This is a genomic window from Demequina globuliformis (assembly GCF_000975155.1).
GTDB lineage: Bacteria > Actinomycetota > Actinomycetes > Actinomycetales > Demequinaceae > Demequina > Demequina globuliformis.
Map to the genome: position 1 here is coordinate 1,061,984 of NZ_BBRG01000001.1, position 115,343 is coordinate 1,177,326.

At 64.8% G+C, this 115,343-nt stretch carries 107 protein-coding genes, 2 tRNA genes and 1 pseudogene (2 of these 110 running past the window's edge); 46 read left to right on the top strand and 64 right to left on the bottom strand.

Annotation, left to right across the window (positions count from 1 at the left end; all coding sequences use genetic code 11):
* Positions 1-889, top strand: partial view of a glucuronate isomerase gene (gene uxaC / locus AOP75_RS04880; protein WP_062077181.1) — the 3' portion only. Its footprint begins 512 nt before the window's first position; only the last 889 of its 1,401 coding nucleotides appear in the window; its start codon lies off the left edge, out of view; the stop codon is at positions 887-889.
* Positions 886-2,292, top strand: coding sequence for a mannitol dehydrogenase family protein (locus AOP75_RS04885; RefSeq protein ID WP_062077182.1), 1,407 nt, complete (start codon positions 886-888; stop codon positions 2,290-2,292). Before uxaC ends, AOP75_RS04885 begins: the two co-directional genes overlap by 4 nt.
* A gap of 18 nt (positions 2,293-2,310) precedes the next feature.
* On the opposite strand, the gene AOP75_RS04890 is transcribed toward AOP75_RS04885, so the two are convergent.
* The 10 genes from AOP75_RS04890 to AOP75_RS04935 all read right to left on the bottom strand — a co-directional run bounded on the left by AOP75_RS04890 (position 2,311) and on the right by AOP75_RS04935 (position 17,119).
* Positions 2,311-3,303 (bottom strand): alpha/beta hydrolase fold domain-containing protein, encoded by a 993-nt coding sequence (locus tag AOP75_RS04890; RefSeq protein ID WP_062077183.1) that lies wholly within the window; start codon positions 3,301-3,303, stop codon positions 2,311-2,313.
* Between the two features lie 93 nt (positions 3,304-3,396).
* Positions 3,397-4,041: a TetR/AcrR family transcriptional regulator gene (locus tag AOP75_RS04895; RefSeq protein WP_152649947.1), complete on the bottom strand. Its 645-nt coding sequence runs from the start codon at positions 4,039-4,041 to the stop codon at positions 3,397-3,399.
* A 123-nt stretch (positions 4,042-4,164) separates the two neighbouring features.
* Positions 4,165-5,967, bottom strand: coding sequence for a beta-glucuronidase (gene uidA / locus AOP75_RS04900; protein WP_062077185.1), 1,803 nt, complete (start codon positions 5,965-5,967; stop codon positions 4,165-4,167).
* Positions 5,968-5,996: 29 nt separating this feature from the next.
* Positions 5,997-9,008: a glycoside hydrolase family 2 TIM barrel-domain containing protein gene (locus AOP75_RS04905; protein ID WP_062077186.1), complete on the bottom strand. Its 3,012-nt coding sequence runs from the start codon at positions 9,006-9,008 to the stop codon at positions 5,997-5,999.
* Between the two features lies 1 nt (position 9,009).
* On the bottom strand, positions 9,010-10,275 hold the full coding sequence (locus AOP75_RS04910) for a glycoside hydrolase family 1 protein (RefSeq protein WP_062077187.1): 1,266 nt from the start codon (positions 10,273-10,275) through the stop codon (positions 9,010-9,012).
* A 298-nt stretch (positions 10,276-10,573) separates the two neighbouring features.
* Positions 10,574-11,872 carry an MFS transporter gene (locus tag AOP75_RS04915; protein ID WP_152649948.1) on the bottom strand — a complete coding sequence of 433 codons (1,299 nt, stop codon included), beginning with the start codon at positions 11,870-11,872 and terminating at the stop codon, positions 10,574-10,576.
* A gap of 2 nt (positions 11,873-11,874) precedes the next feature.
* Complete coding sequence (locus tag AOP75_RS04920) at positions 11,875-12,735, bottom strand: ATP-binding cassette domain-containing protein (RefSeq protein ID WP_062077189.1); 861 nt, start codon at positions 12,733-12,735, stop codon at positions 11,875-11,877.
* Positions 12,732-14,531: a dipeptide/oligopeptide/nickel ABC transporter permease/ATP-binding protein gene (locus tag AOP75_RS04925; protein ID WP_083966708.1), complete on the bottom strand. Its 1,800-nt coding sequence runs from the start codon at positions 14,529-14,531 to the stop codon at positions 12,732-12,734. Before AOP75_RS04925 ends, AOP75_RS04920 begins: the two co-directional genes overlap by 4 nt.
* On the bottom strand, positions 14,528-15,472 hold the full coding sequence (locus tag AOP75_RS04930; RefSeq protein ID WP_062077190.1) for an ABC transporter permease: 945 nt from the start codon (positions 15,470-15,472) through the stop codon (positions 14,528-14,530). Before AOP75_RS04930 ends, AOP75_RS04925 begins: the two co-directional genes overlap by 4 nt.
* Before the next feature lie 75 nt (positions 15,473-15,547).
* Positions 15,548-17,119 carry an ABC transporter substrate-binding protein gene (locus AOP75_RS04935; RefSeq protein WP_062077191.1) on the bottom strand — a complete coding sequence of 524 codons (1,572 nt, stop codon included), beginning with the start codon at positions 17,117-17,119 and terminating at the stop codon, positions 15,548-15,550.
* Between the two features lie 655 nt (positions 17,120-17,774).
* On the opposite strand from AOP75_RS04935, the gene AOP75_RS04940 reads away from it, so the two are divergent.
* From AOP75_RS04940 to AOP75_RS04955, 4 genes are all read left to right on the top strand, one after another.
* Positions 17,775-18,458 (top strand): hypothetical protein, encoded by a 684-nt coding sequence (locus AOP75_RS04940; RefSeq protein WP_152649949.1) that lies wholly within the window; start codon positions 17,775-17,777, stop codon positions 18,456-18,458.
* Between the two features lies 1 nt (position 18,459).
* Positions 18,460-18,951: a hypothetical protein gene (locus AOP75_RS04945; protein ID WP_062077193.1), complete on the top strand. Its 492-nt coding sequence runs from the start codon at positions 18,460-18,462 to the stop codon at positions 18,949-18,951.
* 206 nt (positions 18,952-19,157) lie between these two features.
* The gene (locus AOP75_RS04950; protein ID WP_152649950.1) at positions 19,158-19,745 is read left to right on the top strand and encodes a hypothetical protein; all 588 of its coding nucleotides are present in this window, start codon (positions 19,158-19,160) and stop codon (positions 19,743-19,745) included.
* Between the two features lie 132 nt (positions 19,746-19,877).
* A complete protein-coding gene (locus AOP75_RS04955) occupies positions 19,878-20,354 on the top strand; it encodes an RES domain-containing protein (RefSeq protein ID WP_062077195.1) in 477 nt (158 codons plus the stop codon).
* Positions 20,355-20,528: 174 nt separating this feature from the next.
* Here the strand turns inward: AOP75_RS04955 and AOP75_RS04960 are convergent, their stop codons facing one another.
* The 13 genes from AOP75_RS04960 to AOP75_RS05010 form a co-directional block, all read right to left on the bottom strand.
* Positions 20,529-21,323 carry a metallophosphoesterase family protein gene (locus tag AOP75_RS04960; RefSeq protein WP_062077196.1) on the bottom strand — a complete coding sequence of 265 codons (795 nt, stop codon included), beginning with the start codon at positions 21,321-21,323 and terminating at the stop codon, positions 20,529-20,531.
* Complete coding sequence (locus AOP75_RS04965) at positions 21,317-21,868, bottom strand: hypothetical protein (protein ID WP_062077197.1); 552 nt, start codon at positions 21,866-21,868, stop codon at positions 21,317-21,319. The genes AOP75_RS04960 and AOP75_RS04965 overlap by 7 nt, the downstream gene beginning before the upstream one ends.
* Positions 21,865-22,308, bottom strand: coding sequence for a hypothetical protein (locus AOP75_RS04970; protein ID WP_062077198.1), 444 nt, complete (start codon positions 22,306-22,308; stop codon positions 21,865-21,867). The genes AOP75_RS04965 and AOP75_RS04970 overlap by 4 nt, the downstream gene beginning before the upstream one ends.
* Positions 22,302-22,766 carry a hypothetical protein gene (locus AOP75_RS04975; protein WP_161794535.1) on the bottom strand — a complete coding sequence of 155 codons (465 nt, stop codon included), beginning with the start codon at positions 22,764-22,766 and terminating at the stop codon, positions 22,302-22,304. Before AOP75_RS04975 ends, AOP75_RS04970 begins: the two co-directional genes overlap by 7 nt.
* Positions 22,759-23,220 carry a hypothetical protein gene (locus tag AOP75_RS04980; RefSeq protein WP_062077200.1) on the bottom strand — a complete coding sequence of 154 codons (462 nt, stop codon included), beginning with the start codon at positions 23,218-23,220 and terminating at the stop codon, positions 22,759-22,761. The genes AOP75_RS04975 and AOP75_RS04980 overlap by 8 nt, the downstream gene beginning before the upstream one ends.
* The gene (locus AOP75_RS04985; RefSeq protein WP_062077201.1) at positions 23,220-23,660 is read right to left on the bottom strand and encodes a hypothetical protein; all 441 of its coding nucleotides are present in this window, start codon (positions 23,658-23,660) and stop codon (positions 23,220-23,222) included. The genes AOP75_RS04980 and AOP75_RS04985 overlap by 1 nt, the downstream gene beginning before the upstream one ends.
* On the bottom strand, positions 23,657-24,058 hold the full coding sequence (locus AOP75_RS04990) for a hypothetical protein (protein WP_062077202.1): 402 nt from the start codon (positions 24,056-24,058) through the stop codon (positions 23,657-23,659). Before AOP75_RS04990 ends, AOP75_RS04985 begins: the two co-directional genes overlap by 4 nt.
* Positions 24,055-24,492: a hypothetical protein gene (locus AOP75_RS04995; RefSeq protein WP_062077203.1), complete on the bottom strand. Its 438-nt coding sequence runs from the start codon at positions 24,490-24,492 to the stop codon at positions 24,055-24,057. Before AOP75_RS04995 ends, AOP75_RS04990 begins: the two co-directional genes overlap by 4 nt.
* Positions 24,493-25,545: 1,053 nt before the next feature.
* Entirely contained in the window at positions 25,546-25,683 is a 138-nt protein-coding gene (locus AOP75_RS12605; protein WP_161794536.1) for a hypothetical protein, read from the bottom strand.
* Positions 25,684-25,787: 104 nt separating this feature from the next.
* Positions 25,788-26,009: a hypothetical protein gene (locus AOP75_RS05000; RefSeq protein WP_062077204.1), complete on the bottom strand. Its 222-nt coding sequence runs from the start codon at positions 26,007-26,009 to the stop codon at positions 25,788-25,790.
* Between the two features lie 4 nt (positions 26,010-26,013).
* Positions 26,014-26,409 carry a ubiquitination-like system serine protease family protein gene (locus tag AOP75_RS13000; RefSeq protein ID WP_083966711.1) on the bottom strand — a complete coding sequence of 132 codons (396 nt, stop codon included), beginning with the start codon at positions 26,407-26,409 and terminating at the stop codon, positions 26,014-26,016.
* Positions 26,406-27,578 (bottom strand): DUF6791 domain-containing protein, encoded by a 1,173-nt coding sequence (locus AOP75_RS05005; protein ID WP_083966712.1) that lies wholly within the window; start codon positions 27,576-27,578, stop codon positions 26,406-26,408. The genes AOP75_RS13000 and AOP75_RS05005 overlap by 4 nt, the downstream gene beginning before the upstream one ends.
* Positions 27,553-27,843 (bottom strand): multiubiquitin domain-containing protein, encoded by a 291-nt coding sequence (locus tag AOP75_RS05010; RefSeq protein WP_062077206.1) that lies wholly within the window; start codon positions 27,841-27,843, stop codon positions 27,553-27,555. Before AOP75_RS05010 ends, AOP75_RS05005 begins: the two co-directional genes overlap by 26 nt.
* A gap of 133 nt (positions 27,844-27,976) precedes the next feature.
* Here AOP75_RS05010 and AOP75_RS12610 point away from each other — a divergent pair, with 133 nt between their 5' ends.
* Positions 27,977-28,312, top strand: a complete 336-nt coding sequence (locus AOP75_RS12610) for a type II toxin-antitoxin system RelE/ParE family toxin (protein WP_062077207.1) — start codon at positions 27,977-27,979, stop codon at positions 28,310-28,312.
* Positions 28,313-28,331: 19 nt separating this feature from the next.
* A complete protein-coding gene (locus AOP75_RS05020) occupies positions 28,332-29,450 on the top strand; it encodes a HigA family addiction module antitoxin (protein WP_062077208.1) in 1,119 nt (372 codons plus the stop codon).
* Positions 29,451-29,501: 51 nt separating this feature from the next.
* On the opposite strand, the gene AOP75_RS05025 is transcribed toward AOP75_RS05020, so the two are convergent.
* From AOP75_RS05025 to AOP75_RS05040, 4 genes are all read right to left on the bottom strand, one after another.
* Positions 29,502-30,242, bottom strand: a complete 741-nt coding sequence (locus AOP75_RS05025; protein WP_152649952.1) for a hypothetical protein — start codon at positions 30,240-30,242, stop codon at positions 29,502-29,504.
* A 398-nt stretch (positions 30,243-30,640) separates the two neighbouring features.
* A complete protein-coding gene (locus tag AOP75_RS05030) occupies positions 30,641-32,110 on the bottom strand; it encodes an ApeA N-terminal domain 1-containing protein (RefSeq protein WP_152649953.1) in 1,470 nt (489 codons plus the stop codon).
* A 383-nt stretch (positions 32,111-32,493) separates the two neighbouring features.
* A complete protein-coding gene (locus tag AOP75_RS05035) occupies positions 32,494-33,096 on the bottom strand; it encodes a class I SAM-dependent methyltransferase (RefSeq protein WP_062077211.1) in 603 nt (200 codons plus the stop codon).
* Between the two features lie 131 nt (positions 33,097-33,227).
* Positions 33,228-34,565 (bottom strand): hypothetical protein, encoded by a 1,338-nt coding sequence (locus tag AOP75_RS05040; protein WP_062077212.1) that lies wholly within the window; start codon positions 34,563-34,565, stop codon positions 33,228-33,230.
* A gap of 240 nt (positions 34,566-34,805) precedes the next feature.
* Between AOP75_RS05040 and AOP75_RS05045 the strand changes: the two genes are divergently transcribed.
* On the top strand, positions 34,806-35,762 hold the full coding sequence (locus AOP75_RS05045; RefSeq protein WP_062077213.1) for a cytochrome c biogenesis CcdA family protein: 957 nt from the start codon (positions 34,806-34,808) through the stop codon (positions 35,760-35,762).
* 112 nt (positions 35,763-35,874) lie between these two features.
* Here AOP75_RS05045 and AOP75_RS05050 read toward each other — a convergent pair whose 3' ends face one another.
* The 7 genes from AOP75_RS05050 to rpsF all read right to left on the bottom strand — a co-directional run bounded on the left by AOP75_RS05050 (position 35,875) and on the right by rpsF (position 40,769).
* On the bottom strand, positions 35,875-36,531 hold the full coding sequence (locus tag AOP75_RS05050; RefSeq protein WP_062077214.1) for a redoxin family protein: 657 nt from the start codon (positions 36,529-36,531) through the stop codon (positions 35,875-35,877).
* A 141-nt stretch (positions 36,532-36,672) separates the two neighbouring features.
* Complete coding sequence (gene dnaB / locus AOP75_RS05055) at positions 36,673-38,040, bottom strand: replicative DNA helicase (RefSeq protein WP_062077215.1); 1,368 nt, start codon at positions 38,038-38,040, stop codon at positions 36,673-36,675.
* Between the two features lie 356 nt (positions 38,041-38,396).
* Positions 38,397-39,110, bottom strand: coding sequence for a GNAT family N-acetyltransferase (locus tag AOP75_RS05060; RefSeq protein ID WP_062077216.1), 714 nt, complete (start codon positions 39,108-39,110; stop codon positions 38,397-38,399).
* Positions 39,111-39,224: 114 nt separating this feature from the next.
* Positions 39,225-39,671 (bottom strand): 50S ribosomal protein L9, encoded by a 447-nt coding sequence (gene rplI, locus AOP75_RS05065; RefSeq protein ID WP_062077217.1) that lies wholly within the window; start codon positions 39,669-39,671, stop codon positions 39,225-39,227.
* A gap of 14 nt (positions 39,672-39,685) precedes the next feature.
* Positions 39,686-39,922 carry a 30S ribosomal protein S18 gene (rpsR, locus tag AOP75_RS05070; protein WP_061961261.1) on the bottom strand — a complete coding sequence of 79 codons (237 nt, stop codon included), beginning with the start codon at positions 39,920-39,922 and terminating at the stop codon, positions 39,686-39,688.
* A gap of 30 nt (positions 39,923-39,952) precedes the next feature.
* Positions 39,953-40,426 carry a single-stranded DNA-binding protein gene (locus AOP75_RS05075; RefSeq protein WP_062077218.1) on the bottom strand — a complete coding sequence of 158 codons (474 nt, stop codon included), beginning with the start codon at positions 40,424-40,426 and terminating at the stop codon, positions 39,953-39,955.
* 52 nt (positions 40,427-40,478) lie between these two features.
* Positions 40,479-40,769: a 30S ribosomal protein S6 gene (gene rpsF / locus AOP75_RS05080; protein WP_062077219.1), complete on the bottom strand. Its 291-nt coding sequence runs from the start codon at positions 40,767-40,769 to the stop codon at positions 40,479-40,481.
* A 190-nt stretch (positions 40,770-40,959) separates the two neighbouring features.
* Between rpsF and AOP75_RS05085 the strand changes: the two genes are divergently transcribed.
* Entirely contained in the window at positions 40,960-42,258 is a 1,299-nt protein-coding gene (locus AOP75_RS05085) for a carboxylate--amine ligase (RefSeq protein ID WP_236683071.1), read from the top strand.
* 49 nt (positions 42,259-42,307) lie between these two features.
* The gene (locus tag AOP75_RS05090; RefSeq protein WP_062077221.1) at positions 42,308-43,342 is read left to right on the top strand and encodes a lipid II:glycine glycyltransferase FemX; all 1,035 of its coding nucleotides are present in this window, start codon (positions 42,308-42,310) and stop codon (positions 43,340-43,342) included.
* A 3-nt stretch (positions 43,343-43,345) separates the two neighbouring features.
* Here AOP75_RS05090 and AOP75_RS05095 read toward each other — a convergent pair whose 3' ends face one another.
* Complete coding sequence (locus tag AOP75_RS05095; protein WP_062077222.1) at positions 43,346-45,724, bottom strand: transglycosylase domain-containing protein; 2,379 nt, start codon at positions 45,722-45,724, stop codon at positions 43,346-43,348.
* Positions 45,725-45,906: 182 nt separating this feature from the next.
* Between AOP75_RS05095 and AOP75_RS05100 the strand changes: the two genes are divergently transcribed.
* Together AOP75_RS05100 and AOP75_RS05105 are read left to right on the top strand one after the other, a co-directional pair.
* Positions 45,907-46,560, top strand: coding sequence for a PadR family transcriptional regulator (locus AOP75_RS05100; RefSeq protein WP_083966715.1), 654 nt, complete (start codon positions 45,907-45,909; stop codon positions 46,558-46,560).
* Positions 46,561-46,569: 9 nt separating this feature from the next.
* Entirely contained in the window at positions 46,570-47,661 is a 1,092-nt protein-coding gene (locus AOP75_RS05105) for an inositol-3-phosphate synthase (RefSeq protein ID WP_062077223.1), read from the top strand.
* 199 nt (positions 47,662-47,860) lie between these two features.
* Here the strand turns inward: AOP75_RS05105 and AOP75_RS05110 are convergent, their stop codons facing one another.
* A complete protein-coding gene (locus AOP75_RS05110; protein WP_062077224.1) occupies positions 47,861-48,532 on the bottom strand; it encodes an SDR family oxidoreductase in 672 nt (223 codons plus the stop codon).
* A gap of 91 nt (positions 48,533-48,623) precedes the next feature.
* Positions 48,624-49,073: a DUF805 domain-containing protein gene (locus AOP75_RS05115; protein ID WP_062077225.1), complete on the bottom strand. Its 450-nt coding sequence runs from the start codon at positions 49,071-49,073 to the stop codon at positions 48,624-48,626.
* A 41-nt stretch (positions 49,074-49,114) separates the two neighbouring features.
* On the opposite strand from AOP75_RS05115, the gene AOP75_RS05120 reads away from it, so the two are divergent.
* On the top strand, positions 49,115-50,425 hold the full coding sequence (locus tag AOP75_RS05120; RefSeq protein WP_152649954.1) for an MFS transporter: 1,311 nt from the start codon (positions 49,115-49,117) through the stop codon (positions 50,423-50,425).
* A 5-nt stretch (positions 50,426-50,430) separates the two neighbouring features.
* Here the strand turns inward: AOP75_RS05120 and AOP75_RS05125 are convergent, their stop codons facing one another.
* Together AOP75_RS05125 and AOP75_RS05130 are read right to left on the bottom strand one after the other, a co-directional pair.
* Positions 50,431-50,910, bottom strand: a complete 480-nt coding sequence (locus AOP75_RS05125; protein ID WP_062077227.1) for a DUF805 domain-containing protein — start codon at positions 50,908-50,910, stop codon at positions 50,431-50,433.
* A 59-nt stretch (positions 50,911-50,969) separates the two neighbouring features.
* Positions 50,970-52,421 carry a CCA tRNA nucleotidyltransferase gene (locus AOP75_RS05130; protein ID WP_236683072.1) on the bottom strand — a complete coding sequence of 484 codons (1,452 nt, stop codon included), beginning with the start codon at positions 52,419-52,421 and terminating at the stop codon, positions 50,970-50,972.
* A gap of 88 nt (positions 52,422-52,509) precedes the next feature.
* Between AOP75_RS05130 and AOP75_RS05135 the strand changes: the two genes are divergently transcribed.
* From AOP75_RS05135 to AOP75_RS05165, 8 genes and pseudogenes are all read left to right on the top strand, one after another.
* The gene (locus AOP75_RS05135; RefSeq protein ID WP_062077229.1) at positions 52,510-53,055 is read left to right on the top strand and encodes an NUDIX hydrolase; all 546 of its coding nucleotides are present in this window, start codon (positions 52,510-52,512) and stop codon (positions 53,053-53,055) included.
* Positions 53,052-55,124: a DUF6049 family protein gene (locus tag AOP75_RS05140; protein WP_062077230.1), complete on the top strand. Its 2,073-nt coding sequence runs from the start codon at positions 53,052-53,054 to the stop codon at positions 55,122-55,124. The genes AOP75_RS05135 and AOP75_RS05140 overlap by 4 nt, the downstream gene beginning before the upstream one ends.
* Positions 55,121-56,809 (top strand): murein biosynthesis integral membrane protein MurJ, encoded by a 1,689-nt coding sequence (gene murJ, locus AOP75_RS05145; protein WP_062077231.1) that lies wholly within the window; start codon positions 55,121-55,123, stop codon positions 56,807-56,809. Before AOP75_RS05140 ends, murJ begins: the two co-directional genes overlap by 4 nt.
* Before the next feature lie 61 nt (positions 56,810-56,870).
* Positions 56,871-58,229 carry a protein kinase family protein gene (locus AOP75_RS05150; protein ID WP_152649955.1) on the top strand — a complete coding sequence of 453 codons (1,359 nt, stop codon included), beginning with the start codon at positions 56,871-56,873 and terminating at the stop codon, positions 58,227-58,229.
* A 99-nt stretch (positions 58,230-58,328) separates the two neighbouring features.
* Positions 58,329-59,306 (top strand): annotated as a pseudogene (trxB, locus tag AOP75_RS05155) (thioredoxin-disulfide reductase); the annotation flags it as partial.
* Positions 59,307-59,318: 12 nt separating this feature from the next.
* Positions 59,319-59,645: a thioredoxin gene (gene trxA, locus AOP75_RS12785; protein ID WP_201774150.1), complete on the top strand. Its 327-nt coding sequence runs from the start codon at positions 59,319-59,321 to the stop codon at positions 59,643-59,645.
* Between the two features lie 88 nt (positions 59,646-59,733).
* The gene (locus AOP75_RS05160; RefSeq protein ID WP_152649956.1) at positions 59,734-61,035 is read left to right on the top strand and encodes an aminotransferase-like domain-containing protein; all 1,302 of its coding nucleotides are present in this window, start codon (positions 59,734-59,736) and stop codon (positions 61,033-61,035) included.
* Positions 61,036-61,050: 15 nt separating this feature from the next.
* Entirely contained in the window at positions 61,051-61,983 is a 933-nt protein-coding gene (locus AOP75_RS05165; protein ID WP_236683073.1) for a D-alanine--D-alanine ligase family protein, read from the top strand.
* 133 nt (positions 61,984-62,116) lie between these two features.
* Here AOP75_RS05165 and AOP75_RS05170 read toward each other — a convergent pair whose 3' ends face one another.
* The 8 genes from AOP75_RS05170 to rpmH all read right to left on the bottom strand — a co-directional run bounded on the left by AOP75_RS05170 (position 62,117) and on the right by rpmH (position 68,655).
* Entirely contained in the window at positions 62,117-63,088 is a 972-nt protein-coding gene (locus AOP75_RS05170) for a ParB/RepB/Spo0J family partition protein (RefSeq protein ID WP_062077235.1), read from the bottom strand.
* Positions 63,085-64,089: a ParA family protein gene (locus AOP75_RS05175; RefSeq protein WP_083966717.1), complete on the bottom strand. Its 1,005-nt coding sequence runs from the start codon at positions 64,087-64,089 to the stop codon at positions 63,085-63,087. The genes AOP75_RS05170 and AOP75_RS05175 overlap by 4 nt, the downstream gene beginning before the upstream one ends.
* 1,476 nt (positions 64,090-65,565) lie before the next feature.
* Positions 65,566-66,231, bottom strand: a complete 666-nt coding sequence (rsmG, locus tag AOP75_RS05180; RefSeq protein WP_062078427.1) for a 16S rRNA (guanine(527)-N(7))-methyltransferase RsmG — start codon at positions 66,229-66,231, stop codon at positions 65,566-65,568.
* A gap of 74 nt (positions 66,232-66,305) precedes the next feature.
* Positions 66,306-66,794 carry a Jag family protein gene (locus AOP75_RS05185; protein WP_062077236.1) on the bottom strand — a complete coding sequence of 163 codons (489 nt, stop codon included), beginning with the start codon at positions 66,792-66,794 and terminating at the stop codon, positions 66,306-66,308.
* On the bottom strand, positions 66,787-67,836 hold the full coding sequence (gene yidC, locus AOP75_RS05190; RefSeq protein WP_083966719.1) for a membrane protein insertase YidC: 1,050 nt from the start codon (positions 67,834-67,836) through the stop codon (positions 66,787-66,789). Before yidC ends, AOP75_RS05185 begins: the two co-directional genes overlap by 8 nt.
* 15 nt (positions 67,837-67,851) lie before the next feature.
* Positions 67,852-68,172 (bottom strand): membrane protein insertion efficiency factor YidD, encoded by a 321-nt coding sequence (yidD, locus tag AOP75_RS05195; RefSeq protein WP_062077237.1) that lies wholly within the window; start codon positions 68,170-68,172, stop codon positions 67,852-67,854.
* Entirely contained in the window at positions 68,169-68,579 is a 411-nt protein-coding gene (rnpA, locus tag AOP75_RS05200; protein ID WP_439645184.1) for a ribonuclease P protein component, read from the bottom strand. Before rnpA ends, yidD begins: the two co-directional genes overlap by 4 nt.
* Positions 68,518-68,655: a 50S ribosomal protein L34 gene (rpmH, locus tag AOP75_RS05205; RefSeq protein ID WP_061961283.1), complete on the bottom strand. Its 138-nt coding sequence runs from the start codon at positions 68,653-68,655 to the stop codon at positions 68,518-68,520. Before rpmH ends, rnpA begins: the two co-directional genes overlap by 62 nt.
* 238 nt (positions 68,656-68,893) lie before the next feature.
* Here rpmH and dnaA point away from each other — a divergent pair, with 238 nt between their 5' ends.
* The 8 genes from dnaA to AOP75_RS05245 all read left to right on the top strand — a co-directional run bounded on the left by dnaA (position 68,894) and on the right by AOP75_RS05245 (position 79,996).
* Entirely contained in the window at positions 68,894-70,300 is a 1,407-nt protein-coding gene (gene dnaA, locus AOP75_RS05210) for a chromosomal replication initiator protein DnaA (RefSeq protein WP_062077239.1), read from the top strand.
* 394 nt (positions 70,301-70,694) lie between these two features.
* Positions 70,695-71,822 carry a DNA polymerase III subunit beta gene (gene dnaN, locus AOP75_RS05215; protein WP_062077240.1) on the top strand — a complete coding sequence of 376 codons (1,128 nt, stop codon included), beginning with the start codon at positions 70,695-70,697 and terminating at the stop codon, positions 71,820-71,822.
* Positions 71,823-71,825: 3 nt separating this feature from the next.
* Complete coding sequence (recF, locus tag AOP75_RS05220) at positions 71,826-72,956, top strand: DNA replication/repair protein RecF (protein WP_062077241.1); 1,131 nt, start codon at positions 71,826-71,828, stop codon at positions 72,954-72,956.
* Complete coding sequence (locus AOP75_RS05225; RefSeq protein ID WP_062077242.1) at positions 72,949-73,548, top strand: DciA family protein; 600 nt, start codon at positions 72,949-72,951, stop codon at positions 73,546-73,548. Before recF ends, AOP75_RS05225 begins: the two co-directional genes overlap by 8 nt.
* Positions 73,545-74,357, top strand: a complete 813-nt coding sequence (locus AOP75_RS05230) for a phosphotransferase (protein ID WP_062077243.1) — start codon at positions 73,545-73,547, stop codon at positions 74,355-74,357. Before AOP75_RS05225 ends, AOP75_RS05230 begins: the two co-directional genes overlap by 4 nt.
* Before the next feature lie 123 nt (positions 74,358-74,480).
* On the top strand, positions 74,481-76,493 hold the full coding sequence (gene gyrB, locus AOP75_RS05235) for a DNA topoisomerase (ATP-hydrolyzing) subunit B (RefSeq protein WP_062077244.1): 2,013 nt from the start codon (positions 74,481-74,483) through the stop codon (positions 76,491-76,493).
* Positions 76,494-76,539: 46 nt separating this feature from the next.
* Positions 76,540-79,158 (top strand): DNA gyrase subunit A, encoded by a 2,619-nt coding sequence (gene gyrA, locus AOP75_RS05240; RefSeq protein ID WP_083966838.1) that lies wholly within the window; start codon positions 76,540-76,542, stop codon positions 79,156-79,158.
* Between the two features lie 118 nt (positions 79,159-79,276).
* The gene (locus tag AOP75_RS05245; protein ID WP_062077246.1) at positions 79,277-79,996 is read left to right on the top strand and encodes a tyrosine-protein phosphatase; all 720 of its coding nucleotides are present in this window, start codon (positions 79,277-79,279) and stop codon (positions 79,994-79,996) included.
* Between the two features lie 31 nt (positions 79,997-80,027).
* Here AOP75_RS05245 and AOP75_RS05250 read toward each other — a convergent pair whose 3' ends face one another.
* Positions 80,028-81,437, bottom strand: a complete 1,410-nt coding sequence (locus AOP75_RS05250) for an MFS transporter (RefSeq protein WP_062077247.1) — start codon at positions 81,435-81,437, stop codon at positions 80,028-80,030.
* Positions 81,438-81,544: 107 nt separating this feature from the next.
* Between AOP75_RS05250 and AOP75_RS05255 the strand changes: the two genes are divergently transcribed.
* The 4 genes from AOP75_RS05255 to AOP75_RS05270 are packed head-to-tail and all read left to right on the top strand — an operon-like array spanning position 81,545 to position 85,326.
* Positions 81,545-82,516, top strand: a complete 972-nt coding sequence (locus AOP75_RS05255) for an alpha/beta hydrolase (protein WP_062077248.1) — start codon at positions 81,545-81,547, stop codon at positions 82,514-82,516.
* Entirely contained in the window at positions 82,513-83,277 is a 765-nt protein-coding gene (locus AOP75_RS05260) for a glycerophosphodiester phosphodiesterase family protein (RefSeq protein WP_062077249.1), read from the top strand. Before AOP75_RS05255 ends, AOP75_RS05260 begins: the two co-directional genes overlap by 4 nt.
* 53 nt (positions 83,278-83,330) lie before the next feature.
* Positions 83,331-83,789 carry a Fur family transcriptional regulator gene (locus AOP75_RS05265; RefSeq protein WP_062077250.1) on the top strand — a complete coding sequence of 153 codons (459 nt, stop codon included), beginning with the start codon at positions 83,331-83,333 and terminating at the stop codon, positions 83,787-83,789.
* Between the two features lie 19 nt (positions 83,790-83,808).
* Positions 83,809-85,326 (top strand): catalase, encoded by a 1,518-nt coding sequence (locus AOP75_RS05270; protein WP_062077251.1) that lies wholly within the window; start codon positions 83,809-83,811, stop codon positions 85,324-85,326.
* 114 nt (positions 85,327-85,440) lie between these two features.
* Here the strand turns inward: AOP75_RS05270 and AOP75_RS05275 are convergent, their stop codons facing one another.
* Positions 85,441-85,851: a hypothetical protein gene (locus AOP75_RS05275; protein ID WP_152649957.1), complete on the bottom strand. Its 411-nt coding sequence runs from the start codon at positions 85,849-85,851 to the stop codon at positions 85,441-85,443.
* A 70-nt stretch (positions 85,852-85,921) separates the two neighbouring features.
* Entirely contained in the window at positions 85,922-88,273 is a 2,352-nt protein-coding gene (locus AOP75_RS05280; RefSeq protein ID WP_083966721.1) for a phosphatidylglycerol lysyltransferase domain-containing protein, read from the bottom strand.
* A 121-nt stretch (positions 88,274-88,394) separates the two neighbouring features.
* Here AOP75_RS05280 and AOP75_RS12860 point away from each other — a divergent pair, with 121 nt between their 5' ends.
* The 3 genes from AOP75_RS12860 (at position 88,395) to AOP75_RS05295 (ending at position 89,689) form a co-directional block, all read left to right on the top strand.
* Positions 88,395-89,312: a DUF3566 domain-containing protein gene (locus AOP75_RS12860; RefSeq protein WP_083966722.1), complete on the top strand. Its 918-nt coding sequence runs from the start codon at positions 88,395-88,397 to the stop codon at positions 89,310-89,312.
* 89 nt (positions 89,313-89,401) lie between these two features.
* Positions 89,402-89,475, top strand: a tRNA-Ile gene (locus tag AOP75_RS05290).
* Between the two features lie 141 nt (positions 89,476-89,616).
* A tRNA-Ala gene (locus tag AOP75_RS05295) sits at positions 89,617-89,689 on the top strand.
* A 65-nt stretch (positions 89,690-89,754) separates the two neighbouring features.
* Here AOP75_RS05295 and AOP75_RS05300 read toward each other — a convergent pair.
* Entirely contained in the window at positions 89,755-90,492 is a 738-nt protein-coding gene (locus tag AOP75_RS05300) for a hypothetical protein (RefSeq protein WP_062077254.1), read from the bottom strand.
* 107 nt (positions 90,493-90,599) lie between these two features.
* On the opposite strand from AOP75_RS05300, the gene AOP75_RS05305 reads away from it, so the two are divergent.
* Complete coding sequence (locus AOP75_RS05305) at positions 90,600-91,193, top strand: thymidine kinase (RefSeq protein ID WP_062077255.1); 594 nt, start codon at positions 90,600-90,602, stop codon at positions 91,191-91,193.
* A 127-nt stretch (positions 91,194-91,320) separates the two neighbouring features.
* On the top strand, positions 91,321-94,941 hold the full coding sequence (locus AOP75_RS05310; protein ID WP_062077256.1) for a metallophosphoesterase: 3,621 nt from the start codon (positions 91,321-91,323) through the stop codon (positions 94,939-94,941).
* On the opposite strand, the gene glpK is transcribed toward AOP75_RS05310, so the two are convergent.
* Positions 94,938-96,452: a glycerol kinase GlpK gene (gene glpK, locus AOP75_RS05315; RefSeq protein ID WP_062077257.1), complete on the bottom strand. Its 1,515-nt coding sequence runs from the start codon at positions 96,450-96,452 to the stop codon at positions 94,938-94,940. The genes AOP75_RS05310 and glpK overlap by 4 nt on opposite strands.
* Before the next feature lie 82 nt (positions 96,453-96,534).
* Entirely contained in the window at positions 96,535-97,503 is a 969-nt protein-coding gene (locus AOP75_RS05320) for a sugar-binding transcriptional regulator (protein WP_236683075.1), read from the bottom strand.
* A gap of 90 nt (positions 97,504-97,593) precedes the next feature.
* On the opposite strand from AOP75_RS05320, the gene AOP75_RS05325 reads away from it, so the two are divergent.
* On the top strand, positions 97,594-99,318 hold the full coding sequence (locus AOP75_RS05325) for a glycerol-3-phosphate dehydrogenase/oxidase (RefSeq protein WP_062077259.1): 1,725 nt from the start codon (positions 97,594-97,596) through the stop codon (positions 99,316-99,318).
* Positions 99,319-99,439: 121 nt separating this feature from the next.
* A complete protein-coding gene (locus tag AOP75_RS05330) occupies positions 99,440-101,296 on the top strand; it encodes an alpha/beta hydrolase family protein (protein WP_174435796.1) in 1,857 nt (618 codons plus the stop codon).
* 122 nt (positions 101,297-101,418) lie between these two features.
* Here the strand turns inward: AOP75_RS05330 and AOP75_RS05335 are convergent, their stop codons facing one another.
* On the bottom strand, positions 101,419-102,342 hold the full coding sequence (locus AOP75_RS05335; protein ID WP_062077260.1) for an MICOS complex subunit MIC60: 924 nt from the start codon (positions 102,340-102,342) through the stop codon (positions 101,419-101,421).
* A 90-nt stretch (positions 102,343-102,432) separates the two neighbouring features.
* On the opposite strand from AOP75_RS05335, the gene AOP75_RS05340 reads away from it, so the two are divergent.
* Positions 102,433-102,972 (top strand): peptidylprolyl isomerase, encoded by a 540-nt coding sequence (locus AOP75_RS05340; RefSeq protein WP_062077261.1) that lies wholly within the window; start codon positions 102,433-102,435, stop codon positions 102,970-102,972.
* Positions 102,973-103,173: 201 nt separating this feature from the next.
* On the top strand, positions 103,174-103,785 hold the full coding sequence (locus AOP75_RS05345) for a rhomboid family intramembrane serine protease (RefSeq protein ID WP_161794537.1): 612 nt from the start codon (positions 103,174-103,176) through the stop codon (positions 103,783-103,785).
* A 572-nt stretch (positions 103,786-104,357) separates the two neighbouring features.
* Here AOP75_RS05345 and AOP75_RS05350 read toward each other — a convergent pair.
* Positions 104,358-104,603, bottom strand: a complete 246-nt coding sequence (locus tag AOP75_RS05350; protein ID WP_062077263.1) for a cell division protein CrgA — start codon at positions 104,601-104,603, stop codon at positions 104,358-104,360.
* 107 nt (positions 104,604-104,710) lie between these two features.
* Here AOP75_RS05350 and AOP75_RS05355 point away from each other — a divergent pair, with 107 nt between their 5' ends.
* The 3 genes from AOP75_RS05355 to AOP75_RS05360 are packed head-to-tail and all read left to right on the top strand — an operon-like array spanning position 104,711 to position 106,286.
* Positions 104,711-105,496: a class E sortase gene (locus AOP75_RS05355; RefSeq protein WP_062077264.1), complete on the top strand. Its 786-nt coding sequence runs from the start codon at positions 104,711-104,713 to the stop codon at positions 105,494-105,496.
* Complete coding sequence (locus AOP75_RS12705) at positions 105,493-105,660, top strand: hypothetical protein (RefSeq protein WP_162488571.1); 168 nt, start codon at positions 105,493-105,495, stop codon at positions 105,658-105,660. Before AOP75_RS05355 ends, AOP75_RS12705 begins: the two co-directional genes overlap by 4 nt.
* Complete coding sequence (locus AOP75_RS05360) at positions 105,657-106,286, top strand: aminodeoxychorismate/anthranilate synthase component II (RefSeq protein WP_062077265.1); 630 nt, start codon at positions 105,657-105,659, stop codon at positions 106,284-106,286. The genes AOP75_RS12705 and AOP75_RS05360 overlap by 4 nt, the downstream gene beginning before the upstream one ends.
* Before the next feature lie 34 nt (positions 106,287-106,320).
* Here AOP75_RS05360 and AOP75_RS05365 read toward each other — a convergent pair whose 3' ends face one another.
* The 9 genes from AOP75_RS05365 to AOP75_RS05405 form a co-directional block, all read right to left on the bottom strand.
* Positions 106,321-107,196 (bottom strand): prenyltransferase, encoded by an 876-nt coding sequence (locus tag AOP75_RS05365; protein ID WP_152650021.1) that lies wholly within the window; start codon positions 107,194-107,196, stop codon positions 106,321-106,323.
* Positions 107,196-107,567 (bottom strand): lycopene cyclase domain-containing protein, encoded by a 372-nt coding sequence (locus AOP75_RS05370; RefSeq protein ID WP_062077267.1) that lies wholly within the window; start codon positions 107,565-107,567, stop codon positions 107,196-107,198. Before AOP75_RS05370 ends, AOP75_RS05365 begins: the two co-directional genes overlap by 1 nt.
* Positions 107,564-107,881, bottom strand: coding sequence for a lycopene cyclase domain-containing protein (locus tag AOP75_RS05375; RefSeq protein WP_062077268.1), 318 nt, complete (start codon positions 107,879-107,881; stop codon positions 107,564-107,566). The genes AOP75_RS05370 and AOP75_RS05375 overlap by 4 nt, the downstream gene beginning before the upstream one ends.
* Complete coding sequence (gene crtI, locus AOP75_RS05380) at positions 107,878-109,518, bottom strand: phytoene desaturase family protein (protein WP_236683076.1); 1,641 nt, start codon at positions 109,516-109,518, stop codon at positions 107,878-107,880. The genes AOP75_RS05375 and crtI overlap by 4 nt, the downstream gene beginning before the upstream one ends.
* On the bottom strand, positions 109,515-110,480 hold the full coding sequence (locus AOP75_RS05385; protein ID WP_062077269.1) for a phytoene/squalene synthase family protein: 966 nt from the start codon (positions 110,478-110,480) through the stop codon (positions 109,515-109,517). Before AOP75_RS05385 ends, crtI begins: the two co-directional genes overlap by 4 nt.
* Positions 110,477-111,559 (bottom strand): polyprenyl synthetase family protein, encoded by a 1,083-nt coding sequence (locus AOP75_RS05390; RefSeq protein WP_062077270.1) that lies wholly within the window; start codon positions 111,557-111,559, stop codon positions 110,477-110,479. Before AOP75_RS05390 ends, AOP75_RS05385 begins: the two co-directional genes overlap by 4 nt.
* Positions 111,560-111,683: 124 nt before the next feature.
* Entirely contained in the window at positions 111,684-113,906 is a 2,223-nt protein-coding gene (gene pknB / locus AOP75_RS05395) for a Stk1 family PASTA domain-containing Ser/Thr kinase (protein ID WP_062077271.1), read from the bottom strand.
* An 89-nt stretch (positions 113,907-113,995) separates the two neighbouring features.
* Positions 113,996-114,985 (bottom strand): serine/threonine-protein kinase, encoded by a 990-nt coding sequence (locus tag AOP75_RS05400; RefSeq protein ID WP_062077272.1) that lies wholly within the window; start codon positions 114,983-114,985, stop codon positions 113,996-113,998.
* Positions 114,982-115,343 carry the end of a peptidoglycan D,D-transpeptidase FtsI family protein gene (locus AOP75_RS05405; RefSeq protein ID WP_062077273.1) on the bottom strand. The gene runs 1,108 nt beyond the window's last position, so 362 of the gene's 1,470 nt are visible here — the last part of the coding sequence; the start codon falls outside the window, past its right edge; its stop codon occupies positions 114,982-114,984. Before AOP75_RS05405 ends, AOP75_RS05400 begins: the two co-directional genes overlap by 4 nt.

The following is a 115,343-nucleotide window of genomic DNA, read 5'->3' on the forward strand; positions in this document are numbered from 1 at the left end:
GGACGCACACTCTGCACTCGCGAGCGATGCTTCGTTTGCAGGCCGAGTGATCCCGACGTTCAGGCCCGACGCCTATCTGGACCCCGAGGCCCAGGGTTTTAGCGAGCGCGTGGAACAGCTCTTGGCGACGGCAGGCGAAGGGAAGGCCACGTTCCGAACGTACCTCGATGCGCTCCGCGCACGCCGTGCGTATTTCATCGAGCGCGGAGCGGTCTCTGCCGATCACGGCGTCTACGAGCCATACACCTGCGAACTCGACGCACATACGGCGGAAGAGCTCTTCCAGGGCGCCCTTGCTGGCAACCTCGATGCCGACAGCGCCCGTGAGTTCCGCGGACACATGCTGTGGCAAATGGCTGCGATGAGCGTCGAGGACGGCCTCGTCATGACGATCCACCCCGGGGTTCGTCGCAACCACCACACCTCCACATACGAGACCTTTGGGCCCGACACAGGGCACGACATCCCGGTACGCGTCGAGTTCACCGAGAACCTACGTCCACTGTTGCAGTCTTTCGGCGCTGCGGAAGGATTCCACCTCGTCCTCTTCACCATCGACGAATCGACCTACTCACGCGAACTAGCGCCTCTCGCTGGGTTCTATCCCTCAGTATTTGTTGGAGCGCCGTGGTGGTTCATCGACGCTCCCGATGCCATGGCTCGGTTCCGTTCGGCGGTGACGGAGTCGGCTGGCTTTTACCGCACCTCCGGCTTCATCGATGACACCCGCGCCTATCTCTCGATCCCGGCCCGACACGACGTTGCACGCCGCGCCGATGCAGGCTACCTCGGGCGCCTTGTTGCTGAGGGGCGCGTAAGCATCGCTACTGCAGAGCGCATCATGACTGACACCGTCGATGCTATCCCTCGTGAGGTCTTCAAACTGTGAGCGCTTCGAACAAGACGCTAAGGCCACTCACGCAAGCCGCTAGGCGACGGCCCGCGGCCCCTGTCCGCATCATCCACATCGGCTTGGGTGCGTTTCATCGCTCGCATCAGGCCTGGTACACGGCGCACGCCTCCGACGCCAGCGAGTGGGGCATTGCGGCGTTCACCGGGCGTGCAGGCGGCAGCGGAGATGCCATGTTGAAGGTCCTCCGCGACCAGGACTGCCTTTACACGCTGACAACCCGTGGTCCGTCCGAGGACGAGGTCGAGGTGATCGACTCGATCGTCGCCGCCCACTCGATCACCGACGGGGACGCGTTCATGGCCTACCTCGAGCGCCCATCCACCGCAATCGTGACCACGACGGTTACTGAGGCGGGATACCGACTCGACGCCGATGGGGAACCGGATTGGAGCGATCCTGTGGTCTCGGCGGACGTCGCAAGCCTGGCTAGCGGGGGCGCCGGAAGCACTCCCCTCGCACTCATTACTGTGGGACTTGAGGCGCGACGACGCGCGGGCGCAGGGCCGATCGCCATCTTGCCGTGCGACAACATGCCAAACAACGGGAGCACGGTGCGTCGCGCCGTGCTTTCGTATGCGTCCCGAGTCTCCGAGCAGCTCGTCGAGTGGGTCGAGACCCAAGTAGCGTTCGTGTCGACGTCCGTCGATCGGATCACGCCGCGGTTCTCCGATGGCGACGTCGACGGCCCGCGTCGGGCCGGGATTGTCGATGAAATCCCGGTCGTGACCGAGCCCTTCGCCAGTTGGATCCTGTGTGGCGACTTCCCAGCAGGGCGCCCTCACTGGGAGAGCGCTGGGGCACAGTTCACTGAGGACATCACCCCATTCGACACGAGAAAGCTGTGGTTGCTCAATGGCGCCCACACCGCTCTCGCGGCCCTCGGCCTCGCTCGCGGCGCAGAGACCGTTGCCTCTGCAACCCGCGATGCGACCTGCCGGAGCTTGGTCGAGGGATTCTGGTCCGAGGCTGTCCGCCACCTCCCCGGCTTCGTCGATAGCGATAGGTACTGCCGCGACCTGTGGGAGCGGTTCGACAACCCGCGGATTGCACATCGCTTGAAGCAAATTGCCGAGGATTCCTCGACGAAGCTCACGATTCGGGTAGCGCCCGTGGCGCTCGCCGAGCTTGCGGCTCATCGTTCGGCGGATGGTAGTGCAGCGGTGCTAGCGAGTTGGATCAACGTCGTGCTGCACCATGGCAGATATCGCGACGCTCAAGCCGACGACATCGACAACGCACTCGGGAAGACGGACCCCGTCGCGGCGCTTATCGCGTTGGTGAGCGAGACCCTCGCACGGTCCGGAGGCTTTGTTGAACAAGTGCGCGCGCACGTGCGCGACGACCCGTCTCGCACCGTCGCGGGGAGCAACGGCGCCTAGTCCTTCAGAGCTCGTGCGTTACGAAGCGGGATGCCCAGCCTCAGCCCACGCCTGTTCGAGAAAAGTCCTGACCTGGCGCACCTGCTCGCGGTCCTCGGGGGCACGGCCCATGAACAGACCGTGAGGCGCCCCCTCCCAGACGTGCAGTTCTGCACGCACTCCAGCGGCGAGTAGTTTGCGATGAAGCCGCACAGTGTCGGAGAGCAGAAAATCACGAGTTCCTGCCGTGAGGATCGTCGGAGGAAATTCTGCGGTGAACTCCCCGAAAAGCGGGGAGATGTACGGATCCTCGAGACTGTGTTCCCCCGCATACCGCCGGGACATGTTCGCGATGCCCCCAGGAATCACCGTGAATCCGTTGGTCACATGCGTGTCGCCGGCGGACGTGAGGTCTACCGGCGGCGAGAGCAGCATCGCCGCGGCCGGCATCGGCAGACCTTCATCGCGAATGCGTAGGAGCATGGCTGCAGTGAGGTTGGCACCACCCGACTGGCCGCCGATCGCGATCGCGGAGGCATCCGTCGTGCTGAGCAGGTGCCGATAGACGGTCATGCAGTCGTCGAGACCTGCGGGATATGGGTGATCTGGGAGCTGGCGGTAGTCCATTCCCCACGTGCGCACCCCATAGTTGCCCGCAAGCAGGCTCGTCGAGACCCGCGCCGACTCGCCTCCGCCGAACGTGAACCCTCCTCCGTGGATCGCAAAGAGCACACGCTCATCCTCGCTGTCGTGATCGAGAGGCTCCGCGACGTAATAGCGGGCGCCGTCCGCAACGGACGCGCGGGCGAGTGTCGTCGGCGCACCGTCAATCACGGCACCCGTCGTAGCAAGTGCAAGGCCCGTGATCGTGCCCTCGTCGGTCGCACGTGCAACGGCAGCGTGTTCGTACCACCCAGCATCGTCGTCCGGTTCAGGGTCCGCGACCATCGGTCGCTGTGCGGCGGCGGCAAGGACCGCCTGTGCTTCTGCACTAATGGTGGCCGGAACCGGAAACACTGGCTCGTTCGACATGGCGGCTGCTCCTCCGTTGGATCGGTGATCTGCGATCACGCTTACCGCGAGTACGTCTCGTGATTCGATCGTACTATGTAACGTACTCGACGGCTAGGTCTCCCGAGCAGAATCGACTCCGCGACCCGACAGATCGAGCCCTGCCAGCAGCAGTTCGCCAACTTCGGCCAAAACCTCGATCCGTGTCCCCTCCATACCGCTTCCGATGTCGCCCACCTGCACACCTGCGATGACATTCGCAAGGATCTGCGCGACCAAGGTGGGGTTCACAGCCCGCATTGCGCCGGCCTCGACAGCCTCGCGCACGAGCTGCTCGACGTACGCCGCAGCGTCTCTCTGCCCTTGTGCATGGACCATCGCGACGGGCTCGTAACTCACGAGATCGACAAAGAAGGAAATCGAGGCACCATCGACCGCCTCGCCCACTGCCACGAGGTAACGGGAAAGACGACGGGCTCGGTCCGGTTCCGACTCGATGGCACTAGCGATACCCGCATTGATCCGCGCATAGAAATGTCCCACCACAGAGACGACAATCTGCTCGCGACTGTTGGCGACGAGGTAGAGCGTCGACTTAGAGCAACGCAGGCGCCGACACATCTCCTCGACCGTCAGAGTGGCGAACCCATCCTCAACGAAGAGCCTAAGGAGGCGATCCATGACGTCGAGACGTCTGCGGTCTGCGTCGTGGTGAAAACCCCGTGCACGCGCGCGCGCCAACCCATGTTCAGTGCTCATGGAGAGATCTTGCCACTGGGCTACACGCGGCCACACGATGCCAATCGAACGCGCCGGAAGCCGAGATCACACCATATCGATTGATCGGTCACGATTTCTCGTACCCCTAGACGGGTCCGGCAACTAATCGCTGGAGTCCGCATGTGAGGGCTTAGTTCCGCGCAGCGCAGACCACCGTTGCCGGAGGTCGTGCGCAACGGCCTTGGGCCGCCGGTCGCGGGTGAAGACGCCCTTCTTGTTGCCGTCGACGCGGTGAATGCCATTCGAAGTCTGGAAGTCCGCAAAGTTCCAGATCTGCTCGCCGACGAACTGCGGGATGCTGTCGAAGACCCGGTGGTTCATCTCGAGATACGCACGCTGGTATTCCTCGGACCAAGGCGCTTCCCAGACCGAATTGACGCCAGCCAACGTGTCAGCGCCGTACTCGGTCATCATCATCGGCTTGTCATACTTCTCCGCCCACTTACCCATCTCCCCAGCCAGGTAGACCTCGGCGAGCTGTAGATCACCCACTGCGACATACCAGCCGTAGTAACGGTTGAGGCAGAGAACATCGAAGAGCTGCGCAATGCGGTCGTTGTCTGGCTGCGCGAACATCACTGCGGCATAGCAGACCGGTCGCGTCGGGTCGAGGCTCCGCGTCAGCTCGACGAGAGGCTCGAAGTACTCGAGCGCACCCTCCTCGTTCGAAGCTGGCTCGTTTGCGATGCACCACATCACGACCGACGGGTGGTTCTTGTCGCGACCGATCAGCTCCCGAATATGCTGCGCGTGCACGGCCTGTGTGACGTCGTTGCAGGTCTCGGGAGAAAACGTCGGTCGATTGGGCTCTCCGGTAAGACCCGAGGCGACCCCAAGGTTGAGCCCCACTGCCGCCGTCTCGTCAATCACCACAATGCCGTGCCTATCGGCGAAGTCCATGACTTCCTCGGCGTACGGGTAGTGCGAGGTGCGGAAGGAGTTCGCGCCGATCCAGTCGAGCAGTTGGAAGTCGTGAACAAGGTACGCGTCGTCGTGCCCCTTGCCGCGGATCGCAGTGTCCTCGTGCTTACCGAAGCCGGTGAAGTAGAACGGCTCTCCATTGATCAGGAACTCGCTCCCTCGCACCTCTACGGTGCGCACACCGAAGGTCTGGGGATAGGTATCGACAACAGAGTCGTCCACCACTGCCTCCACCTGCAGGGTGTAGAGATACGCCGCTCCGGGCTGCCAAAGGTTGACGTCGCGGATGACGACGACGCCCTCCGCGCCTGTGGCGGCACCGACTTCGGTGCCTGTGGCATCGACCGCGCGAACGCGGACCTCAGCGTCACCGCTCGTGTGCACGCGATACCCCACTCGGCCCGCGCCGTCGATCACATCCGTCGTGACGGTGACGTCCGTGACGCTGACCTGCGGGATGCTGACGAGCCAGACGGAACGCGCAAGTCCCGCGTAGTTGTAGAAATCATGAAGGTACGTCTGCTTGCGCCTGCCAAGCATGTCGACCGACACGGTGCCAGGCGGAATGGTCTCGTTGGTGAGCTCGTTGTTGACGCCGATCGTCAATCGGAACGTGCCGCCCGCTTCGACCTTGTCCGTGACGTCGACTGCGAATGGCAGGTAGCCGCCCACGTGGCCGCCGACGAAGTCGTCGTCCACGTACACGGCACCTTCGTGGGTCGCGGCGTCGATACGGATGAGGATGCGCTCGCCGTCCCAGCCACGGGGGACCTGAACGTCCCGCTGGTACCACACCCATCCCACGTGGTCCCGAATGGCAGGGTCGATAAACTGGTCGTTGTAGCTTGCGGGCACAGCTGCTTCGAGCCCCGAGTTCAGCGCGCCTGTCCAGGGGCGCTCGACTCCTTCGCGTGCGATGTCGAAGTCCCAGAGTCCATCGAGCTTGATGGCTTCACGGGTTGCGGTGGCTACTGGCTTGAGCATGCTGCTCCTTTTCGTTGAGAGAGCGCCGTTCAGTGTGTGTCCAACTGAAGACGCCAGGTCCAGGTGTAGCTGTCCTTGTCCAGGCGGGTCGCCTGATCGGCGTCGGGACCGAGGCGAGCGGATCCCACGCCTCGCTGAGCGATGTCGAGGTGAACGATCGCGGTGTCGCGAGTCGGCACCTCCCACCAGTGATTGTGCGCCTCAAGGTCAGCGATGGTTCGTCGGGCGACGTTGAGGTGCAGGGGATGCGCGTGCTGCGTCCGGACCGTGCCTGCGGGGCCAGAGATGCGCGTCGTGAGCGTGCCGCCACGGCTGCCGGACTCCTGCGGGACGATGTACGGCGTTGCGAAATCGTCAAGGGGAACCTGCCAGGCTCCGAGGAGAGCCGACGCTTCGCGGTCCGGGTAGTTCTCCCAAGGTCCGAGCCCGACGAACTCGACCTCCCCAAAGCCCTCAATGAGCTCAAACTCGATGCCGACCCGGACGCCGTCGGTCTGTCCCTCGGGGAGGGTGACGAGCTCCGTGAGGACGTAGTCTCCGTCTCCGACCTGCACGATGCGTCGCTCGTGCAGCACGACCTCATTCCAGGCAGTGAGGTACGTCTTGCTGACGCGTACCGCATCGGCCTGCGTCTGAACGTCCGTCTCGGACAAGGTCAACTCGTGGAACCCGGTACGCACGAAGCGTCGGTCCATCGAGAATGAGCGCTCGTTCTCGGTGAGCGCCCTCCACAGGCAGAGCTCGGGCGCACTGCGGAGCAAAGGATGGGCAAGCGCGCCGTCGACGAGCGTGGGCACCTTCACCCCCGCTGTAGGCAATTCCTGGGGCGACACGTCGAGCACCACCTGCTGCGCTGCGAGCGCCGTCCCTGCCGGCGCCCAAAGCGAGTCCTCCTTGGTGACGAGTCGCACGGACAGTGCGAGCGCCTCAGCCCCGCCCAAGGCGTCGCGCACAGCGGCAGGCAGCTCGAAGAGTCCCGTCTCACCTGGGTCGACTGGGGGTAGGTCTACAGCGACGGTCGCAGTTGAGCCTGACATCGTCTCGACTGAGACCTCCGCAGCATAGGCGGACAACGGCAAGAAGGTTCCACGGTTGCGCACCCTCACCGTGCCAGCGAGGATCTCAGGCGCGCTCGACTCGAGCCGAAGCGGGCTGAAGATACCAGCCGCTTCGAACAGCGCGGGCTTGGGCGTGAGGTCGGGAAGGACGATGCCGTTGTTGAGCACGGGCCCGTCGTTCGGCATGTCGCCGAAGTCGCCTCCGTACCGGTAGCGACCGTCGCCTTCAGGGTCGAGCGAGTGGTCACGCCACTCCCAGATGAATCCCCCCTGAAGTCCCGGTTCCGACTCGAAGAGGTCCCAATAGCGGCTGAGACCGCCGGTCGAGTTCCCCTGGGAGTACGCGTACTCGCACAGGATCATCGGTCGATCCGCACGAGGATCGGCCGCCCACATCTCAAGGGAAGGAAACGACGGATACATGGGGCAGACGATGTCGGTCGAGCCGTGATTCGCATGCCAGTCCATGGCGATTCCGCCCTCATACTGCACGGGTCGTGTTGCATCGACGGCGCGCGACCATGCGGCCATGGTGTCGTGCGCGACTCCATGTCCGGTCTCGTTGCCGAGGGACCACGTGATGACGGAAGGGTGGTTCCGGTCACGAATAAGCATCCGCGAGAACCGGTCCATCATTCGCGTCAGGTAGCGCGGGTCGTCTGCGATCTGACTGGCAAATGCGTGGCCCTCGATATCGGCCTCGTTGACGACATACATGCCGATCTCGTCGCACAGGTCGAGGAATACGGGGTCATTTGGGTAGTGCGATGTCCTCACGGCATTGATGTGGTGGCGCTTCATCAAGGTGAGTTCTGCGAGCATGCTTTCACGGGTGCATACGCGCCCCGTCCGGGGATCGAAGTCGTGCCGATTGACCCCCTGGATCCACGGTCGCCGACCGTTGACGAGAAGGTCGCGTCCCACGACCTCGACGCGCCGGAATCCCACGCGGTAGGTGGCCTCGTCGACAATGTCTCCCGATGGCGCGCGAAGTCGGACCTCGACATGCTCGAGGTGGGGCGTCTCAGCGGTCCACGGCTCGACCTCGACGTGAGCGCGATACCAGGCAGCTTCGCCGGCCTTGGCGTCATGCTGCGCTGTCTGCCCGAAGGCGCGAATCATTGGCATCGCGGATTCGGGCACCTCGCCGCCGGCGGAATAGATGCTGAGGATGTCCATCATGTCCGGCGGGAACCGGGGCTCGGGACGCACAGAGCGGTCATCGACGCCACGAGGCAAGGTCTGGGCCTCTTGGCGCACTGCGACCGGTACGACGACGCTCTCACCAAGCGCCTCGATCTCGACATTCCAACCGCTCTCGCGCAGATGTGCCAGTCCGTGTGTGCGTGCTGTGACAGCGAGGCTGCCACGCTCGGTCGTGTGATCCCAGTCTGCCGTGATGGTGACGTCGGCCAGCCGTACCTCGGGGACGTCGATCAGTGAAACAGAGCGGCTGATTCCGCCGTGCCACCAATGGTCCTGGTCCTCGATGTAGCTCTCAGCGTTGAACTTGACGACGACGAGCACGAGTTCGTTCGTGTCGTTGACAAGCGCGTCCGTGATGTCGAACTCGGCGGCTAGGTGCGAGTCGGTACTTGAGCCGACGAGATTTCCATTCACCAGTACGTGAAGTGCGCTCTCCGCGGCTCCGACGTGAAGGATAAGCCGGCGGCCATCGCGGCGCTCTGCGTGAAAGCTCCGACGGTAGAGCCCGGTCGGGTTGCGATCTGGCAGGTGGGGGGGCACCTCGTCGAACGGCATGGGGACATTCGTGTAGTGCGGCGGATCGGCCGGTTCGCGCATTGTCCAAAGACCCGGCACTTCCGTCGTTCCCCACTCGCCCCACTCTTGTGCCGGGTGGCCGAGCAACTGGAAGTCCCAGGTGCCGTCGAGACTCACGGCGCCCTCACGCCTTATGGAGTGCATCGGCTCGCGCTTCACAGATACGAAGGGATCGACCGGGAACGAGTGAGTGGGCCCCATGTCAGGCAACCTTGCCCGTGCGAGCCACCTCACCAAGCCATTGCAGGCTCGGCTTGGGCGAACGAACAAAAGTCTCGCGGTCCACGGCGACGAGCCCAAAGGTTGGCTCCCAGTGACCCCACTCGAAGTTGTCGAGAAGCGACCAGTGCAGGTAGCCACGCACGTCGACGCCGTCTTGCATGGTCTCCGCCAGACCCTTCAGGGCCTCACCCGTGTACGCGATGCGGCGGCGGTCATCGGTGACGGCGATGCCATTCTCGGTGACCAGAACCGGCGTCCCGTCCGTGACGGCTGCCGTGTGACGGACCGCGATAGCGAGCGCATCAGGGCGGTACGCGGTGTTGACGAGAGTATTGTCCGGGTGCGGAGGATGAGGCTCAACTCCATCGGGACCTACCCATTGGCTCGAGTAGGACTGGACGCCAACAAAGTCGTCGGCCCGTGACGCCTCTAGGTACATGTCTTCGCGGACGTACTGCACCCGGTCGAGCACTTCGTCACAACCCGGCCGAGCCACCAATGCGCCGTTCGCCACGGTCCAGCCGACTTTTGCCGAAGTAAGACGGCGCACCGTGCCGCGCGCAATCTCGTGCGCAGCGATGAGCCGACGACCGATGGCAGGATCCGGGTCCGGCAATACTGAAGGACGGGACGGGGCACTCTCACTCTCGCCGTTCGAGGAGTGCTCGACCGTGGGGCTCTGCCAGTCGGAGGCCTCAGCAGAGGCCATGAGCTGAGCCATCGACGCCATCATTGCAAGCATGTTGGGCTCGTTAATCGTCGCCACCCAATTCACGTCGCCGAGGATGGAACACACGCGTTCGACGTAAGCTCCGAAAAGCTGGGGAGCGTCGTCCGCGAGCCAGCCGCCGTTCTCGGCGAACCATCGCGGCGTCGTGAAGTGCTGGAGTGTGACGACAGGCTCAAGTCCGAGTTCCTTTGCGGTGTCGATCATGCGCCTGTAGTGCGCGAGCTCCGCGTTCGAGAAGTGGCCCCGGGCCGGCTCAATGCGTGCCCACTCGATTCCGAAGCGATAGCTGTTGAAGCCTGCGTCGGCAAGCAGTTGCATGTCCTCGGAGTACCGGTGGTAGCTGTCGCATGCGTCTCCACTGCGCTCCATTCCGGGATGGCGTCCTTCGTTCGCCCAGAAGTCGCTGTTGACGTTGTTTCCCTCGATCTGGTGCGGAGCAGTCGAGGCCCCCCAAAGGAATTGAGGAGGAAAGGCGACTGGCATCGTGACTCCCTGTCGGTGCGCCAGGGCGCACATCGCTTCGGCTAGACGGTGGCTACCCGTGAGCGCCCGGGAACGAAGTCCGTCATTGGACGCGATTGCCGCAGCACACCGCAGGTCGTGGACTCCACCCTCGTCCCTGGTCGACTATGCGACCTCACCGTGTGGGTGGAAAACCACAATGATTCAACCACCTCGGCCGGCCGTTTGTCAATCGGTTGCCAAACGTTGCTTGAGTGGCATTGCAAGGGCCCGTGCGACCCGTCCGATGGAAACGAAGCCCCTGGAAGGAGTTCACGGCCTGAGCGCCGTCCGGGTCATGTCCCGGTCAGCCTCAATGCCCGACCTTCACCATCATGATTGCCCCGCTGACTGCCGCGAGAACGGCGGCTGCGACGAAGAGCGTGCCGTATCCGGCGTCACCTCCCTGCACGCTGAGTAGGCCTGCGGCGACAAGCGGCGCGCCGACCTGTGGGAGCTTTTGTGAGAACGCGGCGACGCCGAGATACCGACCCGCCTCGGCACCGCCGTTTGGCAGAACATCCAGCAGCAGCGCCTGCATAGCCGCTCCAGCAGCAGCGAGTCCCAGTTGGTTGATCAGGGACCCGAGAACGATTGCCTCCAACGAATGCGCACCAGCAAGGATGAATGATCCAGCCGAGAAGAATGCAATGGCGACGCCAATCAAGGGCTTGCGTCCCCACTTGTCGGCGAGAAAACCACCAAGCGGCGCACCTACGGCAGCGGCAATGACTCCGACTCCGCTCGTCACGGCGACGACAGTCGCAATACTTGCTAGGTCGATTCCCAACCGCTGCGCATAGAAGAGCGTTGTGTAGGCCGTGGTGAGCGAGATCGCCGAGAAGAACACGAAGCGGCCAAGCCACAGCCACGCGAAATCCGGGTACCTCCGCGGCGAAAACACGAAGCTCGCGAGAAGCCGTCGCCAGGTGAGTGCTGCCGTTCCCGACACCACCGGATCAGACACGCACACCAACACCGCAACGCCCAGGGCCCCGCCGAACGCCGGCAGCACCACCATCAGTACGATCTCGCCACCCGCGGTGCTCGCCAGCATCACTCCTGCGACTGCGGCGATTTGCATTGAAGCGGCGGACACACCGGAGATGCGACCGCGCTGCTGGGGTGCGGCGCGGTCGGCAACGAGATTCATGACAGACGCGCCAGCCGTCCCCCACCCGATGCTCGAGAGTATCCACCCGATAGTCAGGATCGCCAGGTTCGGCGCAAATGCCATCAGCGGGATCGACGCGACGCCGAGGACGCCGCCCAGCGCGGCGAACGGGCGGCGACGCCCCCACCTGAGTCGGGACGAGTCCGACAGCGACCCTGCAAGCGGTGCCGCGAGCACCGAAAACGCGGCACCAACTCCGACCACGACACCAACAAGGTGCGTTTGGCTCGGAGCGATTGCCTCGACGAGAAGCGGCAGGGTGAACACCAGCGGGGTAATCAACGCCATGCCGGTCCCGAAGGTGGCGAGCACCACAAGGATCACCTCGCCGCGCGAGAGCCCGGTGAGACGAGGTGAACTTCCGTGCTCGTTGTCGATATCGTCGGATGAGCTCGGCTCGACCAATCCGCTCGGATCTCCTGAATCGACGGTACTCACTGCTAGGCCGCGCCGGCCTGTACGTCCTGGTTGTGCTGAGTCTGGCGCAGACGAGCACGATCCGCACGCCGCTTCTCTTGGAGCAAAGGGTCAGCGATCGGAGCTGCAAGCAGCAGTCGTTGCGTGTAGGGGTTTTCCGGATGAGTGGTCACTTCGCGCACGGGACCCTGCTCAACGATCTCGCCTTTGTAGACCACCCCTACGCGATGCGAGATGTGCCTGACGACGGCGAGGTCGTGGGAAACGAAGATGTACGCGACGCCCATTTCTCGTTGGATATCGAGCAGGAGCTCCATCACCTTCGCCTGAGTGGAGAGATCGAGCGCCGACACCGGCTCGTCACAGACAATCAGGCGTGGTTCCGGCGCGAGCGCACGCGCGATCGCGACGCGTTGGCGTTGTCCGCCGGAGAACTCGCGCGGCAAACGCGCCGCTGCATTCTTCGGCAGTCCGACCCTGTCGAGGAGCTCCAAGACACGCTTGGTCGCCGCCTGCTTGTCCCAACCCTGAACGATCAGTGGCTCGGCGAGTGTCTCACCGATCGTCAGTGACGGGTTGAGCGAACTGTACGGGTCCTGAAAGACGACCTGAATATCCTTCGCGAGTGCGCGGCGTGCTGCCCCGCCCAGGTGGCTGATATCGCGCCCGTCGAAATTCACCGTGCCGCCCGTGACCAGCGCCAGTCCAAGGATCGCGCGTCCGATGGTCGTCTTCCCTGAGCCAGATTCGCCCACGATTCCCAGCGTTTCGCCCGGAGCCACCGAGAAGTTGACCCCATGGACGATCTCGATCGGCTTCCTGCGGAAGCCGCGCACGGGGTACGAAACCTTAAGGTCGCGACCTTCGAGAAGTGGAGTAGTCATCGCGAGGCTCCCTCGGTCGGCTTGCCCACGGAGACGGGCGGATCGGTTCGGACGGTGTCCTCGTCGAGGATCGCGTTGAGCAGCATGGTGGTGTACTCGTGCTGTGGATTCGCGAAAACGTCGATGGCCTCGCCAGTTTCAACCACTTCGCCCTCCTTCATGACGCAGATCCGGCTGCAAATGTCGGCGACGACGCCGAAGTTGTGTGTCACGAGGATGATCCCCATACCCATCTCCTGTTGGAGGTCCCGCAGGAGATCGAGAATGTCCGCTTGCACAGTCACGTCTAGAGCCGTGGTCGGTTCGTCGGCGATGAGAATCTTGGGCTCGGTTGCAACAGCCCCCGCGATCAACACACGCTGTGCCATTCCGCCCGAGATCTCATGCGGGTATGAATCAAAGGTGCGACGGGGATCGGGGATGCCGACTCTCTCGAGCAACTCAAGCGCCCTCGACTTCGCTTCCCGCTTGGAGAGCCCCGTTGCGACCCGGATACCCTCCACGAGCTGGCTGCCCACGGTGTAAACAGGATCGAGGTTGGACATTGGCTCCTGGGGTACGTACGCAATCGCATCGCCGCGGAGCTTCCGCAGAGTCGACTCGGGCGCACCGAGAATCTCCGTGCCGTCAATCCGCACCGAGCCACGGGTGACGATCGCTTCGTTGGGAAGCACGCCGAGCACACCGAACGCGGTTTGCGTCTTGCCCGAGCCTGACTCACCGACGAGGCCGACGGTTTCACCAGGCTTGAGGTCGAGCGAAACCCCTCGGACGACTTCGTTCAATGCTCCCGACGGTGACGGATACGCGATGCCCAGGTCGCGGATCGAGAGCAGTGCGGGAGTGTCCTCCGACTCGGCATCTGCCTCAAAGCCATCTACAAGTTTCGCGACCGCGATCTTCTGCGCCTTTGGCTGAGCCCCCTGCAAGGTGTCCCGGAGTGCGTTACCGAAGAGCACGATGCACGCGTTCATGACACCGAGCGTGAGCGCAGGCCACAGATACTGCGTCGGCGCGAGTCCGATGTTGCGGAAGCCCTCAGAGATCATCGCTCCGAACGAGGGGATGCTCAGTGAGCCGACTCCGAGGAAGGCGAGTCCCGCTTGCGTCGAGATCGCCGTTCCACACAGGAATGCGGTCGCGATGACGATCGGTCCACGCACGACTGACAACACGTGTCGACGCAGAATCCTCGAACTCGTCACGCCCGACACCTTGGCGGCATCGACGTAGAGCTCGCGACTCACGCCGACCGTCATATTTCTCACGATGCGGTAGATACCAGGCGACAACAGCACGCCGAAGACCAGCATCGTTGCGCGGTAATCTCCGCCCGTCAGTGGCATCAGGAGGATCAGCAGCAGGATGCCTGGGAACGTCATGATCAAGGTGAACGTCCACTCAGTCACGCCCCGGAGGCGCTCGAAGTAGCCGCCAACGAGACCGAAAGCCGTGCCAATCGTGAGTGCAACGCTCGCGCCGATCAGTGCGGAAACCACCGCGGTGTTGATCGAATGTAGGAGCCTCGCGAGGATATCCCTGCCTGCTTGGTCAGCCCCTAACGGGTAGCCCTCGGTTCCCGGAGGCGCGTTGACAACGTAGAGATTGGCCTCGTTCGGATCGTGCTGGGCGATCACGTTCGCCAGCAGACCCGCGATGATCATCAGGATCAGGATGGAGCCGGTAATGACCGCCTGCGGGTCGCGCACGAGGCGTGCGAGTGCGCCCTTACGAACTTCCTCGCCATCAGTCTCCGACGGCTGCACGACCGTGCTGTCGCTAGGGGTGGAGGTCATGAGTAGATCCTCGCCTTCGGGTTGAGCCAGCCATTGGCAAGATCGGTCAGCAGATTGACACTCACAGTCATGCCCACTCCGAACACTGTGAGTCCCATAAGAACAGGGAAGTCGCCTTGGAGTGCGCTGTTAAAGCTGAACGTTCCAAAACCGGGCAAGGCGAACACCTGCTCGATGATCAGGGCGCCACCAAACATGTTGATGAATGTCAGACCGAAGACTGTGAGTGCGGGACCCGCAGCGTTGCGAAGTGCGTGCTTGTAGACGATGGTTCGGGCCGAGACTCCGCGCGTACGAAGAGTACGAACGTAGTCCTTGCGGAGTTCATCGATCATCGTCCCTCGGACCTGATTGGCAATGTTGGCTGCGCCACCGATAAAGAGCGCGATGACCGGAATGGTGATCGACTTCAGCCACCCGGATGGGTCGTCGCCGAACCTGACATACCCCGTTGCGGGCAACCAGCCCAGGTTGATCGCGAGCACGACGGTAAGAAGAATTGCGATCAGCAGATTCGGGACGAGATAGCCGAAGAGCATGATGCCTTGCGCTGCCTTGTCCGCTCCACCGCCGCGCGATGCGGCGAACGTGCCGAGGAAGACCGCGATGATCGTGGCGATGATGAGCGCGGGTACGACGATGGATAGCGTGACGAACAGGCGCGGCGGGATCGCGTCAGCCACTGGCTCCTGCGTGTAGAACGAGCGACCGAGATCACCCTGGAACACACCTGTGAGCCAGTCGACGTACTGGACGACGACCGGGCGATCAAGCCCATAGTCGGCACGGACCGCCGCAATGGTCTCAGGGGTGGCACTGGCACCCAGACGGACGGCGATGACGCTGTCGAAGGAGAAGCTCAGGAGCCAGTACGTGATGAACGCAACGAGAATGAACAGCACAAACCCGGAGGCGAGTCGGCGCGCGGAGTAGATCAGCATTATCAGAAGCCTCGGCTAGTGGTGATTCCAGGGCTGGGAGCACCTGTAGGCGCTCCCAGCCCTGATTTCGAAAGGCTACTCAGCCACGCCGTAAAGGGTGACGGAGGGGAAACTGTTGGTCGTCGTCCCCGAGTAGGTGTACCCCTCGTGCACGCCGATCAACCGGCTTGAGTTCACGATCGGTGCGTCCCAAGCGTTCTCCACAACCCACGTGTTGACCTCCTTGGCCAGCGGGATCTGCGCCTCGGGATCGACCGTCGTGGACAGCTCGTCGAGGAGTGCCGTCAGCTCGTCATCGGTGGTGTGGAACGGGTTTTGGAAGGCGTCCTCGGTGTACTGGTTGCCAAACAATCGTGCAGGACCGGCGTAACCGTCGGGCCAGATCGCCATGGGGTACTGGGCGGAGATAATTGCCTGGCCGGTGTTCTGAGCGGGAATTGAGTCCCATGTGACGGTGATTCCAATGTCGGAGAGCGCCTGGCCAACGACGGGATCGAGGGTCTGCGAGTAAATGATGCTCGGCATAGTGACCGCGAAGCCATCAGCGTAGCCGGCTTCCGCCATCAGCTCCTTGGCCTTTTCAAGGTCGTACGGGTAGGTGTCGTTGAGCTCCTCCACGTAGACATTGGTGTCGGGGAAGGCGATCTGCGCGACTGCCTCGCCCCGGCCCTGCGAAACGCCTTCGACGATGGCTTCACGGTTAATTGCGTAGTTGATCGCCTGGCGCACGCGAACGTCTGCGAGGGCCGGCACGATGGTGCCCTCACGGTCGAGAATCTTGAGGTTCTGAAGCCCCGCACCGGGGATCTCGGTAGCGGTGATGCCGGTCGATTCGTCAATGGTTCCGGAGATGATGTCGCCTACATTGATCTCGCCAGACTTCAGTGCGTTCTCGAGTGCCGTCGAGTCAGCAATCACCTTGACCGTGACAGTCTCGAACGGGTACGCGTCGGCGTTCCAGTAGTCCTCACGCTTGTTGAGGACATACTGAGAGCCCGCTACCGTCGCGTCTGCGTCGAGAGTGTAGGCGCCCGAACCGACGGGGTTCGTGGGTGCATCCTCGTTGGCGATGGTGTCATCGTTTGCGATGGCGCCGATTGCTTTGCTCAGGCTATCGAGGAACGAAGCGTCCGGCTGCGAGAAGTTGATGACGATCGTCGAGTCGTCGGGCGCCTCGACGGATGACACGGCGCTGACTTCGCCCGAGAGGGGGCCAGCTGTCGTCGTAAGGAGGTCGAGCGTGGCCTTGTAGTCAGCAGCGACGACTGGGTCACCATTCGAGAATGTCATGCCGTCACGCAGGTGGAGTGTAAGAGTGAGTCCGTCTTCCGAGTACTCCCATGACTCTGCCGCGGCAGGGACGGGCAGCCCATCGTCGCCGGGAACGATGAGGCGGTCATAGATCGCCGACCATACGAGCGCGTCGGTGCCGTTGGCGAGATTTGTGGTGTCGAACCCTTGGGGCTGGCGCGACACGGCGATGGCCAGAGTGGTCGGCGCGTCCGACGGTGCCGCGGACTCGGTGGTGCCGTTGGTGTCTTCGTCGTCGGACGTACCCGAGCAAGCGCTCGTCATAAGCAGGGCTGTCGCGGCGGCTGCAAGAACACCGGCGCGCACGCGCCGGGTCGGCGATGAGTTGATCCGCATTCGTAACTCCTTTGTCTGATCGATGCAGGATCAAGCCACACAGTCTCTGTCGCTCGGATGTGCCCAACCCTCCTTGTATCGCGGAAGGCTACGCGCATCAAGCACGTGGCCTGACTTGGTGAGAGTATCTGACGGGACGCCTGTTTGCCAACCGCTTGCCAAAGGAAGCCCGCACCTATTTTTGTTACAGTTTGGTCACGAGGTACCCACGGTGCCGCAACCGGTTGATTCCGATGGTGCCACCTGGGCGCCAAGGTCCCGCGCTCTCCAAAAGGAGCCGCCAACGGGCCTCGCGTAACGCGCGCGCAATGCTCTCTTGGCGGCGTCCGCACTCGCGCCGAGCTGCCGCGCCCGCAACGACAGGTTTCTCGTGCCCGGAATCAACAGCGTCGCGACGCGAGTCCCCGACCTGGCACCCGCAGCGACGGAAGCGTCGACTTGGCGCCAAATGAGCGGTTGAAGCGCCGTGCCCGGAAGCCCGGCCGCCCACCCTGCCAGCGCCGACCTCAACAAGTGAGCCTACCACACATAACCCCTGGTAAATAGGCGATGGGGCCTTGCTCCCTGCGCAAACCGCGCCTATCGTGCTGACGAGTAAGAGACGCTGCGCGTCGCCCATTGCCGATGAAAACATCGACATGACGAAGGAGCTATCGTGCCATCGACACCTCGTAGTGATCCTTTGCCGCGAGACCGCGCCGTCGCGGCTATCGCGGATGCCTGGGACATCTCCGGGCTCTCCGCTCAACGCATTGTCAGCGCCGCCCAAGGCGTAGCCGAGGTACAGGGCTTTGCGGACAACTACGCGAGTACTGAACTCTGGAGAGCAATCAAAGCGATCGCGCGTGCGCGGCACGGCGAGCCTCACTGGTTCATCAACCACCCCGGGGCCAAGTGGGACACTGTGGTGAGCAATCAGCGCGAGCACTTTGACCGCGAGTCCAAACCGTGGAAGCAACCCCGGAACAGACGCGAGCAGCGCCGAGCTCGCATCATCAAGCGCGCCTACGGCATCAAGTACGCGCAGGCATTGACGGTTGCACGGGCCGGCGAGGCTGCCTACAACGTGGACCAGGCTAGTCACACCAAAACCGTATTGGGGCTTTGGCAGCACATCGAGCGCCAAGCCACGGACAAGTACGGGCCACCCCAGAGTCCACTGCCGCCATCCGGACTGCCCCGTCGAGGACGCTTTGGAGCGGCGTCATGCGATCCCGCTAGCCGAGACGCTCCATCGCCGGTAGTAGCCGGGGAGGTCGACGAACTCCGATCGATCCCAACTTCTTTGAGCGACCAGGTCGAGCGCTCTATGTCCCGGCCGCCCTCCGAGACCGCGTGACATGGCCGAGATCTACGAGGTCAACATCCTTGATGAACCCGGTCTCTACGCGGTTCGAGACGCCGAAGGCGTCTGCTACGTAGACAGCCGCGTCACCACTCACGCACCTGGTTTGTGGGAAGATCCCCATTCGCGTCCCGAGCTCGTTATCCGAACGCGCGGCGGCGTCTACGATCTCCAGCTTCTCCAGGCGATGGACGTCAATTGGTACGACGACGACGTCCCCGACCCAGATGACGACGAGAGCGCAACACCGCCGCGCTGGGTCCTCCGACGTGGCATGGTCCACATGTTCAGGTGGACCGAGAAAGTCGGCCAAGGTTTCCACTTCGCGCATTGGGTTCAAGCCACGTGCATCGACATCTGCCGCATTCCTTCGCTGCCGTTCATGGACCCACGAAGGGAGGTCGACCTGCTCGAATTCCTACGAACCGAGTCCGGTGTCGTCGCCGCGCTCGCCAGGCTCCATGACCGACTCGACGAGATCGAGTGATCGGCAGGCGCTTAAGCCCGCGCTCTGGCGCACGGGCGCGAGTGCAAGCCGTGGCGCGCGATTTCTCGCGCCGACCTGTCGGAGACCCTCCTCATGGCTACGTCTGCGGCACATATAAGTAACGTGCTCACCTGCCGACGTGACAGCATCTGCGCATCATTCTGCATTTGGATACATTTCGATGTAGTGGAGCGTAGATTGTGCTCTTGAGTTTCTCGATTGAACTGCCTGACGGCTTGGCCTCCGAGAGGGAGAAGCAGAGTCTTGAGGTGGAGTTGGTGCGTGCGCTCCGCCGCACGCGTCGGCACTCGACGGCGACTACTGGTGGTGTCGATGCTCTGTTGGAAATGTCGGGCCTTGACGCCGAGCACTTGGCGTCGGCGAAAGCGAAGCTGAAGCATCCAGGGGTGGCGTCGGCAGCAACGACCGCCGATGTGGTTGCGCGTCAGGTTCGGGTCGTGAACTCGACCATCAGCACGGCCGCTGTGGCGAAGATCCTGGGCGTCACGCCGACCACGGTGACCCGCAAGGTTGAAAGCAAGTTCCTCCTGGCGCGCCGTAGCGGTGCTCGGCGAGCCTTTGCCTTCCCGGCTTGGCAGTTCACTGACCACAGTGCGCTGCCCGGATGGGACGAAGTAGCACCTGCGCTGACGGGCGTGGAATGGCGTGCGGTTGAGGCGTTCGTGACGGCGCCGCGCGAAGAACTCGACGATGCGTCAGTCCGGGATTGGCTTATCGCAGGCAAAGACCCATCAGTTGTGGTGAGCCTTGCCGAGAGCCTTGTGCGTTGGTGACGTGAAGGTCGCCTACCGTCATCCGTCGTCACTGACGTTCCGTGATGGGGATTTCATCGACTTTGACGGCGCCCTCGTACGGATCGCTCGGACATCGGGTGAGTATGTGTTGGCGTGGAATGAGGGCAGATCTTGGGGCCCCTGCCCACGAGGCGTTGGGATCCACACCGTCCGACCGCCATCAACCAGCCCGATCGTGCGGTGCTTTACGCGGCAACGACGCTCGCCACCGCTGTTGCCGAGGCCTTCCAGAGCCTCCGCTATATCGACACCGTCTCCGGCGACCCGTGGATCTTCACCTTCACTCCGACGCGCCCTCTCCGGCTGCTCAATATTGAGGGCAGTTGGGCGGTTCGCAACGGAGCTGCGGCAGCGCTGGCGCACGGTGACAAGCGCATCACTCGTGCGTGGACGCGAGAAGTGTTCGTGCAGCAGCCAGGACTCGACGGCGTATGGGCGCCATCGACGCTGGTCGGTGAAACCGTGACGCTCTTCAGCGACGGGATCGCGGCGATGCCGGTGCGCGCACATCAGTCGATTGCTGCGGACGACCCTGCGGCGCGGGTGGTTCTTGAGGAGATTGCCGACCAGATCGGCTATCGCATCTGAGCGACCCGGCTACCGCTCGTGTGAACGAGATGCACGATCGCAGCAGGGTTTGCTCTTGGAGCCGCACAGAATTCTTGTCCTACGACAAGTTTTCTGTGCACCGCACGGCGAGGTGCGCGACTCAGCCTCCCGGGCCCGACCCTCGCCCGGCATCTCCGCTGGCCGCTGTTGGGGCTAGCCGGAGATGTTCAGGTACTCGACGGTCAGTGTGGCGGTATCGAGTAGGGCGACGCCGTGTGTGTCGTCTCCGTCGCGGGCGAGGCCACACACCCGTACGGGCGTATCAGCTTCCGGGTCGGCGAAGGGCTGGTGCCAGGTGTCGTTGACGGGGACGTGGTAATGGCCGTGGATAAGGAGTGAGGGCCGCACGGCGGCGACGGCTTGGGTGAAGCGCAGGCGGCTTTGGTGGGCGTCGTTGACGTCGTGGAGGTCGAACTTCGCGGTGAGGCTGCGTTCGATGGACGGCACTGGGTAGGGGGCGTCGTGGGAGATCATCACGTCCGCATGACCGCCCTCGATGGTCGCTTCGACATCGGCGTCGGTGACGGCTTCTTGTGGCCACCACAGGGTGCGCGCTCCACGCATCCCCTCGAGCCGCAACCGGTAGGAGCGGTCAACAGATCCGGCGCCGCCGAGCCATACGAAGGTGCGCCCATCGTGTTCGCTGCGGTGTCCTCGCGGGGCGAGAAGGATCCGTTCCCGAAACTCGAGCCATCCGACCGCCACCGTCTCAAGTTGGTCGATCTGGTCGTAGTTGTCGTGGTTGCCCGGTGCGACGTACATGGTCATACCGAGTTCAGCGAGGTGATCGTTGACGTGGTGCCAGGCTCTGCCTCCCGTGGGTGAGAAGCCGATGCCGAGATCACCGACTTGGATGACGGTGGTGATACCTCGCGCGTGGAGGGCGTCGAGGGAACGAGCCAGCCACGAGTGGTTGGCGTGGACGTCGCCGATGAGTCCAATCAGCATAGGAATGCCTCGATTTCGTTGAAGTGCTCCGGCGTAAGTCCGCAGCGGGTGTTGGGGCAGATGGTGAGCAGGCGGTCGGTGTTGAGCCATGCGAGCTCGCCGTCGTTTCCGGAGTTGCGTTGGCTGGTTTGCCACTGGGTGATCTCGTCGTCGATCCAGACGACCCGGTCGTCACTGTGTTGGAGGGCGTGGCGCACGTGGGCGGCTTTCCACCAGTCGAGACTGGATGGAGTGTTGCGGACGTGCCAGGGGGCGACGCGCCAGTCGTGTCCGATTCCGATGTTGGGTGCCAGGAGTTCGACGGCATAGTTTCCCCAGGTGGTGCACCACCACATGTGGACGTCCGGAGTGTTTTCGATCATGTGCAGGGAGTCGATGGCTGCGAGATTCCAGGTGAGAGTCCCGGATCCCATGGGTGCACCGAAGTTCACGTGTCGCCTTTGCCACGTGTCCGGGGGCCAGTGTTCGAGATCGTCGGGACTGTCAGGCTGGGCGTTGATGACGCCGTCGACGTCGATATAGACCTGCGTGAGGGCGCCGGTCATGGCCGCACTCCAAGGGGCGCGCCGTCGAATGCTCCGAGGAGGTCCTCGAGCCAGGCCGGCACGCTGGTGTGTTGGATGAGTTCGCGGCACGGACTGGCGTGTAGCCAGTAGATCGGCAGCCTGCCTGGGGTGCGGTCTGGGGAGAGAAGCATGTGTTGGGAGCCGGCGCGCAGAGTCCATGGTTGGACATCGAAGTAGTCGATCTCGTCTCCCGGAATCCACCCGTCGGCGTCCCATGCGACTTCTTCGGCCTGGAGCCACAGGAGTTTGTGCCACGACGCGTCGAGCCTCAGCGGGGTGGAGTCTCCACCTGCCAGGCGTAGATACCGTGGGGTGGAGGTGCGTGCGTCGCACCAATACACGCTGCTGGACTGCAACGAGCGCACTTCATACAGTGCAGGCTCGGCCCGCACGTTGAATGCCAAGGGTGCGGTCACCATGTCTCGATCCCGTACTTCTTGAGTTTGGTTTCGGGGCCGATCGCGAGGTCTTCGTCGGAAGGCTGCGCCTCAAGTTGGTCGATCGCTGCGGTGATGCGTGGACACCAAGGAAACGCGTACGTGGTCCCGTCGGGGTTGTAGTCCTCACACGCCATGAGCGGTCGGGCGCCGACTCGGAGCACCCATGGAGGGGTGTCATCCCAATCGACGTCTCCCGGTGCCAGCGGCACACCGTCGCGCTCAAACAGCGGCAGCGAGACAAGGTCGGTGAGATCCACCCACTGGCCGTCAGTCTCATCAAACTCGGTGGCGTACTGAATGAGGTTCGGGTTCGCACGCAGCACGCGAGGATGGGCGAACCGGGTGTCCACGTAGTACGACACGGGCGACGAACTCAGCACCAGGTAGAGACCGGGCTGGTCCATGATGTTCACTTCCGTGAGGGTCATCTCAGTCACCGCCGTCCCGCTGACCGTGGTCGGTGCACTCGGTGGGCCTCGGAGGTGGGGTCGAGGGCTTGAAGTGATGGCCGGCCGGGAGCACGGCCTGTGGCCACTCTTGCACTGGGACCTCGGAGTTGAACTCCCAGTCGACGGCAGACAGCGCTGTCGCGATCGGCACCTCGATGGTGTGGACGTCGTCGCCGTCACGGACGAACACCGAATGCGCCATACCCACGCGCAGTACGGCCGGCTCCTCCTGACCGTGATCGTCGGGCCCGGACATGACCCACAACAGGGATGCCCGCAGGCCCGCGAAACCCGTCGCTGCACCCTTAGTTGAGACTAGGCGGACGTGGTCGCGGCCGACCCCGGTCAGTTCGAACTCGATCCTCTGTCCGTCCTCGCAGTCCATCACAAACGTGCCCACAGCGTTTCGCACCTGCACCCGCGTCAATTCGTACTCCTGCATCACACTTCTCCCTTCTGAATCCACGCCACCTCCGCCACCTCACCGGTGGCCGTATCCGCCGTGAGCTGGATGATTTCGGCACAGGTCGCCAGACCCAGCCGTTGGGTTTGGCCGCGCGACATCACCCACACCGTCGGGCTGTACAGCCGCACCCGTCCCACCTTGAGGTCCCCGAATGTCCGCTCGGCCATAGCGATGGGGTGGCCAAGGACGGTGTGAGTGGCCGGCGCCGACGTCACCCACATCAGCGGCCACCACCAGCCATGCCAGTCCTGGCCGTCTCGTGTCCGCTGCGGCATGAACGCCACTTGTGGGTGCTCCAGGTCCCGCAGATCGACATACATGTCACCGCCCGCGATCGAGCGGACACGGAACACCCCCTCGTCACGGTGGAGGTTCAACGCGGTGCAGTAGTCGCGCTCGGGATGCCTGACGGTCATAGCGCACCCACCCAGTCAGGGACCTCATCGAGGCACTCGATGCGTGCAGCCTCGGTCGACAACACCCCATGCAAGGGTCCGTGATCGGGATGCATATCGGGCGTCGCGAACACATGACAGGCGCCCTCGGCGAGAACCCAGGACTCGATCGCACTCCCGGGACGACCACGCCCAAAGGGACTGACCCCGTCGTACCCGTCATGCAGGCAGTACAGATTCGCTAGGGGCTGCCATGCAGCATCAAATCTGTTGGAGTACGAGATCACCGAACGCGCCCGAAAGTACCGCGCGCACGCCCGGCCGCGACGTACGTCGACGACGTATCGCGTGCCCGAAGCGGTGTGCACGACCAGCACTCCACGGTGCTTAAGCAGGTTGATGGACGTCTCGGCAGTCATGACTGCGGCCCGTCAGAGAAGTCGACCTCATCCGGGCCACGAGTCCTCACACGCAACTCAGGCATCTCATCGAGGACCTCGATGCCTTCCAGCGTCCTCGGAACCCAAAACCCGTCAAAGAGCGGGTTGCCGCCAGGCAACTCGTAGACGAGCCTGTGACGCCGCCCCACCATCAAAACCCACGCCTCATGCGGCGTCGCGCGCTGCTCGGGAGTCAGCCACCCGTCGTCGTACGGCTCGACCCTGAGGAGTCGTAGCCATCGGTTGTCCAGCGGATCCTCGCCCGTATTGCCCGCGCCACGCACCCGCATGACCGACGGGACATCGCCGCGCTGATCGATCGCATACGTCGTGGACGACGCCGACAACAACAGCCACGCACCGCCGGCCGCACCGCCCTCAAGGTCGACCACTCGAAGCCCGTCACTGGCCATGTCACACCTCCCCAATCGTGAGAGGCCTCGCACCACCAACGCGGCGCCGACGAACGACCTCTCACTGGCAGTGTGAACCGACTTGGCCGTTCTAGTACAGCATCTAGAGGAACGTCTATCTTTCTATCTAACAGGGACTTTGCAGTGGTAGCCTCACGCCGACTATCGCCTGACGCCCAATATCCTTCGACCCGCATATCGAGCGCGAAGCCATGTCGCAGTAGCCCTAAATCGCTGAGGTAGCCCGCATTGACTCAGGCCGAGAAGCGGTGCGATCACACGCTGTAGCGGCGCCTCAATTTCGCTCAGGGCGAAACCGCCGTGCGACCATCGAGGCGCTCGGGATGTGCGGTCCGGCGAGACGCGGGCATCCGCGCCCGTCGCTACCGGAGCACGAGGATCCTCGGCGTTGCCGGGCGTGCTTCCTGCATGCAAACCTCAAGCGACGTCATAACAGTCCAGCGCACAACGCCGTGGGGTGCTCGGTGGTAGCGGTTCGGGGCAGAGGCGCGTCGCGCCTTCGGAGAGCCTGCGACGCACACTCGGCGCACTGCGCCGTTCGTCAGCACGCTGAACTCTCGTACGGACTCCCCATGAACAGGCGCTCTCACGCGACCTGGTAGCGAGACGAGTTTGAACCGATCAACGCCAGAGATTCCGCAAGACTGGACCCGTGCCGTTCAGGAGCGCGGGACACGTCACGCCGAGCCGCGCAGAATTCTGAGCGTACAGACAGAATTTTGTCATCCCGCGCAATTTGAGTTGCGAGTGAGAGCGTGGACAGCAACCGGGAGCCTTCGCTCGTCTCAGCGTAGAGCGCTCCGCTCACGAGGGACGCGCGGTGGAGCAACACGTAGCGTCGTCGGGGTCACACGCCTCAGGCCACGGTGAGGAAATTTCGGATCGCACCCTCGATTCCGGCCTGCGGCACGGAGGCGGGGCGGCACGAAAGGTGCGGGCCTCACGCCCGACGGTTGATAGTCGACGGCACCGATACGTGATGAAGGGCACTCCGCCACGCCCTGGCCCCAGATGCACTTGCGACGGCCACGCTCAGACCGTCTGAATCCCGGTGCGGTCGTTCATCACGATCTCCTTCACTTGCCCGTGCGGCCATGACTTCGACGTCATGGCCACTGAGAGTGCAGGCACCACTAGGGCGGCGTCCCCAAAGTGCTGCCGTTCAGACATTTCCTTGAGTCTCGCAGTCCTGGACGCGACGTCCTACAGACGCGCACCGCAAGGCACCGAGCACCCGACGACCACAACTGATGGCGTGTGCACACCCTCGCGCCCTATCTCCACAGGAGGCCGAGGCCCTCGATCCACGACCCCGAAGCTTGCTGCAAAAGTTGAGCGGCAGCGGCAGCCTCGGCGCGCCACACGGTCTCGAACCCGTCTGTCACCACTTCGGGGTGGGTGACGGCAAGGATGGCCAACACAATTGCAGCGGCCTCCCGCACAGCACGAGGCAAATAGTCCCCGCAGCGCAAGACGAGAGCGACTGCATTGGCCACGAAGTCATGCTCGACTACCTCCTGTCAGACGTCTCCAAAGGCGGCGGGGCCATGACGAGTGCGCGCCGATTGCAGCGTCGCGCAATGCGTGATCTGACTGTCGGTTGACGGCAGCTCGATCGTCGCTCATTGTTCCGGCCCATTGGATCACCCCGCGCGTGATCACGTAGTGCGATCTGCAGGGCAGTCCCCAATTGCCAATTGAGGGGGACAGCGAGATCTCGCCGTCAAACGTGGCTTTCCATTGGGTAGGCGAAAGCGGGGTGACCACCTCGCGTTCGCAGCCGCAGGCGCATAGGTGCACGGCGGTGGAGTACTCGTACGAGATATAGAGGGTGTCGGGGTCGAGCTTGTGCGGGACGTGCGTCACGAAGGCCGGCACGACGCGACGAGTTCTCACGACTTATCCTCGTCACAACGGAGTTCGTCGGTGTAGATCTTGTAGATGGTCTCGCGGGAGGGCGTGTGAGTGGCGTAGTAACCGAGGTAGCGCTTCCACTGCACGACCGCGTAGGCGGCGTTGAGCATGTTGAGTTCGGCGGTTTGGATGTTGCGGTCGTAGTCGGGATCAAAGGGGACTGTCCCGCTACCCGTCGTAGGCGTCGGATCTTCGGGGAGCAACATAGTGGAGCAGACGAGACCCGACAGGCCGGAGGGCTCCTCGTCGACGCCCATTCCGACGGTGACGACGGGTATGCCACGCTCATGCAACCACGTCATGATTGCGTGCTTCGCCGGCGCGTCGGCTGCGGCGAGGAAGACGAAGGTGCAGTCGCTGAGCAGTTGGAGGTTGTCCTCGTCGAGGAAGACCGGGTGGGCCGTGATGCCTGTGTGCATGTGGCCATAGAGGCCGGCGAAGTACTCGGCCTTGTTGAGTCGGACCCTAAGAGCGTCGATGTCGGCGGCTCCCGGAGCGCGGAAGGCGTTGTGGTTGTCGAGAACGTCACCGTCAAGGAGCACAATCCTGTCTACCCAGGTCTTCGCGACCTGGTCGAGGATGTAGCTGCCCGTGCCGCCAACGCCGACGATGCCGATTGTGTGGCCGCGAAACTTGCTGTTGAGTTCGGCCAGGCCCGCCCGGGATGTGGCGGAGTCGCGGTAGATGAATGGGAGCCCTTCTTCGACTTCCTGCCATGCCGCTCCCGGGGTGAGGTTGACCGTGGAGTCGACAGCGATCGCAGGGTGTCCAAGGTTCCGCGCATACGAGGTGATCTTGTCGTAGTGGTTTTCGTACTTCCCTTGGCGTTTTGGCTTGAGGGAGATCATGAACTGAGCGGTCAGACCCGGTCCAATGACACGACGGTCGGGGGACGGACCCCCCAAAGGGGTTCCGTCTTCGTGGTGCGGTTGCTCGCCGACGAACCAGATCCGGTGGTCGCCGGATTGGTCGACGGCGGTGTCGCCGCTGAATGTGACCGGAAAGGCGAGCTGGCCGTACGCGACCGTCCTTGCTTTGGTCACGTACGGCACTTGATTGACGACGAGGTGGCCTCCGACGAGGCTCAGGTCGTAGCCCTCGTCGAGCAGGCGCACCGTATGCGGGTCATGAGCGAACGGTGACGTAGGCATCGAAAACCATCCCCTTCTTCACCGGGACGCTCTGGCCGGGCCGAAGGCTGCCCTGGCCATTGCCGTGTACTCCTCGCGAGAACTCGACACGGGCTTCCTCGTTCGCGGCGACAGGCTGGTTCGGGTAAGTCAGTGCGAGTACCTGCTCGAAGCTGATGCTGCGCTCGGTCCACTCGTGGGGCCGGGTGTTGATGATGATCGTGGTCGCGGGCTTGCCGCGGTCGTTGTCGTCCGCAGGAGACGCCTTCTGCTCGGGTATGGTCATGGAAAAATCTCACATTCGTTGTCGATCGCGTCGCGGCAGGACGTTCGGCGATCGTAGTTTTATGAACCAATCTGGTGTAGCAATTGAAATGCTACACCGACTTGGTGTATATTTCCAGTCATGGGGTGGCGTCGTGGAGATCGGCTTTCGTCGCGAGAGCGAGGCAGCACTCTTCAACGACTCATCTCAACTTCGGCGCAAGTACGGAAAGGACTGCGCCGAACGGATCGAGGCGCGCCTTGCCCAGATCGATGCCGCGCCATCTCTCGCAGCGCTCGCCAAGCTCCCCCAAGCTCGCTTGCATCAGCTCGTCGGGAATCGCGACGAGCAGTTTTCGCTTGACCTCAAGCACCCACTTCGTTTGATCGTCGAGGTCGCTGATGACCCAGTGCCACGCCTCGCGGACAATGGAATCGACCGGCAGCAGGTCACGAGGCTCGCATTCGTCGAGATCACGGACACCCACTAACTAGACGGGAGAGGCAGACATGACCGCTGACGCAACTGCACTGCAGTGGCACGCGTATGCCCCCAAACGCACACCGCACCCCGGCGTGACATTGCGCGAAACTCTCGAAGCGCTCAACATGTCGCAAAGCAAGCTCTCCACACGCACTGGCCTCACGCAGAAGCACATTAACCAGATCATCCAGGGCAACGCGTCCATCTCGCCTGCGACCGCTTTGCTCCTCGAAAGGGCGACGGGCGTCCCCGCCGACCTGTGGAACAACCTGGAGTCTCGCTACCAGGACCTCAAACTGCGCCAGGAAGAGGCAGTCGAGCTCGCTGAGCGAGCCTCGTGGCTAGAGCGGGTGCCCGTGACAGAGTTGCGCAAGCGCGGGTTCATCACCGCGACCATGCGCGACAAGGGACTACTGGTTCAACAAGTCATGGAATTCTTCGGTGTTGGCTCCCTTGATGCGTGGGAGCAAACATGGAACCGACCGGCCGCAGCATTTCTGCAGTCAAGCGCCTACGAAATCAATGCTGGCGCCGTCGCCGCTTGGCTACGACTTGGCGAGATCGCGGCCTCAAAGCAAGACCGCGAGTACGGCGAGTTTGATAAGGCAGCTCTTCGGGCGGCCCTCCCCGGCCTCAGAGCACTCACCCTTGAGCGCCCGAAGGACTTCTTCCCTAAACTCACGCAAATCTGCGCCGACATTGGAATCGCTGTCGTACTTGTTCCAGACATCCCCGGAACGCGCGCAAGCGGCGCAACGCGCTTTCTGTCACCGCAACGCGCACTCGTGCAACTGAGCAACCGCGGAAAGCGCAATGACAAGTTCTGGTTCGCCTTCTTTCACGAGCTAGCCCACCTGCTCCTTCACGGCAAGAAGGGCACGTTTGTTCACATCGACCCCAATGGCGACTCGAGCCCCGACACGGGATACGAGCAGGAGGCCAACGACTACGCAGGCCGTCTTCTGATCCCGTCAGAGGCAGAAGCGCGGCTCCGCGCGATACGCACCCCCGATGAGGCCCAGCGGCTCGCGAGCGATATCGGCGTAGCCCCCGGAATCGTCGCAGGACGAGTGCAGCGCGAAACGCAGGACTGGACATTCGGTATGTCACTGTGCACGAAGTTTGAGCTAAAGACGCGGACCTGAGACTCCTCGTCGCTCGCCGCCCACACGACAAACTCCAATCGGCAGGCGTCTCTAGCCGTCAACAACTTGCCCCGTCTGCATTGGACCATGCTGGTTCAGACCGACGAACCTTCCGGGGAACGCGATGCCGGTCTTGCGCTCGGGCAGACTCTGGCCTCCCAAGGTGATTCGGTCCCTGAACCCGGTGGGGAGGCCAAAGTCATCGGTTCTAGGAGTTGGGCCATCTGGGTACAGCCCTGGATGAGGGGGCGCAGTCAAGCCGTCGACCTGGTCACCCCGGCTCTCGAAGTGTTCGCGCGCGAGTCCATGGAAGAGCGCACCGTGGACCCATGCCACCATCTCGCACTCTTGCAGAACCTCGTCGATGTCAATCTGCACCTGCGACACCTCAAGCCCTGGGTTGTCTTTTCTCCGACCCGGGGAACGGTGCAGCGCTTCGATGACGGGAGCGCGTATTACGTCGGTCGTCTTCGGACCGTTGATGTCACTCAGCCTGATGCTTCCCTCAGGGGTTGGCGCGGCAGTCGTGATCGCTAGCCTCATGTCATCTCGCGCGGCGACAGCGAGTCCATGCTTGGTCTTGTTGTACACCCCATGCAGATAAAAATCGGACCTGCTCAGGAGAAGAGATGCGTAGTGAAGCCAAGACTCGAATACATCGAGCGTCGAGACGACGTCATCCTTGTCGCGACGGAGGTAGATTTCTGGCGCTGGGAGAAGTAGATCGGCAAGCCGTTGGCCAGTGGCCTCTATCTTCAATGCGTCCCAAAGCATCCGGTTGACGTCGCGCACTGTCGTCGGTCCCTCCGAGACCTTCAGCCAAATACAACGCGGCTGCGGGGTCGAGTCATCGAGCGCGGCCCAAGCGAGCCTGACGGTGTTTTCGGCCAGTTGCTGTCGGAGCACGAAGGCATCTAGTGCGAGTTGTGTAGCGGCGATTCTGGCAGGAGACCGACGGTCGGATGGGGCGGTGCGCAGGTCATGCTCTCCAACTACATCGCTCGGCGCCTCAGTCCCTTGCTGCACAGCGCCCGGCGCGGAGTCGGAATCAGCAGAATGTGCGCGCCAAGTACGCATCATGGACACGCGTGACTTGGTGAGCGCGAAGGGATCAGACGAGAGAAAAGTGTCATCGAGGGCTTCAGCCTGTGCCTCACTGAGATCAGCGCCAGTTGCTTCTGGATAGATCACTACCTGTTCCCGTCTCTTGTGGAGCCAAACCGCTCATGGGCCCGTCTAGCTACGGCGCCCAACAACGTGGAGTCAGCCACCAGCGCACTCAGCGCGCTTGTCGGAACCCCCAGTTCCATGAGCAGGTTGAGCGTCACCACAGCGGCCGTTACGTCGATGATCGTCAGCAATGAGTGGACACTGTGGTTCGGGGCCCTGCCCGCGTGACTCAACTGGTTGCGGGCGTCGACCGCGAGGCGCGCCCACGTCGCACGATCGTGCACGACGAGATCGCCGACCCGTCCCGGCAAGCGATCAACGAGGAACTCAAGACGTTCTCTAAGCGGCGCTTCGTTCGCTGCAAGGCGTTCCAACACCCAATCGTGATGCGCTTCATCAACTGCGCCAGCTGCAGCCTTCTGTATCCGCTTGTGCTCACCCCGCGAAAAAGGACGTGGGGGGTCGAGATCGCGGCTGAGCGACTCTGCGGCGCCGACGGACGCAAGAAGTCGACTCTCGAGATACGCGTGCCCGCCGAACTTGAGGCTAAGGAGGAGATTTACAGCCGCCCTGTGCTTTTCGCGTGTCGCGAGCCAGCGCGGCACCAGATCGCAAAAGGGCAACTCTCGGGCCGTAATCAACAGATGCGGTGCACGCTTGCTTCTCGACGCGAGTCGTTCCGCCCCGCGTTGACGAGTCATGACGCCCACACCCCTCGGCAGGCCACGTCCCGGGTGACCTTTGCGGAGCGTTTCGGTCTCCCGGGGGAGGTTCGCGCGGATGGACAGGACGGCGCTCGGTTCCCGAGCGATAAACGTGATCAGGTCCTGTAAGGCCTGCACTATCGATTTGACGTCCGCGAGGGATGCCGGCGACCCAAACTCTACGGAGACTACGGGCCTATCGTTCATCTCCGCGCTGTAACCGCCGCGACTGACGTTGACCCCGTTCACCCTCCACTGGTGCCAGATCGAGAACGAGATAGAACCAGAGCTCGCCGTCTGTGCGGGCTGCCTGTGCAGTTCGATGCCGGTGACAAGGCTGTCCCCGGGCTTCCCTCGGTGCTCCGAGAATGACGACTCTCCAAGCCAGAGTGCAACACTCTCAATGGCGCATTCGAATCCGATGAAGGCTCGCTCTTCGCGAGCCGCCAGCAATACGCCAAGAAGCGCGTCGCTCGCCACGAGAGTCTGCTCGTAGGGGTCGATCCCGCCAATGGAGCGGGTCGGCGTCACCCCAACAAGTGTGATGGGCTTGCCCGCGACGTAACCGTGGACAATCGGATACTCGGTCACACCACCCGTGTAAGCCCGTGCGCCGGGGCCCATCTGTTCCCACTGGCCCGACTCGAAACCTCCCGCGAGCTTCACGCTGACACCGTCAGCCGGCGAATACGCCAATTGACCGCCGAATCGAGTTTCGGGTGACGACGGCAACCACCATTCGCCCCAAAATTCTTGTGCTTCGAGTAGTTCGATCGGCTCGGACATCCTCGCCCCCAGAGAAGTATCGTGTCGTGTCCAGTAGTAGCACTTCAGTCCGGAAACAGCGCTTCACAACGCTCGTTGCGCGGGTAGGACTCGTGGGGAACAATACCCCTGGTAAATTGGCACTTGCGAAACTTGCTGAGATAGCGGCCGGTCGCACTGGTCTCCTCGGCCCCCTTTTCGACCAGGTTTTGTGCTCAGCGTATCTCAGCATTTTGCTGGGATTCGCACGCGGCGGACACTAGCCCCCTCCGCCCTTTCCGCCAAATGGCTCCATTTGGTCGTTTTAGCCCGCTATAACAGGCACTTTGTGCCACTTCAGCGGTGCGGTAAGGCGGGCCGATGCCCGAGCACGTTGGCTTATCGCGCACCGCGGTGCCGGTGGCTCATCGCGGTTGTCGCGCGACAACGTGAAAGACATGCCAGCGCTTGGGGCCGCTGAACGACTCGCCTTCCTGGTCCTCTTCTTCCCAGTGGAGGATCTCGAGGCCATCGAAACGGGCGTTGGCCTCGCGCTCGCTCAGGCACGTGACTAGGGGATTCGCACTCCATCCATCGCGGTCGCCAAACAGGTCGACGGCGAGGAGTGCGCCGGGCGTGAGCGCGGCGCGCACGCGGGCCCACACCGCGGACTGGGAATGCGCGGGAAGCCACGGGAGCGTGTATCCCGCATAAATGAGGTCGGCTAGGGGAAGCGCCGGAGCGGAAGCAAGGTCGACCTCGTGAGTCACCACACAGTCCCGGGCTTCCGGCGGCAATCGCTCCCTCAGCGCCGCCAGGCCCGTGCCATCGGAGTCGTACGCGTGAACACGCCACCCGGCCTCGACAAATGCGGCGGACTCGACCCCAGCGCCAGCACCCAGGTCCAGGGCGACCCGGCCAAGTCCCGGCCCAGCGAGACGGCTTGCCACCGACCACAACGGCCTGGGAGTCTCGCGCTGCACCTGTCCCGCGTTGTAGGCGGACCAGTCCTTGCGCTTGACGGTCATGGGGCCATGCTACGCAGCACGCACACAACGAAGGGGCCGCCGCTGCACGAGTGCAGTGACGGCCCCGAGGCGCGGGCCGGGCTGATGGGAACAGCCCGCGCCTGATGTCGCGTGAGAGCGACACGATGTGGCTATCCGGTGACGGAGGTCACCTCGTTGAGGGCGTAGCCCACCTCAACGGACTTCCAGATCTCGCCGGTCACATAGTCAACGATGTGGACGCTCTGGGCGGCCGGGTCATTGACGTACGCCATGCCATCGACAACCTGGACTGACGGGTGAGCCGTCTGCCACTCCTCGGGAACCTCCCACGCATCGATGACCTGCACCTCGACGGTCTGCTCGCCGGTCGCGGGGTCCATGGTGCGCAGTACGCCGTCGGTGCCCAGCGTCAGCACCTCCCCGTCGTCACCGCGAGCCTGACCACGCCAGGTGTACAGAGCATCGGCCCCCTGGAAGGGGTCGACGACCTCGAGCGTTTCGGCGGCCGGGTCGATGAGCACGATCTCGCTCAGCCCGAGGCCGCCCTCCGAGTCCGTCTTGAGGTCGCCCAAGACAATGTCGTGGCCGTCGACAGCGTGCAGGTTGCCCGTGCGCGCCACGTCACCGTCGGTCTGGCCGGCGATCTTGTGCGCGTGGTCGCCGTGGAACACGAGGACGCCGTCCCCGCAACCGAACAGCACCAGTTCCGTGCCGTCCGACGTCTCGACGGCAGTCTGACCGTGCACAGCGGGGCAGTCGTCGCTCACGACTACCTCATTGCCCTGGCCGTCGAGCAGCATGGCCCCCGACCGCTCTTCGTCGTTGCCGCGGGTGGCCCACATGTCGCCGCCTTCCTCTGCAACGGCGACTCCGTGGTGAGCTTCGGCAGCACTCCACTCGCGCATGACGTGCGGGTGCTCGTGCTCAACCACGTCGGTCCACTCGGATGTCTCGACGACGAGAACGTTTCCAGTCCCGTCATCCCACAGGGCGGTGAGGCCGTCGTGGGGCGTGACGTGGCCGGGGGTCTCAGCCTCGATGAACAGGTCCGTCAGCGCAGGCTCTGCGGTGAAGTAGTGGTCGTGATCGCCGTGGCCCTGCGACCACGTGCCGGCGTCGAGGATGGCCCAGCCGCCTTCGGTGGACACTGCCACGTGGCGGCCGTCGCCAGCGGGTGAGACCCGGTTGAAGCCGTCGATCGCCATGTCGCCTTCGACCTCGAGGGTGTGGGCATCGAGCACCACGACACCGCCGTCGTAGGTGCCGACGATGCGTGGGGTGCGGCTCGAGGCTTCTTGCGCGGAGCCGGTGGCGCCTTCCGTGTCGTGACCCTCACCCTCGTGTTCGGGGTGGGCGTCGGCAGAGGCGCCGGCCGATGCTGCGGCGCTCGGAGAATCAGAGTCGCCGTCGGCGTCGGTAGCGCAGGCGGTCAGGGCGAGCAGTGCAGCGAGGCCTAGGGCGGGGGCTGCGACGGGAGTGATTTTCATCGTGGGGTGACCGCAGTGCGGTCATGCCTTTCTCTTGTCAGTGATGCCAGCCACGAGTGCTGGCGGGGGCGACCCTCGACCATGCGAAGGCTAGTAGGGCAAACGTAACACATACTGGTAATCATTATCATTCGCAGTAACTGGCGATTTCCACCGGCGGGGCGAGTAGCGTGATCCCCTAGGCCCATCCGGGACGTCACACGCTACGAACACGTGAGTGCCCGACCTTCAGGAGGACTCATGATCGACTCGGCAGCACTCGCATACGCTCTTGTTCTGGGCGCCGTTGCCGCCTTCAACCCCTGCGGGTTCGCCCTGTTGCCGGCCTACATCACCGCCATCGTGACTGGCAGTGCAGACGCCGAGGCAACCCGAGCATCGGCGCTGCGCCGCGCCATCCGCTTTGGCGTGGCCATGAGCCTGGGGTTCCTCGTGGTGTTTCTCCTGCTGGGTCTGCTCTTTGGGGGAGTGAGCCTCGCACTGCAGGCGTCGATCCTGCCGTACGTGTCCTACGTGACCATCGTCATCGGCGTCGGCCTCGTGTGGCTGGGGGTCGTCGTGACCGCCAAGGGAGAGATGCGCGGTCCCGGCCTCCGCATGAGCGGTGCGGCTCCACGCACGACCTTCTGGTCCCAAGTCGGCTACGGAGCCGCCTTCGCGGTCGCTTCCCTTAGCTGCACGATCGGACTGTTCCTGGTGGTCGTCGCGCAAGCGCTGAGCGCCTCGGGCCCCGTCGCCGTCGTGACGCCGTTTGTCGCCTACGGAGTGGGCATGGGCACCTCGGTCGTGCTCGTGTCGATTGCCGCCGCGCTCGTGGGCTCGGGGCTCGCGTCCGCGCTCCGCCGTCACACCGTCACACTGATGCGCATCGGTGGCGTGCTGATGGTCGTCGCCGGACTCTACGTCGTCGTGTTCGGCCTGGCCGAGGTACTGCCTCGCTTCGGCATCGATGCCCTCGACCCGGTCCTCGAGGTGACCATCTCCGCACAGAACGCCGTCTCACAGGCCGTGAGTTCATGGGGCACGCCGGTGCTGCTCGTGCTCGCCGCGATCGCCCTTGTGGCTGTTGCCTGGGCATTCGCGACCGGGCGCCGAGAAAAGCCACGCGGAGACCAGAACCACCAGGCACCGGCCAGCGCCATCCGCATGGCCGACTCGTCGACGCTCGACTCCATCAAGCGCGCATCAGAGAAGTAGCGCCTACCGCGAGGCTAGGTCCGCGCATGCGTAAGCCGCTTCGCGTGGCCCGCACACATGCGCAGGGGCCGGGGTCGCTACCGACCTCGGCCCCTGCGTCACGGGTGTGTCGCTACTTGGCAGCGAGCTCCTCTGCGGCCGCGATGATCCCGTCCGTGTCCAGCGAGCCGCCGATGGTCTCGATGGACCCGTCGTCGTTGATCAACACGAACGCGGGCTGGTACGCCACCCCAAAGCCTGCCCACAGCGAGCCGTCTTCATCAAAGATGTGGTCGAAGCCGTCGACGCCATAGGTGTCGACGAAGCCCTGGGACGAGGCCACATCTGCCTGGCCCGGGAGGCCATAGAGCGCGACGCCCTCAGGCAATTGCTCATTCGCGGCCGCCACCTTGGGGGCCTCGGCCTGGCACGTGGGGCACCACGAGGCCCAGGCCCACAGGATCGCGTCCGTTCCTGCGAGTGAGGCGCCGTCGAAGTCCTCACCGTCAAGGGTGACCGTGGTGAACTGGAGTTCCTCGGGGACATCCGCGGCCATCGCGTCGCTCGAGCCCTCCTCATCGTTTTCCATCGCATCACCGGACTCCATCGCGTCCTCAGTGGGCTCGCTCGTGGGCTCCATGGCGTCCGCAGTGGGTTCCGTCGACGCTTCCATCGCGCCCTCGGAGGCGCTCATGGAGTCGCCAGGCTCGGCCTCGCTCGCGCAGGCGGCGAGCGTGAGCGCGGCGGCGCCGATCGCGGCTGTGGTGAAGAAGCGGTGTGTGCGGATCATGGATGCCTCCCAGGTGGGTGCGGGGTCACGTGTCATTGTCGCCTGACGGCGCCTAACGGGCATTCGGAGCGGGCCGATGCCCGGATGGGTGGGCCAGTTCGGGCACCTCGGCACGGGGCCACAGTGGCACCCGCGCCTGGACTACATGTCAGGCGCCATGTCCGTGAAGTGGGCGTAGTCCTTCTTGAAAGCGACGGCGATGGTATCCGTGGGACCGGCGCGGTGCTTGGCGACAATGAAGTCGGCCTCGCCAGGCCGGTTGTCGCGGTCGTAGACGTCTTCGCGGTGGAGCAAAATCACGATGTCGGCGTCCTGCTCGATGGCACCCGACTCGCGCATGTCAGACAACATGGGCTTCTTCTCCGTGCGCTGTTCTGAGCCACGGTTCAGCTGCGAGATCGCGATCACGGGTACCTCGATCTCCTTGGCCAGCAGTTTGAGCGCGCGAGAGAACTCGGAGACCTCTTGCTGGCGCGACTCAACCTTGCGGCCGGAGCTCATCAGCTGCAGGTAGTCCAGTACTACGAGTCCAAGGTTGTGCTGCTGCTTGAGCCGGCGGCACTTGGCGCGGATCTCCATGAGCGTCATGTTGGGGGAGTCGTCGATGAACAGCGGAGCCTTGGCCAGCCGAGCGGCCGTCTGGGCCAAACGCTCCCAGTCGTTTGGGCCCATCGGACCCTTCGTGAGCTTCGAGAGCTTCACGCTCGCCTCGGCCGACAGCATGCGCTTGGTGATCTCCTCGCGGCTCATTTCGAGCGAGAAGATGACGGATGCGCGGTCATGGTGGATCGATGCCGAGCGGGCGATGTCCAGGCCTAGCGTCGACTTACCGACAGCGGGACGCGCCGCGATAACGACCATCTGGCCGGCCTGAAGGCCACCCGTGAGCTCATCGAGGTCCCGGAAGCCGGTCGGGATGCCGAGCATGGCGCCGTCGCGGCTCGACGCCGCGTCGACCTGCTCAAGAGTCCGCTCCATGACGTCGCCCAGCGACAGGTAGTCCTGGGTGTTGCGGCGCTCGGTGACCTTGAAGATCTCCGCCTGCGCACCGTCAACCACGGCATCAATCTCAGCGCCGTCGCCGTCGTACCCCATGCCAGCAATACGCGTGCCGGCCTCGACCAGCCGCCGCAGGATCGCCTGCTCGCGCACCAGCCGCGCGTAGTAGCCCGCCGATGCCGCAGAGGGCACGACCGAGATGAGCGTGTGGAGATATTCAGCGCCTCCGACACGGCCCAACTGGTTGGAGCGCTGCAGTTCGGCTCCCACGGTCAGCGCGTCGACGGGATCGCCGCCGTTGTACAGCTTGACCGCGCAGTCGAAGATCATCTCGTGGGCGGGCTTGTAGAAGTCATCGGCGCGGACCATCTCGATGACGTCAGCCATCGCGTCCTTCGACAGCAGCATGGAGCCCAGGACCGACTGCTCGGCCTCGAGGTTCTGCGGAGGGAGACGCTCATACGTGGTCGGCTCGGGGCCGTACGACGCTTCGAGTTCATCCACCGACATCTAGCGCTCCACCTCCACTTGTGACCTTGGAGACAGTGTCTCGCGAGGGTCCGACACGCCAAGGTAGAGGCCCCGGCGCGGCCGCACAAGTTCGGCCGCGAGCGACCCGTGGATAGAGCGACCCAGATCCGTGGATGAACTGTGGGTAACTCCCGGGAACGCCTGTGGACACCTGTGTGGATATCACGAAATCTCACGGCCATAATCGCCGTCTACCAGGAGAAACGTTCCGACCGCGCCTGGGGACAACCGTCAACAAAAGGTTCTCGGCGTGTCGCCCTCCGGCGTGTCGCGACGGCACTCCGACCATCCCCTGCGGCGAGCCAACACCGCCATCCCAGCCAGCGCATCGGCCCTCACCCAAGCGCTACCGCGGACTGCATTCCCATCTCAACGAACCCCAGCCTGTGCGCAAGTCCCTGGGACAACGCATTGCTGCGGCTCGCACGCCATTGAGCGACTCCGTGGGTCGCTATCGCCCTTGACGCGGCGTGCGCGACAGCAGCGCCTCCGTACCCCCGCCCTCGGTGGAGCGACGAAGTCAGCACGCCCAAGTGAGCAAGCGACCCCGCCCATGGCTCATACCCCGCCACGCTCGCCGGTGCACCATCGCGCCCCCTCACCACCCACCGGTCGCTCATGTCCGCGAGGCCGCTCTCCGCCCATTCCGCGTCAGACGCCTCGCCGCGTACGGCCGCGATGGCCTCTGGAGTACCAGCCTCTGCTTCACCTCGGGTAGGCATCTCTGCATCGCGGAACGACAGCGTCGCGGTCCCCACTTCACGCGGCTGTAGCTCGGCAAGCAGGCTCATCATCATCGACGGTTCCAGGTGCTCGGTGCCGCTCCACGGCGCCAACAGCCCAAGGGCGCGCCCCGGGCCCAGCACCACATGGGTCGCGGCGAACGTGACAGACACGACGGCCTCCATTGACTCACGTTCGACCAGCCGGCTTCCCGCCGCGTCAAACCATGGAGTGGGCACACCGAGCCGTTCGCTCCACGCGTTCACCACGGCCTCGCATCCGCGTGGCGAGAGGGCGGCATCCTCGAATCCGGGCATGGCGGTCATAGCGCCTGAGTATGCCAGCGCACGCCGGGCGCCCGCCCAAGGGCCAACGCAAAAGCCCCGGCCCACAACCCCTCGTGAGGAGTCGCGGGCCGGGGCCCTCGCGTGTGAAGCGCGTTACTTCGCGGCGACCACCTGAACGGCGACGGTCGCGGAGACCTCACCGTGCAGGGAGACGTTCACCGTGTACTCGCCCAGCGCCTTGATGGGCTGGCCGATGTGGATGCGGCGCTTGTCGACTTTCGCGCGGTCGCCAATTGCGTCGGCGATGTCGGCCGGCGTCACAGCGCCGAAGAGGCGACCGGACTTGCCGGCCTTGGCCTCCACCTTGACGGGGGCGGACTGCAGCGTGTTGCGTGCAGCCTGTGCCTCCTCGACGGAAGCGATCTCCTTGGCGCGCTGCGACTTGCGCATGGCGTCGATCTGCTTCTCCGCACCAGCGGACCACGGGGTGGCCAGCTTGCGGGGAACCAGGTAGTTGCGTGCGTAACCGTCCTTGACGTCAACGACGTCGCCGGCGATGCCGAGGCCAGAGACCTCGTGGGTCAGGATGAGCTTTGCCATTGTCTGACCCCCGATCAGCGGCCGGAGCCGGCGTAGGGGAGGAGTGCCATCTCGCGGGCGACCTTGATCGCACGCGCGATCTCGCGCTGCTCCTGGACGGACACGCCGGTCACGCGGCGCGAACGGATCTTTCCGCGGTCGGAGATGAACTTGCGCAGCAGGGCGGTGTCCTTGTAGTCGACCTTGTCGACCTTGGCCGCCTTGAGCGGGTTCACCTTCTTACGCGGCTTGCGAATATCTGGCTTAGCCATGTCTTAATGCTCCTGAAGTGGATGAAGTGTTTAGAACGGGGGCTCGTCGGACGCCGGGGCCGTGGCCCACGGGTCGTTCGAGGAACCGCCTGCCGGCGCACCGCCGCCGAAACCGCCACCGCCGCCTTGGCCGCCACCCGAGCGCTGCGTACGGTTCACCTTCGCGGTGGCGTAACGCAGCGAGGGGCCAACCTCGTCGACCTGAAGTTCAACGACCGAACGCTTTTCACCATTGGACTCAAACGAACGCTGCACCAGGCGGCCGGTCACGATGACACGGGTGCCCTTGGTGAGCGACTCAGCCACGTTCTCCGCGGCCTCTCGCCACAGGGAGCAACGCATGAACAGGGTGTCGCCGTCCTTCCACTCGCCGGACTGGCGGTCGAAGGTACGCGGCGTCGAAGCCACCGTGAAGTTGACGACAGCGGCGCCGGACTGGATAAAACGCAGTTCCGGGTCAGCCGTCAGATTGCCGACAACGGTGATCGGTGTTTCGCCTGCCATGTGTATTCCCCTTGGTTTCGTGTTGAGTACTTGGTTGCAGTCGGGATCAGTGCTACTTGGCGTCGGGACGCAGCAGCTTGGTGCGAAGAATCGACTCGTTGAGGCCCAGCTGACGCTCGAGCTCCTTGGCCGTGGCGGACTCGGCGGTGAAGTTGATCACCGCGTAGATTCCGTCGTTCTTCTTCTTGATCGGGTAGGCCAGACGACGGCGGCCCCAGATGTCGACGTTGTCGACGGTGCCCTTGTCGGTCGTAACCACGTTCAGGTACTTGTCGAGCGACGGCTGAACCGTACGCTCGTCCACCTCGGGATCGAGGATGACCATCATTTCGTACTGACGCATCGAGTAACCCACCTCCTTTGGACTGTGCGGCCACGGACGTTCCGTGGCAGGAGGGTTGATGCTTGCTCGCCGACTCACCCAGGTAGGTGAAGACGAGCGCAGGCCAGGATACCTCGCGGCACCGACGTGGCGCCAGCGGCTGTGAGGAATCTCCCGGTGCCCCGGCTGGCGCACGATCTATGCTGGCCCGGTGAGTGAGACTGCGCAGACCAACCGGCCCGTGATTGTTCTGGGACTTGGGGGCGACATTGGCGTCTATGCTTTTTTGCGCGCGGGGCATGAGCGCTATGGCTGGAAGCCCATGGTCATGTCCAAGGTCGTCACGACGTTTATGCGCTACTCGACCCTGGTCGAGTGGGTGCCGGAGCCGCGCATGGACTCGCCTGACGCAATCGTGGCCCACCTCAACACCTTTGCCGCCGAGCACCCCGACCACGATCTGATTCTGTTCACCAACCTTGACTGGACAGTGCGAATGATTGCGGAACGCCGCGGGGAGTTGGACCCGCGCTGGAAGCTCCCGCTGTGTGACCTGGGCGCCTTTGACCGGGTGTCCTCCAAGACCACGTTCGCGCGGGTGTGCGACGAGCTGGGGATTCGCACCCCCTTCACGATTGACGTGGGCTTTACGGCCGATGCCTGGAACAGTGGCGCCGTCAGTCCGGCCGATGCTTTGGCACAGTTGCGTGACAGGGGTCTGGCATACCCGCTGATTGGGAAGCCGGCGTCGAGCGCCGACTGGTTTGAGGTGGACTTCCCCGGCAAGCACAAGATCCATCACTTCGAGTCGGAGGACGAGGTCGCGACCGTGCTGGAGGCGCTCGACGAGCGCGACTACCCGAGCGAGTTCCTCGTGCAGGAGTTCGTGCCTGGCGATGAGACCCACATGCGCTCACTCACCGCGTACCGGTCCACGTCCGGCGAGGTCACGCTCCTGGCGGGCGGGCAGGTCCTGCTCGAGGAACACACGCCCGGCACACTCGGCATCCCCGCCGCAATCCTGACCGAGCTCGACGAGGACGCGCTCGACGACGCGCGCCGCTTCCTGGACGCCGCGAACTACACGGGCTTCGCGAACTTCGACTACAAGATCTCCAGCCGCACCGGCGAACGCGTGTTCTTCGAGATGAACCCCCGCATTGGCCGCAACAACTTCTACGTCACGGCCGCCGGCGCCAACGTCGCGGAACCAGTGGCGCACGACCTGCTCGGGGACGCCCACCCAGCCCCGGCATCGGCCCGTCCCGCCAAGCCCGCACACACGGTGCTGTACTCCGTCGTCCCCTTCCGCCTGCTCCTGCGCTACCTGCTTGACCCCGCCCTGCGCAAGCGGGTCACGGACGCCAAACGCCGCCATGGCGTCGCCCACCCGTTGCGGTACTCCGCCGACGGCTCGCTGAAGCGCCGCCTGTACGTGCGCGCGCTCGACTTCCGGCTGGCCCGCAAGTACCGCACCTACTACCCCAAGCCCACCGAGACAGGATTCTGAGCGGCCTGGCACGTCGCTGCGCCGAGCGGGGCCGTCTAGGCTCGTGGGTGTGACAGCCACCCTCCGCATCTCAGAGATTTCGACCGACGACTTTGTCGCGCTCGCACGGACAGGGGACCACCCCGTGCCCATCGAGCAGGGCCCCGCGTGGGACGCGTACGACGCGGCCGTGGAGGGGCGCGAGCACTGGCGACGCCTCGAAATCACGGCCGGGGATGAGCCGGTAGCCGTCATCTCTCTGAGCGCCTACGAAGGCCGGGGGTTTCGCTACCTGTGGGCCCGTCACGGACCCGTCTGGCTCACCGACCAGACGCCCGACCGCGAGCGCCTGGTCCGCAGCGCCCTGGTGAACTACCTCCGCCAGGAGGCGCCGTGGGCGGCCTTTGTGCGACTTCACGCGAAGCATCCCGCGAAGGACCTGCACGAGCTTCTCCAGACCGTCACGTACGACCACACGATCATCCTTGACCTCACGCCGGACGAGGACCAGATTCTCGCCAGCTTCTCCAAGCGCGGCCGCTACAAGGTCCGTCGCACCCTCAAGGATGAGGCGATGACCGTCACCGAGGAGTCCGGGTGTACACCGGAGGAGTTCGAGGAGCTCTACGCGATCTACCGCGAGACCGCCGAACGCGACGGCTTTGGGATCTTCCCCGCATCCGTGTACCTCGAGATGCTGGAATCGCTCGGCGAGCACGTGCGCCTGTGGGTGGCTCGCCGCCACGACACCGGCAAGGACGGCGATCTCACGCCTGGTCGCGCCGTGTCCTGGGTGCTGTCGACTGTGTACGACAACGCTGGCTGCGACACCTACGCCGCCGGCAACACCGAGGCACGCGACACCAATGCCGCGGTGCGCCTCAAGTGGGAGATCATCACCGCGCTCAAGGCCGAGGGCGTCACGCAGTACGACCTCATGGGCGTGGGCTCCGACCGCGCGCCTACCCTCATGGGCGTGCGCGAATTCAAGCAGCAGTTCGGCGAGATCGTGTACGTGGACCCCGCGTGGGACGTGGCGCTCAAACCCTTGCGCTACCGGCTGCTGGGGTGGGCGCTCAAGGCCAAGCGCGCGCTCCGGCGCTAACGCCTACGGCACCGCCGGCGTCACGGTCGGATCCGGCTGCGCGACACCTCCACCGTCCCCGCCGCCAGCGTCAGGTTCAGCGCTTGGCTGGGGCTCGGGCGGTTCCGTAGTTTCCGTCTCCGTCGGCTCCGGCTCAGGCGGTTCTGTGGTCTCGGTCTCCGTTGGCTCCGGCTCAGGCGCCTCAGTCGTCTCCGTCGGGGTCGGCGTCGGAGTCGGGGTGGGCGTGGGCGTGGGGCTTCCGCTCGGCGACGCGGTTTCCGTGGGGGTCACACGTTCGGCAGTGCCGACGTTGGCCCTTTCGGGGAACTCCTCAATCGGGTAGTCCTCCAAGATGGGTCCCATCATCGCCGTCCAGACCGCGGCAGGCACGGTGGAACCGGTGATCTCGGAGAAGCCACCAAATGGCGTGATCATCTCCGTGGAGCCGTCCTCGCCCACCTGGTACAGCGACACGGCGCCCACAATCTGCGGGGAGAAGGCTACGAACCAGGCCGAGCGGTTGTCGTTTGACGTACCGGTCTTCCCGGCCAGCGGGCGTCCCAGCTGCTTGGCAGTGACGCCCGAGCCTGCCTCCACCACCTGCTGCATCGCGTAGGTGGTGTCCGCCATGACGTCCTCTTCGAAGACGCGCTCGCCCTCGTTGTCGCGCTCATACGCGACGTCGCCCTCGCGGTCGGTGAGCGATGCCACGAGGTACGGCTCCGTGCTGACGCCTCCGGTCGCGAAGGTGGCGTAAGCGGAAGCCATGTCCAGCGCGTGCGGCGACGCGGTGCCGAGCACGTTGGCCGCGTTCGCCTCGAGGCCCAGAGTGTCCTCCGGGAGGCCAGCGCGAATCGCGGTATCCATGACCACCTGCGGCGTCACATCCTCGGACAGCCCCACGTACGCAGTGTTGATGGAGTCACGCGTGGCCTCGACCAGGTCCACGACCCCATAGCTCACGCCGCCAAAGTTACGCACGGGCTCGTCGAAGCCGTCGAACTCCATCTCGTTGTTGCCGAGGTACTCGGAGTCGAGGCCGATGCCGCGTTCAAGGCCGCCCACCAGGGCGAAGGGCTTGAAGGTCGACCCCGCCTGCGCGACGTCCTGGGTGACGGCGTTGCGCTGACGCGCGAGGTAGTCCTCGCCGCCATACATCGACGTAATTGCACCCGTGTCCGCCTCGACGGTCACGGCCGCGACTTGGAGCTTTTCGTCGTGGTCGTCAGGCATGTCGGCCACGGCGGCCTCTGCGGCCTCCTGGTGCTCCGGAATGATGGTCGTGATGATGGTGTACCCCTGCGACTCGACCTCTTCGCGCGAGATCCCGGTGTCCTCCGCGACCTCCTCCAACGCGGCCTGCAGGATGTACCCCTGCGTGCCACCGAAGGTGTCCTCGTTGGTGGGGTCGATGGTCTCAGGGAACTGGGTGATCTGGTCGCGCTCCGTCTGGCTGAGGTAGTCGGTGTCGACCATGCCATCTAGGACGTAGTTCCAGCGGTCCTCTGCCTTCTCCGGGTCGATCGCCGGGTCCCACGCGCTGGGCGCGGGAACAATGCCAGCGAGCATCGCCGCTTCCTCGATCGACAGGTCCGCAGCATGCTTGTCGAAGAACTCGCGGGAGGCCGCCTCGATGCCGTAGGCGCCGCGGCCCAGGTAGATCGTGTTCATGTAGTTCTCGATGATCTCGTCCTTGGACTGCTGGGAGTCGATCTTGAGCGCGAGCAGCGTTTCCTTGATCTTGCCGGGGATCGAGGTCGTGGTCTCGCCCACGTAGTAGCGCTCGACATACTGCTGCGTAATGGAGGAGCCGCCGCGGGGGTTGTCGTGCACGACGGTGTCCCACAACGCCGACAGCATGCCCGGGATGTTGATGCCGGAGTTCGTGTAGAAAGTGCGGTCTTCTGCGGCGACGAACGCCTGCGGCACGTATTCGGGGATGTCCTCGATCGACACGGACTCACGGTCCGCGACTCCGAGCCGCGCCATCTCCGTCTCACCGTCCGCGTAATAGAAGACGGAGGCCTGCGCCTGCGCGAAGTCGTCCGGCTCAGGGATCTCAAGGCGCGAGTACACGATGATCAGGGCCACGATGCCGATGATCGTGACGGACAAGAGCAAAATCAGCAGCCACAGCAGAATGCGCTTGATCCAGCCCTTCCAGCCCAAAGGCTCCTTGTCCTTGTCGTCGCCTGAGCCGCCGTTGCCGCCCGTCCCGCCGCCCGCTGCGCCCGTCTTCTTCGCAGGCTTCACCGGTTGCGCGCCCGTGGCTCCCCACGGAGGAAGGCCATTGGCGGGCTTGCCGTTCGCGGCGCGCTGCACGCCCGTCGTCGCGCGGGTCGGCTGAGCGCCCGTGGGCACGCGCGTCGAACGGCGCTGCGGTGTCTTCGAACTGTCGGTCACAGTGTCAACCCTAAGAAGTCGGTGTCGCGGTCGGGGCCAACGCCGGCGTGTGGCGACCTGATTGGTCCGGCCCCGTGTTCCTGCTCTAACGCTCAAGGGGCGCAAATCGTCGCCGGCGCGTCCTCGTGCCGTCAGTATACGGACGTGGACCGCGATGTATCGCGGCGATACAACGCTCTGCTATGGTGAACGTCGACCTCTTCGCGAGGTTTGTCCGTGACCGCAGCGCACAAGGAGAAGTGGTGGCCAAGACCGACGTGTTGTCGCTCGCCATCCTTGGCATGCTCGCCGAACAGCCGCTGCACGGGTACCAGATTCGCAAGCGCCTTGGCGGGGAGCTCGGCCCGTTCCGCGCCCTCAGCTACGGCTCGCTCTACCCGTGCCTCAAGCGCATGCTTGGCGCGGGTCTCATCGCTGCGGACGAGTCGGAGGCTGACGCGGTCCGCGCCGGCGGCTCCAAGCGCTCGCGCATCGCCTACCGCCTCACGGAGGCGGGTCAGGCACGGCTCGCGGATGAGCTCGCGTCTTCCGGCGCATCGTCATGGGACGACGAAACCTTCGACGTGCGCTTCTCACTGTTCGGAAAGACCGACTCGGCCACCCGGCTGCGCATCCTGGAAGGACGCCGCACCCGCCTGGCCGAACGCCTGGAAGAGGTCGCCGAAGGCCTGGCTCGCATGCGCGACCGCCACGACGCCTACACCGCCGAGCTTCAACGCCACGGCCTCGAACGCGTGGAGCGTGAGGTCGAGTGGCTCGACAAGCTCATCGAAAACGAACGGTCCGCACCCCGCGGAACCGACCACCACACCGCTTCCGCGGGAGACAACAACTAAGGAGAAATCATGGCTTCACTTCGCGTTGCCATCGTGGGCGTGGGCAACTGCGCCACGTCGCTCATTCAGGGCGTGGAGTTCTACAAGAACACCCCGGCAGATGAGACCGTGCCCGGGCTCATGCACGTGCAGTTCGGCGACTACCACATCTCGGACATCGAGTTCGTGGCGGCGTTCGACGTCGACTCGCTCAAGGTCGGCAAGGAACTGGTGGAAGCCACCGAGTCCTCCGAAAACAACACCATCAAGATCTGCGACGTCCCCAAGACGGACATCCAGGTGCAGCGCGGCGTCACGCTCGACGGCCTGGGCAAGTACTACCGCCAGACCATCGTCGAGTCCGACGAGGCCCCCGCTGACGTGGTGCAGGTCCTGAAGGACACCGAGGCTGATGTCCTGGTCTGCTACCTGCCCGTGGGTTCCGAAGAGGCCGCGAAGTACTACGCCCAGTGCGCGCTCGACGCCGGCGTGGCCTTCGTCAACGCCCTTCCCGTGTTCATTGCTTCCGACCCCGAGTGGGCTGCGAAGTTCGAGGCCGCTGGCGTCCCGATCGTGGGCGACGACATCAAGTCGCAGGTGGGCGCGACCATCACGCACCGCGTCATGGCGAAGCTGTTCGAGGACCGTGGCGTGCGCCTGGACCGCACCTACCAGCTCAACGTTGGCGGCAACATGGACTTCAAGAACATGCTCGAGCGCGAGCGCCTGGAGTCCAAGAAGGTCTCGAAGACGCAGGCCGTGACCTCCAACCTGACCGGCCCGCTCAGCGGCATCAAGGATGGCCGCGATGTGCACATCGGCCCGTCGGACTACGTCGCGTGGCTCGACGACCGCAAGTGGGCCTACGTGCGCCTCGAGGGCTCGGCCTTCGGCGAGGTGCCCCTGTCGCTCGAGTACAAGCTCGAGGTGTGGGACTCGCCAAACTCGGCCGGCATCATCATTGACGCCATCCGCGCCGCCAAGATCGCCAAGGACCGCGGCATTGGCGGACCCATCCTCTCCGCCGCGACGTACTTCATGAAGTCGCCGCCGGTGCAGATGGAGGACTCGAAGGGCCGCGCCCAGCTCGAGGCCTTCATCGCGGGTGAGATCGAGCGCTAAGCAGTCCCCGGAAAGCAAAGCCCGGGCCGCCAGTGTGGTGGCGGCCCGGGCTTTGCTGTGTCAGCGCGCCCCTCGCCACATGGCTCCATTTGGCTGTTTTACGACCCCTGAACGGGCGTTTTGTGCCACTTCAGCGGCGGAGGGGACACAACGAGAGTGAGCGCGGCACCGGGAACGTTCAACGGGCCGATGCCCGGGATCAGTTCTCCGCGGCCGCTTGGATGGCGCGGAGGACCACGGTGGAGCCCTCGATCAGTTCCCACTGCTTGCCGATCGTGGCGTCCTGGTCAAGGCAGTCGGCGACGACGTGCGCCACGTCCGCACGCGAGACCGTGCTGCGCTCCACCTCCGGTGCCACCTGGACCAGTCCGGTGGGAGCGTCATCCGTGAGGCCACCAGGACGGATGATGGTCCAGTCCAGGTCGGAGTCCCTCAACGCCGCGTCCGCGTCACGCTTAGCCTCGACGTACGCCTTCCACACGGGCTCCGTGTCATCAGGGAGCGGGTCGTCGACCCCGATCGCCGAGACCTGGACAAACCGCTTGACGCCCGCCTTCTTGGCGCCCGCGATCGACTTCAGCGAACCCTCAAGGTCCACGGTGCGCTTGCGTTCGATGTTGCCGTCTGGCCCGCCGCCCGCCGCGAAAACCACGGCATCGCAGTCGGCGAATGCCTGAGCGAAGTCGTCCTCGCTGGCATTTTCGATATCGAGCCGCACGGGCGCCGTGCCCTTGGCCGCGAGTTCAATGAGTTGTTCCTCGCGGCGCGCGAGCGGCACCACGGTGCGGTCGCGACCCACGAGGATAGGAATGAGCTGCTGGGCGACCTTGCCGTGGCCGCCCACAATGGCGATGCGCTGTGGTGTAGTCATACGTCCACCATGTCAAGGTTGTGCCGTCAGCGCATGCGCTTTCACGTTGCGTGAACGGTGGAATAAAGCACAGGTGCCCGCGGTAGAACGGCTACGCGGCGACAGCGCGCGGATCCGGCCCATGATCGTTGTCGCCCGGCCGGCCCTGGAGTGCGCACATCACGAGCGGGATGATCCCCAGGCCAATGAATGTGAACAGCACCCATGCGCCGCTGGTGCCGAGGTCGTGCATGCGTCGGGACATGGCAGCAAGGACCGGTAGCAGCAACGCCAAGTTGATCAACACAATGAAGGCGAGGCCAATGTAAATCGGCAGCCAGTTGATGTCCTCTGCCGCACCGGCAGGCACCGTCCCGTCGTCGCTCATCTGCTCAGCCACGGGGGCCAATCCGGACGCCATGATGATGCTGCCCACGAAGGTCAGTGGGATCACCACGAGCTGGACCGCGAGGAAGAACCACCAGAACTCGCTGCGCCGCGCGCGCCCCGAGAACACTGCATACTTCTTCACACACGCCACAATCGCGTCGCCAAAGCTCATGGGTGACAGTCTGGCAGGCCCATGCGCCCTAGGCTGACTGCGTGTCTCTCGCCTCCGACGTTCGCCAGCTGTGGCACCTTCCGGGGTTTCGCCGCCTCACCTATGCGCGGCTGCTGTCTCAAGGTGGCGACGGCATGTTCCAGGTCGGCATCGCCGCAGCATTCTTCTTCGATCCCACGACGGCCTCCACCCCTGAGGCGATCGCCGCCGGCTTCGCAATCCTGCTGGCGCCGTTCACCATCGTGGGCCCCTTCGTGGGGCCGCTCATCGACCGCTGGCAGCGCCAACGCATCCTGCTCGTCGGCAACCTCGTGCGGCTCGTCCTCGTTGCCGCAATCTGTGTCGCGCTCGTCGGCGACTGGCCCCTGTGGTCGCTGTACGTGCTCGCGCTCCTGGCCCTCTCTGTCAACCGCTTCCTCCTGGCGGCAATGACGGCTGGTCTCCCCCGCATCGTCCCGCCCGACGCCCTGCTGCCCGCCAACTCTGTGCTGCCCACCCTGGGCACCATTGCTGCGGCCATCGGCGGAGCCGTGGGAGGCATCGTCACGTTCGTCGTTCCCAACGCGACCGACGCCAGCCTGGCCTTCACCGCGCTCGTGTGCTCGGCCATCGCATTTGGCATGGCGTCGTGGTCGGTCACCTTAATAGGGCGCACGGATCTGGGCCCCGAGCATCCCTTGGAACGGCTGCACATGGGCGCCCAAATCAAGGCGCTTACCCGCGAACTGAGCGACGGTGTGCGTTACCTTTATGCCCGCCGCACCCCATTTCACGCGTTGGGAGTGATGTCCGCGCAGCGACTCTTGTACGGACTGCTGTTTGTCGCGTCGATCCTGATTTCCCGCCACGTGCTGGGCGACCCCGACCACCCTGAACAGGCCTTGGGGGCTTTCACGATCGTGGTGGCGTTTGCTGCGGTCGGGTTTGGGCTCGCTGCGATCCTCACCCCCACACTAGGGGCACGGATGGAGCGCCGAACGTGGATTCTGGTGTGCCTAGGCGTGGGCGCGATCGCGCAACTGATTCTGGTCGTGTCTGATGCCGCGTGGGCATTGTTGCTATCCGCGGTCATCGTGAGCTTCGCTGTTCAGGGCGCCAAGATCGCGGTGGACACCATCGTGCAGCGAGACACCGAGGACGAATATCGCGGCCGCGCATTCACGTTGTACGACATGGCCTACAACGTGGCGTTCATCGGTTCCGCCGTGGTGGCGGGGCTCACGCTCCCTGACTCTGGCTACTCGCGCACCGTGATGGGAGTGGTCGTGGTCCTGTACCTGGGAGTCGCCGCGATATACGCGATGTCGCCCCGGCACGCCCGCGAGGTGCCCGCAAGGACGCCCGCTCGGTAACCCGTTTATGCGGTGGTTGGCGCGTACTGTCCGGGCGCGGCCAACGGGCGGATGCCCTCTGGGACCGGTCCGTAGCGGTTCGGCACAGGCTCTGACTGGAAGAACGCCATGATGAACGGCACGATCGAGAAGCCGATCAAGCACAGGAACAACCAGCCAGCCGTCTGACCCATGTCGTGCAGGCGTCGTGACCACGCGGCGAGCGTGGGGATCAGCAGCGCTACATAGGCGAGCCCGGCCAACACGAACCCGGACACCATCACGGGGACGTTGAGTTCCTCCGACGAGTAGGTACCGTCGCCGTCAACATCAGTCCCCAGAACGTTGGTGGCAAGGAACACGCCAAGGAGGGCGATGGCCAGTACAGCGAGCGGTCCCGCGATCATGGTGAACACGTAGAACGGCCAGAACTCGCTGCGGCGCGCGCGTCCCTTGAAGTCGGCATAGTGGCGACAGCAACGCCCGATGGCGCGAAACGGATCCACGTCTTACCCCCCACTTGAGTGATGTAGCGAAGCGCAACGTGCCGTCGCGCAGCCTCACTCTACTGCTGGTCAGCCCACCAGGCTTTCAACTCGGTGAGCGCGCGCTCCTCGCCCAGCGGCCCGTGCTCCATGCGCAACTCGAGCAGGTGCTTGTAGGCGAGCCCCACCTCGCGTCCAGGCCCAATGCCCAGCGCCTCCATGATCTGGTTGCCATCCAGGTCGGGGCGGATCGCGTCGATCTCCTCCCGCTCGCGCAACTCCGCGATGCGCGCCTCCAGGTCGTCGTAGGCAAACGACAACCGGTCGGCCTTGCGTCGATTCCTGGTCGTGACATCCGCACGCGTGAGGCGGTGGAGTCGCTCCAACTGGTCGCCGGCATCCGTGACATAGCGCCGCACCGCTGAATCCGACCAGCGCGCATCCGCATATCCGTGAAAGCGCAGGTGCAGCTCGACAAGATGCGACACCGCCTTGATGGTGTCCTTGTCGAAGCGCAGGGCCTTCATCCGCTTGCGCGTCATTTTGGCTCCCACGACCTCATGGTGGTGGAAGCTCACGCCGCCGCCGGGCTCCAGCCGTCGCGTGGGGGGCTTGCCGATGTCGTGCAACAGCGCCGCGAGGCGGAGCACCAGGTCGGGTCCTGGAACGGCACCTTCAGCCCCAGTCTCCAGGTCGATCGCTTGCTCCACGACAGTGAGAGTGTGCTCGTAGACGTCCTTGTGGTGGTGGTGCTCGTCGACCTCAAGCTTGAGGGCTGGTAGTTCTGGCAGCACCACGTCGGCAAGCCCGGCATCGACCAGCGCCCCCAGCCCCGCCCGCGGGTAAGCGCCGACCAGCAACTTGCACAGTTCGTCGCGCACACGTTCGGCGGACACAATGCCAATCCGCTCGGCCAACCGCGCCATCGCCGCAAAGGTTGCGGGCTCAATCTCAAACCCCAATTGCGACGCGAACCGTGCCGCCCGCATCATCCGCAGCGGGTCATCCGCAAACGACATCTCCGGCTCAATGGGTGTGCGTAGCAGCCCCCCAGCGAGATCCTCGAGACCGCCGTGCAAGTCGACAAATTCCTTGGCCGGCAGCCGCACCGCCATCGCGTTGATGGTGAAGTCGCGACGGGCGAGGTCGCCGTCGAGCGAGTCGCCAAAGGCCACCACGGGCTTGCGGGTCAGGCCGTCGTACTCGTCAGCGCGGAAGGTCGTGATCTCCACGACAAGGTCGCCGCGGCGACCACCAATGGTGCCGAACTCCCGGCCCACGTCCCACGTGGAGCGCGTCCACGTACGCAGCAGCCGTTCCGTCTCATCCGGCCGCGCGGACGTCGCGAAATCGAGGTCCGAGCTTGACCGCCCCAGGAACGCGTCGCGAACGGGTCCTCCCACCAGGGCGAACTCGTGCCCGGCACCGTCAAAGGCAGCTGCGAGGTCGAAAATCTCTGGCGGCAGCGCGTCCCACAGTGCAGTGGCGCGCTGACGGAGCACGTCGTACGAGGGCACGGGAGGTGGGTTCACGTTGACTATGGTCCCAGATCACGCACGACCCCCGCACGGCTCCGCGCGGATGCGCCCACCAGGTGCACGCGCTCGTTAGAGTTGGCGCATGCCTCGTCCGCCCGTGCCGCGCCCCATTCCGGCACCCCCGCCTCCCGGCGGTGCCTCATTGAGGCAGCGCCGCGACAGCGCGGCGCAACGGGCGTCCCACTTGCCAGTGTCCAATGAAACGTCCGCGGGCGGCATCGTCGTCAAGGTCACCGATGGCTGCGCGTATGTGGCATGCATTGGCCGACGCAACAGGGCCGGTCGCCTCGAATGGTGCTTGCCCAAGGGCCACATTGAAGCCGGCGAGACGCCGGAGGACGCCGCGATCCGCGAGGTGGCAGAGGAGACCGGCATTGATGCCGAGATCATCCAGCCCATCGGCATCATCGACTATTGGTTTACGGGGGACGACCGGCGCGTGCATAAGGTCGTTCACCACTATTTGCTCGAGGCCAAGGGCGGCACAATCACGACCGAGAACGATCCGGACCAGGAGGCTGAGGTGGCGGAGTGGATTGCCGTTGATGACTTGCGCCAGCGCCTGGCCTACCCCAACGAGCGCAAGATGGCCCAGGCCGCCATCGAGTTGCTGAATCCGCAGTCGTGACTGCGCGTGCCGCCATCGCGGCGACTGTCACCGCGGCGGTGATGTGCTCGCCCGCCGCGGCCCTCGCCGCGCCGCTGCCCACGGAGATCGCGAGCCTCAGCGCGTCGGTGACCACGGCATCGGCCGTCTTCACGAAATCCTCCCCGCTTGAGGTCGGCGCCACGGTGCAGAACACATCGAACGCTCCGCTCGAGGACGTCTCGCTGGTGCTTGACCTCACCGATGAGCCCCTCAGCACGTCCGCCGAGTTGGCCGCTTTCCTTGATGACCCCTCAAGCGTGGACGCGAGCGAGATTGCACGCGAGCCTGCCGTGGAGGAGCCGGCTGAGGACGAGCAAGAGGCGGAGGAAGACTCGGATGGGGCCGATGCCGGCTCGTCTGACGAGGACAGCGAAGAGCCCGCTGGGGTCACGATCGCGGCGAACCAATCGCGGGCATTCACGGTCACGGCAGGCGACGTCGACCTGGGGGGCGATGCCGGGGTGTACGGCGTCACCGTGAGCGCGCACACACCGTCTGGCACCGAGGTCATTGACGTGCTGGCGGCCACATGGACGGGCGGCGATCTCGAGACGCTCAGCCTCGCGACCTTGGCGAGCGCAGACGGTACTGACACCGCCGCACAGCAGGTGATTGCGACAGTCGCGGACACGCCCGCGTCGATCGCGGCAGACCCGATGCTCATGACCAACGGCACCCTGCTGGACGGCGGCTTTTACGACCGTGAGGTGGTGTGGCTGCCCGCCGGCAACCCCGATCTCACCTCGCTCGCCCATGCAGAGGACCCGCGGTTGCTGGAATTTGCGCTGCAGCGCACTCCTACGTCTTCGCTGGCCGCTTCGCTCGACGCACCGTGGATTGCTGCCCCGGCTGTCCTTGACGGCTCGACGGCCGCGCTCGCGCAGGAGCAGGGCGCGTTGGCGATGGTCGCGCTCGCAGGCACGGTTGGTCTCGACGATGCGCGCGAGGCTGTTGGGGATGCCCCGGCGGCCGTGGTCGAGACCCCCGATGGCGATCTTCCTGTCCTGCTGCCCCATCAGGCGATCACGGAAGCCGTCGCCACGTACCGGCCCGGCACCCCGGCGCAGTGGAGCAGGGTGGTCGCAGAGACGGCCCTCGCCTCGCAGGCGGGGGTGCAGGGCGCGCTGCTGGCCCCCGGTGATGAGTGGCTGCGCACGCCATCAAGTGGCGACCTCCTCACCCGCATGAGCGACCTGCCGTGGGTGGAGGCAGTCGATGTCGCCTCGTTGGTCGACGAGGACGCCCCTGCCCTCGAGGTGGACCAGGTCCGCGACGCGGACGCTGACCTCGAATCCCACCAGGTACTGAGCCTGGGTGATCAGCTCGAGCCGCTCGCCACCCTGTCGACCATCACCACTGATCCCCGCGCGGCTTACGACGGCTGGGGCGACGCTCTTGTCAACGTAGTGGCGCTGTCGGGGCGCGCGGGTCCGGCTGGCCGCGAGATCGCGTACGCATCCGCCATGCAGGACACGCGAGATGTGTTGGCGGGCGTGTCCATCGCGTCGGGGTCAGACCTCAATCTCCTCGCTCAGGATGGCGAAGTGCCGGTGACAGTTGTCAACGACCTCGACTGGGACGTGACGGTCGCGGTGAAGTTGACGTCGAACTCGCCCAACTTGGTGGTCGAGGAAGTCACCGAGGTGGATATCCCGGCAGGGCAGTCCCGGGTCGCGATGGTCGGGGTGTCCGCGGTGTCCTCCGCGAACGTCGAGCTCGGCGCGCAACTGTTGAATGACTCGGGACAGCAGATTGGCCAGTCCCAGATGTTTGAGGTGCGCGTGCGCGCCGACTGGGGCACTGCGGCGACTCTGGTCTTCACCGGCGTGCTCGTGCTGTTGCTGATCGCGGGGGTGATCCGCACCATCCGCCGTGGTCGCAAAGACACGAGGACCGATGCCGTGACCGCCCCAGAAGAGGCCGCACCCGAGGTGGCGACGTCCGAAGTCGAGGTGGTGGACGAGGACGCTGCGGTGGACGAGGACGTTACGGTTGGCGAGGCTCGCGAGGATGCCGATGCCTCCGGCGACGGAGAGGACTGTCGATGAGCGCCGACGCCGCACCGCCCGAGGACGGCGCCGCGCCTCCGCGCAAGTCACTTAGTCGCAATACGGCGGTGATGGCCGCCGGCACCGCGACATCGCGCGCGCTCGGCCTCATTCGCAACGCGCTCTTGGTCGCGGCGATCGGCGTCAACACGGTGGCGGCGGACGCCTACGACATCGCGAACCGGCTTCCGAACGTGATGTTCGCGATCCTGGCCGCAGGCGTGCTCAACGCGGTGCTGGTGCCGCAGATGGTGCGCGCGTTCCAGCGCACCGGCGGCAAGCGCACGGTCGACCGCATCCTCACCATCGGCACAGTGTTGTCCCTCGTGGTGACCGTGGTAGCGACGCTGTCAGCGCAACTGTGGGTGCTCCTGTACACGGACAACTGGCCGCCGGAGATGGTGGCGCTGGCGACGGCATTCTCGTTCTGGTGCATCCCGCAGCTGTTCTTCTACTGCCTGTACACCCTGCTGGGCGAGGTGTTGAACTCTCGCGAGCAGTTTGGGCCATTCATGTGGGCGCCCGTGCTGAACAATGTGGTCGCCATCGCAGGACTCGGTGTCTACCTCGCGATGTTTGGCCAGTACGCCCTGCCAGAGGTTCCCGGGGCAGATCTCGCGACCATCGACGAGTGGACTCCCACACGCATCGCCGTGCTCGCGGGCTTCGCCACGCTTGGCATCGCCATGCAAGCGTTGGTGCTGCTCATCCCGCTCGCGCGGGGTGGGTACCGCTGGCGCTGGGTGTGGCGGGGCCCCAAGGGAGAACTGTCTGCCGTCGGCACCATTGCGAAGTGGTCCCTGCTCGCCGTGTTGGTCGAGCAAGTCGCGGTGACGTTGGTGACTCGCGTGGCCGCGTCAGCGAGCATCGAGGGCGGCGCGGCCGTCGCCGGCAACATGGCGTACTTCCAAGCGTTGAGCCTGTACTTAGTGCCCCACTCCCTGATCACGGTCTCCCTGGTGACGGCGATGTACACCGGGATGGCGCGCTACGCGGTCAAGGGCAACATTCGGGCCCTGCGTTCCGGGACGTCGCGGGGCCTGAGGGTCACAGGTGTTTTCACTATTTTTGCCACGATTGCGATGATCGTGGTGGCGCCGCTGCTCGTGCGCGTGGCGCTGCCGTCGGCGTCCGTGCAAGAGGTCGAATCCGTCGCACAGGTCATGGTGGCCCTGCTGCTGGGGCTGGTGCCGCTTGGCGCGACTGTGCTCATCAAGCGGCTGTATTTTGCGCTCGAAGAGGCCCGCTCGATCTTCTTTATGCATATCCCCATGGCTCTGGTGTGGGTAGCAACCGCGTACGCGTTCCAGGAGTTCGCTGACCCGCGTTGGTGGACCGTGGGCGTGGGCCTCGGGATGGCGTTGTCCAACTGGACGGGCGTGCTTTTGCGCGCAGGGGGCCTGCGCACGCGGCTTGGCGGCGGAGGCGGCGGGGCTGTCATGCGTACCCACGTCCGTGCGCTTGGCGCCGGCCTGGTAGCAGGTGTCGCGGGCTGGCTCGTGCTGCGGATCAAGCCTGACCTCGACAGCTTTGTGGGATGGTCGGGCGTGTTCGCCGCCGCGACGTTGATCCTCGGGGCTGGCGCGGTGATGCTCGTGGTGTACGCCGGCATGCTCAAGGCATTGCGGGTCAGCGAGTTCGATGAGGCTACTGGACCCATCGTCCGGCGGTTCCGTCGGCGCTGATGTCAGGCGCACGCCATATGATGGGCGGACGTTCTTCAGTCTCTCCGAAGGGGGCCCCACGGTGCAGGTAGGCGCGACGCTCGGCCGTCGTTTCACGCTTGCGCAGGCGGTGGAGCACGATCTTCCTGGCACTGAACGCTGGATTGCCGATGACACTCGCCTTGCGCAGCGCGTCACCATCGACATCATTCGTGGCGACGGCGCTACGGCGGTGCGCCAGGCAGCGGTGAAGGCCGCGCAGGTGCGCGACGCTCGCTTTGCCCGCATCATCTCGACGGGACGCCACACGGACTCCGAGGGCACCGTCACCTACATCGTTTCCGAACGTCCCCGCGGCGTGTCTGGTGAGCAGGTGCTGGCCCGCTTTGGCGAAGAGCCCGACGTCGTCGGCGCGCTCGTCGGCGAGGCTGCGCGCGCGCTGGAGTCCATGCGCGCGTTTGGGCTCACGCATGGCTACATTCGTCCGCAGGCGCTCCTGGTGTCGCCTGCCGGGCGTGTCATCGTTCTTGGGCTCGGCGTGGACGGCGTACTGGCACAGCAGGCTGGGCTCACGGACGACCTCTCGGAGAAGGCCGATGCCGCGGCCCTGTCCCGTATGTACCTTGAGGCAGTCACGGGGCGACCAGCGGCAGACGCCACGGCCCCGGACGTGCCGGACTCCTTGGGTACCGGCGCGACCGCGCTGACCCACGCCACCATTGCGGGCGATCCGCCTACCGCCTTGGGCACCATCGCATCGGCCCTAGGCCCGGCCAGAGTCCAGCGGCTACGCAAGGCCGCCGCGACTGCTGCCTCACCGCTGTCTCCCCGCTCTCCGGCCACCCCAGGGTCGGCCCAGTCGAGTCCTAGCGCACGCAGCGCCCCTGAAGAGGACGGCGATGCCACCACGGGGCCTGAGGTCGCGCAGCCCGAGCCGCACGACATCGCGATCGCCCCGCACACCTTGCACGAGGCCGCGGCGGCCGCCGAGCAATCCCAGTCTCACCCGGCGGTGGTGCCCACTCCCCGTGCAGTGCCTCGCGACGAGCCCCTACCGCCGCCCGACCCCAAGCTGGAACCGCTGCGTGCCTGGGACGGCATTGTCGACGCACAGAATGCTCGGCCCAAGCCCTCGTTTGTTGAGGCTGTCCTCGGTGGTGTCCGCAAGCTCGCGCCAGGAAATGAAGCGCTCGAGTCAGCACACGTGCGCGCTCACGCCCGCGCGCACCGCACGGCTCCGCTCAACGTGGGCCCCCTTGTCCTTGCACTGACGCTGCTGGCAGTCGTGATCATTGTCGTCATCGCGATGCGCGAGCTGGCGGCTCCCATTGACCCGGATTTTGACCTCTACAACAACCCGCCACCGTCGTACCCGTCGTATACCTACTCGCCGCCGTCGTACCCCAGCGCGTCTCCGTCGGCGTCGCCGTCAGGTGAATAGGCGGTAGCGGAGCCTTGGAGTGGGAAGAATCCCCGTCTACGATTCGTTACCGAGCCAGACGCATTTGCGCCTGCACCGCCCGCCAATAAAGGAAGTACCGTGAGCGACACTCGCAACCTGATCATCGTTGGATCCGGCCCCGCCGGTTACACGGCCGCCATCTACGCCGCGCGCGCGGGCCTTGAGCCGCTCGTGATCGCCGGCTCAGTGACCGCCGGTGGTGCGCTCATGAACACCACTGAAGTCGAGAACTTCCCCGGGTTCGTGGAAGGCATCCAGGGTCCCGAGCTCATGGAAACGCTGCAGGGCCAGGCCGAACGCTTTGGCGCGCAGATCGAGTTCGACGATGTCACTGAGATGCAGCTGACCGGGGACGTGAAGACCGTCACCACCGGGCTTGGTAAGACCTACCAGGGCAAATCCATCATCCTCGCGACCGGCTCCGCATATCGCGAGTTGGGCCTTGAGGATGAGAAGCGCCTGTCCGGCAAGGGCGTGTCCTGGTGTGCCACGTGCGATGGGTTCTTCTTCCGCGACCAAGAGGTCGTCGTCATTGGCGGCGGTGACTCCGCGATGGAGGAGGCTACGTTCCTCACGCGCTTCGCGTCCAAGGTGACCGTCGTTCACCGTCGCGATGAGTTGCGCGCCTCGAAGATCATGGCTGACCGTGCGAAGAACGACCCCAAGATCGAGTTCGTGTGGAACGCCGAGGTTCTTGGCCTCGAGGGCGATGACAAGTTGTCGGGCGTCGTGGTGCGCGACCGCGTCAGTGGCGCCGAGTCGACCATCCCCGCAACGGGCATGTTTGTCGCGATTGGGCACATTCCCCGCTCAGAGCTCGTGACCGGACAGGTCGACACGGACGCTGAGGGCTACGTCCAGGTGGTGGGCCGCACCACGGCCACCAACGTGGACGGCGTGTTCGCGTGCGGTGACCTTGTCGACAACCGCTACCGCCAGGCGATCACCGCCGCGGGCTCCGGCTGCTCCGCGGCCCTGGACGCGCAGCACTACCTTGATGGACTCGCGGACGCGGAGGCCTCCGACCACAAGGTCGTCGTCCCCGAGGAAGCGCCCGCGGCCGCCGTGGTGACCACGCCTGTAGCGGCGACCGAGGACAGCTTCCAGGACGAAGTCATTAAGTCCGACATCCCGGTCGTGGTCGACTTCTGGGCGGAGTGGTGCGGTCCCTGCCGCGCGGTTGCGCCGCTGCTGGATGAGCTTGCCGAGGAGTACGCCGGCCGCGTGAAGATCGTCAAGGTCGACACGGACGCCAACCCCAACCTGGCGATGGCGTACGGCGTGACCTCGATCCCCACCATGGCGTTCTTTAATGGTGGAGAAATGGTGAAGTCAGTGGTGGGCGCCAAGCCCAAGCCCGCACTCACCACCCTGTTCGACGAGGCACTTGCCTAAGTCGCTCACAAAAAAGCGACCAAGCCGGGGCCATGTGGCCCCGGCTTTTCGCGTATCCGGCCCCCAACACATGAAAGACTTGGCTCCCATGAGCACATCCGACCGGCACGGCACACGACTGGACCCGTGGTTCGACTCCTACGCCGCGCGCGCCCACCGCATGCGCGCCTCGGAGATTCGCGCGCTGTTCGCCGTCGCCAGCCGGCCCGAGGTCGTCTCGCTCGCGGGCGGCATGCCCTACATTGGCGGATTGCCTCTCGAAGAGCTGTCCGAGATGTCGCGACGGCTCATCCTCGAACAGGGCGAGGTTGCCCTCCAGTACGGCGGCGGTCAAGGCGACGAGGGATTGCGCGAGCAGATCACCGAGGTCATGTCGCTCGAGGGTATCGCTGCGCACCCGGACGACGTCGTGGTCACGACCGGCTCTCAACAGGCCCTCGACCTGGTGTCCACGATCTTCCTTGACCCCGGCGACGTTGTGGTCGCTGAGGCGCCCTCCTACGTGGGTGCGCTCGGGGTGTTCCGAGCCCACGAGGCGGACGTAGTGCACACTCCTATGGACGCGGATGGTCTGATCCCCGAGGCGCTGGACAAGACGTTGGGCGAGCTCGCCGCTGCCGGTCGCCGGGTGAAGTTCTTGTACACCGTGCCGAACTTCCACAACCCTGGCGGCGTGACCTTGTCCGCCGAACGCCGGCCGCAGGTCGTGGAGATCTGCGAGCGGCATCGAGTGTTGATCCTTGAGGACAATCCCTACGGGCTGTTGGGCTTCGATCGCGAGCCCATGCCCGCGTTGCGGTCGTTGAGCGAGAATGGCGTCATTTACCTGGGGTCTTTCTCCAAGACCTTCGCTCCCGGGTATCGCGTTGGCTGGGCAGTTGCTCCTCACGCCGTTCGCGAGAAACTCGTGTTGGCGTCGGAGGCCGCGATTTTGTCCCCGTCCAATGCCTCTCAGCTAGCCATCCGCGCCTACCTTCAGCACTTTGATTGGCAAGGCCAGATCAAGAAGTTCCAGGTTCAGTATCGCGAGCGGCGCGACGCCATGATCACCTCGCTCGAGGAGCACCTTCCGGAGGCATCGTGGAATGTTCCTGACGGGGGCTTCTATGTGTGGGTGAAGCTCCCCGAAGGCCTCAATGCCAAGACGATGCTTCCCCGGGCGGTGACGGCTCGCGTCGCGTACGTATCCGGAACCGCGTTCTATGCGGACGGGCAGGGATCTGACCACATGCGGCTGTCCTTCTGCTACCCCACCCCCGAGCGCATTCGCGAAGGCGTACGGCGGCTCGCCTCGGTGGTGGACGCGGAGATGGAGACGGTCAGGATTTTCGGTACATCCGGCGGCGACGACGGAGACTCCGTCGACTTCCCCTCACCGGACTTGGCGTAGGCGATGGGAGACAGCATGAATGTCCTGGTACTTGCCGGTGGATTGTCCCACGAGCGCGATGTCTCAATCCGCTCAGGACGGCGCGTGCAAGAGGCGTTGAAGGATGCCGGCGCAAAGGTCACGCTCCATGACGTTGACTCCGACCTCATCCCCGCAATCAGCGCCCTGGGCGACGGCGTCGTGTGGCCGATGCTTCACGGCGCATCCGGTGAGGACGGATCGCTGCAGGGACTCCTTGAGATGCTCAATGTGCCGTACGTAGGCACGCGCGCCCGCGAGGCCCGTGTGGCGTGGGTGAAATCGGTGGCCAAGGCGGTCTGTGCACGCGAGGGCGTCGCGACCCCTGACTACGTGACGCTGCCGCAGAGCCTGTTCCGAGAGGTGGGCGCGGAGCAGGTCATGGACGCGGTGGTCGCCAAGTTGGGCTTGCCGCTCGCGATCAAGCCTGCTCGCGGTGGATCCGCGCTCGGCGTTTCGTTGGTGCATCAGCGGTCAGATCTCAACCGCGCGTTGGTGCACTGTTTTGCCTACGATGCCACTGCTCTCATCGAAAAGGCGGTGACGGGCACGGAAGTCGCGGTGTCCGTCCTCGGCACTGGTGACACCGCCCGAGCGCTTCCGCCCGTCGAGATCTCAGCCCATGGTCCCTATGACTTCGACGCGCGCTACAACCCCGGCCGGGTGGAGTACTTCGCGCCGGCTCGCCTCGATGACCAGCAGACTTCGGTGGTGACAGAAGCGGCGCTAGCCGTCCACCGCGAGCTACACCTGCGTGACCTATCGCGCGTCGACATCATTCTCGACGCCGACGGAGTCCCCCAGGTGTTCGACATCAACGTCGCGCCGGGGTTGACGGAGACCTCGCTGTTCCCGCAGGCGGTCGTCGCGGCGGATCTTGACCTCTCAACCGTCTACGCAAGCATTGTGGAGGCTGCGGCCGCCCGCTAGGCCCCAAAACCAGAAAATCGGCTTCGCATCATGCCTGGTAAATGGCATGTGCGAGGCCGATTTTCTGTGAGAGCGATTCTCCTGAGGTTCTGACGACCTTACTCGCGCAAAACGAGCCAGTTTTCCGCCAGAATCACGCTCCCATCACTCCAGGATCGTTGGGGTCGAGCTCGTGGATGATCCGATTGAGGTCATCGACCGTCGCAAACTCGATCGTGATACGGCCCTTGGACTTCCCAAGTTGGACCTTCACCCGGGTCTCGAACCGATCACCAAGACGCGAACCCAAATCATCGAGCGCCTGAGTCCGTCCACCGGCGCGCACGTTGCCCTTTTTCTTGGGCTCCTCGCCGTCGACGCCCAAGGCGACCGCCTCTTCTGTCGCGCGCACCGATAGCCCTTCGGCGACGATCCGCTGGGCGAGGCGCTCCATCGCTGCAGGGTCTTCGAGCCCGAGCAGCGCCCGTGCGTGGCCTGCGGAGAGCACGCCGGCCGCCACCCGCCGCTGGACCACCGACGGCAGGCGCAATAGACGCAGGGTATTGGTGATCTGCGGGCGCGAACGAGAGATTCGTTCCGCAAGTTCCTCGTGGGTGATGCCAAAGTCCTCGAGCAGTTGCTGATACGCCGCAGCTTCTTCGAGCGGGTTCAGTTGGCTGCGATGGAGGTTCTCCACGAGCGCGTCGCGGAGCATGTCGTGGTCGTCAGTGTCGCGAACAATGGCCGGAACGGCCTCGAGGCCGGCTTCCTTGGATGCTCGCAGGCGGCGCTCACCCATGATGAGTTCGTAGCCGCCGTCATCTTTGGTTCGCACCACGATGGGCTGGAGGACGCCAATCTCCTTGATGGATCCCACCAGTTCAGCCAGCGCGTCCTCATCGAAGACTGCACGCGGCTGCCTGGGGTTTGGCGTCACCGAGTGGGGGTCGATCTGCGCAAAGCGCGCACCGGGAACGGGCACCAGCTCGGGTGCCGGTTCCTTCGCCTTCGACGACTCGAAGAAGACGTCGTGGGGACGTTCCGCGGCCGGACCAGCGTCAGCAGCGGGTTGTTCCGGGATCAGTGCGCCCAGGCCACGGCCTAGACCCCTCTTCGTTGGGCTCATGCCGTACCCCTATTCTGCTGGGCGGGAGCCCCGCGTTCAGCAATTTCCTTGGCGACGGCCAGGTAGGCCACCGCTCCGCTCGAGTGCGGGTCGTGTGTGATGACCGTGCGCCCGTAGCTCGGTGCTTCCGATACGCGAACCGAACGCGGGATGGTCTGTTCGAGGGTCTGCTGGGGGAAGTGCGAACGTACTTCGTTTGCGACCTCACGCGCGAGGTTGGTGCGTGCGTCATACATGGTCAACACGATCGTCGACAGTTCCAGTTGCTTGTTGAGGTGCTTGCGCACCATCTCGACGGTCTTAATCAGTTGTGTCAGACCCTCAAGCGCGTAGTACTCGCACTGGATGGGAATGAGGACCTCGTGCGCGACGACCATGGCGTTGAGAGTCAACAGTCCCAGGCTGGGCGGACAATCGATGAAGATGTAGTCGAGGTTCTTACCCGGGCCCTCCAGCAACTCGTGCAGCGCGTCGTGAAGGCGGAACTCACGGCGCACCACAGAGACAAGCTCAATGTCGGCGCCCGCGAGGTCAATGGTCGCCGGGATGCACCACAGGCTAGGGATTTCCTTGCTCCTCTGGGCAACCTTGGCCATCGGGGTGTCATCCAGCAACACGTCGTAGATCGATGGTGTGCCTTCACGGTGGTCGACGCCGAGCGCGGTGGAGGCGTTTCCCTGCGGGTCAGCGTCGATGACGAGCACGTTCGCGCCACGCTGCGCGAGTGCCGCGGCCAGGTTCACTGACGTGGTCGTCTTCCCCACTCCCCCCTTTTGATTGGAGACGGCGAAGATCCGTGTCCGTGTGGGACGCGGGAAGTCCGCCGACTCCAGCGCCCGCCGCTTGCGTTCTGTTTCAATGAGTTCGTTCGCCAAGGGACTTCCAGCATCGTCGTTGAGGCCGGCGAAGGCATCTTCTGTTTCACGTGAAACAGCGCCATCTACGTTGTCTGCTGTCGCGTCGTACGAGGTAGAGCCAACTCCATGATCGTGGACGCTCACACATACTCCCGTTCGACGGCATCTGTTCCAGACAAAACCACGCCTGCTCGCAAGCGTGGTTCCAGAGGTATGACTCTACCCGCTCACGTATCGCGCGTCACACGGGATTGGGCAACTGTGGAGGCCACGTGCAGATGAGAATCTGAGGCGCGTGAGTGGCGCATGTCGACCACCCCGTCCGGCGAGCGTCGCCAATTCGCCCTACCCAACCCGCCCCACCCAAGCCGCGCGTCCAGAGCGCGTGTCTGGGCCGCATTGCCTGTAGAGCGGAGCTTCCACGCCGCGTCGGGGAACTGACGGCGAGCGAACGAACCACTTCCGCGATTCAATGGGCGCTCAGCTGCAGCGCATAGTGAGCGCGGAGAGAGCGCGCCGGCGCACTGTTTCACGTGAAACACGGGCCGGGGCTTCGCCTAATCGAGTGCTGTCGCCGGCCCTGGTGGCCCGTTGAACCGCTGCCCACGCCCGCGACGTCAACCTCAACCTCAACCACAACCACAACCACAACCACAACCTCAACCTCAACCACAACCACAACCACAAGTGTGCACACGCCCCGACGGTGCCGATGCATGATCGGTGAAACAAGGCCGGTTCGCCCGACACCACTCGCCCGGGTCCGGACGGAACCGACCATCACAGCGCTCACGCATAAAGCCATGCCCCGCGGCCAGCGCGCATCCACTGTCGGCGGACGTGCGGGCTATGTTTCACGTGAAACGTAGACCTTCCAGTCCCTGGCTAAGCCCCCTCATGGAGCCAGTACGTTGGGCAAACCCCTACCCGGGCGCGCCGCCGATCCGCACCACAGTGCCTTCGCGCTCGCGCGGGCAGCCCATCTGGACCACAGCGCCCTCGCGCCTGCGCGGCCCGATTGACGAGCAGGCCGGGGGCCATGCTGCGGGCGGCCACACAGGCATGGGACACACCCCGTAAGTCCCGCGAGGCGCCGTCACAACCACCGCTCACCCATCGCGGGCGACCCTGCAGCAGTCCCGCGCAAGGTGCGTGTGGCTGCCTCTGGAGCCACGGACGATCTTGCGCGGAGCACATGTGCTCTGGGCAGAGTTGTACGGGCACTCCGCCCCGTCGCCGCGGGACCCAGGCCACTGACGCATGGTGTGTCCAGGGCAGCTCGGTGCAACCCACGACCAACGCGCGAGCTCTCACGACGGGAGTACAGACCGGTTCACGACGACAATGCGGCGCGACTCACGATGGCATCGGGACCCTTGACGACGGCAGTGCCCCGCATGAACCACCAGCGCATGTGCTCACGCGAATCGGTCCCCGGGAGCCACCGCGAGGCGGCAAGGTTTCACGTGAAACGGTTCCAGACGAGGCGGACGAGGAGCGGTGTTCACTCATCCACACTGACGCCCAACTGGGGATAAGTGGGTGAGATATCCACACTTTCCCGCACAAATGCCCTGTGGACAAAGCGGTGGAAAACTCTGGTCCGCTCCCGACCGGAAACTATGATCGCGAGAGCGTCACGACAGTGGTCGGCTCGAGCCCAGCAAGTGTCGGCGCTTCGTGGACCGCTCCCGTCAGCCCAGCGCGCCGCAACACATACTTGCCCCGGTCCAACTCGTCGGGCGCAGAGCGACCCTTCAAGAGGGCCATGCTTCCCGTGGGGCTCAGCAGAGGAAGACACCACTTCACTAGCTTGTCGATCGATGCCACAGCGCGCGCGGTGATGACGTCGGCTTCGACGCTCTCGCGCACCTCTTCTGCACGACCGCGCAACACAGTGACGTTGTCGATCCCACACTGCTCCGCTGCATGGAACAACCAGGTGGTCCGGCGTTCCATGGGCTCTACGAGTACCACGGGTCGATCGGGGAGCATCGCTGCGATCACGAGGCCCGGAAGCCCTGCTCCAGAACCAATATCAACGATGGTGCCCTTGCCCAAGAATGGCACCACCGCGGCCGAGTTGAGGATGTGGCGCTCCCACACGCGAGTCAACTCCCGCGGTCCAATGAGTCCGCGAAGCACACCCTGGTCGGCAAGAAGTTCCGCGAATGCCCGCACCCGAGCATAGGAGTCGCCGAAGTACTCCTCGATGCTCGGATCAGCATTCAAAGGATCGTTCGCGAGCGTCCGCAGTTCCGGCGGAACCTCGGTCTCATCACTCATGTCCACACCCACTCTCGCCCGGGCGTTTCACGTGAAACAGTGACGAATCGCATCGCGTTTCACGTGAAACGTCGTCAACTCTGCGCAGGCAACACCACAACGTGACGCTGCGGATCTTCGCCCTCAGACTCGGAGGATAGGCCCGCCTCGAGAACGACATCGTGCACGACCTTGCGCTCGAATGCGTTCATGGGTGGGAGTGCCACCTTCTGACCGGATTCCTTCGCCTCGGCGATCGCCTCACGCGCCTGCTCGGCAAGCCGTTCCCGGCGCCCAGCACGGAAGTCCGCAACGTCAAGCATCAAGCGGCTGAGTTGTCCGGTGTCGGACTGAACTGCCAACCGGGCAAGATCCTGCAGTGCGTCGAGGACCTCACCATCCGGTCCCACCAGACGCTTGAGATCTTGGTTGGGTCCTTCAGAGACCACCGCGACCTTGGCACGCCCTGCCTCCACCGAGATATCGATGTCGCCATCCATATCCAAGATGTCGAGGAGTTCCTCGAGGAAGTCGGCAGCGATGTCGCCCTCAGCTTCGAGGCCGGCCTTGTCCTGTTCAGTCATCGGAGTCCTTCTTGTTGTCGCTCTCAGGAGAGCTGGTGTCTTGAGGATTCGCGGGGCGCTTCTGAGGTGCATTGCCGCCACCCTTCTTGCGCTGCGATCGCGAGCCGGAACGCTTGGGTTGCTGTCGCTGACGGGGCTGCTCAGGTGCTTCGAGGACCGTCACGTCCTCACTGCTGCCCTCGATCGTGAGGCCCTTGCGCTTGGCTTTCTCAGCCTTCTTTGCCTTGAGAGCCTTCTCCGCCTCTGATCCCGGGGTCGGATTACGTTTGATGACGTAGTACTGCTGGCCCATGGTCCACACGTTGGTGGTGGTCCAGTAGATCAACACACCCACGGGGAAGTTCGGGCCGGTGATCACGAAGATGAAGGGCAGCGCGTACATGAGTACCTTCTGCTGCTGAGCCATGGGGCCCTCGAGCGCAGATGCCGGCATGTTCTTGCGAGTGATCTGGTGCTGCGTGGTGAAGGTCGTCGCGACCATCATGATGATCAGCACGATTGAAACGATGATGGCCGCGGGTTCGCCTTGACCCCAGGTACCCACCAAACTGTCCGACAGCTTCGCGCCAAAGATAGTGGCGTCGTGGGCCTCGACTGCGAGTTCCTCCGTCAGCATGCCGATGGGCTTGGCCTCATCAACACCCTCGATGCGGTAGTTCAGCACCCGGAACAGGGCGAAGAAGATCGGCGCCTGAATCAGGATGGGCAGACACGACGACAGCGGATTGGTCTTGTGCTTGGCATACAACGCCATCGTTTCCCGCTGCATCGCCTCCTTGGAGGCTTGATCCTTCTTACCGCGGTACTTCGCCTGGATCTGCTTCATCTCCGGCGCAAGGAGCTGCATCGCACGCTGCGACTTGATCTGCTTGACGAAAAGCGGGATCAACAGGATGCGGATCGTGACCACGAGGCCCACGATCGACAGCGCCCATGCCGTGCCTGAGTCGGAAGGTAGACCCACAGCCGTGAGGAGCCAGTGCCACGCCACCATGATGTTGGCAACGCACCACTCCAGGGGGTACATGATGGTATCGAGCATGCGGAAGTGACGTCCTTACGGTGTCGATAGTGAGACCGGAGTCTCGTGGGAAGTCTCATTGCGCCGTGCAAAGAGTGGGCCGCCCTTAGCCGGCACATCATCAACGCCCCCGTAGCTCCACGGGTTGCAGCGCAGAATCCGCCACGCCGCCAACACTGGTCCAATGACGGCGCCATGCACACGCACCGCCTCCAGACCGTAGTGCGAGCACGACGGGTAGTACTTGCATCGCTGGCCCAGCAACGGCGAGATCGCAACCTGGTAGGCGCGGATCATCGCCACGAGCACCAGCGACGGCAGATGCCGCACCGCGTCCCACAGCTGGCGCCCGGTCATACCAAGGCAGCCTTGCGTTGACACGTGCGGACCGCATCAGCCACATCATTGGATAATGCCTGGTAATCGGCCGATGCGCTGGCTGGCAGGGCTCGGATCACCACAGCAGATCCGCTGGGCAGGCTGGGGAGGAGGTCGGCCATGATCGCTCGCAAACGTCTCTTGACGCGGTTGCGAATCACGGCACCTCCTACGGCTCTGGATACAGCGAAACCGGCGATGCTGTCAGCATTGCCGGTTTGCTTGAGGTAGACGACGATGGTGGACCGGCCACTCTTGGTGCCCTCGCGCATAGCGAACCTGAAGTCCGCGCCCGAGGTCATCCGAGAGGAAGCCGGAAGCACCTTACGCCGACAGCTTCGCGCGGCCCTTGCGGCGACGCGTCGCGAGAATCGAGCGGCCGGCACGCGTGCGCATGCGCAGGCGGAAGCCGTGCGTCTTGGCACGCTTGCGGTTGTTCGGCTGGTAAGTCCGCTTGCTCACGGGTCACTCCATGCGTTGAAATTTCGGTGGTCAAATCAGCGCACTAACGTTACGCGCACGCAGGACGATGGTCAAATCCAGGCGGGCACATTGGTCGCAGACTATGAACAAGATAGGCTCCACCACACGGCGGCACACCTTCGGGAGCGACACGCCGCGCGAGGGTAACGAATGCGTGACACAGTATCAACCGGCTGTGCACAACCGTGTGGATATCCACACCTGTGAAGGAGGGTCAATGGCCGGGGACAACGACATGGAGTCGATCGAGACCATTTGGTCGCGCACAACGCAACGGCTCCTGTCGGATCAGGATCTGAGCGCACAGAATCAGTCCTTCATCCGCTTGATCAAGCCCCTCGCGATCGTCGAGGACAACGTGTTCCTCGCCGTGGCGGAAGATTTCACGAAGAACTATGTCGAGACCACCCTGCGACAGCCCATCACGGCAGCACTGTCGGAAGCGCTCGGGCGTGACGTGCGCATCGGCGTCACTGTTGACTCGTCAGTGACACCTCCCCCGAGTTCGGCCCCAGAGCCCGACGACTACGAAGAGTCCGCGCCAAAGCGTCCCACCTCCCAGCCCGCGCCACCCAAGCCGGCCGTGGTCGAAGATCCCCACCTGAACCCGCGCTACACCTTCGACACGTTCGTGATCGGTGCCTCCAACCGGTTTGCCCACGCAGCCGCCCTCGCGGTCGCGGAGTCCCCTGGTAAGACCTATAACCCGCTGTTTATCTACGGAGACTCGGGACTGGGGAAGACTCACCTGCTGCACGCCATCGGCCACTACACGCGACACCTCAAGCCGCAAACACGAGTCAAGTACGTCAACTCAGAAGAGTTCACGAACGACTTCATCAACTCGATCCGCGACGACCGGTCGCTGAGCTTCAAGCGTCAGTACCGCGAGGTCGACGTGCTCCTCATCGACGACATCCAGTTCCTGCAGGGCAAGGAACAGACGCTCGAGGAGTTCTTCCACACTTTCAATGCGCTTCACAACGCTGGCAAACACGTGGTCATCACCTCAGACGTGAGCCCGCGCAACCTAGACGGCATCGAGGAACGCATGCGCACCCGGTTCGAGTGGGGCCTCATGACGGACGTGCAGCCACCTGACCTCGAGACCCGCATTGCGATTTTGCGCAAGAAGGCCGCGGCCGATGATGTGCAGGCACCCTCGGACGTTCTCGAATACATCGGCTCCAACATCACGAGCAACATTCGCGAGCTGGAGGGCGCTCTGATTCGCGTGACGGCGTTTGCAGCGCTCAACAAGCAACCGGTGGATCTGCCGCTCGCTCAGATCGTGCTCAAGGACCTCATCTCCGACGACGACTCTGAGATCACCGCGTCGTCGATCATCGGGACCACGGCCGACTACTTCGGTATCTCGATGGAAGAACTGACGGGCACGAGCAGGTCACGCGTGTACGTGACGGCTCGCCAGATCGCGATGTACCTGTGCCGTCAGCTCACGGACCTGTCCCTGCCCAAGATCGGCGAGCACTTTGGCGGCAAGGACCACACCACGGTCATGTACGCCGTGAAAAAAGTCGAGGACCAGATCGCACAGCGTCGTCAGATGTACAACCAGGTCAACGAGATCCACGCTCGCATCAAGCAGCAGCGTCGAGGCTGATTTCCCCCATCCCAATCTCCTCGGGACCAGTGCGTACTTCACACATGTGGAAAAAGTTGTGGACAGTCGTGGATACAGACACAACCGGCGCTGGATGGAACTGTGTAGAACTACACGTTTCTTGTGACTCGCGATCGCCCATCCACGACGGACATGGCGTCATTCGTGGATTCGTCCACGACCAGATCACAGGATGAAAATCACAAATATCAGGAGTGATGCACGTCATCCCCAGTTTCCACCGGCCCTATGACAACTACTCACTCTTGTTATTTCCCCATCCACATCACGGACCTTCATGTGCCGAGCGCCCCGGACCGACATCCCGTGCCATCCCACTTGTCACAGGCCTGTGGTGGCGTAGTCTGTGCGACAGAATCTGAGGAGCCACAGAATGAAATTCACCGTCGACCGCGACGTCCTCGCGGATGCCGTTGCCTGGACGTCCCGCGCCGTTCCCGCTCGACCGCCCGTCCCCGTGCTCGCTGGTGTACGCATCGCGGCTGACGATGAAGGCACGGTGCGAGTCTCGAGCTTCGACTACGAGGTCTCTGCTCGCGGCGAGTTTCCCGCTGATGTTGACCAGGCTGGCGAAGTGCTCGTCTCCGGTCGCCTCCTCAAGGAGATTGCCAACGCCCTCCCGCACAAGCCGGTCGAGTTTGCGCTTGATGGGACCAAGGTGTCCGTCACCTGCGGTGCCTCGCGCTTCACCCTCGCGACCATGCCCGTGGACCAGTACCCGGACCTGCCGCAGCTTCCCGCACAGTCGGGCACACTCGATGGCGCCACCCTGCAGCAGGCCGTGAGCCAGGTCACGTCTGCCGCCTCCCGCGATGAAACTCTTCCGATCCTCACCGGCGTTCGCATGGAGATCGAGGGTTCGAACATCTCCATGCTCGCAACCGACCGCTACCGCCTCGCTTTGCGCGAGTTCACGTGGAAGCCGTCGGCCCCGGACGTGTCCGCGGTGGCGCTGGTGCGTGCGAAGACCCTCAACGAGACGTCGAAGGCACTTGGCGCCGGTGACGTGACCGTCGCACTCAGCTCTGGCCAGGGCGTCGACCTCATTGGCTTTGAAGCAGGCGGCTTGGTCACCACCTCGCTCCTCATGGACGGCGATTACCCGCAAGTGCGCCGACTCTTCCCCGACGAGAGCCCCATCACGGCCGTCGTGAAGACGACCGAACTCATTGAGGCAACGCGCCGCGTGGCGCTCGTGACCGAGCGCAATTCGGCGGTCCGTTTGGCCTTCTCCGAGGGCGAAGTAACGTTGGATGCCGGTCAGACGGACGATGCCCAGGCGTCCGAGGCGCTCGAGTGCACCTTGGATGGCGACGCCATCACGGTGGCCTTCAACCCCCAGTACCTGCTGGACGGTTTGGGCGCTCTCGGCTCCGAGTACGTGCGCCTGGGCTTTACTCAGGACACGAAGCCCGTTGAGTTTGTGGGACTGTCCGAGCCTGGCGGCGAACTGGCCACCGAGTTCCGCTACCTCCTGGTTCCCATCCGTATTCAGTCCTAGGCGATGCGCGTCACCCACCTCAGCCTCGTCGACTTCCGCTCCTACGAGGCAGTCGACATCGAGTTCGGGCCGCGGGTGACCACGCTGGTGGGGCGCAATGGGCAGGGCAAGACCAACGTGGTCGAGGCGGTGCGGTACCTGTCGCATTTGTCCTCGCACCGCGTGGCCACCGATGGCCCACTCATCCGTTTTGGCGCGGAGCGCGCGGTCGTGAGGGGGCGGGTGGAAAAGTCGGGGCGATCGTTGGCTCTTGAAGTCACCATGACCCCTGGTAAAGCGAATACTGCGCGCATCGGCCGCTCGCCGGCCAAGCCCAAAGACCTGCTGGGAACGCTGCGCACCGTCGTGTTTGCTCCAGAAGACCTTGCCTTGGTCAAGGGTGACCCGGGCGGCCGCCGCACGTTTGTCGATGAGCTGATTGTGTCGCTCCACCCACGCATGGCCGGCGACCTGAGCGACTACGACCGAGTCTTGCGGCAGCGGTCGTCGATGCTGAAGACCGCCAAAAATGCGCGTGGTGACCTCACCATGCTCGACATCTGGGACGAAAAGCTCGCCGACCTTGGCGGCCGCATCATCGCCGCGCGGCTGGACGCAATCGAGCGTTTGGCTCCGTATGTCACCGAGGCCTACGCGGCTGTCGCGCCCGAGGGCGGCGAGTGCATTCTCACCTACGCGAGCGCGCACGGCGTCGCGGATGCTGGAGGCACTGCAGCCGAGATCGGCGGACGTCTACTCGCCACGCTGCAAGAACTCCGCCCCAAAGAGATTGATCGTGGTGTGTGCCTCGCTGGCCCTCACCGCGACGACCTCACCATCACGCTCGGTGATTTGCCGGCGAAGGGCTACGCCAGCCACGGTGAGTCCTGGTCGTGCGCGCTTGCGTTGCGCCTGGGCTCTTACTCACTGCTCACCGATGATGACGGGCCGGATGCGGGAGACGATGGCGAGCCGGTGCTGATTCTCGATGACGTCTTCGCGGAACTCGACTCCGGTCGCCGCACGGCACTCGCGCACTCGCTCGCCAGCGCCAGCCAAGTACTCATCACCGCGGCGGTCGCCGAGGACGTGCCTGAGGAACTTCAGGGAGAAGTGCTCACCGTCACCAAGGGTGAGGTGAGTGCACATGACTGACCTGCCTGGCGCATCGGCCCCCTCACCGTCTTCCCCAGCAGAGACGGACGACGAACAAGGGGCCGATGCCCCGGTGGAGCGGGCAGGCGACCGCGAAGCTGGCATCGACCTGGCTCGTCAGGCGATGGCCCGGGCGCGGGCGTCCGCGAAAGAACGGGGTGCTTACCGCACTGCCCCGCGCGCAGCGCGGCGCCAGCGCGATGACAAGCGCCGTGAATCGCAACCCTTCACCGCTGGGCGTGACCCGCTCGCGATGTCGTCAGCGGTGGATGCGTTCCTGCGGCGCATGGGCTGGACCGAGCACATCGAGGTGTCCTCCGTCACGGGTCGCTGGCGCGAGGTCGTGGGCGACCAGATCGCGGACAAATGCGAGCCGCTCAGTTTCGAGGACGGCGCGCTCACCGTCCGTGCGTCATCTACTGCGTGGGCCACCCAGCTCCAGATCATGAATGGGCAGATCCGCCACCGCATCAACGAGGAATTTGGCCGCGAGATTGTGCGCGAACTCAAGATACTGGGGCCCACCTCGCGGTCGTGGACCAAGGGACCCAGGACCGTTAAAGGCCGCGGACCCCGAGACACCTACGGATGAACCACACCTGGGTGGAGGGGTCGATCCTCGCGCGCGGTGCCACAGCCACCGTGTATCGCGGCGCGCCCGGCCAGGTGATTAAGAAACTCAATCCGGGTGTGCCGGCCGTACTGATCGAGTGGGAAGCGGCGGCGGCTTCTGCCGCACATGAAGCAGGAGTTCCCACCCCCGCACTCATCGACCACGACGCCGCTTCGCTGACCTTCGAATGGGTGCCGGGAGTTTGGCTTGAGGACGCCATCGGAGAAGCCCCGGGTGACCCTGCTCAATGGGTGGGGTCCGTGCTTGCGGAGGCGCACATGCATATTCGGGAGGCGGTCGCTCCGACATCCCTGAAGGAGGTCCACAGCCTCCTCAGCATTCTCATCGATCACGGCCCGCTGGAACCAGAACCGAAGGCGCGTGCATTCGCCGCGCTCGCTGCGCTCCCACGCGGACAGCAGCTGTGTCACGGGGACCTGCATCCACGCAACATCTTGTGGAACGCGGCGGCTCCCGTGGTGCCATGGCGCGTGATCGACTGGAGTGACGGAGCCCGGGGACCGGCCGCCGCTGACATTGCTCGCACGCGTGTGCTTCTCGAGGGTGTGCATTTCTACGTCGCGCCCGAACGGCGAGAAGACGACCGCGCGTTCTTCGACTCGGTCACCGAGGCGTACCTTGCTGCCACGCACGCACACGCGCCCACGGCACTGGCAGAGTCAGACTCGTGGCTCGGGGTGGTGCGAGCAGCCCGGCTCACAGACTCCCCTCCCGAAGGCGAGGAACGAGCTCTCCGGGCCCGCCTCTCAGAAATCGGTTGGATGTAACGGAGACGACTGGTCCACAACACCCCATGAATCGCCCGGGACTGGCCCTGTAACGCGCTAGAATGAACTGGATTACACCGCGTCCCGTCTGAGGCCGCGTCAGTCCCGTGAAAGGCGAAATCTGTGGCCCAGAACGACGCGCCCGAGGCGCAGCCTGCGTACGGTGCCGAGAACATCACCGTGTTGGAAGGCCTCGAGGCCGTCCGCAAGCGCCCCGGTATGTACATCGGTTCTACCGGTGAACGAGGCCTGCACCACCTCGTGTACGAGGTAGTCGACAACTCCGTAGATGAGGCACTTGCGGGTTACTGCGACACCATCACCGTGACGTTGCTGGAAGACGGCGGCGTCCGGGTACAGGACAACGGCCGTGGTATCCCCGTGGATCTCCACCCCACGGAGGGCAAGCCCACCGTGGAGGTCGTCATGACGATCCTCCACGCAGGTGGCAAGTTCGGCGGCGGCGGTTACGCGGTGTCAGGCGGTCTTCACGGCGTGGGTATCTCCGTCGTCAACGCGCTGTCCAAGCGCGTGGAAACCCAAGTGAGCCGACAGGGTCACGTGTGGCGCCAGACCTTCGCGGACGGTGGCAAGCCGCAGGGCACGTTGGAAAAGGGCGAAGAGACGGACGTCACCGGAACGCAGCAGACGTTCTGGGCTGACCCCGAGATCTTTGAAACCACCGAGTATGACTTCGAGACGCTGCGCGCGCGCTTCCAGCAGATGGCGTTCCTGAACAAGGGACTGGCCATCACGATCGTGGACCAGCGACCCGAGCACATCTCGGCCTCCGACGACGCAGAAACCGAAGGCGACGACGACGCACCCACGTCGCGGTCCATTACCTACAAGTACGACGGCGGACTCATCGACTACGTCGCACACCTCAACGACGCCAAGAAGGCGGAGCGGGTGCACGACGAGGTAGTGGCGCTCGAAGCTGAGGACACCGAGAAGAAGATCTCGCTTGAACTCGCCATGCAGTGGACGACCTCCTACTCGGAGTCCGTGTTCACCTATGCGAACACCATCTCCACCACTGAGGGCGGAACGCACGAGGAAGGTTTCCGCGCCGCGTTGACCTCATTGGTTAACCGCTACGCGCGTGACAAGAGCCTGCTGAAGGACAAGGACGACAACCTCACAGGGGACGACGTCCGCGAGGGCCTGACCGCAGTGATCTCCGTCAAGTTGGGCGAGCCGCAGTTCGAGGGCCAGACCAAGACCAAGCTGGGCAACACAGAAGCCAAGACCTTTGTCCAGCGCATTGTGGGCGAGCAACTCACCGACTGGTTCGACTCGCACCCCAACGAGGCGAAGGAAATCATCCGCAAGGCGATGCAGGCGTCGCAGGCCAGGATGGCCGCTCGCAAGGCACGCGAGGCCACTCGCCGCAAGGGCTTGCTCGAGTCAGGCGGCATGCCAGGAAAGCTGCGCGACTGCTCGTCGAAGGATCCCAGCATCTCCGAGATTTACCTGGTTGAGGGAGACTCCGCTGGTGGTTCAGCGGTGCGCGGTCGCAACCCCGCCACGCAGGCCATCCTGCCGCTACGCGGCAAGGTGCTGAACGTGGAGCGTGCGCGCCTGGACAAGGCCCTCGCGAACACGGAGATCCAGGCGCTGTTCACCGCCTTCGGTTCCGGAATCGGCGACGAGTTTGAGCTGGAAAAGTCCAGGTATCACAAGATTGTGTTGATGGCCGATGCTGACGTTGACGGTCAGCACATCCGCACGCTCTTGTTGACCGTGCTGTTCCGTTACATGCGTCCGCTGATCGAGGCGGGCTACGTGTACCTCGCACAGCCACCGCTGTACAAGATCAAGTGGTCAAACGCCGAGCACGACTATGTGTTCACGGACCGTGAGCGCGACGCCGTACTGAAGGAAGGACTTGCCTCGGGCAAGAAGATTCCGAAGGACAACGGTATCCAGCGCTACAAAGGTCTGGGTGAGATGGACTACTCGGAGTTGTGGGACACCACGATGAACCCCGAGACCCGCACCCTGCTCCAGATCACGATGGAGGACGCCGCCCTCGCGGACGAGACCTTCTCCATTCTCATGGGCGACGACGTCGAGTCGCGCCGCAGCTTCATCCAGCGCAACGCGAAGGACGTGAGGTTCCTTGACATCTGAGGTCCACAACCACGGCAAGATCGACAAGGTCGATCTCAATGTCGAGATGCAGCAGTCCTACCTCGACTACGCGATGTCGGTCATCGTCGGTCGTGCACTTCCGGATGTGCGCGACGGCATGAAGCCGGTGCACCGCCGCGTCATCTACGCGATGTACGACGGCGGCTACCGTCCTGACCGCGCCTATTCGAAGTGCACCCGCATCATTGGTGAAGTGATGGGTAACTATCACCCGCACGGTGACTCCGCGGTGTACGACACCTTGGTGCGCATGGTGCAGGACTGGTCGCTGCGCTACCCGCTCGCTGACGGTCAGGGCAACTTTGGTTCGCCGGGTAACGACCCCGCAGCCGCACACCGCTACACCGAGTCCCGCATGGCCCCGATCGCCATGGAGATGGTCAGGGACATCGACAAGGAAACGGTCGACTTCCAGGACAACTATGACGGTCGCACGCAGGAGCCCGTGGTGCTCCCCGCGCGCTTCCCGAACCTGCTGGTCAACGGCTCCGCCGGTATTGCCGTCGGTATGGCCACGAATATTCCACCCCACAACCTCCGTGAAGTAGCCGACGGCGTGCAGTGGGCGCTCGACCACCCCGGCGCCTCCCGCGAGGAACTGCTCGAGGAACTCATCACCCGCATCAAGGGACCTGACTTCCCCACGGGCGCCATGATCTTGGGCCGGCGTGGAATCGACGAGGCCTACCGCACCGGCCGCGGGTCCATCACGATGCGCTCGGTGGTCAACGTCGAGGAGATCCAGGGCCGTCAGTGCCTGGTGGTCACGGAGCTTCCGTACCAGGTCAACCCGGACAACCTTGCTCTCAAGATCGCCGAGCTCGTCAAGGAAGGCAAGCTCGCCGGAATCGCTGACATCCGCGATGAGACCTCTGGCCGCACCGGTCAGCGCCTGGTGATTGTGCTCAAGCGCGACGCCGTCGCGAAGGTGGTGCTCAACAACCTCTACAAGCACACGCAGTTGCAGGAGACGTTCGGCGCCAACATGGTGGCCCTCGTCGACGGAGTGCCGCGCACGCTGGCGCTTGATGCGTTTGTTCGTCACTGGATCACTCACCAGATTGAGGTCATCCAGCGCCGCACCGTCTATCGCTTGCGCGAGGCGGAGCGTGAGGCTCACATTCTGCGCGGATACGTCAAGGCGCTGGACGCTCTCGACGAGGTCATCGCGCTCATCCGTCGCTCCCCCACGGTCGAGGAGGCCCGCCAGGGCTTGATCGACCTGTTGGATGTCGACGAGGTGCAGGCCAACGCGATCCTCAACCTCCAGTTGCGTCGCCTCGCGGCGCTGGAGCGCCAGAAGATCGAGGCGGACTACAACAAGTTGATGGAGGAGATCGAAGACCTCAAGGACATCTTGGGTTCGGAGCCGCGCCAGCGCTCGATTATCTCCGAGGAGCTCGCGGAGATCGTCAAGAAGTTCGGCGACGACCGCCGTACGGAGATCTCGCCATTCGACGGTTCCGTAGACGTCGAAGACCTCATTGCTGAAGAAGAGGTCGTGGTCACGATCACCCGTGGCGGCTACGCCAAGCGGACCCGTTCCGACCAGTACCGCGCGCAAAAGCGCGGCGGCAAGGGCGTGCGCGGGGCCACTTTGCGCAGCGATGACATGGTCGAACACTTCTTTGTGACGACCACGCACCACTGGTTGCTGTTCTTCACCAACTTTGGCCGGGTGTACCGCATCAAGGGCTACGAGTTGCCCGAAGGTGGTCGCGATTCGAAGGGCCAGCACGTTGCTAACATGCTGGCGTTCCAGCCTGGCGAGGAGATCGCACAGGTCCTGGATCTCCGCAGTTACGAGGACAAGCCGTATCTGGTGCTCGCGACCAAGCGTGGCCTGGTGAAGAAGACCCGCCTCGAGGACTATGACTCCAACCGTTCGGCCGGCCTGATCGCCATTAACTTGCGCGATGTCGAGGGCGAGGACGGGCAGATGCGGCCTGACGAGTTGGTGGCAGCGCGTCTTGTGGCCCCCGAGGATGACCTGATGTTGGTCAGCCGCAAGGGCCAGTCGGTCCGCTTCCACGCCACGGACGAGGAGATCCGCGCCACCGGTCGCGCCACGTCAGGTGTGAAGGGCATGAAGTTCCGCGACGAGGACGAACTCCTCTCGCTCGATGTCATCCCCGCAGACGTTCCCGAGGGCACGGAGGCCGACGACACGGTGACGGACGCCGACGGCGATGAGGTCGAGGTCTCCGATGGCCCGTTCTCCTTTGTCGTGACGGAGCTGGGCTATGCCAAGCGCACGGCGGCGTCCGCGTGGGACGCGAAGCACCGCGGTGGTCTGGGCGTCAAGGTCGGCAAGTTGACCGATGAGCGCGGCGACCTTGTGGGTGCGCTCCTGGTTGATGAGACCGATGAGGTCCTGGTCATCATGGAGTCCGGCAAGGTGGTCCGCTCGAATGTGTCAGAGGTGCCGTCCAAGGGCCGCAACACCATGGGCGTGATCTTCGCCAAGCCAGCTAAGAACGACAAGATTATTGGCATCGCTCGCAACGTGGAGCGCAAGGTCGAGGAAGAGGTCGAGGCCGAGGAAGCCGCCGAGCAAGGCGAGCAGCAGGCCGCCGCGGCGATCCCTGACGCTGCGGCCACGCCGGAAGCCGACTCTGCGCCCTCGGCACCGCCAACGGATTAGCCTGCTCGCCTGGCCGTACATACACGGCGGGCCTGAGGCTCCTGAACAGCCCTGGCCGTCGGTTCTCAATGAGCCGGCGGCCAGGGCTTTTCGCTGCTCGGTGGCCTAGGCTCGGCTCATGCGTGACCTCGATTGGGACGGCCTGCGCAATGTGCGCGACCTCGGCGGACTTCCTACGCCGCTGTCACGGACCGGCACCACGGTGGTGGGGCGCATTGCGCGTGGTCCCCGCCGCGAACTGATGACGACCGCGGGCTGGTCCGCCGCCGGGCAGTGGGGGCTGCGGTCGATCGTGGACCTGCGCGCGGAAGTAGAGTCGGGGCGGCGCGAGGGGGACCCGGACGCTCACGTCCCCGGCGACGTGAGCATTACCAGGGCGCCTACGGAAGACTGGGATGACCCGCAGTTCCGTGAGGTGTGTCTCCCTGTCTTGGACTCGCCCGAGTACTGGCAGCACAACGTTCGGATCCTCCCTGACCTCGTGCGCGCGACCCTGGAAGCAATAGCGGCGTCAACGCCGGGAGTCTTGGTGCACTGCTCGGCTGGCCGCGACCGCACCGGCATGGTGGCGGCGCTGCTCCTTGCCAACGCTGGGGTGGCGCCGGCAGACATTCTTGCCGACTACGGCGACTCCGTGCGCGCCATGGCTACCGGGGTGGAACACGGCGGACCTACGGCAGACCCTCAGGCTTTGTTCAGTCCCGCACAGGTGGAGCAGTGGCTGGGGGAAGTGGGCGTCCACGTGGTGGAGTTCGCGCAGCGGGCCGATGCTCACATGGCTGAGCTGCACCTTGACCCGGAGGTAAAGCAGAGGCTGCGCGCGTTCCTTACAGAGTGATCGAGCGTGCGAGAGGGAGCAGACGCGCGGTCTAGGTGAGCGGGATCGAGTGCGGCTCCGCGCCACCGGGTGCGCCGCGATCGGCTGGCGTGCGCACCAGGAGCAACAGCACCAGACCCACGGCGACCACGGAGATGACCCCGACCGTGCCCCAGATGGTGGCCCCAAAGATCGAGATGCACAGCGCCCACATGGCGGGAGCGAGGAAGGACGCGGCGCGCCCGGTAGTGGCGTACAGGCCGAACATCTCCGCTTCCCGCCCGGCGGGAGACAGTCGCGCCAGCAGGGACCGGGAGGCGGCCTGCGCCGGACCCACCATGCCACTGAGTAGCAGCCCGCACACCCAGAACACCACGGCGCCTACCTCGTGGAAGGCAACGATCACCAGGCCAGCGACCACAATGGTCGCGAGTGACAAGATGATGACGCGGCGCGGTCCCCAGCGGTCATCGAGCCGGCCAAAGATCACCGTGGACACCCCGGCGATGAGGTTGGCGGCGATGCCGAAGATGATGACTCCCTGATCAGAGAAGCCAAAGGCCTTTGCGGCGATGATGGCGCCAAAGGTGAACACTCCGGCGAGGCCGTCGCGGTAGACCGCGGATGCGAGCAGGAACCACAGGGTTGAGCGTGCGTCTGTCCACAGCCGGCGCAGGTCCCCGATCAAGATGGCGTAGCCGCGCCACAGGCTGACGGGGGGCCGGCGCTCCACGGTGGTCTCCGGCACGTAGCGGAACAGCGGCCATGCGAACGCGAGGGTCCACACGGCGCACCCCACGGCGATGAGCCGGTATGCCATGCCGTTGGAGGTGTCCATGCCGAACCAGTCAAAGGTGTCGAGCAGCACCACGATCACGAGCGCCACGATCCCGCCCATGTACCCCAGTCCCCAGCCCAAGCCGGAGACGCGACCCATGGTGCGCGGGGTCGAGACCTGCACCATCATTGCGTAGTAGTTCACGTTGGCGATTTCCGCGACGATCGATCCCAGGGCGATCAGCCCCGCCCCCAGCCAAAAGGCGTCCGGGGTGGCCTCGACAAAGAACAACCCACCCACGCACGCCACGAGCAGCAGCGTCGTCACTCCCAGCCAGGACTTGCGGCGCCCGGCGGCATCGGCCCGCTGCCCCAGGACCGGAGCGAGAAGTGCCACCAACACGCCAGCTGCCGTGATGCCCCAACCGAGGTTTGCGTCGAGCGAGGAGGATGCGGCCTTGTATTGCTCGGAGTCCTCACCGAGCGCGACGATCGCTGGATCAATGAAGGAGTCGGAGGTCAGGTACAGCGCGGTGAAAACGAACGTGATGATGACGGAGTTGAACGGCTGTGTGGCCCAGTCCCACAGGGCCCAGGCCCACACTTGCTTGCGAGGGACCCGGTCGGCGTCCGGATAGCCGGGCGCATCTGCGACGGAGGGCAGCACGTCATCGTGGGAGCTCATACGTGACAGTGTGCCGGTGTCAGGTGAACCGCGGGTGGCGGGCGCGCTGGTAGATCCGCACGTGGAGTCGCGGACGGCGGATGCGATGCGCCAGTAGGGTCGAAGGCATGAGCACGTTGACGTGGCAAGCCGATGTCTTGGATGGGTATGCGCAGGCCTCGTTGAGGGCACCGGCATCTGCGCCGGAGGGCGGGGGAGACGGGCAGTTGACGCGCACGCTGGTGCGCCGGGTAGAGGCGCCAGCGACCCCGCGCGCCGCTGCTCTGATCGTGCACGGGTACAACGACTACTTCTTCGCGACGCACCTGGCGGACTCCCTCGCCGAGCATGGCTGTGTGGTGTACGCGGTCGACATGCGCAGGGCGGGACGCTCGTTGCTGCCTGGCAACCAGGCGCACCACATCTCCCACATTGACGAGTTGGCTGAGGACATCGCGGACGCGGCGCAGGCGGTCACGGCCGATGCCGCCGAACGCGGGTGGGCAGAGTTGCCGTTGGTCGTGCACGCCCATTCGACGGGGGGATTGGCGGCGGCTATCTGGGCGAATGATCGCCCGGCCGATCCCCTGGCTGGGCTCGTGTTGGATGGTCCCCTCTTTGGGTTGGCGTTGTCTGCGTGGCAGGCGGCGGCGATGAGGGTCACGCCGGCGATTGCTCGCCTGAGGCCAAGGCAAGTCGTGGTTCCCGCCCCCTCCCCCTACACGACGGGCCTCATGGACCGGGGGTGGGCGTTCGACACGGCATGGAAACGTCCTGAGGGGGTGGGCGCCACCGCCGGCTGGTTGGCCGCGACGGCCGCCGCTCGCCGGCGCGTCGCGCAGGGCCTCGACATTCGCGTGCCGGTTCTGGTCGCAAGTGCGGACTCCACGGGACCCGACCGGCTCGACAATCCGCGCCACGCTAGTCAGGACACCGTGGTGGATGTGGAGGCGATTCGCCGGCATTCGGCGACGCTGGGACCCAATGTGCGGCACCTCATTGTGCCGGGGGCCATCCATGACCTGGCCTTGTCTGCGGATGAACCTAGGACCGCGTACCTCGACGCGGTGGGGCACTTCGTGGATACAGTCGTGACATGACCCACTCGTACTTCGACAACGGTGGCAAGCCGGTGGCGCTCGCCCACCGGGGGTTCTCGCTGGATGGCCTGGAGAACTCCATGAAGGCCTTCCAGGCTGCGGTGGATCTGGGTTATCGGTATCTCGAGACGGATGCGCACGGCACGGCCGACGGCGTCGCGGTCGCGCTGCACGATGACACGCTTGACCGCACCACGGACGCGACCGGCCGCGTCGACGAGCGCCAGTGGGCATCCGTGAAGGCCGCACGCATTGGTGGGATTGAGCCGGTCCCCATGCTTGAGGATGTCTTGGCGACCTGGCCGGATGTCAGGGTGAACATCGACGTCAAAGGTGAGTCCGGCATTGGCCCCGTGGCGGCCGCGATCGAACGCACCAAGGCGCATGAGCGCGTGTGTGTGGGGTCGTTCTCGGCGCACCGTAGGCGCGCCACTTTGGCGCTGTTGAGTAAGCCCGTCGCGACGCCGGCATCGCAACGCGAGGCGGTCGCGTGGTGGCTGGGCACCTTTGTGGGTGCAGATGCCAGCAAGACCATCGGTGACGTGGATGCTTTGCAGATCCCGTGGCGACGCGGCAGTTTCCCGATTCTGTTCCCGCGCCAGGTGCGCCAGGCGCAGGCGGCGGGCAAAGAGGTGCACGTATGGACGGTCAACCGCGTGGATCACATGACTCAGTTGCTCGATATGGGCGTGAACGGCCTCGTGTCCGACCGGGCTGATCTGCTCAAGCAGGTATTGCAGGAGCGCGGTCAGTGGTCATAGGACCGACGTCCTAGTTTTGACTAAGTCAAAAGAAGCGGTGTAGGGTGGTGGTCATGCCAGCCACCACGACTCCCGACCCGCGCGGCCTCTTGCGCGAGGCCGGACTGCGCGTCACCGAGCCGCGCGTCGCCGTCGTGACGGCTCTAGCTGACAACCCGCACTCGGGCGCTGACGCCATCTATGCGCAGGTCGCTGCCCACATGCCCACCACTTCGCGCCAGGCAATCTACAACGTCCTGAGCGACATCACCTCCGCCGGAATCGCCCGCCGCATCGAACCCGCGGGCCAGCCAGGCCTATACGAGCTTCGCGTAGGGGACAACCACCACCACATCGTGTGCCAACGGTGCGGTGCCGTCACCGACGTCGATTGCGTCACCGGCCACGCGCCGTGCCTGACGCCGAACACAACCAACGGCTTTGACCTCGTAGAGGCCGAAGTCACCTTTTGGGGAGTGTGCACCGCCTGCAAGGCGGCGACGGTCCCCAATTCCAGCATCGTCCCTGTTTAGAACCACCAAGGAGATCAACGTGGCTGAGAAGTTCACCACCACCAACTCCGGCGCCCCCGTGGCATCGGACCAGCACTCGCAGACGGTTGGTAACGACGGCGTCACTGCGCTGACCGACCACTACCTGGTCGAGAAGCTCGCGCAGTTCAACCGTGAGCGCGTCCCCGAGCGCGTGGTGCACGCCAAGGGTGGCGGCGCCTTCGGAACCTTCACGGTGACCAACCCTGACATCGCGAACTACACCCGCGCCGCACTGTTCCAGCCCGGCGTCGAGACCGAGATGCTCGCTCGCTTCTCCTCCGTCGCCGGCGAGAGCGGCTCCCCCGACACCTGGCGCGACCCGCGCGGCTTCGCGCTCAAGTTCTACACCTCCGAGGGCAACTACGACCTCGTGGGCAACAACACCCCGGTGTTCTTCATCCGCGACGGAATCAAGTTCCCCGACTTCATTCGTTCGCAGAAGCGCCTGCCCGGCTCGCACCTGCGCGACAACGACATGCAGTGGGACTTCTGGACCCTGCAGCCCGAGTCCGCACACCAGGTGACCTGGCTCATGGGTGAGCGTGGCCTGCCGCGTTCGTGGCGCGAGATGCAGGGCTACGGCTCGCACACGTACCAGTGGATCAACGCTTCAGGTGAGCGCTTCTGGGTCAAGTACCACTTCAAGAGCCAGCAGGGCGTCCACGGTCTGTCGATTGACGAGGCGGCACAGCTTGCCGGCTCCGACGGCGACCACCACATTCGCGACCTGTACGACCACATCGAGGAAGGCGACTTCCCGCGCTGGGACCTCAAGGTGCAGATCATGCCCTACGAGGACGCGAAGACGTACCGCTTCAACCCGTTCGACCTCACTAAGGTGTGGCCGCACGGCGACTACCCGCTGATCGACGTGGGCGTCATGGAGCTGAACCGCAACCCCGAGAACTACTTCGCGCAGATCGAGCAGGCCACGTTCGCTCCCTCGAACCTGGTCCCCGGCATTGGCATCTCGCCCGACAAGATGCTGATGGCGCGCGTGTTCTCCTATGCAGACGCGCACCGCTACCGCGTGGGCACCAACCACGCCGACCTGCCCGTCAACTCGCCGCACGCCGCGAGTGAGCACGGCCACTCGTACTCGAAGGACGGCGCCATGCGGTACTCCTTCGCCAAGGCCGACGAGCCGGTCTACGCGCCCAACTCGCGCGGTGGCGCTCACGCCGACGCCGACCGCGCAGGCGACGCCGGCAACTGGTCGAACGACGGTGAAATGGTCCGTGCTGCGGCGACGCTACACGCCGAGGACGACGACTTTGGCCAGGCTGGCACGCTGTACCGCGAGGTGTTCAACGACCAGCAGAAGGCTCACATCCTCGAGCAGATCACGGGCCACGTGGGCGCCGTGAAGTCGGACGACATCCGCGAGCGGGCCATCCAGTACTGGACCAACGTGGACGCCGACCTGGGTGCCAAGCTGCGCGCCAACCTCGAGTCCGAGGGTGCCCCCAACGAGGCCGGCGAGCCCGGCACCGGTTGGGAGCCTACCGACGCGTAAGGCTCGGGCCGCGTGATGGTGGCGGCCCGCGACGTTGATTGCCGAAGGCCGGTCCCTGATGGGGCCGGCCTTCGGTGCGTCTGGACCCCCCGGCCAGCGGGGGCAGTGGCGCGGCTAGGGGACGATGGTGATGGTCGCGCTTTCGCCGTAGCGCACGTCGATGCTGGCATCCCCCGGCGCGGCGTCGGCAGGGATGGTCGTCGTCACGGTCACGGTCGGGCCGTCCGCCTCACTGAAGGAGGCGAGGACCGTCGAGTGATCCCCCTGAACAAAGATGAGGTCGAGGGCTTCAGGCGTGGCGGTCGTGACCGTCTCACCTTGATCGAGGCAGTCGATCGCGACGTTGTCGACAGTGACCTCAAGCGCAGAGCCGGGGCTGTAGGTGTCTGCCGGCGTCGACACCATCATCGCCGCGCACGCGCCCTGCGCCGAAGCGACCGAGTCCTCCCCCGACGGCGCAGCGGAGCTGCTGCAGGCGGAGACCACCACGGCCAACGAAAGTAGCGCGATCACTCTGTAGTGCACGGGCGTGTTCCTGTTCTACGTGGGCTGTTGCTGGGCGACGCGCTGCCATGACGGGCCCGTGCTGGGCAGCCTAGTCTCGCTTGACCGCTGCCTTCACGAGGTCAGCCGCCGTGGCATCGGGGAGGTAGGCACGCCCAATCGACAGTGCGATGGCAGGCAGCTTCGCCTCGTCGCGGTAAAGCAACGACATGGGCGTATGGCGCGGCTTGAACTTCTCCTTGAAGCGTTCGAGGCTCGCAAACCCGTAATACGGCTCCATCTTGTCCGCCAGGGTGTCGAGCAAGCGCTCGATGGAGGAATCCACCTCATCGCCATATGCCAAGGGTGCGCACGACAGCGAAATGAACGTGTAGCCGTCGTCCTTAAATTGCATCGCGGAGGCCGCGATCAGGAACTCCATCACACCCTTCATGGCGTCGTCATCCAACCGCCGCTTCATGATGTCGATGGTCCACCCCGCCACGGCACCGTCGCGATACACCGGCATCCAACTCGTCATGCCATGCACCGTGCCATCCTCGTCAACGGCCACGTGCATGAGGACATTGGGGTCCAGCGCCTCCTCAAGGGTGCCCAAGGTGAACTTCATCTCCGGAAGTGACTTGTCCGCGGTCCACTGGGCTTCGATGGCTTCCAGCTGATCACGCAGTCCGCGAGGCGCCCCAGCAAGGTGGAACGACTTCATCGTGATGCCTTCGCGGTTGGCGCGGTTCACGGCCGACCGCACGTCCTGCCAGGACTTGCCCTTGAACTCCAGCTCCGGCAGGTCGATCACGGTGTCCTGAGCCACCTGGATGCCCTTCCACCCCGATCCCGCCAGCGCCACGGTTAACTCGGGACTCGCGGCGAAGTAGGCGACGCGCCAGCCGCGCGCGCGGCAGAACTCCTCGAAGCCTTCGGCATTCGCCACGACCGCGTCGCGTTCGCCCGCGGGGTCCCCCAGGACGACCGCGGTGCCGAGGCTCACCGTGTAACCCCATGCCGCCAGGTTGTCATCGGACTTCCAGTGATGGATGCCGGGCCAACGCGCCATGTAGCCCACGGAGGTCATGGTGGTGCCTGCCGTCTGCAGGGCAATGAATTGCTCGCGTGCCCGTGCGTCGTCCGCAGGACGCCTGGTCGTGAGGAGCACGCCCGCGACGGAGATCGCGATGATGGCCCACCAAATGACGCTGACGGTGCCCAGCAATACGGTGGCGCCCCTCGTCGCTGGCTGAAGCCCCGCAGGCGAGTCGCCCATCATGCGCACCAGCGACGTCGTGACGGCCTCCTGCAGGGTGGGCTCACTGTCGAAGCTGCCGTCCATAGCCATGATGATCCCGGTGGTGAAAATCAAGGTCACGATGGCCGCGAGGCCCACCCGCAAGAAGATCTTGGAGCGCACGCCTTGCGCGCCCGAGACACGGAAGTGACGCCGGCCCGCGACAAGCAAGACCACGAGGGCCCACTCGACCATGGTCGCGAAGACCAGGCTGGGGGTGAGTCCATCGACGATGATGACAAAGGTCCCCGCGAGAGCGCTGATCAGCGCGACGGGCGTGGTCCACCACCACGCGAACCGGCTTCCGCGGTGCGCCGCATAGGCAAAGAGGAAGCCCAGGATTGCCAGGCCAAGGTCACTGAGCAGCGTCGCGGTGGGGACGTCGGGGTGGCCAAAGGCCAACACGCCGCCCTCGCCGGGCCACACGTGGTTCAGCAGTGTGTGGAGGCCATTCACGGTCAGCAGCAGTGCGACTGTGTCACGCACCTCTTGGGTCCCGTACTCCAGGGACCACTTCTCGAATGCGCGGCCCACCGCCCATGGGCCAACCGCGAGCCCCACAAAGAACGCGGCGGCGTGGGTGAAGTCCCAGATCTCTGCGGCCCACATGATCATCATCACGACGTAAATGGAGCCAAAGAGCCGGACGCGGCGGCGCCACAACACCGGCATGGCGGCTGTCGCGGCTCCTAGCGCTCCGAAGCCGGCGTTCGACAGGCCCACATCGGGCACTTGAGACAGCGCATCCACCCAGTGCAATCCCGCGTCGCGCAGGAGCCAGAACACCCCGGCAACAATGAGGACGGCCGCGATATGAGTGCCGAGCGTGACCACCAGCATCCGTACTGCCCCGTAGTGGCGCTCAAGGTAGCCAGCCCCTGTCACAAAGACCAGGAGGATCAGCGCATACATCCACGGGGTGGGCGCGATCAGCATGCCCGTGAAGATGGTCCACCACCGGCCCTCCTCGAGAGCCTGCTCGCCCCACCCCCACGTGTCGATCAGGCCGGACTCCTCGGCCGACTGCCACAGGGCACCGGTCGCCACTCCCGCAATGAGCACTGCGGCCGCGACGATCAGGGTGACCGGAACGGACCGCGCCCATGTGAGAACGCGGGTAGGCATCGTCGGCGTACTGGTGGCTTCGGGGACACTGGCCATGGCAACAACCTAGCGGGTGGTTCGCTCCCAGCGCAGGACCGGTCTTTAGCCTGAGAGCCGCCTGAAGTACCCTGGGGGCTGGCCCTCGGGGCCATGACGCTTGGAATCACGAGGAGATTGCATGACTGCGGACGACCGCACCGCCCCTGGCACCGGGCAGACCTTCACTCCCCAGGAGGGGTCACCGGCGACGGGCGAGCAGCCCATTCGTCATTCAAGCGTGCCCCCGCAGGTGCAGTCCGCTCCGCCGGTCAGCGGTGCGACGCCGACGCGATCCTCCTTGCGTCCCACGACAGGGCAGCAGCCGGTGTCCGGCCAACAGCCGGTGTCCGGCCAACAGCCCACCACCGGGCAGAACCCAGTGGCTGGCACCACCGGCGCAGCCAGCCCGGCCCAGGCATCGGCCCCCAGCCCCACTACCCAGCAGCGTCCCACCAGCACGCAGCAGACGTCCCCCTGGGCCCCGACGACCTCCGGGCCTGACGCGGTCACAGACGAGCAACCCACCACGACACGCCGTGAAGCCGCTGCTCAGCGCGAGGGCGGCGCCGCGGGCTTCACTGCCTCCGTGACCGCCGGCCTGGGTGCCGGATTCGGCAAGGCCAAGGAGTACGCCGCCAAGGCCAAGGACGACCTCATCTCAGGCGACGACATGTCGCAGCCGCGAGCCAAGGGCGGTGCCCGCCGGGCGCGCGTGCTGGTGTCCCGGATCGACCCGTGGTCCGCGCTCAAGATTGGCTTCTTGCTGTCCGTCGCAATGGGGATCATGACCGTCGTCGCGACCTACGTGGTGTGGACCGTCCTGAACGGCATGGGCCTGTTCGAGCTCACCAACCAGTGGATCGGCCAACTCTTTAGCCCCGAGCAGGAACTGGACCTCCTCCAGTTCTTCGCGTTGAACAAGTGGATGTCAGCGGCGGTGCTCGTATCCGTCGTCAACGTAGTGATCCTGACCGCCATGAGCGCGGTGGTGGCGTTCCTGTACAACATCGTCTCGTCGATCGTCGGCGGCGTCTACGTGACCCTGACGGACGACTAAGACGGCCACCCCGCCAGCGCGCCCGGGGCCAGTTTGGAGCCGGGCGCACGGTTAGGGTATGGTTGGTCGCCGCGGCAGTCGCCGCGAAAGGGCCCATAGCTCAGGCGGTTAGAGCGCTTCGCTGATAACGAAGAGGTCGGAGGTTCAAGTCCTCCTGGGCCCACAGAGGTGGACAGATGAAGACAACAGTCATTCTTGTCGCGGTAGCGGCGGCGGCTGTCGTTGGCTATCGCATCGCGACGCGTGACACGCGGCGTGACATCTGGGATACTGTTCACTCTCGGTTGTGATCGTCAGATCACGCGGGGCCTTAGCTCAATTGGTAGAGCGCCTGCTTTGCAAGCAGGAGGTCGTGGGTTCGATTCCCACAGGCTCCACGACAGACCGCCTTCCTTCGGGAGGGCGGTTTTTTGTTGCCCGCGTGAACGCTGCGGCAGGGCCGCTACTTTTCGTCGCCGATCTCCCACAGCACGGGATCCGAAATGTAGTCCGCCGCGGTGCCGTGGAACGTGCCCCGGTACTCCACTCCCGTAAGCGTGGCGCCGTCATTCACCATGATCACCAGGCACCCCGGGGCCGTCCCCGTCACGTCAAGGACGGCGGTGTCCGCTGGTACGCACTGCTCCGGGGCACCGGTCAGGGTGGGCGCGGACACCTGGCCTCCTTGGTCGGTGACGCCATCAACGGCGGGCAGGTCAGCAATAGCAAATCCGTCAGGAACCCGGTCGCCGACCACGGTCACGTCCACATCCACGTACGCCGGGTGGTACCAGCCGCGCAGGCCATCGAGGTCGGTGTCGGAAAGGTAGGGCGCGAGCTCGTCGAGGGTGCCTTCCGTGGTGTCGAGCAAGGTGAGGCGGACCTTCACCTCTGTCGCCTCGTCGGCGGCGTTTTTGGCGAGTACGGGCAGGATCAGGGGCTGGTCGCCAGGAACCGTGGAGCCCGGCGTGGTGAAGGGGGCATCGGGGAGGGCCGATGCCGCGACGGCAGACGGGGTCGGGCTCGCCTCGGTACCGGGTGACGGGGGCGCCACGGTGGAGGGGCTCGACGGTGCTGCGGAGGATGATGCCGGGCCGTCGGCATTGGAGGTGGTGCAGGCGGCGAGGAGCGCGGTCGTGGCCACCGCGGCAGCGAAGGCGGCGGTGCGGCGCGTTGCGCGCCAACGCGGTGCAGCGGTCATGACACCACTGTGCCACGCGAGGCGCGTCGCCGGTCGGGGTGTTGGCCCGCTACTCTGTCTCGCACGCGCCCCGACAGCACGGGGGCGCTCAGCGCGAGGAGGACCCGGTGGCCAAGCTCTACTTCCGCTACGGAGCAATGAACTCGGGTAAGTCCACCATGCTGCTTCAAGCGGCGTACAACTATGAGGAACGCGGCCAGAGCGCGGTCATTGTGAAGCCTGGTACGGACACCAAGGCCGGCCGGGCGGTGTCCTCGCGCATTGGCCTGGAGCGCGAGGTCGACGCGCTCATTGCTGAGCACGATCGGTTGGAAGATGTGCTTGAGAGCGTGCGCGCCATCGCTGACACCGACGCGATCTTTATTGACGAGGCGCAGTTTCTCACCCCCAGCCAGGTAGACGAGGCCTTCACCATTGCCGTGACCCGGCGAGTGCCGGTCCTCGCGTATGGCCTGCGCAGTGATTTCCGCACGCGTGCCTTCCCAGGCTCAGCCCGGTTGCTGGAACTCGCCCACTCCATCGAAGAGCTGAAGACCATTTGCCGGTGCGGGTCCAAGGCACTGATGAATGCACGCCTGATTGACGGCGAGTTTGTGTCTCACGGGGACCAGGTCGCGATCGACGGCCAGGCCGCTGACTACGAGTCGCTGTGCGGCACGTGTTACATCCAGAAGGTGGGCCCGGTCGTTCATTCCGCCTAAGTTCGGCGGCCGTCGCGTGTGACCAACCGGCGACGAACGTGACACGGCGCTGAACCCTTGATGAAGGTCGGGCGACGGCGGGCCGCGCCGGTGTTTCGGTGGGTGGCGCACCAGTTGACTGAGGGACGTGAACGTCTCTGCGCTCGCCACTGCAGTCCTTGCCGCCGTCACCGCCGCGGTGCTGGTGTCGCCCACCGCGTCGGGCGCCCAATGGCCACCGCCCCAACCCGATCGCCACGACCCCCTGTGGCAAGTCACCGAGGTTGTCGCCAACTCCCCCAATGTGCGCGGAGCGGACGCCTTCGAGTACATCGAGGTGCGCAACGCCTCCGACGGCCCCCTGGCCTGGGACGACGTGCGCGTGCGTTACGTGCGTCCCCTCGTGGACCTCACGACGGTGTGGACAGTGGAGTGGCCGACCGCGACGCCGGGGGTCATGGTGGAGCCGGGGCAGGCGCTGGTGCTGTGGGTGCGCGGCGATGCCACCGACGGGCTCACTGTCGCGGACTTCAACGCCGCGTACGGCACGGCGCTCGTCGAAGGCGAGACGCTGGCCATGGTCGAGGGAAACGGGTTGTCCAACAGCGCGCTGCGCGGAGTGGAGCTGTCGACCAACTTTGGCGTGCAGCTGGCGCGGGCGTATTACAACGAGGACGGCAATGCCGACGCCACGGCGAAGCAGGGCATTGGCGTCCAGTACGCCCCCACGCGGGAGCCAGGAGGGGTGCAGGAACGGCTGGCGACCGCGGCTCCGAGCCCGGGGGTAGTGCCGCCCGAGCACCGCGAGGCCGCTGCCATCGCGCAGCCCGCGCCGGGGGAGGCACCGGTCATCGTCGATGACACGACCACGAGCTTCTCGCAGGGGCGCGGGGTCGACATCACTGCGTGGATCCGCGATGACGGGCTGGTGTTCAGCGCGGAGGTCGAACTGTGGACTGACCTGGACCCGGAACCCGTCACCTATCCCCTCGCTCGAGATCAGGCCGGCACCCGCACCGTGCACTTGGGGGCCGCGGACACCTTGGGGCGCTCCCAGATTCACTACCGGATCACGGCCTGGGACGGGTCGCAGCGCACCACCACGGACCAGGCAACGCTGACCTCGCGCGTGAGCGATGCGGCCGTGCGCGTGGGTGGGGGTCACGAGGGCGTGCCGCTTGGGGCGGACCTGGTCGTCGACCCGCTGCCGCTGGTGCTCACGCGCCTGGATGGCGACGTGGTGGCAGGTGAGGTCGACGTGGTGGCGGCCGGCGACGCCTTCCCAGAGGAACTCACCCTTGCGATTGATGGGTCCGAGGTGGAGGGGGTCCCTTCGCTCGAACACGAGCCGGTGTTCGCTTTCGACGCCACGTTGACTGACCCGTACTTCCGCAACGGGGTGCGCATGGGCGAGGACGTCCTGCATGTCTTCGACACCGGAACTTACGGGGCGACAGAGACTGTGGAAACGTCGATTCCCCTCGGTGAGATTGAGCCCGGCGTACCCGTCACCGTGCAGATCGTGTCGGGGACCAAGGCCGCGCCGGAGGTAGACGACCACGAGGCGAATGACGACTTCCTCGTGACCAACGTGCGTCTCACACTGCCGGACGGGCGCACCCTGCGGCCTCGGGATGCGCAGCCAGGGATGCTGTCGATCGGCGACGGCGGCGGCGCAACAGACGTGTACGACGCAGTGTTCGACATCCCCGAGGATGCCTTCACCGGCGAACGGTTCACGTGGGACACGACGCAGGCCCTCGACGGCGACCACGTGTTCTCCGCGAGCAGTGCCGCAGGGGAGGCTCAGGTGCGCCTCACCGTCGACAACTCTGCTCCCGAAGTCACCCCCAGCATCGGCCAGGGGGCCTGGGTACGCGGTGAGGCGACGTTGGATGCGTCGGTGGCCGACGCCGTCGCTGGGGTGGACGCCGTGACGGCCACCGTGGATGGGCGCGCCGTCCGCCTCCCGCACACGTTGTCCTCCCTGACGGAGACCCCTGGTCCGCACACGTTCACCGTGACTGCCACGGACAAGGCCGGCAACACCGCGACCGTCGCGACAGATTTCGCCATCCCCACGGAACAGCCGTCAGTCGCCTCCGTGGGTGTCGCGGGCGGCAGCACCCTGACGGCCACCGTGAACGATGCCTCGGGAGACATGCTCGACATCGACTTCGCGCGCGGCCAGGCGTTGGCGCTGGGCGATCACGTCAAGGTGCTGACCGGCGCCACGGCGTGGTCAGGGGACATCGCGCGCGCGGAGGCGCAGCCTGCCAGCGCCGCCGACCTGGCCCGCCTCGACGCGGCCGGCGGGGAGCCCCTGACGACGACCAGCACGGCACAGCTGCCCTACGTGCTGCTCCGCGCCGATCTCACGGGGGCCGCGGGGGACAACGCTCGCGTCACCTGGACGGGTGCGGTGAATGCCCCCGCGCGCGTGACCTTGAGCGTTCTCGACGACGCGACGGGAGCGTGGGAGCCGCACGACTCACGCGTCACTGCTGAGGACGGCGAAGACGTGTCTCTCGAAGCGCTGGTGCCCGTGGCCCTCGCGGGAGACGACGGCATCCTCGAGGCGGTTATTCAACACACGGATGGCTATGCGGCCCGCGATCTGTCCGAGCGCGCAGTGGTGGACGAGCCTCACCACCCGGAGGACACGCCGCGCGACGCTTACGATTTCACGCTCGCGTGGGAGTCAGACACCCAGTACTACAACGCGCGCGAGGACATCTACGACCGGCAGCTGTCCATCCACGACTACCTGCTCGAGGTGCGCGAGGACATCAACCTGCAGTACATGGTGCACACCGGGGACATCGTCGACTGGTCAAACGATGAGGAACAGTGGAAGCGGGCCGATGCCGCGTACAGTCCGCTCGATGACGCGGGGCTTCCGTACGGGGTGCTGGCGGGCAACCACGACGTGGACCAGACGACGAACGATTACGGCCCGTACTCGCAGTGGTTCGGCGACGCGAGGTTTGCCGACAACCCGTGGTTTGGCGGCAGTCACGAGGATAATCGGGGCCACTACGACCTCATCACGGCCGGCGGCATCGACTTCCTGTTCCTGTACATGGGGTGGGGCGCCATGGACGAGCAGATCGCATGGATGAACGACACCCTGGCCGCCTACCCCGAGCGCGTGGCCGTCGTGAGCCTCCACGAGTACATGCTCACCACCGGAGGCCTGGGGCCCCTGCCGCAGCGCATCTTCGACGAGGTCATCGCCACGCAGCCCACGGTGCGGTTCGTGTTGTCGGGGCACTATCACGACGCCTACACGCGCCTGGACAGCTTCGACGACAATGGCGACGGTGACGACGACCGCACCGTGACGTCGATGCTCTTCGACTACCAGGACCTCCCCGACGGCGGGCAGGGCTACCTACGGCTCCTGCACTTCGACAACGAGGCGCGGACCATCCAGGTCCGGACCTATTCGGACTACCTCGGTGACTACACCGCGGTGCACCCTGCCTTGGATGATGCCCACCAGGACTTCGCGATCCCTTACACCCAGGCGGGGATTGCCGTGGAAGCCAAGACGCTCGTGACGGATACGGTCGGCGTCGACGTATTGTCGGAAGACGTGATCGCGAGTTTTTCTCAGGTGAGGGCGCTGACCGAGGTCGCGGCAGACTGGGCCGGCGAGACTGACGGCTCCTGGTACGTGCGTGCGACGGATCCCTATGGCGCGGTGGTGGTCTCGGACGTGGTGCCCGGCAGCGCGGTCACCACGCTCACGTCTGCGCGGCACTAAGCGCCTGCGCCGTCTCCTACCCATCCGAACGATTTCTCCACTCCCTTACTCCATTGGCGCTGAGCGTCGTCACGCTCGTTCTGCGTGGAGGCGGGAAGCCAGCGGCGGTCTTCGGACCATAGACTCCGAAGTTGCTCGAGGTCCCGCCAGTACCCCACAGCTAGGCCTGCTGCGAATGCGGCACCGAGTGCGGTGGTCTCGGCTACATCGGGTCGCACCACGGGGATTCCCAGTGCATCCGCTTGCATCTGCATGAGTAGGTCGTTGGCGACCATGCCGCCGTCGACCTTCAGCTCCGTCAACTCGGTACCCATGTCCTGTGCCATCGCGGTCAGAACGTCACGTGTCTGGGATGCCACAGATTCGAGTGCGGCGCGGGCGATGTGGCTGTGGTTGGTGAAGCGAGTGATTCCGAGGATTGCGCCGCGCGCGTCCGAACGCCAATGGGGTGCCAGAAGCCCGGAGAAGGCGGGGACGACGACCACGCCGCCGGAATCGGGGACCTGCGCGGCGAGGGTTTCGACTTCGGCGGCCGTGGAAATAATGCCCAGCGAGTCCCGTAGCCACTGCACAAGAGACCCGGTCACTGCGATCGACCCCTCGAGCGCGTAGACGGGCTCACCCGGCTCGAGTGCGTACGCCAGCGTAGTGATGAGTCCGTGCTCCGAGAAAACCGGATCGGACCCCGTGTTGACAAGGACGAAGCTGCCGGTGCCATACGTGCTCTTAGACTCACCGGCATTGAACGCGGCCTGGCCAAATGCGGCCGCCTGCTGGTCACCGAGGATGCCCGTGATCGGCACACCACGCACCAAGCTTGACTCTGAGGCGCGCCCGAACGCGTCCGACGAGGGCCGGATCTCGGGCAAGGCTTCGAGGGGAACGTCGAAGAGGTTAAGCATGGTGTCCGACCACTCACAGGTGTGCAGATCCATGAGGAGCGTGCGCGACGCGTTCGTCACGTCCGTCGCGTGTACGCCGCTCTCTGGCCCTCCCGTGAGGTTCCACAATACCCAGCTATCAATCGTGCCGAGTTTGAGCCGCCCGGCTCTCGCCAAGTTCCTGCCATCGTCAATCGTGTCGAGCAGCCACGCGAATTTAGAGGCTGAGAAGTAGGCGTCCAAGGGTAGGCCCGTGATCGGTACGAAGGCATTCCGACCGTGGCGGGCGGAGAGTTCATCGATAAGAGACTGTGTGCGGGTGTCTTGCCACACGATCGCGTTGTGGAATGGTTCGCCGGTTATGGCGTCCCAGGCGACGACGGTTTCGCGTTGGTTGGTAATACCGACTGCGGCGACGTCATGTCGAGTGATGTTCGCCTTGGCCATGGCGTATCCGACGGCCTCACGGACATTGGTCCAGATTTCGACAGCGTCGTGCTCTACCCACCCGGGGGCCGGAAAGTGCTGTGCATGCTCGAACTGACCTGATGCTGTGATCTGGCCCTCGGCATTGAAGATGATGGCTCGCGTACTAGTGGTGCCTTGATCGACGGACACGATGTAAGCCACGACGGTCTCCTTTGAACTCGGGGAATGAAGCGAAACTACGATGCCGATGGCCTGGCGTGCTAGTTCGGTGCACGGATGTGCACTACCGCACGTCGGCCAATTTGCGTGCGAGTGCTTCGTCCACCACGAGGTCCGTTACCAGGCGGCCTTCGAGGGCTCCCCGAACGCCGGCGAATTTCTGGGCACCTGACGCGATGCAAACCCGGCGCGGGACTCGGCGTAGCGTCGCCAATCGCGGGCCGCTGCTGCGAGTATTGAGAGTGATCCCTTCGCTCGATCCATCTGCCTTGAAGAAGACCGTGGCCACATCACCCACCACCTTGTCGTCTCGCAAACTCCGGTAGTCATCCTTGCCCAGGTAGCCGCCGATGTACACGTGGCTCGGGACCTCGGAGAATGGTGAACCCACGCCAAAAACGGCGACGTCGAGGCGCGTTTGCAGCTCTATCAACCGCCGGATGCTCCGTTCTCTCCATAGCGCGTCGCGTGTGGCCGGGTTGTCGAAGAACGCAGGAACGGGGAACTGTTGCACGCGCGCTCCGAAGGCCTGCCCAAAACGCTGGAGAATATCGGACGAGTACTCGATTCCTGTGCTCTGGGTGTTCCCTGCACCATTCATTTGAACGATGACGCTGTGCCGAGTAGGTCGGGCGACGAGGTGTCGACTCACTACGCTCATCGTCGAACCCCATGCGACGCCGATGGTCATATGGGAGTCGACGAACTCGCTTACAAGGGCTGCGGCGTTCATCGCGACCCGCTCGAGCCGTTCCACGTCCGTGAGTGTGTCAGGCGTGGGCACTACGTGCGCTCTCACGCCAAAGCGGTCTCCAAGACGTCTCTCGATATCTCCGAGGTGGCGGTCTGGAGCGGACACCGTGATTTCAACGATTCCGGTCTCGCGTGCGTACGTCAAGAGGCGCGACACGGAACTGCGCGAGACGGCGAGTTCGCGCGAGATCGACTCCATAGTTTGGTCCTGGACGTAATACAACTGTGCCGCTCGCAAGGCTTGACGCGTGCGCCGCCCTTCCGAACTGAAATCTTCCACGCTGTCCATCCTTTGCACGTTTGTGCACTGGCATTGCGCGCCAGTGCACTGACCGGGAGTCTATCTGCATCAGTTCCACGAGGAGGATCTATGTCAGACCCCAAGGTCGTTCCGCTGACAAGTGGCGAGTCAGGTCGCCTTGACGTCGGCGACATCGCGGAGGCACAGGTAGTTGTCATCGGAGGTGGCATCAATGGCGCGGCAACCTTCCGCGACCTAGCGCTCCAAGGCGTCGACGTGGTGTTGATTGAGCGCAGCGATTTCTCGTCCGGGGCTTCGTCGGCTTCAAGCCACATGGTGCATGGTGGCCTGCGATACTTGGAGAACGGCGAATTGAGACTCGTGCAAGAGTCGGTGCGCGAACGCAATGCGTTGCTTATCACCGCGCCACATCAGGTACGGCCCCTGCCGACCACGATCCCACTGCGTAAGACGTGGAGCGGCGCAATCGCGGCACCGCTCCGAGTGCTTCGCCACCGGCCCGGCAACGCTGGGACGGAGCGCGGTGCGATCTTGGCCAAACTCGGGCTTGCAATGTACGACTCGTACTCCCGCAGAGACGGATGGCTGCCCCCCCACACTATGGAGCGGCGCTCCACCTTTGAGCGCACATTTCCCGACTTTGCACCCGACATTTCGTGGGCAGCCACGTACTACGACGCGTCCGTCGGACAGCCTGAACGGGTCGCGCTCGATCTCGTGCTTGATGGAGTCCGCGCTCACGACGGGGCGCGTGCGATGAACTACGTTGAAGCGACCGGTCTTGATGAGCACGGTGTGCAAATCCGGGACGTAGAGACTGGCGCGCGCAGCACCATCGCCGCTGCCGTGGTGGTGAATGCGAGTGGTCCTTGGACAGATCTCACCAACGATGCGCTCGGACAGTCAACGGAGTTCATGGGCGGCACCAAGGGATCGCACATCGTGGTCGACTCGCCCGAGCTCTTGGCGGCGACGCGTGGCCACGAGATTTTCTTCGAGCACCCTGATGGCCGGATTGTCCTGATCTACCCATTGCACGGCCGCGTCATGATCGGCACCACGGATATCCCGTTCGATCCGAGCGAGCCTGCTGTGTGTACGAGCGAGGAGGTCGACTACTTCCTCGACCTTGTCGCACTTGTGTTCCCGGGGATCCCGCTGGAGAAGGACCAGATCGTGTACCGCTTCTCAGGTATCCGACCCCTCCCACGAGCGGAGGACTCGGCCCCGGGCGTCGTCTCACGTGACTACCGTCTTGAACACTCGAGCGTCGCCGCTACCAAAGTCGTCAGCATTGTGGGAGGCAAGTGGACGACGTTTAGGGCTTTGGGTGAGCGTGTGGCGGATGAGGTGCTGCCACTCATCGGCGCCCAACGCCGGCGCTCGACTCTTCGTGAATGGATCGGTGGTGGACGGGGCTATCCCAAGACGCCATCCGAGATGGTGTCTTGGAGGGAGCGACACCTGCCCGGGCTGGACGAGTCTCGGCGTGACACGCTGATCGAACGCTACGGAACACGTGCGCGAGATGTAGCGACTTTCCTCGACAGTGCCTCGGACGCAATTATCCCGGGTACCGACCTGAGTGACGGTGAGGTGCGGTTCATGGTCCGAGCCGAGTACGCAAGGACCGTTGCCGACGTGGTTCAGCGGCGCACCACACTCGCCTTTCGAGGGGGGCTCACCCCTGGTGCGGTCCATAGAATCGCGCAGGCCATGGCGGAAGCGCTGGGATGGAGTCCGGAGCGCACCCGAGACGAAGCTGACGCCTGCATGAGCTACCTCGAAAAGTTCCACGGTGTTGCTTGGGCAAAGCTTCCTCATGACAACTAACCCGCACGTTTGTGCAGATTCGATGAAACTGCGACCGCCCCCATCGCACGACGCCTAGTGTTCCCCCGAAAGCGTGCGTGCTGAGCGCACATGTTTTACCCCAACAAAGGAGTTGAGTCCCATGAGTACCCCCGTCATCAGGCGTAACGGATTCTGGCTAACCGTTGCGCTATTGATCTGCCTCATATCTGCCGTAGGTGCGGCGACCGTCCAGAGCGACCGCGGAAGTGTCGAGATCAAGGACATGCAGTGGGAGACTGCGTCTGGGCGGATGCTCAACGCACTGCTGTTCCGCCCCGATACTGCGACGGCTGATGCCCCGGCCCCTGCGGTGGTCGTGAGCCATGGGTGGTGGAACAACCGTGAGATGCAGGACGCGAACTACACGGAACTCGCGCGTCGCGGGTACGTGGTCGTCTCTATCGATATGTACGGCCACGGCAACTCGGACCCGCTACCCGGCGATGAAATTGCGGTCAACGGCACGGGCATGTATGACGCGGTGAAGCTCGTCGCAGATCTTCCCTATGTGGACACCGAGCGGATCGGTGTCGAAGGTCACTCAAACGGAGCGCGTGCTGCCAACTTCTCGATCGGAATTGACAACACTGTCGAGAACCCGCTGATCGCCGCTGCGTTCCTCGTCGACAACGATGCGTACTATGCCGACGCAGAGAACGACAACACTTACTTCAACTATTACGGATCGCGCGACGTTGGCTTGGTCGCGGCTCAGTACGACGAGTTCTTCTTCCGCAGCTACTCCCCCGAGGGTGAAGTGCTGACCCCTCCGCGCGATTTTGCAACCACCCCCAACGCGCAGTCGTTCCTCCACTTTGGTGCGGACCCGTCATCCTTCGACGACGTTCGCGAACCCGGCGAGTACTACACCGAGGACGTGGACGGCGCAGAGGCAATTCGCGTCCTTTACACGCCCAATGAGATTCACCCCTGGTCGACGGTCTCGGCGACTTCGGTAGGCTCGATGCTCGAGTTCTTCGAGACGTCATTTGGTGCTCCGGACGCACTCGCACCGGATGATCAGGTATGGCAGACCAAGGAGTTCTTCAACGCGCTAGGACTCGTGGGCTTCGGAATTTTCCTCGTCTCATTTGCCAAGTTCCTCTTGCGGACACCCTTCTTTGCGACGATGCGTGTCACCGACGTGAAGAAGGCGGTGGCGTTGGACAAGGTCGGCCACGCATGGTTCTGGGGCGGCTTGGTCTTGCTGTCGGTGATCTCCGCGCTGAGCTACGTATGGCTGAGCAATCAGGACAACCTCGCAGGCACCGTCTTCAACGCGGCTCCGTCGTTCTGGCCGCAGGGTGCAGTGTTCTTCATTGCGCTGTGGGCCGCGATCAACGGCGTGGCCGCGCTCCTCCTGTGCACCGTGATCTATCTGGTGCGCGTGCGCAAGCAGGGTACGACGCTGCGTGACATCGGCGTCCTGCCGGGCTGGGGCGCTGCTGGGAAGGCGGCGTTGCTCGGCATTGCGACCACGGCCGCCGCTTTCACCCTTGTCTTCGTTGTGGACTACTTCTTCAAGACGGACTTCCGCTACTGGGTACTGGCCGTCAAGTGGTTCCCGGCTGACAAGATCGGCTATGCGCTCTACGTGATCCCGTTGTTCTTGATCTACTTCATCGGAAACTCGATCGCCGTCAACGCGTTCAGTCGCTTCACGTTGTTGGGCAAGGAGTGGGTCAACACGGCCGTGCTGGCGCTGTTCAATGCCATGGGTCCCTTGGTGCTCGTGATCTGGCAGTACTCCACGTTCTTCTCGACCGGTCACCTGACCGAGCAGCTCGGAGGGATCTATGGGATCTGGCTGTTCCCCACACTCGTTCTGCTCCCCGTAGCAGCGATTATCTCGCGCAAGCTGTATCGCGAGACCAACAATCCGTATCTCGGCGGTGTGATCATGGCTTTGGTGGTGGCATTGATCTCGTCTTCGAACACCCTCGTGACAACGTTCTGATCAAGGGTGGGCGGCGTCACCCGCGCCGCCCACCCTGATGAGATCCGTGTATTCCTACCTCGGATCGCCTCAAAATACGGAGGCCGCGCAGCGTATTCGCTGCGCGGCCTCCGTATTTGTAACTAGTTCGAGGACTTCTTCGGGGCGGGCTTCTTCGCCGCCTTCTTCTGCGCGGGGGTCTCGCCGGACTCGTCCGTGCCGCCCTCGTCTTCCCAAACATCCTCGGCGTCATCGATCACGTCGACGGCGGCGTGGGTGGCGCGCGAACGAGCCGAGTCCACTGAGGACTTGACCCGCTCCGTCTCGGAATCGACGGTGGTCTTGACCTTGTCGATGGCCTCGTCGGCCTGTGCCTTCACCTTGTCCGCCTGCGCCTTCGCCTTGTCGACGACGGGGCCGGCCTGCTCCTTGACCTTGTCGAGGGTGGGGCCAGCCTTGTCGAGGGCGTCCTTGCTGAGCGAGGCAGCCTTGTCGGCGCCCTGCTTCGCGGCACCGGTGACGCCGTCCACTGCCTTGTTGACGTTGTCGCGGACCTTCTGGGCGAGGTCGGGGTCGGACTCAAGCTGCCACTCGTCGTCCTCGCCCGCCCAAGCGTCGCGGCCCGGGTCACGGCGTGCCCAGACCACCAGCGCGGCGGTACCGGCGGCAACGAGCGCGCCTGCGATGACGACCTTGCCCAGGCCGCCCTTCTTCTTGGGCTCCGCGGCCGCGGAGTCAACGGCGTTCACGACTGCGGGGATCGCGGCGCCCACAATGGCGGCGTGCGCGATGTCGGTCCATTCGCTGGCCTTGAGGCCGGCCTTGTGGACGTACGGGCTCGCCTTACGAGCGCCCTGGTGATAAACCTTTTGTGCGCGTGGCGCGGCCCATTCCTTGGCGTTTTGGACCTGCGGGCCAGCCCACTCCTGAGCGCGCTTAGCCGCAGCCTTGGCGGACACGGAAGCCTCCTGAGCTGCAGCCTTGGCGGCCTTTGCCGCCTCCTGGGCCTGAGCTCGGTACTTATCCACGTCCTTGATCTGCTGAAGTTCCTTCTTCTTGCGTCCCACGTGATGCCTCCGTCCGTTTCCAGGGCGTTCCCTGCTGTCCATCTTGTCACTACTGTGTGTCAACGCGATACCCGTGGGAGAATGTTCCGCATGATCGCAACTCTCGAAACCACCGAAGGCGCCATCCGCATCGAATTGATGCCAAACGACGCCCCCGTCACCGTTAAGAACTTCACCGGTCTGGCCACCGGCGAAAAGGAATGGACCAACCCGGAAACGGGCGAGAAGAGCACCGAGCCCTTCTACAACGGCCTCGTTTTCCACCGCGTCATTGAAGGCTTCATGATTCAGGGCGGCTGCCCGCTGGGGACCGGCACCGGCGGCCCCGGCTTCACCTTTGACGACGAGATCCACCCCAACAACAACTTCGCTGAGCCCTACATGCTCGCCATGGCCAACGCCGGCAAGCGCATGAACCCCATTACGGGCCAGCCCGCGGGCACCAATGGTTCGCAGTTCTTCATCACTGTCGGAGCGACCCCGCACCTGAACCAGGGCCACACCATCTTTGGCAAGGTCGCGGACGACGAGTCCAAGGCCGTGGTCGACAAGATTGCCACCACCGCGACGGACGGTCGTGACCGCCCGCTCGAGGACGTGATGATCACCTCGGTGACCATCTCCGAATAACACATGAGCACACCTCCTGCAGGCTCCGCGCCCACCTGTCCTCGTCACCCGGATCGCGTCTCCTATGTGAGATGCCAGCGCTGCGAGCGCCCGACGTGCCCCGAGTGCCAGCGGCCGGCAGCCGTGGGAGTGATGTGTGTTGATTGCCTGAAGCAGGCCCAAGCCCAGGCGCGGCCAGTGCGGTCGCGCCTGGGCTTCACCATGTCCGCAGGCCCGCCCATCGCGACCTATGTGCTCATGGCCGTGAACATCGGACTGTTTGTCCTTGGCCCCGTCCTGATCGGCAACGCCTGGGAGGGGTACCTCGGCCTGTGGCCCGGGTATACGGACGAGCTCGGCGCGGCGTACATGGACGTCGGCAACGAGTGGTACCGGTGGATTACCTCGGGCTTTGTGCAGTTCAGTTGGCTGCACTTGCTCTTCAACATGATCGCGTTGTGGCAGCTGGGGACCGTGCTTGAACCGTCTCTTGGGCGCTCGCGGTTCCTGCTGTTGTACTTTGGCTCGCTGCTGGGGTCCTCCGCTGGCGTGATGCTGCTGGCAAACGCTGGCGTCCATGGCGGTGCCTCTGGGGCAATCTTTGGCCTCATTGCCGCGTATGGCGTCATCCTCAAGCGACTGCGGTTGCCCGTCACGCAGGTGGTGGTCATCGCCGTGATCTTCATTGGCGCCCCGCTGCTGGGCATCATGTCCGGGGTGTCGTGGCAGGGACACCTTGGCGGCGCCGTCGCTGGGCTTGTCATCATGCTCGCGATGTTCCGCGGCGTGGATAAGCGCGAGGCTGCGTTGAGGTCGGGCCGCCGCGCGAGCTAACCCCCTCGCGCCCCTCCTCCCCGCGCCCTCTCTCCCCGCGCCCCTACTCCACGCCAAATGGAACCATTTCGCTGTTTTAAGCAGCTATAACGAGCATTTTGTGCCACTAGGGGCGGTGCCCGCGCGCCGGAACCATCGCCGAGTGGTGGTGCCGCGCGACGGGCTTCGATGTTGAGCGGAAGGTTCCTGAGGCATCGGGCCGATGCCACGGCCGGGCTACCCGGGCACGTCACCCCCGTGCGGCGGCGGTGCGAACGGCGCCGAGCGGCGCCCCGGCGGGCGCCCGTCCCGCGCTGGAGTGGCACATTCTGCCCGTTTTGCGCCCCTATAACAGCCAAATGGAGCCATTTGGCGTGAAGGGGGTTATCCACAGCCTCCTGTCGGCCTCATGTCACAAGAGTCACATCTGTCACATTGGTTACGGCGAGGTCTCGGCCAAGGTTCAGTGGAGCGAGATGTCCACCGCGATCCTGTGGATAACCCTGGGGATATGTGAATGACACCCATGTAGTTATCCCCACAGTTTTCCCCACCGGGGGATAACTACATGGGTGTAACTTCCCTGGGAGTCGCTATTTCCAGCGGGTGAGGACCACCATGCCGCCACCCAGGAACACGAACCCAATGAGCAGGTTGTAGTTGCCGATGGGCAGGGGCCAGTTGGCTGCCGTGATGTAGTAGATGACAATCCACGTGAGGCCAACGATGAGCAAGGTGAGCGCGGTGGGCACCAGCCACTTGGGGTTTTCGGATTCGGGCTTGCCGATGTTTCTGGGCGCCTTGTAGACGTCCTTGTCGCGCTTCTTCGAGACGGCCACGCTGCTACTCCGATGTCGTTGGTCCCCGCCACGCGCGGGAGGTGCTGCACATAGCGTACCCAAGGGGCCGCACAGGCCCTAGCCGGTCGCGTAATGTGTGAGGCACCATGAGCACAGCTCCCGAGCACGAACGCGCCTCGCACCCGCCCGCGCACGCGCGCCCCAAGGCTGGGGTCAGCGTCATCGGGATCATTGGCGAGCTGCTGATCGCGGCCGGCGTTCTGCTGGGGCTGTTCGTGGTCTGGCAACTCTTCTACACCGACGTGCAGGGCGATCGCGAGCAGGCGGAGATTGTCGAGAGCCTGGAGTGGGCCCAGGAGCCCGCCGCGGACATCGACCTCGAGAGCATCGAACTCATTCCTGACGACATGAAGGTCACCGACCGCGACCCCGACACTGCCCCCACTCCCGCGTTCACTGAGACCTTCGCCACGATGATGGTGCCGCGCTGGGGCGAGGATTACGTCAAGCCCATCTCTGAGGGGGTGACGCGCCCGGACGTACTGGATCCTCTGGGCATTGGTCACTACCCCGAGTCCGCCATGCCGGGCTTCGCCGGCAACTTTGCACTCGCCGCCCACCGGACCACGTACGGCAAGCCGTTCAATCAGGTGGACGTCCTCGAAGTGGGCGATTCGCTCATTGTCCAGACCGAGGACATCTGGGCGGTTTACTCGGTCACGTCGTGGGAGATTGTGCAGCCGGAGGAGTACGACGTGGTTGCCCCCACACCGCGCCAGCCGGAGGCAGGTGTCACGGGACGCTTCATGACGCTGACGACCTGCCACCCGCTGTACTCGGCTGCAGAGCGCTGGATCGTGTACAGCGAACTCGATTACTGGGCGCCCACGGGCCATGGGGTGCCCGCTGAACTCGTGGAGGCGCCGCAGTGATCTCATCGTGGATTTGGTCTCACCTGCCGGGACCCGCGCTCGTCAAGGTGCTGATCCTGTTGGTGGTGCTGGCGGGTCTGGTGCTCGTGCTGTTTGAATGGGTGTTCCCGTGGGTATCTGAGTCGCTCCCGATTCAGGACCCCACCATCGCGGAGGAATCATGACGCGCATCTTGGTGATCGACAACTACGACTCGTTCGTCTACACGATCGTGGGTTACCTGCGGCAGATGGGCGCGGAGACCACAGTGGTGCGCAACGACGCCGTGGTGGACGCGGGCCCGCTGGACGACTACGACGGCGTGCTGGTGTCCCCGGGGCCGGGTACGCCTGCGGAGGCGGGTTCCTCGAACGACGTGATTCGCGAGTGCGCACGTACCGGTACGCCCATGCTCGGCATCTGCCTTGGCCACCAGGCACTCGCCGAGGTCTACGGCGGGGTGGTGAGCCACGCGCCGGAACTGATGCACGGAAAGACATCCACGGTGACGCACGCGGGCGAATCGGTCCTGGTGGGCCTGCCCTCGCCGTTCACGGCAACGCGCTACCACTCGCTTGCGGTGGAAACCGACTCCGTGCCCGCTGAGCTTGAGGTCACCGCGCACACCGACAACGGCATCATCATGGGCCTCAAGCACAAGGACCTGCCGTTGCACGGCGTCCAGTTCCACCCCGAGTCCGTGCTGACCGAGGGCGGGCACCGGCTGTTGGCGAACTGGCTTGAGGTGTGCGGGATGCCCGATGCCGAGGGCCGTTCCGCGGGCTTGTCGCCCTTGGTCCGGCGCTCGTAGGCGACACGACGGCGGCGCTACCGGGGAAGGGGCGCTACCCCCAGCCGTTCCACTGTGCGATCAACAGCATGGTGACGACGAATCCCACCGGCTGATTCAGCCACAAGAACGTGCGCCAGCCGCGGTTGGCGTCCTCGCAGCTGGCGTCCGTGATGGTCCAGAACCGCAGGGTGGAGGCCGCGTAGGCGAGAGGCAGCGCGGCCGCGATGGTTGCTGGCCACGGCAGGAGCAGCAAGAGTCCGGCGGCGGCAACATAGAGCACCACCGCGACCCGGACGGTGGCCCGCGCGCCGATCACGGTCGCTACGGAGCCGATGCCCCCGGCTCGGTCAGCCTGCACGTCTTGCACCGCGCCAAAGGCGTGGGACGCCATGCCCCACAGCACGAATGCGACCCACACCGGCCACACCTGGGGCGAGGCGAGTGAGACATCCGCCAGCACGAGCGCGTAGAGCAGCGGACCTGCGAAGTGCAACGCGGACGTGAGCGAGTCTAGGAAGGGCTTTTCCTTGAAGCGCAGGCCGGGCGCGGAGTAGGCCACGACGCCGAATACGACCAGCACCAACGTCACGCCTGCCCACAGGTCTCCCACCCACAGCAACCACGCCATGAACGGCACCACGGTGACGGCGCAGGCGATCAGTATCGCGCGGTGGACCTGGGCCGCCTGCGCGCGGTCGCGGATCACGTCGCCTTCGACCCCGCCCTTGCGTGGGTTGGCGAGGTCGGACTCGTAGTCGAAGACGTCGTTGATGCCGTACATCAGCAGGTTGTACGGGACAAGGAAGAACAGCGTGCCGATCACGAGTGTCGCGTCCACCTCGCGCGTGGCCATCAGGTAGCCGGCCGCGAAGGGGTAGGCGGTGTTGATCCAACTGATGGGCCGTGAGGCCTTGAGGAGCGAAGCGATCACGAGGCGCTCCGCTTGGACGCCTGGTCGGCTTCGCCGGCGGCGCCGGCGGCGTCACCTTTCGAGGTAGCGGGCCGACGCCCGGGTCGCCTGGCGCCCAGCAGTTCCCACAGGGTGGGCACGAGGAGCACAGCGCCGACGGCGTAGGCGAGGTCCTCGATGGGCGCGATGGGCATGGTGAGTCCGGAAATGAGGTCCTCGTCGTAGGCGACGATGCCCAGCCCCACGATGATGTTGTCGAACACGACGGTCAAGGCAATCAAGCACAGGGCGGTGAGCACGAGCGGCCGGGCGGGGAGGCGCCGGAGGACCGGCAGGGTGGCGACGGCGATGATCGCCAGCACCACGACTGACAGCACGATGTAGGTCATGCGTTCTCACCTCGGCGTGCAAACGCCCGCCACAGCAACAGCGTTTGGTAGGTCAACAGGATCAGAAAGAAGATTTCCTCGATAGGGACCTCTGGCGCCACGGTGATGCCGGACAGGTACTCGGTGTCGCCAATGAAGAAGATGCCGAGACCCACGCCAATGAAGTCCCAGATGAGCAAGGCGACGACGGCGAGGCCTACGGTGACCAGCGTGCGGCGCGGCTGGTCAAAAAGTGCCACGCGGTACCGCCAATCCAGGGTTGCGAGGCCGGCAAGGCTGACCAGCAAGCCAGCGAGGTACGCCCATGAGGTCATGCGGGCGCCTCCGCGCTCGGCGTGACGAGTGACCTGGTGAGCCGTCCCAGGCCGTCTGCTCGGCGCGACCGTGCCAGGTAGCCCGGCGGGAGCGGCGCCTGGAGAGGGGATGCGTCGGTGGCGCCGAGGAGGCGCTTCGCGACCAGCTCGGCCGAGATCAGGCAGATGGGCACTCCGATGCCTGGCACCGTCGACGAGCCTGCGTAGAGCAGGTTGGGGACCACGCCGGACACGTTTGCCGGGCGGAACATCGCGGACTGGTTGAGGCTGTGCTCAAGGCCAAGCGCACCGCCTTGCCAAGCGTTCAACTCGGACGCGAAGTAGTGCGGCGTCAGCACCCGTTTGATATCGGTACGGCGGCGCAGGTCCGGGATCTGCGCCCAGGCACCCACCTGGTCGAGGTAGCGGCCGATGTGCCCGTCGAGTTCCGCACGCGAGCTTGCGGTGGCACCCAGCTGGGGGTCGGCGGGGAAGGGCACGAGCATGACGAGGTTCTCGTGCCCCGCGGGTGCCGTGGCGTCAGAGGCGGAAGTGCGGGAAACGTAGATCGAGGCGGGGTGCGGGACTGCTCCGCGCGTCATGATGTCACCAAAGTTGCGGTCCCAGTCGCGGGTGAACAACAGCGAGTGGTGGGCGAGTTCGGGAAGCTCGCCGGCGACGCCTGCCAGCACGAGCAGTGCGGAGATCCCCGGCTTCTTCTTGCGCCAGGTGCGCTCGGGCCGGGCTTGGAACTGTGGCTCGAGGAGTGCGGTCTCGGTGTGGTGCATGTCCGCCCCGGAAACCACGGCATCGGCCCCGATCACTGAGCCGTCCTCGAGTGCCACCCCGGTGGCGCGCCCCTTGTCGACAAGGATGCGCGCGACCGGAGCGGAGGTGCGAATCTCTACGCCCTCGGCGCGGGCGGCGCGCTCGATCGCCTCGATCACGGAGTACATGCCGCCGCGCGGGTAGCTCACTCCCTCGATCAGGTCCAGGTGGCTCATGAGAGAGAACAGGCTGGGTAGCCGGTCCGGGGTCGAGCCTAGGAAGACGGCGTGGAAGCCCAGGACTTGTCGCAGCCGTGGGTCCGCGACCTTGCGCGCGATGGCGTCGCCCAGTGGCCGCGTCAACAGGCCCGCCAGCTCCGGCAGGCGCCGCGCCGTGGCAGCGTCGATCGACCGCGTGGGCTTTTCAAACGTGGTGTACAGGAACCGGTCCAGCGCTAAGCGGTAGCGGTCCCCGGCCTCGTGGGCGTAGGAACGCATCGCCGCGCCGTCGCCTGGACTGAGCTCCTCAAACATCGCCCAGTTGCGCTCGGGGTCGGCGCTGAGGTCGAGTGTGGTGGCCGGCCCGGCCTCGGATTCAAAGAACACGCGGTAGCGCGGGTCCAGGTCGATCAGGTCGAGCTCGTCGCGCACATCTCGGCCCAGCAGCGCGAAGAAGTGCTCGAAGGCTTCCCTCATGAGGTACCACGAAGGGCCGGTGTCGAACGTGAAGCCGTCGACCTCGAGGCGCCCCGCACGCCCCCCGACGGTGGCGTGCTTTTCCAGGACCGTCACGTTCGCACCGCCGCGAGCAAGGAGCGCCGCCGTCGCGAGTCCCGACACGCCTCCGCCGATTACCACGACCCGCCCGGTCGTCAACGCGTCCCCGGTCACGCGTGCCCCGTCCCAGGGGCCTTAGTGGACGTGGGCTTCCGCGCCTCAGCGCCGTCCGCGGGCGGCACCGTTGCGGCGACGCCGGGCTTCGACGCGGTGCGCAGGGCGCTCGCGGCGAGCGTGATCTTGGTCAGTCGCGGCACACTGACACGGGTGCGTGCGAGGCGCCGCGCATCAGTCGCCTCGATGCGGCGAATGAGGTCCTCATAAATCAACACGGTGGCGAGGACGGCGCCGCGTGGACGGGTCGGGAGTGCTGCGAGAGCCCCGCGCGCGACGGCGAGTTCGGTGCGGCACTCCGCCACGATCTGCGCGACATCCGCGTCCGTGAGTGCAGTGACGTCCAGCCCGGGAAAGTACACGCGGCCCCGGCTGTCCACATCCGCGCCCAGATCCCGCAAGAAGTTAATCTTCTGGTACGCCGAGCCGAGCTGGCGTGCGCCGTGGCGCACATCCTCGGGTACCTCGCCTGGTCCCTGGGGCGTGGACAGAAACACCGCGAGACACATTTCGCCAATGACCTCGGCGGAGCCGTAGATGTAGCGAGCGTAGGACTCGGCGTCGTGGCGGTCGAGGGTGAGGTCCATTCGCATCGAGGCAAAGAACGGATCAACCAGCGTGCGGTCGATGCCCGTCGCGCGAGCGGTCAGGCCAAAGGCGTGCGCGATGACATCCGCGCTGAACCTCCCCGCCATGGCGCGGTGGACCTCAGCCTCGAAGCGGTCCAGCACGTCACCTGCGTCCGCGCCTTGGTAGGTGTCGACGATCTCATCTGCGATGCGGACCATGGCGTAGATCGACGCAATGTGCGTGCGCATGCGCGGCGGGAGCAACTTCGCGCCCATCCCAAAACTGGTGGAGTAGGAGCCGATGACCTGCCCCGCGGCGGCCTGCGAGGCCTCGTCGAACAGGGCCAGCGATGTCTCGTTTGAGTGGTGCGCGGCCCGTGCGCGACCCTTCACGACGCCCGGTCCTGTAGGTCAGCGATGAGGCTCACTAGGTAGCCACTCAGCGGCGCTGGGATGCGCTCGGATGCAATGCGGGTGGCTTCCCGCGCGCGGCGCTGGGCGAGACGCAGCGCCGCGGCGCGCGCGCCCGACTCCTCGAGTACGGCGCGCACCTCCCGTGCGCCCGCGTCATCGAGAACCGGGTTGCCCACGTGAGCATCCAGGACGGCCCTTTGTGCGGCATCGGCCCGTTCGTAGGCCAGGCGCATCAGTTCAGTGCGCTTGCCCGAGCGCAGGTCTGACAGTGTGGACTTGCCGATCACGTCCGCGGTGCCAAAGACGCCCAAGTCGTCATCGATGAGCTGGAACGACACTCCCAAAGCGATGCCGAGCCGTTCGAGGTGCGCCTCCATGGTCGGGTCAGCGCCGGCGAGCTTCGCACCTGCGAGGAGGGGCACCACGCATGAGTACCACGCGGTCTTGAGCGCGGACACGAGCGTGGGGTCTGCCTGATCGATGGGCGCAATATCGCCGTAGACGTCCAGCAATTCGCCGGCGATGGTGGAGCGGATCGCGCGCGTCACGAGGTCAAGGCACGCGACCCGGTGGTGTGCCGGGAGGTCGCTGCGCAGAATGAGGTCGTAGGCGCTCGACAGGGCGAGGTCGCCGCCCAGGAGCGCAGCAGCAAGGACCTGGTTGTCAGCGGCCTCCGCCGTCAAAGAAGTGCCCGCAAGGTCCGCGCGACGCAAGCCCGCGATGTTGAGGCGGCCGCGGCGCACCTCATCGTGATCCAAGATGTCGTCGTGCACCAGCATCGCGGTGTGAAGCATCTCCATCGAGGCGGCGACCGGAACCACCGGGTCCGGGTCATCGCCGCTGAGGCCAACATAGGCCGCCAGGGTCAGCTGGGGGCGCAAGTTCTTGCCGCCGGAGAACTGGGCGCCAAGGTGATCCCACAACTGCGCGTACTCGGGTGCCGCCACGGGGACGCCCGTGCGTGCCTGCGACACGTGATCCATGAGCGCGTCATGGACCGCGGGGACGTGTGCGGCAACGATGTCGCGGAGCGACTCAGCCGTGAGTAGCGGGGCCATAGTGACTCCAAGAACTCGTCAAGGTGAGGGAATATTCCCGCTCCGCGGCCGCAGGCCTGGCTTGGCCGCACGGCCGCCGCATGCCAACAGCAGTGGCAGGCGGCGGCTCGCTCGGCATGGCGATCTAGTTCCCGTCTCCGCCGTTGCCGTTGCCGTTCCCATTGCCGGGATCGTCGCCATCAGGCGTGGGCGTGACGACGGGGTCCGGTGCCGGCTCGGGGCCGTCGGAGAGCACGAGGGTGACCGTGGTGTCTGGCGCGACCTCGGTGCCCGGGTTCGGGTTTTGCGAGATGACCGCGCCCTGCGGGATCGAATCCGAGTATTGGGATGCGCCGTACGTGATCTGAAGGCCTAGCGTGCCGAGCTCGCGTTCTGCCTCGGACTGGCTGCGGCCGGTGACGTCAGGGACGCTCACGGTGGACGGGGCCACGGCTACTTCAAGCTCGACCGTGCTGCCCTGGTCCACGGTGCCCGCGCCCGGGCTCTGGTCAACGACCGTGCCCTCGTCGGCGGAGTCGTCCTCCACGTCCCTGATGGACGGAATCAGGCCCAGCTCGGTGAGGGTTGAGCGCGCCTCGTCCTCTTGCATGCCGACCAGGTCAGGAAGCTCCACCTCTCCACTCGAGACGTACAGCGTGATCTCGGTGTCGGGAGCCACGGATTCGCCCTCGGCAGGGTCGGTCTCGATGACGCGGCCCGCTTCCAGTTCGGGGTCGTCAACCGTCTCGACATCGCCCACCCGCAGGCCAGCGTCCTCGATTTCGAGGCGCGCGCGATCCTGGGTGAAGCCACGCACGGACGGGACTTCCACGGCATCCGGCCCTGAGGAGACGTACATGATGATGGTCGGGGCCTCGACCGTGGTGGCGGACAGTGCTACGCCGGAGGCGAGAGCCTGGGCGTCGTCAGCGGCAGGAACCTCAAGCTCCGCGCCGGGCTCGGGGTCGGTCCGGGTCACGAGGCCAGCCTCGACATCCGTGCTGGCCTCTTGCTGCCGGTCCACGACAAAGCCCAAGTCTTCGAGTTGTGCTTGGGCGACGTCAGCCTCCAGGCCAGCGACGTCGGGAACCTCGACCATGGTCGACGACGGTTCCTCGTCGCCGCCGCCGGACAGCAGGATCCACAGCACCAGGATGATTGCCAACAGGGCGGCTCCGCCCAGCGACCACCACAGCACCTTCTTGTTGTTGTCTTCCTCCACAGGACGCTCGTCCGTGACAGGCACGGCGGACGACTGCGGCGGGGGCACGGAACCGCCAGCGGCCGCGCCGGTGGCGCCCCACTGTTGCGCCGCGCCCGCTGGCATCACTTCGGTAGCGCCCGTGGCGGGACTTGCGGTCTGCGCGGGCATGGCCTGCGTGGGCTGGTCCGCGATCTCCTCGGGAGTGAGGTGCGAGGCACCGGCCGCGCCAGCGGCGACGCCGACTGCTCCCGCGCCCAGGGCTGCGGCGCCACCCACAGCGATCGCACCCGTGGACGGATCCACGGTGCCACCGCCGAGCACTGCGCGCAGGTCGGACAGGAACTCCTGTGCCGTGGAGTAGCGGGCATCACGGTTCTTCGCGAGCGAGCGCAGCACCACCTGGTCCAGCTGCGTGGGGACGTCGGAAGCAAACTGGGAAGGAGCCGGCGGCTCCTCGCGCACGTGTTGGTACGCGACGGACACGGGAGAGTCGCCCACAAAGGGTGGGCGGCCCGTCAGCAGTTCGAACAACAGGCAGCCGGCTGAGTACAGGTCTGAGCGCGCGTCGACGGTTTCGCCGCGCGCCTGCTCGGGCGACAAATACTGAGCGGTACCGACCACGGCCTGCGTCTGCGTCATGGTGTTGCCGGCATCGGCCAATGCCCTGGCGATGCCAAAGTCCATGACCTTCACCGCGCCCGTGGGCGTCAGCATGACGTTCGCGGGCTTGATGTCGCGGTGCACCAGGCCAGCGTGGTGCGCGTAGTCCAGTGCGGTCAGGACGCCGGCGGCGATCTCAATCGCCTCATCGATGGGCGCTGCGACGTCCCCCTTGAGGATGTCGCGGACCGTGTGACCCTCGACGTACTCCATGACGATGTACGGCATGGCCTGCGGGTTGCCGTCAGCACCGGTCGTGTGTTCCTCGCCGGTGTCGTAGACGGCAACGATCGCAGGGTGGTTAAGCCCGGCGGCCGCTTGCGCCTCGCGTCGGAAACGCGTCTGGAAGGACGGGTCCCGCGCGAGGTCGGCGCGCAAAATCTTGATCGCGACAGTGCGGCCGAGGCGCGTGTCGTAGCCGATGTGGACCTCGGCCATTCCGCCTCGCCCGATGAGGTCGCCGATCTCGTAGCGTCCACCCAGGATCTTCGCTTGGTCGTTCATATGTCCTTCAGTCTTCCACGTCACTCGTGCGTGTCGGGTGACATTGTCGCACTTGAGTGCAATGGGCTGTCGTTGGGCTCATGCGTAGGTCACCGGCCTCGGGAGACGTCTGGCCGGGGTCGAAAGGATTTGGGTGCAATGGTGGGGGGCATGCGGCGTTGGGGCACGTTGCCGCGTGAGCGGGGCTGCTCCCCGGAGGTGTCCGCGCTGGGGGCGCTGGGGGTACTGGGGGCCGATGCCGCGGTCGCCGTGTTCAGTGACGGAGACAGGGTCATGGACTCGATACGCTCGGCCAGTTCCGCGCCTGAGCGCGGCCGCTTGCGCGGGTTCTTCTCAAGCAGGTCGGTGATGAGACCGGCCATGGCGGGGGATACCGAGGCCGGCAGGGCGGGAACGTCCTCATTCACGTGTGCGATGGCGATGTCGACCGCCGTCGCGGCCGTGAAGGGCCGCTTCCCGACCACGCACTCGTACGCGATGATGCCCAACGCGTACAGGTCCGAGGCCGCGGTGGCGGGCTTGCCGAGCGCCATCTCCGGCGCGAGGTACTGGGCCGTGCCCATCACCATGCCGGTCTGCGTCAACGTGGTCTGATCGTGGCTGCGGGACACCCCAAAGTCGGTGATCTTCACCAGGTCTCCCTCGCGAATGATGAGGTTGCCTGGCTTCACGTCGCGGTGCATCACGCCCGCACGGTGCGCGACGTCGAGACCGCGTGCGGTCTGGGCGAGGATGGTGCCGATCCGTGCCTCTGGCAGCGTGCGCTCGCGTTCGATGATCGTGGACAACGGCTCGCCCTCGACGAGTTCCATCACCAAATAGGCGGTGTGCTCTTGGTCTCCGTAGTCGAAGACCTGGGCGATCCGGTCGTCGATGAGGCCGGCCGCATTGCGCGCTTCATTGCGGAACCGCTTGAGGAACGTCTCGTTTGCGGCGGCGTGTTCCTTGAGGACCTTCACCGCGACCGGTCGGCCTAGCTCGGAGTCCTCTCCACGCCAGACCTCGCCCATGCCGCCCACAGCCAACAGTGAGCGCAGTACGTAGCGTCCCCCCAGCGTCGTCCCGGCGTGGATGCTCATAGGTCCCCCTCCGCGTCCAGTCGCAGTCCTTCCTGCATCACGGCCCGCGCAATGGGCGCCGCGACGGCGCCGCCGGTGGCCTCATTGCCAATGTCGCCGCCATTTTCCACGATCACGGCGACGGCGATCTTGGGGTCGTCAGCGGGGGCAAAGGAGACGAACCACGCGTGGGGCGGGGTGTCCTGACCCGTCTCCGCGGTGCCGGTCTTGCCGGCGACCGCGACGCCGCCAATCTGGGCCGCAGTTCCGGTGCCAGAGTCCACGACGCCCACCATCATGTCGGTGAGGGCGTTCGCGTCCGCGCGGTCCATGGCTTCCTTGTAGACCTCGGGCTCCGTGACATCGACCACTGTCAGGT

Excerpts from the sequence above, each read along its gene's own strand:
- AOP75_RS04890 (WP_062077183.1), bottom strand. The coding sequence starts at position 3,303 with ATGTCGAACGAGCCAGTGTTTCCGGTTCCGGCCACCATTAGTGCAGAA.
- AOP75_RS04895 (WP_152649947.1), bottom strand. The coding sequence starts at position 4,041 with ATGAGCACTGAACATGGGTTGGCGCGCGCGCGTGCACGGGGTTTTCAC.
- uidA (WP_062077185.1), bottom strand. The coding sequence starts at position 5,967 with ATGCTCAAGCCAGTAGCCACCGCAACCCGTGAAGCCATCAAGCTCGAT.
- AOP75_RS04905 (WP_062077186.1), bottom strand. The coding sequence starts at position 9,008 with ATGGGGCCCACTCACTCGTTCCCGGTCGATCCCTTCGTATCTGTGAAG.
- AOP75_RS04910 (WP_062077187.1), bottom strand. The coding sequence starts at position 10,275 with ATGTGCGCCCTGGCGCACCGACAGGGAGTCACGATGCCAGTCGCCTTT.
- AOP75_RS04920 (WP_062077189.1), bottom strand. The coding sequence starts at position 12,735 with ATGACTACTCCACTTCTCGAAGGTCGCGACCTTAAGGTTTCGTACCCC.
- AOP75_RS04925 (WP_083966708.1), bottom strand. The coding sequence starts at position 14,531 with ATGACCTCCACCCCTAGCGACAGCACGGTCGTGCAGCCGTCGGAGACT.
- AOP75_RS04930 (WP_062077190.1), bottom strand. The coding sequence starts at position 15,472 with ATGCTGATCTACTCCGCGCGCCGACTCGCCTCCGGGTTTGTGCTGTTC.
- AOP75_RS04935 (WP_062077191.1), bottom strand. The coding sequence starts at position 17,119 with ATGCGGATCAACTCATCGCCGACCCGGCGCGTGCGCGCCGGTGTTCTT.
- AOP75_RS04945 (WP_062077193.1), top strand. The coding sequence starts at position 18,460 with ATGGCCGAGATCTACGAGGTCAACATCCTTGATGAACCCGGTCTCTAC.
- AOP75_RS04960 (WP_062077196.1), bottom strand. The coding sequence starts at position 21,323 with ATGCTGATTGGACTCATCGGCGACGTCCACGCCAACCACTCGTGGCTG.
- AOP75_RS04965 (WP_062077197.1), bottom strand. The coding sequence starts at position 21,868 with ATGACCGGCGCCCTCACGCAGGTCTATATCGACGTCGACGGCGTCATC.
- AOP75_RS04970 (WP_062077198.1), bottom strand. The coding sequence starts at position 22,308 with ATGGTGACCGCACCCTTGGCATTCAACGTGCGGGCCGAGCCTGCACTG.
- AOP75_RS04980 (WP_062077200.1), bottom strand. The coding sequence starts at position 23,220 with ATGCAGGAGTACGAATTGACGCGGGTGCAGGTGCGAAACGCTGTGGGC.
- AOP75_RS04985 (WP_062077201.1), bottom strand. The coding sequence starts at position 23,660 with ATGACCGTCAGGCATCCCGAGCGCGACTACTGCACCGCGTTGAACCTC.
- AOP75_RS04990 (WP_062077202.1), bottom strand. The coding sequence starts at position 24,058 with ATGACTGCCGAGACGTCCATCAACCTGCTTAAGCACCGTGGAGTGCTG.
- AOP75_RS04995 (WP_062077203.1), bottom strand. The coding sequence starts at position 24,492 with ATGGCCAGTGACGGGCTTCGAGTGGTCGACCTTGAGGGCGGTGCGGCC.
- AOP75_RS12605 (WP_161794536.1), bottom strand. The coding sequence starts at position 25,683 with ATGTCTGAACGGCAGCACTTTGGGGACGCCGCCCTAGTGGTGCCTGCA.
- AOP75_RS05005 (WP_083966712.1), bottom strand. The coding sequence starts at position 27,578 with ATGCCTACGTCACCGTTCGCTCATGACCCGCATACGGTGCGCCTGCTC.
- AOP75_RS05010 (WP_062077206.1), bottom strand. The coding sequence starts at position 27,843 with ATGACCATACCCGAGCAGAAGGCGTCTCCTGCGGACGACAACGACCGC.
- AOP75_RS05020 (WP_062077208.1), top strand. The coding sequence starts at position 28,332 with ATGACCGCTGACGCAACTGCACTGCAGTGGCACGCGTATGCCCCCAAA.
- AOP75_RS05030 (WP_152649953.1), bottom strand. The coding sequence starts at position 32,110 with ATGTCCGAGCCGATCGAACTACTCGAAGCACAAGAATTTTGGGGCGAA.
- AOP75_RS05035 (WP_062077211.1), bottom strand. The coding sequence starts at position 33,096 with ATGACCGTCAAGCGCAAGGACTGGTCCGCCTACAACGCGGGACAGGTG.
- AOP75_RS05040 (WP_062077212.1), bottom strand. The coding sequence starts at position 34,565 with ATGAAAATCACTCCCGTCGCAGCCCCCGCCCTAGGCCTCGCTGCACTG.
- AOP75_RS05045 (WP_062077213.1), top strand. The coding sequence starts at position 34,806 with ATGATCGACTCGGCAGCACTCGCATACGCTCTTGTTCTGGGCGCCGTT.
- AOP75_RS05050 (WP_062077214.1), bottom strand. The coding sequence starts at position 36,531 with ATGATCCGCACACACCGCTTCTTCACCACAGCCGCGATCGGCGCCGCC.
- dnaB (WP_062077215.1), bottom strand. The coding sequence starts at position 38,040 with ATGTCGGTGGATGAACTCGAAGCGTCGTACGGCCCCGAGCCGACCACG.
- AOP75_RS05060 (WP_062077216.1), bottom strand. The coding sequence starts at position 39,110 with ATGACCGCCATGCCCGGATTCGAGGATGCCGCCCTCTCGCCACGCGGA.
- rplI (WP_062077217.1), bottom strand. The coding sequence starts at position 39,671 with ATGGCAAAGCTCATCCTGACCCACGAGGTCTCTGGCCTCGGCATCGCC.
- rpsR (WP_061961261.1), bottom strand. The coding sequence starts at position 39,922 with ATGGCTAAGCCAGATATTCGCAAGCCGCGTAAGAAGGTGAACCCGCTC.
- AOP75_RS05075 (WP_062077218.1), bottom strand. The coding sequence starts at position 40,426 with ATGGCAGGCGAAACACCGATCACCGTTGTCGGCAATCTGACGGCTGAC.
- rpsF (WP_062077219.1), bottom strand. The coding sequence starts at position 40,769 with ATGCGTCAGTACGAAATGATGGTCATCCTCGATCCCGAGGTGGACGAG.
- AOP75_RS05100 (WP_083966715.1), top strand. The coding sequence starts at position 45,907 with ATGGTGAACGTCGACCTCTTCGCGAGGTTTGTCCGTGACCGCAGCGCA.
- AOP75_RS05105 (WP_062077223.1), top strand. The coding sequence starts at position 46,570 with ATGGCTTCACTTCGCGTTGCCATCGTGGGCGTGGGCAACTGCGCCACG.
- AOP75_RS05110 (WP_062077224.1), bottom strand. The coding sequence starts at position 48,532 with ATGACTACACCACAGCGCATCGCCATTGTGGGCGGCCACGGCAAGGTC.
- AOP75_RS05115 (WP_062077225.1), bottom strand. The coding sequence starts at position 49,073 with ATGAGCTTTGGCGACGCGATTGTGGCGTGTGTGAAGAAGTATGCAGTG.
- AOP75_RS05135 (WP_062077229.1), top strand. The coding sequence starts at position 52,510 with ATGCCTCGTCCGCCCGTGCCGCGCCCCATTCCGGCACCCCCGCCTCCC.
- murJ (WP_062077231.1), top strand. The coding sequence starts at position 55,121 with ATGAGCGCCGACGCCGCACCGCCCGAGGACGGCGCCGCGCCTCCGCGC.
- AOP75_RS05160 (WP_152649956.1), top strand. The coding sequence starts at position 59,734 with ATGAGCACATCCGACCGGCACGGCACACGACTGGACCCGTGGTTCGAC.
- AOP75_RS05165 (WP_236683073.1), top strand. The coding sequence starts at position 61,051 with ATGAATGTCCTGGTACTTGCCGGTGGATTGTCCCACGAGCGCGATGTC.
- AOP75_RS05170 (WP_062077235.1), bottom strand. The coding sequence starts at position 63,088 with ATGAGCCCAACGAAGAGGGGTCTAGGCCGTGGCCTGGGCGCACTGATC.
- rsmG (WP_062078427.1), bottom strand. The coding sequence starts at position 66,231 with ATGAGTGATGAGACCGAGGTTCCGCCGGAACTGCGGACGCTCGCGAAC.
- AOP75_RS05185 (WP_062077236.1), bottom strand. The coding sequence starts at position 66,794 with ATGACTGAACAGGACAAGGCCGGCCTCGAAGCTGAGGGCGACATCGCT.
- yidC (WP_083966719.1), bottom strand. The coding sequence starts at position 67,836 with ATGCTCGATACCATCATGTACCCCCTGGAGTGGTGCGTTGCCAACATC.
- yidD (WP_062077237.1), bottom strand. The coding sequence starts at position 68,172 with ATGACCGGGCGCCAGCTGTGGGACGCGGTGCGGCATCTGCCGTCGCTG.
- dnaA (WP_062077239.1), top strand. The coding sequence starts at position 68,894 with ATGGCCGGGGACAACGACATGGAGTCGATCGAGACCATTTGGTCGCGC.
- dnaN (WP_062077240.1), top strand. The coding sequence starts at position 70,695 with ATGAAATTCACCGTCGACCGCGACGTCCTCGCGGATGCCGTTGCCTGG.
- recF (WP_062077241.1), top strand. The coding sequence starts at position 71,826 with ATGCGCGTCACCCACCTCAGCCTCGTCGACTTCCGCTCCTACGAGGCA.
- AOP75_RS05225 (WP_062077242.1), top strand. The coding sequence starts at position 72,949 with ATGACTGACCTGCCTGGCGCATCGGCCCCCTCACCGTCTTCCCCAGCA.
- AOP75_RS05230 (WP_062077243.1), top strand. The coding sequence starts at position 73,545 with ATGAACCACACCTGGGTGGAGGGGTCGATCCTCGCGCGCGGTGCCACA.
- gyrA (WP_083966838.1), top strand. The coding sequence starts at position 76,540 with ATGCAGCAGTCCTACCTCGACTACGCGATGTCGGTCATCGTCGGTCGT.
- AOP75_RS05245 (WP_062077246.1), top strand. The coding sequence starts at position 79,277 with ATGCGTGACCTCGATTGGGACGGCCTGCGCAATGTGCGCGACCTCGGC.
- AOP75_RS05250 (WP_062077247.1), bottom strand. The coding sequence starts at position 81,437 with ATGAGCTCCCACGATGACGTGCTGCCCTCCGTCGCAGATGCGCCCGGC.
- AOP75_RS05255 (WP_062077248.1), top strand. The coding sequence starts at position 81,545 with ATGAGCACGTTGACGTGGCAAGCCGATGTCTTGGATGGGTATGCGCAG.
- AOP75_RS05260 (WP_062077249.1), top strand. The coding sequence starts at position 82,513 with ATGACCCACTCGTACTTCGACAACGGTGGCAAGCCGGTGGCGCTCGCC.
- AOP75_RS05265 (WP_062077250.1), top strand. The coding sequence starts at position 83,331 with ATGCCAGCCACCACGACTCCCGACCCGCGCGGCCTCTTGCGCGAGGCC.
- AOP75_RS05280 (WP_083966721.1), bottom strand. The coding sequence starts at position 88,273 with ATGGCCAGTGTCCCCGAAGCCACCAGTACGCCGACGATGCCTACCCGC.
- AOP75_RS12860 (WP_083966722.1), top strand. The coding sequence starts at position 88,395 with ATGACTGCGGACGACCGCACCGCCCCTGGCACCGGGCAGACCTTCACT.
- AOP75_RS05300 (WP_062077254.1), bottom strand. The coding sequence starts at position 90,492 with ATGACCGCTGCACCGCGTTGGCGCGCAACGCGCCGCACCGCCGCCTTC.
- AOP75_RS05325 (WP_062077259.1), top strand. The coding sequence starts at position 97,594 with ATGTCAGACCCCAAGGTCGTTCCGCTGACAAGTGGCGAGTCAGGTCGC.
- AOP75_RS05330 (WP_174435796.1), top strand. The coding sequence starts at position 99,440 with ATGAGTACCCCCGTCATCAGGCGTAACGGATTCTGGCTAACCGTTGCG.
- AOP75_RS05340 (WP_062077261.1), top strand. The coding sequence starts at position 102,433 with ATGATCGCAACTCTCGAAACCACCGAAGGCGCCATCCGCATCGAATTG.
- AOP75_RS05345 (WP_161794537.1), top strand. The coding sequence starts at position 103,174 with ATGTCCGCAGGCCCGCCCATCGCGACCTATGTGCTCATGGCCGTGAAC.
- AOP75_RS05355 (WP_062077264.1), top strand. The coding sequence starts at position 104,711 with ATGAGCACAGCTCCCGAGCACGAACGCGCCTCGCACCCGCCCGCGCAC.
- AOP75_RS05360 (WP_062077265.1), top strand. The coding sequence starts at position 105,657 with ATGACGCGCATCTTGGTGATCGACAACTACGACTCGTTCGTCTACACG.
- AOP75_RS05370 (WP_062077267.1), bottom strand. The coding sequence starts at position 107,567 with ATGACCTACATCGTGCTGTCAGTCGTGGTGCTGGCGATCATCGCCGTC.
- AOP75_RS05375 (WP_062077268.1), bottom strand. The coding sequence starts at position 107,881 with ATGACCTCATGGGCGTACCTCGCTGGCTTGCTGGTCAGCCTTGCCGGC.
- AOP75_RS05390 (WP_062077270.1), bottom strand. The coding sequence starts at position 111,559 with ATGGCCCCGCTACTCACGGCTGAGTCGCTCCGCGACATCGTTGCCGCA.
- pknB (WP_062077271.1), bottom strand. The coding sequence starts at position 113,906 with ATGAACGACCAAGCGAAGATCCTGGGTGGACGCTACGAGATCGGCGAC.
- AOP75_RS05400 (WP_062077272.1), bottom strand. The coding sequence starts at position 114,985 with ATGAGCATCCACGCCGGGACGACGCTGGGGGGACGCTACGTACTGCGC.